Source organism: Stutzerimonas tarimensis (assembly GCF_042648805.1).
Taxonomy (GTDB): Bacteria; Pseudomonadota; Gammaproteobacteria; order Pseudomonadales; family Pseudomonadaceae; genus Azomonas; species Azomonas tarimensis.
In genome coordinates this window covers 1,314-110,493 of sequence record NZ_JBHRXZ010000017.1, presented here as the reverse complement: position 1 = coordinate 110,493, position 109,180 = coordinate 1,314, and the positions used below count along the sequence as shown (strand labels likewise).

Annotated in this window: 113 protein-coding genes and 4 pseudogenes; 55 read left to right on the top strand and 62 right to left on the bottom strand. The window is 65.5% G+C overall.

Translation table 11 applies throughout. From position 1 onward, the window contains the following. Positions 1–139: 139 nt before the first annotated feature. Positions 140–616 carry a c-type cytochrome gene (locus ACFOMF_RS07460; protein WP_386363064.1) on the top strand — a complete coding sequence of 159 codons (477 nt, stop codon included), beginning with the start codon at positions 140–142 and terminating at the stop codon, positions 614–616. 39 nt (positions 617–655) lie between these two features. Here the strand turns inward: ACFOMF_RS07460 and ACFOMF_RS07455 are convergent, their stop codons facing one another. From ACFOMF_RS07455 to ACFOMF_RS07435, 5 genes are read right to left on the bottom strand one after another with little or no spacing between them, the layout of a single operon-like run. Beyond that, positions 656–1,354 (bottom strand): cytochrome b/b6 domain-containing protein, encoded by a 699-nt coding sequence (locus tag ACFOMF_RS07455; protein ID WP_386363061.1) that lies wholly within the window; start codon positions 1,352–1,354, stop codon positions 656–658. A gap of 20 nt (positions 1,355–1,374) precedes the next feature. Further along, positions 1,375–1,569, bottom strand: a complete 195-nt coding sequence (locus tag ACFOMF_RS07450) for a YgaP family membrane protein (protein ID WP_386363058.1) — start codon at positions 1,567–1,569, stop codon at positions 1,375–1,377. Between the two features lie 14 nt (positions 1,570–1,583). Beyond that, complete coding sequence (locus ACFOMF_RS07445; RefSeq protein ID WP_386363056.1) at positions 1,584–2,009, bottom strand: DUF6691 family protein; 426 nt, start codon at positions 2,007–2,009, stop codon at positions 1,584–1,586. 3 nt (positions 2,010–2,012) lie between these two features. Then, entirely contained in the window at positions 2,013–2,447 is a 435-nt protein-coding gene (locus ACFOMF_RS07440; protein WP_386363053.1) for a YeeE/YedE family protein, read from the bottom strand. Continuing rightward, positions 2,444–2,770 carry an ArsR/SmtB family transcription factor gene (locus tag ACFOMF_RS07435; protein WP_386363050.1) on the bottom strand — a complete coding sequence of 109 codons (327 nt, stop codon included), beginning with the start codon at positions 2,768–2,770 and terminating at the stop codon, positions 2,444–2,446. Before ACFOMF_RS07435 ends, ACFOMF_RS07440 begins: the two co-directional genes overlap by 4 nt. Positions 2,771–3,070: 300 nt before the next feature. On the opposite strand from ACFOMF_RS07435, the gene ACFOMF_RS07430 reads away from it, so the two are divergent. Together ACFOMF_RS07430 and ACFOMF_RS07425 are read left to right on the top strand one after the other, a co-directional pair. Further along, positions 3,071–5,470 (top strand): PAS domain S-box protein, encoded by a 2,400-nt coding sequence (locus tag ACFOMF_RS07430; RefSeq protein ID WP_386363047.1) that lies wholly within the window; start codon positions 3,071–3,073, stop codon positions 5,468–5,470. Next, entirely contained in the window at positions 5,467–5,874 is a 408-nt protein-coding gene (locus ACFOMF_RS07425; RefSeq protein ID WP_386363044.1) for a response regulator, read from the top strand. The genes ACFOMF_RS07430 and ACFOMF_RS07425 overlap by 4 nt, the downstream gene beginning before the upstream one ends. Here ACFOMF_RS07425 and ACFOMF_RS07420 read toward each other — a convergent pair. Beyond that, positions 5,855–7,348 (bottom strand): aldehyde dehydrogenase, encoded by a 1,494-nt coding sequence (locus ACFOMF_RS07420; RefSeq protein WP_386363041.1) that lies wholly within the window; start codon positions 7,346–7,348, stop codon positions 5,855–5,857. The two genes, ACFOMF_RS07425 and ACFOMF_RS07420, sit on opposite strands and share 20 nt — an antisense overlap. Before the next feature lie 160 nt (positions 7,349–7,508). On the opposite strand from ACFOMF_RS07420, the gene ACFOMF_RS07415 reads away from it, so the two are divergent. Further along, positions 7,509–8,819, top strand: a complete 1,311-nt coding sequence (locus ACFOMF_RS07415) for an aspartate aminotransferase family protein (RefSeq protein ID WP_386363038.1) — start codon at positions 7,509–7,511, stop codon at positions 8,817–8,819. Between the two features lie 98 nt (positions 8,820–8,917). Here the strand turns inward: ACFOMF_RS07415 and rpmG are convergent, their stop codons facing one another. From rpmG to radC, 3 genes are all read right to left on the bottom strand, one after another. After that, positions 8,918–9,073 carry a 50S ribosomal protein L33 gene (rpmG, locus tag ACFOMF_RS07410; RefSeq protein WP_045423166.1) on the bottom strand — a complete coding sequence of 52 codons (156 nt, stop codon included), beginning with the start codon at positions 9,071–9,073 and terminating at the stop codon, positions 8,918–8,920. 11 nt (positions 9,074–9,084) lie between these two features. Continuing rightward, positions 9,085–9,321 (bottom strand): 50S ribosomal protein L28, encoded by a 237-nt coding sequence (gene rpmB / locus ACFOMF_RS07405; protein ID WP_386363034.1) that lies wholly within the window; start codon positions 9,319–9,321, stop codon positions 9,085–9,087. Positions 9,322–9,670: 349 nt separating this feature from the next. Further along, positions 9,671–10,345, bottom strand: coding sequence for a RadC family protein (radC, locus tag ACFOMF_RS07400; RefSeq protein WP_386363031.1), 675 nt, complete (start codon positions 10,343–10,345; stop codon positions 9,671–9,673). 151 nt (positions 10,346–10,496) lie between these two features. Here radC and coaBC point away from each other — a divergent pair, with 151 nt between their 5' ends. The 4 genes and pseudogenes from coaBC (at position 10,497) to argB (ending at position 14,655) form a co-directional block, all read left to right on the top strand. Further along, positions 10,497–11,705, top strand: coding sequence for a bifunctional phosphopantothenoylcysteine decarboxylase/phosphopantothenate--cysteine ligase CoaBC (gene coaBC, locus ACFOMF_RS07395; protein ID WP_386363029.1), 1,209 nt, complete (start codon positions 10,497–10,499; stop codon positions 11,703–11,705). A gap of 1 nt (position 11,706) precedes the next feature. Further along, positions 11,707–12,162 carry a dUTP diphosphatase gene (gene dut, locus ACFOMF_RS07390; RefSeq protein ID WP_386363026.1) on the top strand — a complete coding sequence of 152 codons (456 nt, stop codon included), beginning with the start codon at positions 11,707–11,709 and terminating at the stop codon, positions 12,160–12,162. A gap of 183 nt (positions 12,163–12,345) precedes the next feature. After that, positions 12,346–13,737, top strand: a pseudogene (locus ACFOMF_RS07385) (phosphomannomutase/phosphoglucomutase); the annotation flags it as partial. 15 nt (positions 13,738–13,752) lie between these two features. Beyond that, entirely contained in the window at positions 13,753–14,655 is a 903-nt protein-coding gene (gene argB / locus ACFOMF_RS07380; RefSeq protein ID WP_386363023.1) for an acetylglutamate kinase, read from the top strand. 60 nt (positions 14,656–14,715) lie between these two features. On the opposite strand, the gene ACFOMF_RS07375 is transcribed toward argB, so the two are convergent. From ACFOMF_RS07375 to pyrE, 3 genes are all read right to left on the bottom strand, one after another. Then, the gene (locus ACFOMF_RS07375; protein ID WP_386363020.1) at positions 14,716–16,191 is read right to left on the bottom strand and encodes a DUF3360 family protein; all 1,476 of its coding nucleotides are present in this window, start codon (positions 16,189–16,191) and stop codon (positions 14,716–14,718) included. Positions 16,192–16,357: 166 nt separating this feature from the next. Continuing rightward, positions 16,358–16,942 (bottom strand): DUF4124 domain-containing protein, encoded by a 585-nt coding sequence (locus tag ACFOMF_RS07370; RefSeq protein ID WP_386363018.1) that lies wholly within the window; start codon positions 16,940–16,942, stop codon positions 16,358–16,360. A 39-nt stretch (positions 16,943–16,981) separates the two neighbouring features. Continuing rightward, positions 16,982–17,623: an orotate phosphoribosyltransferase gene (gene pyrE / locus ACFOMF_RS07365; RefSeq protein WP_386363015.1), complete on the bottom strand. Its 642-nt coding sequence runs from the start codon at positions 17,621–17,623 to the stop codon at positions 16,982–16,984. A 79-nt stretch (positions 17,624–17,702) separates the two neighbouring features. Between pyrE and ACFOMF_RS07360 the strand changes: the two genes are divergently transcribed. Beyond that, complete coding sequence (locus tag ACFOMF_RS07360) at positions 17,703–18,482, top strand: exodeoxyribonuclease III (RefSeq protein ID WP_386363012.1); 780 nt, start codon at positions 17,703–17,705, stop codon at positions 18,480–18,482. Positions 18,483–18,562: 80 nt separating this feature from the next. Here the strand turns inward: ACFOMF_RS07360 and ACFOMF_RS07355 are convergent, their stop codons facing one another. Both ACFOMF_RS07355 and rph read right to left on the bottom strand, forming a co-directional pair. Beyond that, complete coding sequence (locus tag ACFOMF_RS07355) at positions 18,563–18,949, bottom strand: DUF4870 domain-containing protein (protein ID WP_386363009.1); 387 nt, start codon at positions 18,947–18,949, stop codon at positions 18,563–18,565. Beyond that, positions 18,946–19,671, bottom strand: coding sequence for a ribonuclease PH (gene rph / locus ACFOMF_RS07350; protein WP_386363006.1), 726 nt, complete (start codon positions 19,669–19,671; stop codon positions 18,946–18,948). Before rph ends, ACFOMF_RS07355 begins: the two co-directional genes overlap by 4 nt. 181 nt (positions 19,672–19,852) lie before the next feature. On the opposite strand from rph, the gene ACFOMF_RS07345 reads away from it, so the two are divergent. The 5 genes from ACFOMF_RS07345 (at position 19,853) to ACFOMF_RS07325 (ending at position 24,377) form a co-directional block, all read left to right on the top strand. Next, the gene (locus ACFOMF_RS07345; protein WP_386363003.1) at positions 19,853–20,716 is read left to right on the top strand and encodes a YicC/YloC family endoribonuclease; all 864 of its coding nucleotides are present in this window, start codon (positions 19,853–19,855) and stop codon (positions 20,714–20,716) included. Between the two features lie 24 nt (positions 20,717–20,740). Further along, positions 20,741–21,361, top strand: a complete 621-nt coding sequence (gmk, locus tag ACFOMF_RS07340) for a guanylate kinase (RefSeq protein ID WP_386363001.1) — start codon at positions 20,741–20,743, stop codon at positions 21,359–21,361. Positions 21,362–21,545: 184 nt separating this feature from the next. Next, positions 21,546–21,809 carry a DNA-directed RNA polymerase subunit omega gene (gene rpoZ, locus ACFOMF_RS07335; RefSeq protein WP_386362999.1) on the top strand — a complete coding sequence of 88 codons (264 nt, stop codon included), beginning with the start codon at positions 21,546–21,548 and terminating at the stop codon, positions 21,807–21,809. Between the two features lie 54 nt (positions 21,810–21,863). Then, on the top strand, positions 21,864–23,972 hold the full coding sequence (gene spoT / locus ACFOMF_RS07330; protein WP_386362996.1) for a bifunctional GTP diphosphokinase/guanosine-3',5'-bis pyrophosphate 3'-pyrophosphohydrolase: 2,109 nt from the start codon (positions 21,864–21,866) through the stop codon (positions 23,970–23,972). 24 nt (positions 23,973–23,996) lie between these two features. Then, complete coding sequence (locus ACFOMF_RS07325) at positions 23,997–24,377, top strand: RidA family protein (protein ID WP_386362993.1); 381 nt, start codon at positions 23,997–23,999, stop codon at positions 24,375–24,377. A gap of 3 nt (positions 24,378–24,380) precedes the next feature. Here the strand turns inward: ACFOMF_RS07325 and ACFOMF_RS07320 are convergent, their stop codons facing one another. From ACFOMF_RS07320 to oscA, 7 genes are all read right to left on the bottom strand, one after another. Beyond that, positions 24,381–24,938 carry an OmpA family protein gene (locus ACFOMF_RS07320; RefSeq protein ID WP_386362991.1) on the bottom strand — a complete coding sequence of 186 codons (558 nt, stop codon included), beginning with the start codon at positions 24,936–24,938 and terminating at the stop codon, positions 24,381–24,383. Then, on the bottom strand, positions 24,935–25,396 hold the full coding sequence (locus ACFOMF_RS07315; RefSeq protein ID WP_386362989.1) for a FecR domain-containing protein: 462 nt from the start codon (positions 25,394–25,396) through the stop codon (positions 24,935–24,937). Before ACFOMF_RS07315 ends, ACFOMF_RS07320 begins: the two co-directional genes overlap by 4 nt. A 103-nt stretch (positions 25,397–25,499) precedes the next feature. After that, positions 25,500–26,507 (bottom strand): sulfate/molybdate ABC transporter ATP-binding protein, encoded by a 1,008-nt coding sequence (locus ACFOMF_RS07310; RefSeq protein ID WP_386362986.1) that lies wholly within the window; start codon positions 26,505–26,507, stop codon positions 25,500–25,502. Between the two features lie 3 nt (positions 26,508–26,510). Beyond that, positions 26,511–27,374 carry a sulfate ABC transporter permease subunit CysW gene (gene cysW, locus ACFOMF_RS07305; RefSeq protein WP_386362983.1) on the bottom strand — a complete coding sequence of 288 codons (864 nt, stop codon included), beginning with the start codon at positions 27,372–27,374 and terminating at the stop codon, positions 26,511–26,513. Between the two features lie 10 nt (positions 27,375–27,384). Continuing rightward, positions 27,385–28,200: a sulfate ABC transporter permease subunit CysT gene (cysT, locus tag ACFOMF_RS07300; protein WP_386362980.1), complete on the bottom strand. Its 816-nt coding sequence runs from the start codon at positions 28,198–28,200 to the stop codon at positions 27,385–27,387. Positions 28,201–28,362: 162 nt separating this feature from the next. Beyond that, complete coding sequence (locus ACFOMF_RS07295) at positions 28,363–29,367, bottom strand: sulfate ABC transporter substrate-binding protein (RefSeq protein ID WP_386362977.1); 1,005 nt, start codon at positions 29,365–29,367, stop codon at positions 28,363–28,365. Between the two features lie 214 nt (positions 29,368–29,581). Continuing rightward, the gene (gene oscA, locus ACFOMF_RS07290) at positions 29,582–29,758 is read right to left on the bottom strand and encodes a sulfur starvation response protein OscA (protein ID WP_386362974.1); all 177 of its coding nucleotides are present in this window, start codon (positions 29,756–29,758) and stop codon (positions 29,582–29,584) included. 139 nt (positions 29,759–29,897) lie between these two features. Between oscA and ACFOMF_RS07285 the strand changes: the two are divergent. From ACFOMF_RS07285 to ACFOMF_RS07220, 14 genes and pseudogenes are all read left to right on the top strand, one after another. Continuing rightward, positions 29,898–30,137, top strand: a pseudogene (locus tag ACFOMF_RS07285) (OprD family outer membrane porin); the annotation flags it as partial. 201 nt (positions 30,138–30,338) lie between these two features. Further along, positions 30,339–31,709, top strand: coding sequence for an ABC transporter substrate-binding protein (locus tag ACFOMF_RS07280; protein WP_386362971.1), 1,371 nt, complete (start codon positions 30,339–30,341; stop codon positions 31,707–31,709). Between the two features lie 58 nt (positions 31,710–31,767). Next, positions 31,768–32,682, top strand: a complete 915-nt coding sequence (locus ACFOMF_RS07275; protein ID WP_386362968.1) for an ABC transporter permease — start codon at positions 31,768–31,770, stop codon at positions 32,680–32,682. Further along, a complete protein-coding gene (locus ACFOMF_RS07270) occupies positions 32,679–33,554 on the top strand; it encodes an ABC transporter ATP-binding protein (protein ID WP_386362965.1) in 876 nt (291 codons plus the stop codon). The genes ACFOMF_RS07275 and ACFOMF_RS07270 overlap by 4 nt, the downstream gene beginning before the upstream one ends. Positions 33,555–33,621: 67 nt before the next feature. After that, positions 33,622–34,368 carry a GntR family transcriptional regulator gene (locus ACFOMF_RS07265; RefSeq protein ID WP_386362962.1) on the top strand — a complete coding sequence of 249 codons (747 nt, stop codon included), beginning with the start codon at positions 33,622–33,624 and terminating at the stop codon, positions 34,366–34,368. Between the two features lie 11 nt (positions 34,369–34,379). Beyond that, positions 34,380–36,116, top strand: coding sequence for a fumarate reductase/succinate dehydrogenase flavoprotein subunit (locus ACFOMF_RS07260; protein ID WP_386362959.1), 1,737 nt, complete (start codon positions 34,380–34,382; stop codon positions 36,114–36,116). Positions 36,117–36,256: 140 nt separating this feature from the next. Further along, a complete protein-coding gene (locus ACFOMF_RS07255) occupies positions 36,257–36,490 on the top strand; it encodes a 4Fe-4S dicluster domain-containing protein (protein WP_386362956.1) in 234 nt (77 codons plus the stop codon). Between the two features lie 66 nt (positions 36,491–36,556). Continuing rightward, positions 36,557–37,516, top strand: coding sequence for a HEAT repeat domain-containing protein (locus ACFOMF_RS07250; protein ID WP_386362954.1), 960 nt, complete (start codon positions 36,557–36,559; stop codon positions 37,514–37,516). A gap of 159 nt (positions 37,517–37,675) precedes the next feature. Next, a complete protein-coding gene (fdxA, locus tag ACFOMF_RS07245) occupies positions 37,676–37,999 on the top strand; it encodes a ferredoxin FdxA (protein WP_386362951.1) in 324 nt (107 codons plus the stop codon). Positions 38,000–38,002: 3 nt separating this feature from the next. Continuing rightward, the gene (locus tag ACFOMF_RS07240) at positions 38,003–38,242 is read left to right on the top strand and encodes a hypothetical protein (protein ID WP_386362948.1); all 240 of its coding nucleotides are present in this window, start codon (positions 38,003–38,005) and stop codon (positions 38,240–38,242) included. Then, positions 38,239–38,565 (top strand): gamma-butyrobetaine hydroxylase-like domain-containing protein, encoded by a 327-nt coding sequence (locus ACFOMF_RS07235; RefSeq protein WP_386362946.1) that lies wholly within the window; start codon positions 38,239–38,241, stop codon positions 38,563–38,565. The genes ACFOMF_RS07240 and ACFOMF_RS07235 overlap by 4 nt, the downstream gene beginning before the upstream one ends. Further along, positions 38,565–39,569 carry a YeiH family protein gene (locus tag ACFOMF_RS07230; protein ID WP_386362943.1) on the top strand — a complete coding sequence of 335 codons (1,005 nt, stop codon included), beginning with the start codon at positions 38,565–38,567 and terminating at the stop codon, positions 39,567–39,569. The genes ACFOMF_RS07235 and ACFOMF_RS07230 overlap by 1 nt, the downstream gene beginning before the upstream one ends. Before the next feature lie 29 nt (positions 39,570–39,598). Next, complete coding sequence (locus ACFOMF_RS07225) at positions 39,599–40,378, top strand: ferredoxin--NADP reductase (RefSeq protein ID WP_386362941.1); 780 nt, start codon at positions 39,599–39,601, stop codon at positions 40,376–40,378. Positions 40,379–40,902: 524 nt separating this feature from the next. Continuing rightward, entirely contained in the window at positions 40,903–42,876 is a 1,974-nt protein-coding gene (locus tag ACFOMF_RS07220; RefSeq protein WP_386362938.1) for an AAA family ATPase, read from the top strand. Between the two features lie 341 nt (positions 42,877–43,217). Here the strand turns inward: ACFOMF_RS07220 and ACFOMF_RS07215 are convergent, their stop codons facing one another. The 6 genes from ACFOMF_RS07215 to ACFOMF_RS07190 form a co-directional block, all read right to left on the bottom strand. Next, positions 43,218–43,415 (bottom strand): hypothetical protein, encoded by a 198-nt coding sequence (locus ACFOMF_RS07215; protein WP_386362935.1) that lies wholly within the window; start codon positions 43,413–43,415, stop codon positions 43,218–43,220. Positions 43,416–43,613: 198 nt separating this feature from the next. Next, entirely contained in the window at positions 43,614–44,876 is a 1,263-nt protein-coding gene (locus ACFOMF_RS07210; RefSeq protein WP_386362932.1) for a DUF445 domain-containing protein, read from the bottom strand. A gap of 228 nt (positions 44,877–45,104) precedes the next feature. Further along, positions 45,105–45,722, bottom strand: coding sequence for a TPM domain-containing protein (locus tag ACFOMF_RS07205; RefSeq protein WP_386362929.1), 618 nt, complete (start codon positions 45,720–45,722; stop codon positions 45,105–45,107). 18 nt (positions 45,723–45,740) lie between these two features. Further along, a complete protein-coding gene (locus tag ACFOMF_RS07200) occupies positions 45,741–46,490 on the bottom strand; it encodes a TPM domain-containing protein (protein WP_386362927.1) in 750 nt (249 codons plus the stop codon). Then, positions 46,490–47,095 carry a LemA family protein gene (locus ACFOMF_RS07195; RefSeq protein WP_386362924.1) on the bottom strand — a complete coding sequence of 202 codons (606 nt, stop codon included), beginning with the start codon at positions 47,093–47,095 and terminating at the stop codon, positions 46,490–46,492. The genes ACFOMF_RS07200 and ACFOMF_RS07195 overlap by 1 nt, the downstream gene beginning before the upstream one ends. A 297-nt stretch (positions 47,096–47,392) precedes the next feature. Then, positions 47,393–47,668 carry an HU family DNA-binding protein gene (locus ACFOMF_RS07190; protein WP_386362922.1) on the bottom strand — a complete coding sequence of 92 codons (276 nt, stop codon included), beginning with the start codon at positions 47,666–47,668 and terminating at the stop codon, positions 47,393–47,395. 185 nt (positions 47,669–47,853) lie between these two features. On the opposite strand from ACFOMF_RS07190, the gene ACFOMF_RS07185 reads away from it, so the two are divergent. The 3 genes from ACFOMF_RS07185 (at position 47,854) to ACFOMF_RS07175 (ending at position 50,585) form a co-directional block, all read left to right on the top strand. Beyond that, positions 47,854–48,384, top strand: a complete 531-nt coding sequence (locus ACFOMF_RS07185; RefSeq protein WP_386362919.1) for a chorismate--pyruvate lyase family protein — start codon at positions 47,854–47,856, stop codon at positions 48,382–48,384. A gap of 54 nt (positions 48,385–48,438) precedes the next feature. Next, a complete protein-coding gene (gene ubiA, locus ACFOMF_RS07180) occupies positions 48,439–49,329 on the top strand; it encodes a 4-hydroxybenzoate octaprenyltransferase (RefSeq protein WP_386362916.1) in 891 nt (296 codons plus the stop codon). Between the two features lie 62 nt (positions 49,330–49,391). Beyond that, entirely contained in the window at positions 49,392–50,585 is a 1,194-nt protein-coding gene (locus tag ACFOMF_RS07175; RefSeq protein WP_386362913.1) for a class I SAM-dependent rRNA methyltransferase, read from the top strand. Positions 50,586–50,684: 99 nt separating this feature from the next. Here ACFOMF_RS07175 and ACFOMF_RS07170 read toward each other — a convergent pair whose 3' ends face one another. Beyond that, positions 50,685–50,870, bottom strand: a complete 186-nt coding sequence (locus tag ACFOMF_RS07170) for a hypothetical protein (protein WP_386362911.1) — start codon at positions 50,868–50,870, stop codon at positions 50,685–50,687. Positions 50,871–51,010: 140 nt separating this feature from the next. On the opposite strand from ACFOMF_RS07170, the gene ilvD reads away from it, so the two are divergent. Further along, entirely contained in the window at positions 51,011–52,849 is a 1,839-nt protein-coding gene (ilvD, locus tag ACFOMF_RS07165) for a dihydroxy-acid dehydratase (RefSeq protein WP_386362908.1), read from the top strand. Between the two features lie 32 nt (positions 52,850–52,881). On the opposite strand, the gene ACFOMF_RS07160 is transcribed toward ilvD, so the two are convergent. Beyond that, on the bottom strand, positions 52,882–53,379 hold the full coding sequence (locus ACFOMF_RS07160) for a TspO/MBR family protein (RefSeq protein ID WP_386362905.1): 498 nt from the start codon (positions 53,377–53,379) through the stop codon (positions 52,882–52,884). A gap of 91 nt (positions 53,380–53,470) precedes the next feature. On the opposite strand from ACFOMF_RS07160, the pseudogene ACFOMF_RS07155 reads away from it, so the two are divergent. Further along, a pseudogene (locus ACFOMF_RS07155) lies at positions 53,471–53,932 on the top strand (metallophosphoesterase family protein); the annotation flags it as partial. Between the two features lie 242 nt (positions 53,933–54,174). On the opposite strand, the gene ACFOMF_RS07150 reads toward ACFOMF_RS07155, so the two are convergent. Then, entirely contained in the window at positions 54,175–54,702 is a 528-nt protein-coding gene (locus ACFOMF_RS07150; RefSeq protein ID WP_386362902.1) for a dihydrofolate reductase, read from the bottom strand. A 49-nt stretch (positions 54,703–54,751) separates the two neighbouring features. Between ACFOMF_RS07150 and ACFOMF_RS07145 the strand changes: the two genes are divergently transcribed. Genes ACFOMF_RS07145 through ACFOMF_RS07130 form a run of 4 tightly spaced genes read left to right on the top strand, consistent with a single transcriptional unit; the run spans position 54,752 to position 59,514 of the window. Next, complete coding sequence (locus ACFOMF_RS07145; RefSeq protein ID WP_386362899.1) at positions 54,752–55,936, top strand: glycerophosphodiester phosphodiesterase family protein; 1,185 nt, start codon at positions 54,752–54,754, stop codon at positions 55,934–55,936. After that, positions 55,933–57,318 (top strand): DUF2868 domain-containing protein, encoded by a 1,386-nt coding sequence (locus ACFOMF_RS07140; protein ID WP_386362896.1) that lies wholly within the window; start codon positions 55,933–55,935, stop codon positions 57,316–57,318. Before ACFOMF_RS07145 ends, ACFOMF_RS07140 begins: the two co-directional genes overlap by 4 nt. Next, a complete protein-coding gene (locus tag ACFOMF_RS07135) occupies positions 57,305–58,684 on the top strand; it encodes a DUF3482 domain-containing protein (protein ID WP_386362893.1) in 1,380 nt (459 codons plus the stop codon). Before ACFOMF_RS07140 ends, ACFOMF_RS07135 begins: the two co-directional genes overlap by 14 nt. A 47-nt stretch (positions 58,685–58,731) precedes the next feature. Then, on the top strand, positions 58,732–59,514 hold the full coding sequence (locus tag ACFOMF_RS07130; protein WP_386362890.1) for a universal stress protein: 783 nt from the start codon (positions 58,732–58,734) through the stop codon (positions 59,512–59,514). 2 nt (positions 59,515–59,516) lie between these two features. On the opposite strand, the gene ACFOMF_RS07125 is transcribed toward ACFOMF_RS07130, so the two are convergent. The 8 genes from ACFOMF_RS07125 to ilvA form a co-directional block, all read right to left on the bottom strand. After that, complete coding sequence (locus ACFOMF_RS07125; protein ID WP_386362887.1) at positions 59,517–60,290, bottom strand: ParA family protein; 774 nt, start codon at positions 60,288–60,290, stop codon at positions 59,517–59,519. A 67-nt stretch (positions 60,291–60,357) separates the two neighbouring features. Continuing rightward, complete coding sequence (locus ACFOMF_RS07120; protein ID WP_386362884.1) at positions 60,358–61,152, bottom strand: thymidylate synthase; 795 nt, start codon at positions 61,150–61,152, stop codon at positions 60,358–60,360. 73 nt (positions 61,153–61,225) lie between these two features. Next, positions 61,226–62,020, bottom strand: coding sequence for a prolipoprotein diacylglyceryl transferase (lgt, locus tag ACFOMF_RS07115; RefSeq protein WP_386362882.1), 795 nt, complete (start codon positions 62,018–62,020; stop codon positions 61,226–61,228). A gap of 9 nt (positions 62,021–62,029) precedes the next feature. Beyond that, positions 62,030–62,812 (bottom strand): sulfite exporter TauE/SafE family protein, encoded by a 783-nt coding sequence (locus ACFOMF_RS07110; protein WP_386362880.1) that lies wholly within the window; start codon positions 62,810–62,812, stop codon positions 62,030–62,032. Positions 62,813–62,917: 105 nt separating this feature from the next. Beyond that, positions 62,918–65,197, bottom strand: coding sequence for a phosphoenolpyruvate--protein phosphotransferase (ptsP, locus tag ACFOMF_RS07105; RefSeq protein ID WP_386362877.1), 2,280 nt, complete (start codon positions 65,195–65,197; stop codon positions 62,918–62,920). An 85-nt stretch (positions 65,198–65,282) separates the two neighbouring features. Continuing rightward, entirely contained in the window at positions 65,283–65,765 is a 483-nt protein-coding gene (locus tag ACFOMF_RS07100; protein WP_386362875.1) for an RNA pyrophosphohydrolase, read from the bottom strand. A gap of 151 nt (positions 65,766–65,916) precedes the next feature. Continuing rightward, a complete protein-coding gene (locus ACFOMF_RS07095; RefSeq protein ID WP_386362872.1) occupies positions 65,917–66,687 on the bottom strand; it encodes an endonuclease in 771 nt (256 codons plus the stop codon). Positions 66,688–66,764: 77 nt separating this feature from the next. Beyond that, the gene (gene ilvA, locus ACFOMF_RS07090; RefSeq protein WP_386362869.1) at positions 66,765–68,279 is read right to left on the bottom strand and encodes a threonine ammonia-lyase, biosynthetic; all 1,515 of its coding nucleotides are present in this window, start codon (positions 68,277–68,279) and stop codon (positions 66,765–66,767) included. A 152-nt stretch (positions 68,280–68,431) separates the two neighbouring features. Between ilvA and rpiA the strand changes: the two genes are divergently transcribed. Beyond that, positions 68,432–69,106 (top strand): ribose-5-phosphate isomerase RpiA, encoded by a 675-nt coding sequence (rpiA, locus tag ACFOMF_RS07085; RefSeq protein WP_386362866.1) that lies wholly within the window; start codon positions 68,432–68,434, stop codon positions 69,104–69,106. An 84-nt stretch (positions 69,107–69,190) separates the two neighbouring features. Here rpiA and ACFOMF_RS07080 read toward each other — a convergent pair whose 3' ends face one another. The 3 genes from ACFOMF_RS07080 to ACFOMF_RS07070 form a co-directional block, all read right to left on the bottom strand. Then, complete coding sequence (locus tag ACFOMF_RS07080; protein WP_386362863.1) at positions 69,191–70,111, bottom strand: SdiA-regulated domain-containing protein; 921 nt, start codon at positions 70,109–70,111, stop codon at positions 69,191–69,193. Positions 70,112–70,212: 101 nt separating this feature from the next. Next, entirely contained in the window at positions 70,213–70,878 is a 666-nt protein-coding gene (locus ACFOMF_RS07075) for a fumarylacetoacetate hydrolase family protein (protein ID WP_386362860.1), read from the bottom strand. Positions 70,879–70,972: 94 nt separating this feature from the next. Beyond that, the gene (locus ACFOMF_RS07070; RefSeq protein WP_386362857.1) at positions 70,973–72,364 is read right to left on the bottom strand and encodes an FAD-binding oxidoreductase; all 1,392 of its coding nucleotides are present in this window, start codon (positions 72,362–72,364) and stop codon (positions 70,973–70,975) included. A 183-nt stretch (positions 72,365–72,547) separates the two neighbouring features. Here ACFOMF_RS07070 and serA point away from each other — a divergent pair, with 183 nt between their 5' ends. Continuing rightward, on the top strand, positions 72,548–73,777 hold the full coding sequence (gene serA, locus ACFOMF_RS07065; RefSeq protein ID WP_386362854.1) for a phosphoglycerate dehydrogenase: 1,230 nt from the start codon (positions 72,548–72,550) through the stop codon (positions 73,775–73,777). 89 nt (positions 73,778–73,866) lie between these two features. Here the strand turns inward: serA and ACFOMF_RS07060 are convergent, their stop codons facing one another. The 4 genes from ACFOMF_RS07060 to ACFOMF_RS07045 form a co-directional block, all read right to left on the bottom strand. Further along, complete coding sequence (locus ACFOMF_RS07060) at positions 73,867–74,157, bottom strand: hypothetical protein (RefSeq protein ID WP_386362851.1); 291 nt, start codon at positions 74,155–74,157, stop codon at positions 73,867–73,869. A 48-nt stretch (positions 74,158–74,205) separates the two neighbouring features. After that, positions 74,206–74,532: a hypothetical protein gene (locus ACFOMF_RS07055; protein ID WP_386362849.1), complete on the bottom strand. Its 327-nt coding sequence runs from the start codon at positions 74,530–74,532 to the stop codon at positions 74,206–74,208. Positions 74,533–74,620: 88 nt separating this feature from the next. Beyond that, positions 74,621–75,673: an AI-2E family transporter gene (locus tag ACFOMF_RS07050; protein ID WP_386362846.1), complete on the bottom strand. Its 1,053-nt coding sequence runs from the start codon at positions 75,671–75,673 to the stop codon at positions 74,621–74,623. A 60-nt stretch (positions 75,674–75,733) separates the two neighbouring features. Continuing rightward, the gene (locus tag ACFOMF_RS07045) at positions 75,734–77,434 is read right to left on the bottom strand and encodes an OPT/YSL family transporter (RefSeq protein ID WP_386362844.1); all 1,701 of its coding nucleotides are present in this window, start codon (positions 77,432–77,434) and stop codon (positions 75,734–75,736) included. A 280-nt stretch (positions 77,435–77,714) separates the two neighbouring features. Between ACFOMF_RS07045 and ACFOMF_RS07040 the strand changes: the two genes are divergently transcribed. From ACFOMF_RS07040 to ACFOMF_RS06995, 10 genes are all read left to right on the top strand, one after another. After that, a complete protein-coding gene (locus ACFOMF_RS07040) occupies positions 77,715–78,296 on the top strand; it encodes a helix-turn-helix transcriptional regulator (RefSeq protein ID WP_386363594.1) in 582 nt (193 codons plus the stop codon). Continuing rightward, positions 78,284–78,721: a CsgE family curli-type amyloid fiber assembly protein gene (locus ACFOMF_RS07035; protein WP_386362841.1), complete on the top strand. Its 438-nt coding sequence runs from the start codon at positions 78,284–78,286 to the stop codon at positions 78,719–78,721. The genes ACFOMF_RS07040 and ACFOMF_RS07035 overlap by 13 nt, the downstream gene beginning before the upstream one ends. Then, entirely contained in the window at positions 78,718–79,122 is a 405-nt protein-coding gene (locus ACFOMF_RS07030; protein WP_386362838.1) for a curli assembly protein CsgF, read from the top strand. The genes ACFOMF_RS07035 and ACFOMF_RS07030 overlap by 4 nt, the downstream gene beginning before the upstream one ends. Before the next feature lie 29 nt (positions 79,123–79,151). Next, positions 79,152–79,985: a CsgG/HfaB family protein gene (locus ACFOMF_RS07025; protein WP_386363591.1), complete on the top strand. Its 834-nt coding sequence runs from the start codon at positions 79,152–79,154 to the stop codon at positions 79,983–79,985. Positions 79,986–80,069: 84 nt separating this feature from the next. Next, complete coding sequence (locus tag ACFOMF_RS07020) at positions 80,070–80,552, top strand: curlin (protein WP_386362835.1); 483 nt, start codon at positions 80,070–80,072, stop codon at positions 80,550–80,552. 232 nt (positions 80,553–80,784) lie between these two features. Continuing rightward, the gene (locus ACFOMF_RS07015; protein ID WP_386362832.1) at positions 80,785–82,467 is read left to right on the top strand and encodes a carbon starvation CstA family protein; all 1,683 of its coding nucleotides are present in this window, start codon (positions 80,785–80,787) and stop codon (positions 82,465–82,467) included. Further along, entirely contained in the window at positions 82,464–82,730 is a 267-nt protein-coding gene (locus tag ACFOMF_RS07010; RefSeq protein WP_386362829.1) for a cory-CC-star protein, read from the top strand. Before ACFOMF_RS07015 ends, ACFOMF_RS07010 begins: the two co-directional genes overlap by 4 nt. Next, a complete protein-coding gene (locus tag ACFOMF_RS07005; RefSeq protein ID WP_386362827.1) occupies positions 82,721–83,722 on the top strand; it encodes an ArsA family ATPase in 1,002 nt (333 codons plus the stop codon). Before ACFOMF_RS07010 ends, ACFOMF_RS07005 begins: the two co-directional genes overlap by 10 nt. 67 nt (positions 83,723–83,789) lie before the next feature. Continuing rightward, positions 83,790–84,233 (top strand): hypothetical protein, encoded by a 444-nt coding sequence (locus ACFOMF_RS07000; RefSeq protein WP_386362825.1) that lies wholly within the window; start codon positions 83,790–83,792, stop codon positions 84,231–84,233. Further along, positions 84,230–85,339 (top strand): PQQ-dependent sugar dehydrogenase, encoded by a 1,110-nt coding sequence (locus ACFOMF_RS06995; protein ID WP_386362822.1) that lies wholly within the window; start codon positions 84,230–84,232, stop codon positions 85,337–85,339. The genes ACFOMF_RS07000 and ACFOMF_RS06995 overlap by 4 nt, the downstream gene beginning before the upstream one ends. A 6-nt stretch (positions 85,340–85,345) precedes the next feature. Here ACFOMF_RS06995 and ACFOMF_RS06990 read toward each other — a convergent pair whose 3' ends face one another. Genes ACFOMF_RS06990 through ACFOMF_RS06955 form a run of 8 tightly spaced genes read right to left on the bottom strand, consistent with a single transcriptional unit; the run spans position 85,346 to position 92,107 of the window. Next, the gene (locus tag ACFOMF_RS06990; RefSeq protein ID WP_386362819.1) at positions 85,346–87,007 is read right to left on the bottom strand and encodes a proton-conducting transporter transmembrane domain-containing protein; all 1,662 of its coding nucleotides are present in this window, start codon (positions 87,005–87,007) and stop codon (positions 85,346–85,348) included. Beyond that, on the bottom strand, positions 87,004–88,500 hold the full coding sequence (locus ACFOMF_RS06985) for a complex I subunit 5 family protein (RefSeq protein ID WP_386362816.1): 1,497 nt from the start codon (positions 88,498–88,500) through the stop codon (positions 87,004–87,006). The genes ACFOMF_RS06990 and ACFOMF_RS06985 overlap by 4 nt, the downstream gene beginning before the upstream one ends. Next, positions 88,497–89,921 (bottom strand): complex I subunit 5 family protein, encoded by a 1,425-nt coding sequence (locus tag ACFOMF_RS06980; protein WP_386362813.1) that lies wholly within the window; start codon positions 89,919–89,921, stop codon positions 88,497–88,499. The genes ACFOMF_RS06985 and ACFOMF_RS06980 overlap by 4 nt, the downstream gene beginning before the upstream one ends. Beyond that, a complete protein-coding gene (locus ACFOMF_RS06975; RefSeq protein WP_386362810.1) occupies positions 89,918–90,187 on the bottom strand; it encodes an NADH-quinone oxidoreductase subunit K in 270 nt (89 codons plus the stop codon). The genes ACFOMF_RS06980 and ACFOMF_RS06975 overlap by 4 nt, the downstream gene beginning before the upstream one ends. Next, the gene (locus ACFOMF_RS06970; protein ID WP_386362807.1) at positions 90,184–91,086 is read right to left on the bottom strand and encodes a Na(+)/H(+) antiporter subunit B; all 903 of its coding nucleotides are present in this window, start codon (positions 91,084–91,086) and stop codon (positions 90,184–90,186) included. The genes ACFOMF_RS06975 and ACFOMF_RS06970 overlap by 4 nt, the downstream gene beginning before the upstream one ends. Continuing rightward, positions 91,079–91,372: a cation:proton antiporter gene (locus ACFOMF_RS06965; RefSeq protein ID WP_386362804.1), complete on the bottom strand. Its 294-nt coding sequence runs from the start codon at positions 91,370–91,372 to the stop codon at positions 91,079–91,081. The genes ACFOMF_RS06970 and ACFOMF_RS06965 overlap by 8 nt, the downstream gene beginning before the upstream one ends. After that, positions 91,365–91,616 (bottom strand): monovalent cation/H+ antiporter complex subunit F, encoded by a 252-nt coding sequence (locus tag ACFOMF_RS06960; protein ID WP_386362801.1) that lies wholly within the window; start codon positions 91,614–91,616, stop codon positions 91,365–91,367. Before ACFOMF_RS06960 ends, ACFOMF_RS06965 begins: the two co-directional genes overlap by 8 nt. Further along, on the bottom strand, positions 91,613–92,107 hold the full coding sequence (locus ACFOMF_RS06955) for a Na+/H+ antiporter subunit E (RefSeq protein ID WP_386362798.1): 495 nt from the start codon (positions 92,105–92,107) through the stop codon (positions 91,613–91,615). Before ACFOMF_RS06955 ends, ACFOMF_RS06960 begins: the two co-directional genes overlap by 4 nt. Before the next feature lie 129 nt (positions 92,108–92,236). On the opposite strand from ACFOMF_RS06955, the gene ACFOMF_RS06950 reads away from it, so the two are divergent. After that, positions 92,237–93,166 (top strand): AEC family transporter, encoded by a 930-nt coding sequence (locus ACFOMF_RS06950; protein WP_386362795.1) that lies wholly within the window; start codon positions 92,237–92,239, stop codon positions 93,164–93,166. On the opposite strand, the gene ACFOMF_RS06945 is transcribed toward ACFOMF_RS06950, so the two are convergent. Then, positions 93,163–94,128 (bottom strand): PfkB family carbohydrate kinase, encoded by a 966-nt coding sequence (locus ACFOMF_RS06945; RefSeq protein ID WP_386362792.1) that lies wholly within the window; start codon positions 94,126–94,128, stop codon positions 93,163–93,165. The two genes, ACFOMF_RS06950 and ACFOMF_RS06945, sit on opposite strands and share 4 nt — an antisense overlap. A 163-nt stretch (positions 94,129–94,291) precedes the next feature. Between ACFOMF_RS06945 and ACFOMF_RS06940 the strand changes: the two genes are divergently transcribed. Together ACFOMF_RS06940 and ACFOMF_RS06935 are read left to right on the top strand one after the other, a co-directional pair. After that, positions 94,292–95,299, top strand: a complete 1,008-nt coding sequence (locus ACFOMF_RS06940; RefSeq protein ID WP_386362789.1) for an SDR family oxidoreductase — start codon at positions 94,292–94,294, stop codon at positions 95,297–95,299. Positions 95,300–95,419: 120 nt separating this feature from the next. Continuing rightward, positions 95,420–96,484: an NAD(P)-dependent alcohol dehydrogenase gene (locus tag ACFOMF_RS06935; protein ID WP_386362786.1), complete on the top strand. Its 1,065-nt coding sequence runs from the start codon at positions 95,420–95,422 to the stop codon at positions 96,482–96,484. A gap of 5 nt (positions 96,485–96,489) precedes the next feature. Here the strand turns inward: ACFOMF_RS06935 and ACFOMF_RS06930 are convergent, their stop codons facing one another. From ACFOMF_RS06930 to ACFOMF_RS06915, 4 genes are all read right to left on the bottom strand, one after another. After that, complete coding sequence (locus ACFOMF_RS06930) at positions 96,490–98,667, bottom strand: putative bifunctional diguanylate cyclase/phosphodiesterase (RefSeq protein ID WP_386363589.1); 2,178 nt, start codon at positions 98,665–98,667, stop codon at positions 96,490–96,492. A gap of 164 nt (positions 98,668–98,831) precedes the next feature. Beyond that, on the bottom strand, positions 98,832–99,206 hold the full coding sequence (locus ACFOMF_RS06925; RefSeq protein WP_386362783.1) for a hypothetical protein: 375 nt from the start codon (positions 99,204–99,206) through the stop codon (positions 98,832–98,834). A 64-nt stretch (positions 99,207–99,270) separates the two neighbouring features. Continuing rightward, positions 99,271–100,656, bottom strand: coding sequence for a sigma-54-dependent transcriptional regulator (locus tag ACFOMF_RS06920; protein WP_386362780.1), 1,386 nt, complete (start codon positions 100,654–100,656; stop codon positions 99,271–99,273). After that, a complete protein-coding gene (locus tag ACFOMF_RS06915; RefSeq protein ID WP_386362777.1) occupies positions 100,643–102,130 on the bottom strand; it encodes an ATP-binding protein in 1,488 nt (495 codons plus the stop codon). Before ACFOMF_RS06915 ends, ACFOMF_RS06920 begins: the two co-directional genes overlap by 14 nt. A gap of 149 nt (positions 102,131–102,279) precedes the next feature. Here ACFOMF_RS06915 and ACFOMF_RS06910 point away from each other — a divergent pair, with 149 nt between their 5' ends. Next, positions 102,280–102,681, top strand: coding sequence for a DUF4168 domain-containing protein (locus ACFOMF_RS06910; protein WP_386362774.1), 402 nt, complete (start codon positions 102,280–102,282; stop codon positions 102,679–102,681). A gap of 139 nt (positions 102,682–102,820) precedes the next feature. Here the strand turns inward: ACFOMF_RS06910 and ACFOMF_RS06905 are convergent, their stop codons facing one another. The 3 genes from ACFOMF_RS06905 to dcuS all read right to left on the bottom strand — a co-directional run bounded on the left by ACFOMF_RS06905 (position 102,821) and on the right by dcuS (position 106,238). Beyond that, positions 102,821–103,702 carry a PA4780 family RIO1-like protein kinase gene (locus tag ACFOMF_RS06905; protein WP_386362771.1) on the bottom strand — a complete coding sequence of 294 codons (882 nt, stop codon included), beginning with the start codon at positions 103,700–103,702 and terminating at the stop codon, positions 102,821–102,823. A 210-nt stretch (positions 103,703–103,912) separates the two neighbouring features. After that, positions 103,913–104,626 carry a response regulator gene (locus ACFOMF_RS06900; protein WP_386362768.1) on the bottom strand — a complete coding sequence of 238 codons (714 nt, stop codon included), beginning with the start codon at positions 104,624–104,626 and terminating at the stop codon, positions 103,913–103,915. Between the two features lie 13 nt (positions 104,627–104,639). Continuing rightward, positions 104,640–106,238, bottom strand: a complete 1,599-nt coding sequence (gene dcuS, locus ACFOMF_RS06895; protein ID WP_386362765.1) for a DcuS/MalK family sensor histidine kinase — start codon at positions 106,236–106,238, stop codon at positions 104,640–104,642. Positions 106,239–106,495: 257 nt separating this feature from the next. Between dcuS and ACFOMF_RS06890 the strand changes: the two genes are divergently transcribed. Further along, a complete protein-coding gene (locus tag ACFOMF_RS06890) occupies positions 106,496–107,800 on the top strand; it encodes a 2-hydroxycarboxylate transporter family protein (protein WP_386362763.1) in 1,305 nt (434 codons plus the stop codon). A 176-nt stretch (positions 107,801–107,976) separates the two neighbouring features. Further along, entirely contained in the window at positions 107,977–108,285 is a 309-nt protein-coding gene (locus ACFOMF_RS06885) for a hypothetical protein (RefSeq protein WP_386363617.1), read from the top strand. Between the two features lie 57 nt (positions 108,286–108,342). Here the strand turns inward: ACFOMF_RS06885 and tnpC are convergent. Beyond that, positions 108,343–109,132, bottom strand: a pseudogene (gene tnpC, locus ACFOMF_RS06880) (IS66 family transposase); the annotation flags it as partial. Positions 109,133–109,180 lie beyond the last annotated feature (48 nt).

Here is a 109,180-nt window from a genome sequence, read left to right as displayed (position 1 = left end):
ATGCGCTGAAAGCACTGCGCCAGTAGTGCGCCGGCGCTTTCGCCATGCCGCAAGTCCGGGCTTGCGCTGGCCAACGCAGCGGGGGAGTATTGGCTGCTTGAGGCTGCCGAGGGGCCGCCCGCAACACAAGGAGAGAGTCGTGAAAGCACTGATCGTCGGCGGCCTGAGTGCCGTTATCCTGGCCGCGGGTCTGGCCGCCCAGGCCCAGCAACCCGATATCGAAGACCAAATCGAGTTCCGCCAGGCTGGCTACAAGTTCATGTCCTGGAACATGGGCAAGATCAAGGCCCAGGTAATCGACGGTTCCGTCGAATACGATCCACTGCAGGTTCAGGCGGCCGCCAACGCCATCGCCGCGATTTCCAACTCCGGCATGGGTGCGCTGTTCAGTCCCGGCAGCAGCCGGGCCGAAATGGGCGAGATCACTGCGCTGCGTCCGGAATTTTTCCAGAACCTGGACGAAGCGGGCAGGCTGGGCCGCAACTTCAATGTTGCCGCCAACAACCTGGCCAGCGAAGCGGCCTCCGGCGACCAGGCGCGCATTCGGCGGGCGTTCGGTGAAGTCGGCCAGACCTGCAAGGCCTGCCATGACGAGTTCCGCTTTTCTCGCCAGTAATCCACAGGCCGCGCCTGACGGCGTGGCCTGTTGCCGGTTTTACCAGTTCAGCGCCGGAGGTGCGGGTGGTGCTGGCGGGGGTGCCATCCAGCCCGCCGCCGACTGCACCACCCAGACCGCCAGCAGCGCGATCGCCACGGCGATCACCACCGCCCACCAGGCACCGCCGACCGCTTCGCGCTCACCCGCATCGCGCCGCTGCGCCCGTCCGCACACCATCGCCCAGACCAAGGCGCGCTTCTGGGCCAGCTTGTAGAACAACAGCGCCGCCAGATGCAGTCCGATCAGGCCGATCAACCACCATTTGGTTTCCCGGTGCAGGCTGCTGAACAGAGCGCTGGTGTCTCGCTCCACCAGCCGGTACAGCGGCCCCTGGAAAGCGATATCGTCAGTCGCGATCAGGCCACTGCCGGCCTGGAAACCCAACAGTGCCAGCATGGCAATCACCGACAGCGAACCGATCGGTGAATGGCCCGGCTGGCGCCACTCGCCACGCAGGTAGGCCAGCAGGCTGAACGGCGCTGTGCAGATCCGTGACCAGCGTGCGTAAGTCGACCCCACCAGCCCCCACACCAGGCGAAAAACCAGCAAGCCAAAAATGAACTGGCCCAGGCGACCGTGCCAGAACATCCAGTTGCCACCGATCCAACCCGTGGCAATGGCCACCACAACGCTTACCGCCAGCAACCAGTGAAACAGCCTTAGCGGTACGTCCCAAACCTTGATGCTGTCGGCCATGCAAAACTCCCCTTAATCTCCTAGGATTTGGCCTTCCGACAGGTATTGATTCCCAGCAACGGATAGGCAGGGCAGAAGCGTATCAGTCCGGTGAACAGAGGCAAAACGCCGATCCAGCCCCAGAGGCCAAGGGTGCCGGCCAACGCAAGGCCGATCAGCGCGAGGCCAATGACAATCCGCAGGGTACGGTCGAGAGTTCCGATGTTGGTCTGCATGCTTCTAGGCTACTTTAGGCCCCTTGAGTGCGCCGGCGATCCAGCGCTTCGAAAATCAACATTCCCGCCACCATCGCAGTGAAAAAGGCCCAGGCCTGCCAGTGACCGGCGAACAGTATCGTCAGCGCCGGTCCCGGGCAGATGCCAGCCAGCCCCCAGCCCACGCCGAACACCAGGTTGCCGACGATCAGCCGGCGATCGAGGGCGCGGGCCTGCGGCAGCTGCATCGGCTGATCGAGCAACGAACGCGCCCGCCTCTTGGCCCAGGTCATCGGCAGCAAGGCCGCCGCGACGGCACCGAGCATCACCAGGGCCAGCGACGGGTCCCAGGCACCCGCCAGATCAAGGAAACCTGTCACTTTGGCCGGATTCGCCATGCCGGACAGCAGCAGACCGACGCCAAACAACAGTCCCGCCAGAAATGCGGTCAGCCGCGCCATTGCTCAGGCCCCTCCCAGCAGATGTCGAACCACATAGACGGTCAGGAATCCGCTGGCCATGAACGCCAGGGTAGCCGCCAGCGCGCGTGGGGCCAGGCGGGACAACCCGCACACCCCATGCCCGCTGGTGCAGCCGGAGCCGTAGCGGGCGCCCAGACCGACCAGCACACCGGCCGCCACCAGAGCCGGCCAGCTGCCCTGGAATTCGATTGTCGGAAGCGCCGTGAAGAATCGCCAGAGCACGGGTGCCAGGACCAGTCCAAGCAGGAAGAGGGCCTTCTCGTCACGCCCTTCGCCCAAGCGAAACAGGCTTCCCAGCAACCCACTGATCCCGGCGATGCGCCCGTTTGCCATGATGAACAGGCCGGCCGACAGCCCGATGAGAAGCCCTCCGGCGAGCGCCGACCAAGGCGTGAAGCTGTTCCAGTCGATGGTCATCGTTCCCCTTCCTTGCAAAATTGCAGATACAGCGTCTGCAGCACGGCCAGTGCTGGCTCGCTGGCGATCCGGTAGTAGACTTGCTTGCCATCACGACGCGTCGTCACCAGGCCTTCGCGCCGCAGCACCGCCAGTTGCTGCGACAGGGTCGGCTGGACGATGCCCAGTAACTGCTCGAGTTCGCCGACGCTGCGCTCGCGCTCCACGAGCTGGCAGAGCAGCAGCAGCCGGTCCGGATTACCCAGCGCCTTGAGCAACTGACAGGCTGCGCCAGCACTATTGCGCAGCTGCTTCAGATCCACGCGCGCGTTGCCGGAATCCATAGACCTTTCCTCAGTTGACATAATAACAATATGTTTATTTATATATTGTCAGTCAAATCGCTTTCGCCCCTGCCTTGCGCGCACCCACCAGCAGCAGGCGCCGGCCACGGTAACGGCGGGACTCATGACGGCCAAGGCCCACCCCGAGGAGGTCCCACGGCTGCAGCGACTCGGTGCCACGGCGTGATTCTCAGGCCTTTGATCCTTGAGCTCGCCGACCGTCTGCTGGCCATCTAGCGTACCCGTGACGACTCGACCACAATGCAACGAAGGGCGCTTCCCCCACAGGACGGATGACCAATGATCACCCTAGAGGCCAGTCAGGTGCCGCCGCCGGGCGATCCGGTGTGCAGCGAGCTTTCGCGCCTGGCGGCCCTGCTCCGCTACGAGATCCTCGATACGCCGGATGAGTCGGAGTTCGACGATTTCACCCAGCTGGCAGCCTATATCTGCAAGACGCCCATCGCCCTGATTTCCCTGGTGGACGAGCATCGCCAGTGGTTCAAGAGCCGCTATGGCCTGACCGCCACGTCCACGCCCCGTGCGCTCTCCTTCTGCCATCACACCATTCGCGGGAGTGAGATCTTCGAAGTCCCCGATGCGACCGAGGACCCTCGCTTTCGCGAAAATCCGCTGGTGACCAGCGCACCGAACATCTGCTTCTATGCGGGTGCACCCCTGATCACTCCGGATGGCCACAATCTTGGCACCCTGTGTGTCATCGACCGGCAGCCACGCCAGCTCGACGAAGAGCAACGCGCCGCCCTCGAACGCCTGAGCCGGCAGGTGATCCGTCTGTTCGAACAGCGTCTGCTGACGCGCCAGCATGCCGAACAGGCCACTCTGCAGCGCGTCATGCTCGACAACGCTACCAACGCTCTGCTGATGATGGATCGCGATGGCCGTATCGAGCAGGCTAACCCGGCGGCGACCCGGCTGTTTGGTTATTCCGGAAACGGACTGACCGGTCGCGACTTCTGCCGGACGCTGTTTTTCGCCGACACCCTCAAAGAACAGGCAGCGCGCCTCTCCCTGGAGCTGGAACGTCCGATCGAACCGGGCTTCGCCGCGCTGACCGAGCCCCTGCGCCGGGGCCAGCGCGAGCAGCGATCCTGGCGCCTGCGCCACCGAACCGGCAGCGAGATTCCGCTGCTGCTGAGCCTTTCGGCGATCCCGGACGCCCATGGCGACACCCGCGGCTACCTCGCCATCGGCTATGATCTGACCCTGCAGGAACAGCTCCAGTTGCGTCTGCAGCAGATTGCCGCTCAGGTTCCAGGCATGCTGTTCCAGTACCACTGGAAACCGGGCGGAGGTGGCTTCACCTATGCCAGCGAAGGGATCGAGGCGGTCTACGGCTTGAGCCCCGGGCAGCTGGTGGAACATCTACACCCGATTCTGGAGCGGGTGCACCCGGATGATCGTGCGCCGATGCTCGACACCCTGCGCCATGCCGCCGAGCAGCGCATCCCCTGGCAGCATGAGCATCGGGCCACGCACCCCAGGCGCGGCCTGCTATGGCTCGACGCCCGGGCCACGCCGCTGTGCCAAGCGGACGGCAGCGTGCTCTGGCACGGGCTGGTCACCGATGTCAGCGAGCGAAAGGCGCAACAGGCGGAGCTGGAAAAACAGCAGGAGATGACTCGCCGCCTGATCGAGTCGCTGTCGGAGGGCGTAATCGCCTGTGATGCCGAAGGACGCCTGGCCCTGCTGAACGATAAGGCCCGCCAATGGTTTGGCGAAACCTACCCCAGCCATCAGCCATCCTGGCTTGATGCGATGTCGCTGTTTGACAGCGAAGGGGCTCGCCCGCTGAGCCGCGACGAGATTCCACTGACCCGCGCACTGCGCGGAGAGGTGGTGGCCAACGCCGAGCTGACCATTCTCAATAACGGCAGCCCCCGCTTTCTGCTGACCAGCGCCGACCCGCTGTACGCCTCCGACGGTAGTAGAATCGGGGCTGTCACCGTGATGCACGACATCAGCGAGCGCAAGCGCAACGAGCGCCTGCAACGCGAGTTCGTTTCCACCGTCAGCCACGAACTGCGCACCCCGCTCACCTCCATCAGCGGCTCGCTGGCCCTCATCTGCAGTGAAGTCATGGGCGAGGTGCCCGCGCACCTGCGGGAACTGTTGGACATCGCCAACCAGAACAGTCAGCGCCTCAACGCTTTGATCAACGATTTGCTAGACATCGACAAGCTCAACGCCGGCAAACTACGCGTCGACCTCTACCGGCAACCGCTGCAGCCCCTGCTGCAGCAAGCGGTGCGGGCCAATCAGGCCTACGCCGACCGCTATGGTGTGACCCTGGAGTTGAGCAGCGCCAGCGCTGCCCGGGTAAGGGCCGACGCATTGCGCCTGCATCAGGTACTGACCAACCTGCTGTCCAACGCTGCGAAATTCTCGCCCGCCGGTGGCACGGTCAGCATGGAGACCCGGCAGACCGGGCAATGGGTACGCGTCACGGTACGGGATCAAGGCCAGGGTATCGACGAATCGTTTCGCGACCGGGTGTTCCAGCGCTTCGCCCAGGCCGACAGTTCCGATACCCGCGCGCAGGGCGGGACCGGCCTGGGGCTGGCCATCAGCAAGGCGCTGATCGAGCGCATGAACGGCCGCATCGGCTACGACTCCCAGCCCGGCAAGGGCGCCTCGTTCTGGTTCGACCTGCCGCTGGACGACGAGGACGACGCATGAAGCCACTACGCAGGGTTATGCATGTCGAGGATGTGCCGTCGATTCAGGTGATCGCCCGTATCGCCCTGGAGCGCGTTGGCGGGCTGGAAGTGCTCAGCTGCTCGTCCGGCCAGGAAGCGCTCGACAAGCTCGACGCCTTTGCTCCGGACCTGATCCTGCTCGATGCGATGTTGCCGGAGATGGACGGTGTGGAACTGTTGCGCCTGCTCGCTGCGCGCATCGATCTGGAGCAGGTGCCGGTGGTCTTTCTCACCGGCTATATGGAGCCAGTGCGGCGCGAGACCTTGCTCGGGCTCGGCGCCCGCGAGGTGCTGGTCAAACCCTTCGACCCGATGCAACTGCCAGCTCAGTTGCAGGAGATCTGGCAGCGGAACCCGAATCAGGCTACAGCTGAATCCAGGTAGCCTTGAGTTCGGTGTACTTGTCAAAGGCATGCAGCGACTTGTCACGGCCGTTGCCGGACTGCTTGTAGCCGCCGAAGGGTGCGGTCATATCGCCGCCATCGTACTGGTTGACCCATACGCTGCCAGCCCTCAGGGCCCGCGCCGTTCGGTGGGCGCGCGACAGGTCGGCGGTCCAGAGCGCCGCGGCCAGACCGTAGGGGGTGTCGTTGGCAATGGCCACCGCCTCTTCCGCGCTATCGAAGCCGATCACCGACAACACCGGGCCGAAGATCTCCTCCCGAGCGATCTTCATGGCATTGCTGACCCCATCGAACAGGGTCGGCTCGACGAACAGCCCGCCGGTCTCCTCGAGCACCCGCTTGCCACCGAGCACCACCCTGGCACCCTCGGCCTGCCCCGCCTCGATGTATCCGAGCACGGTATCGAGCTGCTGGGTGTCCACCAGCGCGCCAACATTGGTCGCCGGATCCAGCGGATGACCAGGCTTCCACGCCTTGAGCGCCTCTACCACCATGGGTAGGAAGCTCGACTTGATGCTGTTCTCCACCAGTAGGCGCGACCCCGCGGTACAGACTTCGCCCTGATTGAAAGCAATCGCCGCGGCTGCCGCCTGGGCGGCCTTGTGCAGGTCCGGCGCGTCGGCAAACACAATGTTCGGGCTCTTGCCGCCAGCCTCCAGCCACACCCGTTTCATGTTCGATTCGCCGGCGTAGATCATCAGTTGCTTGGCGATGCGGGTGGAGCCGGTAAAGACCAGGGTGTCCACATCCATATGCAGCGCCAGCGCCTTGCCGACGGTATGCCCATAGCCCGGCAGGACGTTCAGCACTCCGGGCGGAATACCCGCCTCGACTGCCAGTTGGGCCAGGCGTATGGCGGTCAAGGGGGATTTCTCGGACGGCTTGAGCAGCACCGAGTTGCCGCTCGCCAAGGCGGGGCCCAGCTTCCAGCAGGCCATCAGCAGGGGGAAGTTCCAGGGCACGATGGCTGCCACCACACCGACCGGCTCGCGAGTGACCAGCCCCAGCTGATCGTCAGGCGTCGGCGCCACTTCATCATAGAGCTTGTCGATCGCCTCCGCACTCCAGCGCAGCGCGCGCGCCGCAGCCGGGATGTCGACGCCCAGCGAATCGCCGATGGGCTTGCCCATGTCGAGGGTCTCCAGCAGGGCCAACTCCTCGCGGTGGGCCTCCAGCAAGTCGGCCAGGCGGATCATCACGGCCTTGCGTCTGGCGGGCGCCAGTCGTGCCCAGCGGCCAGAGTCGAACGCGGTTCTTGCGCTGCTCACCGCCCGCTCGGCGTCAGCCGAGTCACAGCTGGCGACCTGAGCCAGGAGGCGGCCATCGATCGGACTCAGGCAGTCGAATCGCTCGCCTGCCGTCGCCTCGCAATAGGCGCCTTCGATGAAGGCGCGCCCCTCGATGCCCAGGTCCCGGGCACGTTGTTGCCACTCGGCGAATGTAGGGCTGGGCATGGGTCGTCCTCCGGGTTGATCAAGTGGAACCGGCACCCTAAACCAGGGCTGGGAGCGCTATCAATATTTTTTACGGAGCAGGCCATGGCCTGCTTGTTTTGTTCAATTTATTAAACATAGACTCAGAACATTCGTGCCTCTCGACCGGAGTCCTTGCGCCATGATCACTCCCTCGCCTGACCAATTCTGGATGCCCTTTACCGCCAATCGTCAGTTCAAGAGCGACCCTCGTCTGCTGGAGAGCGCCGAAGGCATGTACTACACCGACACCTCGGGGCGCCAGGTGCTGGACGGCACGGCAGGCCTCTGGTGCTGTAACGCTGGCCACGGCCGACGGGAAATCACCGAGGCGGTCAGCCGCCAGATCGGCAAGCTGGACTTCGCGCCTACCTTCCAGATGGGCCACCCGCTCCCCTTTGAACTGGCCGAGCGCCTCAGCGCCATCGCTCCAGCGGGCCTCAACCGGGTGTTCTTCACCAACTCCGGCTCCGAATCGGTGGACACCGCCCTGAAGATCGCGCTGGCCTACCATCGGGCCAACGGCCAGGCTTCACGCACCCGCCTGATCGGTCGCGAAATGGGCTATCACGGGGTCGGCTTCGGCGGCATCTCGGTAGGCGGCATGATCAACAATCGCCGCGCCTTCGGCCCGCTGCTGCCCGGCGTCGACCACTTGCCACATACCCTCGACCTGCAGCGCAACGCCTTCAGCATGGGCCTACCCGAACATGGCGTGGAAAAGGCCGAGGAACTGGAGCGACTGGTCGCACTGCATGGTGCTGAAAACATCGCCGCCGTCATCGTCGAGCCGATGTCCGGGTCGGCCGGGGTCATCCTGCCACCCAGAGGCTATCTGAAGCGGCTGCGGGAGATCACCCGCAAGCACGGCATCCTGCTGATATTCGACGAGGTGATCACCGGCTTCGGGCGTGTCGGTGAAGCCTTTGCAGCACAGCGCTGGGGCGTGACACCCGACCTCCTCACCTGCGCCAAGGGACTGACCAACGGCAGTGTGCCCATGGGCGCTGTGCTGGTGGCCGAAGACCTCTACGAGACCTTCATGACCGGCCCCGAGAGCGCCATCGAGTTTTTCCACGGTTACACCTACTCGGGCCACCCGGTCGCTTGTGCCGCGGCGCTGGCGACGCTCGATATCTATGCCCAGGAAAATCTGCTCCAGAGGGCGATCGAGCTCGAAGGCTACTGGCAGGAAGCACTCGCTAGCCTGCAAGGCCTGCCGAACATCATCGATGTGCGCACCGTGGGATTGGTGGCTGGCATCCAGTTCGCACCGCATCCTGAGCAGATTGGCAAGCGCGGCTATGAAGTGTTCTGCCAGACCTTCCAGAACGGCGCGCTGGTACGCGCAAGCGGCGACACCATCGCCCTCTCCCCGCCCCTGATCATCGAGAAGGCCCAGATCGATGGCCTGTTGGAGCGCTTCACCGACGCGATCAAGGCCACTGCCTGAATCCAGCCACGCCCGGGCCTATGCCAAGGCGCACGGCCACGCCTGGCCACAAACGAAAAACCCGCCAGGAGGCGGGTTTTTCGTGAAAGCCGGACCAATTACTTGATCTTGGCTTCCTTGTACATCACGTGCTTGCGAACCACCGGATCGTACTTCTTGATCTCGATCTTGTCGGGGGTGGTGCGCTTGTTCTTGTCGGTGGTGTAGAAGTGGCCGGTACCGGCGCTGGACACCAAACGGATCAGATCACGCATGTTCGTTCTCCTTAGACCTTCTCGCCACGGCTGCGCATTTCAGCCAGGACAGCATCAATACCACGCTTGTCGATGATGCGCATGCCCTTGGCAGTCAGGCGCAGGCGAACGAAGCGGTTCTCGGACTCGACCCAGAAGCGATGATGCTGCAGGTTCGGCAGAAAACGACGACGGGTTTTGTTGTGTGCGTGGGAAACGTTGTTCCCGGTCACCGGACCCTTACCGGTCACTTGACAGACTCTAGACATGCCTCAGCCCTCTAAACCACATGCCCAACCCGGCATGGGTTGGCCGCTTGAACGTTGTCATCGGCGCCTTGCGCCGCATCTTGTCAGAGCCGAACGGCACGCCGGCACGTCAACCCTGAAAAAAGAGCGCTGCTTTATAGCAGAAAGGCTTGCTGGCAACAAGCACGGGTAGCTTTCGCGGACCGGCGGAACGCCCTGCGAAAAGCGTACTGGAGGCTGGAAAGCTGAACGGAAAGGCAGTCTGCCGGACATTGATTGTCTGCAGCGAAACCGGATTTCCTCGCCATCGAGACCCTTGCCACAGGTTCTGCCGCACCCGGGGCCTCTTTCGTCCAGCCTCCAGCGACTTTTATATCCACCCATGCTCGGCCATCGACAATGGCTCGCCATCGCCGACGATGAAATGGTCGAGCACCCGCACATCGACCATTGCCAGCGCATCCTTGAGCCGCTGTGTCAGCGCCCGGTCGGCCTGGCTCGGCTCGGCCACTCCGGAGGGGTGGTTGTGGGTGAGGATCAAAGCTGCGGCGTTATGTGCCAGGGCGCGCTTGACCACTTGGCGCGGGTAGACGCTTGCGCCATCGATAGTGCCATGAAACAGCACTTCGAAACCGAGCACCCGATGCCTGGCATCCAGGAACAGGCAGCCAAACAGTTCATGGGGCTCATGGCGCAGTTGCGCCTTCAGGTAATCACGCACCGCCTGCGGGCTTTCCAGTGCCGAGTCGCGCCGCAGGCGCTCGGCCAGATGCCGACGGCCCATTTCCAGAACAGCCTGCAACTGGGCAAACTTGGCCGGCCCCAGCCCGAGTTGCGCGCTGAACCCGGACTGGTCGGCCTCGAGCAGGGCACGCAGGCTACCGAAGTCGTTCAACAACCGCCGCGCCAGATCCACCGCGCTTAGCCCGGCGACGCCGGTGCGCAGAAAGATCGCCAGCAACTCGGCGTCGGACAGCGCGGCAGCGCCCTGGGCCAGCAGCTTTTCCCGCGGCCGCTCGGCGGCCGGCCAGTCTCTGATACTCATGTCACGCTCCCTGTGTATGCCTCTCTTGCAGCGGGTCCCTTCGCTGCGCAGCCTTTTTTCCGCTGTGGGCCGCTGTGCTATTTTAGCCGATCTCTCCAGGCGCGAACCGTCACTGGCGCACGCGCATCCTATCGAACAACAAGGCAGGCCTATGCAGCGGCTGTATCGTAAACGCATCGTCCTGGGTGTCGGCGGCGGCATCGCTGCCTACAAGAGCGCAGAACTGGTACGCCGCCTGCGCGACCAGGGTGCCGAAGTCCGGGTGGTAATGACCCGCGCCGGCCGCGAATTCATCACCCCGCTGACCCTGCAGGCGCTGTCCAGCCATCCCGTCCACCTGGACCTGCTGGACCCGGCCGCCGAAGCCGCCATGGGACACATCGAGCTAGCACGCTGGGCCGATCTGGTACTGGTCGCGCCAGCCACCGCCGACCTCATGGCGCGCCTGGCGCAGGGCACCGCCGATGACTTGCTCACCACCCTGGCGCTGGCCACCGACGCACCCGTCGCCCTGGCCCCGGCGATGAACCAAGCCATGTGGCGCGACCCGGCGACCCAGGCCAATGTGGCGCTGCTGCAGTCTCGCGGCATGCGTCTGTTCGGCCCGGGCGCGGGCAGTCAGGCCTGCGGCGATGTAGGCCCGGGCCGCATGCTCGAACCTGACGAGCTGGCGCTGGTTGCGGCAGATTGCTTCCGGAGCGGGCTCCTCAGCGGCCGTCACCTGCTGGTTACCGCCGGCCCGACGCAGGAAAACATCGACCCGGTGCGTTACATCACCAACCACAGCTCCGGCAAGATGGGCTTTGCCCTGGCCGAGGCGGCGGCAGAAGCCGGGGCGCGAGTGACGCTGGTCAGCGGTCCGGTGCACCTGCCGACACCGGACCGGGTCGAACGGGTCGACGTGGTCAGTGCGCGCGACATGCTAGCCGCCTGCGAGGCCGCGATGCCCTGCGACCTGCTCATCGCAGCGGCCGCGGTCGCCGACTACCGCCCCGAGGTGGTGGCGCCGCACAAACTGAAGAAGGACCCGAGCACCGTTGACGGAATGCTGCTGCGCATGGTGCGCAACCCGGACATCCTCGCCACTCTGGCCAACCGTCCGGATCGCCCGTTCAGCGTCGGCTTCGCCGCCGAAACCGAGAACCTGCTCGAGTACGCCACGCGCAAGCTGCTCGACAAGAACCTCGACCTCATCATCGCCAATGATGTCGCCAATCCGAGCATCGGCTTCAATGCCGAAGACAACGCGGTCAGCGTGATCGACCGCGCCCAACATGAAACCCGCTTCGGCCAGGCCAGCAAGGGGCATATCGCTCGCCAGCTGGTAGCCTTCATTGCCGACCGCTTCCTCAAGGCCTGACATGCACAGACTGCAAGCCAAGACCCTCGACCCGCGCCTGGGCCGTGACTTCCCCCTGCCGCAATACGCCACCGAAGGCTCGGCAGGCCTCGATCTGCGCGCCATGCTGCAGGAGAACACCCGCCTGGAGCCGGGCCAGACCCTGCTGATCCCCACCGGGCTGTCCATCTACATCGGCGACCCAGGCCTGGCGGCACTCATCCTGCCGCGCTCGGGGCTGGGCCACAAACATGGCATCGTGCTGGGCAACCTGGTCGGACTGATCGACTCGGACTACCAGGGCGAGCTCATGGTGTCCTGCTGGAACCGCGGACACACCGCTTTCGAGATCGCTGTCGGCGAGCGCATCGCCCAACTGGTGCTGGTGCCTGTGGTGCAGGCCCGTTTCGACCTGGTCGAGGATTTCGCCGAGAGCGAACGTGGCACCGGCGGCTTTGGCCACTCCGGCAGTCACTGAGGCGGGGCGCCGGAACTCTGCCCCGGAGAGGCTATCAAACCCCTGTCCCCCGGCTCCGGCACTCTGCCAGCCCCGCCCCTGCATCCGCGCCTGCGCGCCGCAGGGCGCTCTAGCTCAAGCCAGCCGCACCCATTCTCGACGGGCAGGATGTCCCTGATCCCGACACAAGGAGCGAGAACCGCAATGACCCGCGAACAAGCCCCCCTCATACCCGCCAGCATCTTCCGCGCCTACGACATCCGCGGCGTGGTCGGCGACTCCCTGACCCCGGAAACGGCCTACTGGATCGGCCGCGCCATTGGTTCGGAGACCCTTGCCAAGGGCGAGCCGCATATCTCGGTCGGACGCGACGGCCGCCTGTCCGGCCCGGAGCTGGTCGAGCACCTGATCCAGGGTCTGGTGGACTGCGGCTGCCGCGTAGACGACATCGGCATGGTACCGACCCCGGTGCTCTACTACGCGACCCACGTGCTGTCGGGTAAATCCGGAGTGATGCTCACCGGCAGTCACAACCCGCCCGACTACAACGGCTTCAAGATCGTCATCGCCGGCGACACCCTGGCAAACGAGCAGATTCAGGCCCTGCGCGAACGCCTGGAGAACAACGACCTCGCCAGCGGCGAGGGCCAGGTCGAGCGCATCGATCTGCTGGAGCGCTACGCCACGCGCATCACCGACGACATCAAGCTCGAGCGCAGGCTCAAGGTGGTCGTGGACTGTGGTAATGGCGTGGCCGGCGTCATCGCGCCGCAACTGGTCGAGGCCCTCGGCTGCGAGATGATCCCGATGTACTGCGAAGTGGATGGTCGCTTCCCCAACCACCATCCCGATCCGGGCAAGCCGGCCAACCTGCAGGACCTGATCGCCCGGGTACAGGCAGAAGGCGCCGATCTTGGCCTGGCCTTCGACGGCGATGGCGACCGGGTCGGCGTGGTGACGAACCTGGGCAACATCATCTACCCGGATCGCCTGCTGATGGCCTACGCCCAGGATGTGGTCGCGCGCAACCCGGGCGCCGAGATCATCTACGACGTCAAGTGCACCCGGCGGCTGGCCAAGCTGATCGAGGGCTACGGCGGCAAGCCGATGATGTGGAAAACCGGTCATTCGCTGATCAAAAAGAAAATGAAGGAAACCGGCGCACTGCTGGCCGGCGAGATGAGCGGGCACGTGTTCTTCAAGGAGCGCTGGTTTGGTTTCGACGACGGCATCTACGCCGCCGTGCGCCTGCTGGAGATTCTGGCAAAGGATTCGCGCGACGCCGATGCCTTTTTCAACGATTTCCCCTTGGACGTCTCGACCCCGGAAATCAACATCACGGTGACAGACGAAAACAAATTCACCATCATTGATGCCCTGCAACGCGACGCTCAATGGGGCGAAGCCGACCTGTTCACGCTTGATGGCGTACGCACCGACTATCCGAACGGCTGGGGCCTGGTTCGCGCCTCCAACACCACTCCGGTGCTGGTGCTGCGCTTCGAGGCCGACACCGACGAGGAACTCCAGCGCATCCAGAAAGTGTTCCGGGAACAGCTGCTCAACGTCGCGCCCGACCTTAACCTGCCGTTCTGATCCGCGGAGCCCTGCATGTCCCTCAGCCGTGACGCTGCCACTCAATTCGCCCAGGTGCTTTCCGAGGCACTGCCCTACATTCGCCGGTTCGTCGGCAAGACCCTGGTGATCAAGTACGGCGGCAACGCCATGGAGAGCGAGGAGCTCAAGACCGGCTTCGCCCGGGACATCGTGCTGATGAAGGCGGTGGGCATCAACCCGGTGGTGGTGCACGGCGGCGGCCCGCAGATCGGCGATCTGCTCAAGCGCCTGGACATCCAGAGCCAGTTCATCGAAGGCATGCGAGTCACCGACAGCGCCACCATGGACGTGGTGGAGATGGTACTCGGTGGCCAGGTCAACAAGAGCATCGTCACCCTGATCAACCAGCACGGCGGCAGCGCCATCGGCCTGACCGGCAAGGATGCCCGCCTGATCCGTGCCAAGAAGACGATGGCGACCCGTCAGACCCCGGGCATGAGCCAGCCGGAAATCATCGACATCGGCCAGGTCGGCGAAGTCACCGGGGTGAATACCGATCTGTTGGACATGCTGGTCAAGGGCCACTTCATTCCGGTCATCGCCCCGATCGGGGTCGGCCCGGACGGCGAGTCCTACAACATCAACGCCGATACCGTGGCTGGCAAGGTGGCCGAGGCGCTGCGCGCCGAGAAGCTGATGCTGCTGACCAACATCGCCGGCCTGATGGACAAGCAGGGCAACGTGCTGACCGGCCTGTCCACCTCCGAGGTGGATGCCCTGATCGCCGACGGCACCATCTACGGCGGCATGCTGCCGAAGATCCGCTGCGCACTGGACGCTGTTCAGGGTGGTGTGATCAGTTCACACATCATCGACGGGCGTGTGCCTCACGCGGTGCTGCTGGAAATCTTCAGCGACGTGGGCGTCGGCACCCTCATCAGCAACCGCAAGCACTAAGCCCAGCGGCACAACAAAGGGGAGCCGTCAGGCTCCCCTTTTTTCATTCCATCAGAAACCTCAATCCAGCACCCTGAACGACTCCAGCATCGCCGGAATGCCCGGGAACATGCCGATCGCCAGCATGATGCCGCAGAGGATTGCGAAGACCACGGTAGGAATGATCCAGCGATGAACATGGGTCATGGCCTGGCCACGCTCCTTGTCGCCAACCAGTCCCAGGTTGTCCAGCAGTACCGTCAGCGACCAGCCGAACACCGGGTTCACCAGCGCCGAGGAGAAGATCACGATCGCGGCGGACTGGGAGGTCTTGCCCTCACGGGTCATCTGCATACCGGCTTCCAGCAGCGGCAGGAACACACCCACCATGAGCGCGACGCTGAGCACCGGCGGCCAGATCGCCAGGTCCATCGGGTAGCCCCAGAGGGCGGCGACCACGCAGAGCAGCCCGGTCAGCACCGCACCGGCTGGAATCGGCCGCTTGGCAATGGCGGCAGGAACGATATAGGTGCCCCAGGACGAAGCCAGGTTACCGCCACCCAGGGAGGTACCCACCACCTGACGGGCGGCTGCCACGCACATGGTGTCGTCGATGTTCATCAGAACCTTTTTCGCCTTGCCCGGGTAGTTCAACTCCTGGAAGACCCGGTGACCGAGGAAGTCCGGCGACCACATCGCCACCGCCAGCACGGCGAAAGGCGCCACGGCAATGAAGTGATGCAGGCTCGGCAAGCCCAGCTGCCAGCCCGTGTCCTCGCCCCACCAGTAGGCCGGATTCATGTTTGGAATGCCGGGCTCGGTGGTGAATTCGAACGGCGCGCCCAGGGCGAAGGCAATCACCGCCGCCAGCGCCGAGCCCAGCGGAATCGCCAGCCAACGCATGCGGATGTGCTCGAGGTAGGCATACATGACGATGGTGGCGAACACCACGACAAAGGCGATGTAGCCCATGTCGAAGCCATTCGCCCAGGCGAACAGGCGAGCGATCTGGGACGTGATGCCGATGAATCCCAGGTAGAGCAGCAGCCCGCCGCAGACACCGTTACTGGTCAGCTTCGCCAGCAGGCTTCCCCCCTTCAGCACCCCGAGAATGAAGCCCAGCACACCGATCATGATGCCCAGCGCCATGGGGTGACCGCCTGACGCCACGATCAGCGGCACCAAGGGAATGATCGGACCATGGGTGCCGGCCAGGTTGCAGTTCGGGTTGAGAATGCCAGAGAAGAGCACCACGAACAGCACCGCGGCGATCAACATCTCGAAGCGGGCGTTCTCGATGACGAATTCATTGGACAGCCCGAGCGGACCGGCAAAGGCGGCCACGATCGCCGCCACCATCACGATCTTGCCGATGGTCGCCGCCATCGCTGGCACCCAGTCCTCGTACTCGAAGCGGTAGTCGCGATACGGCAGGTTCAGTCGCCAACGCTTGGGCGACATGATGCTCAGTTCGTGATCGAGGTATTCGGAGCGCGTTGCGAAGTGCCTTTTCGGCTTGTGACGCTCTTTATAGCTGCGCAAGTCTTCGTCAATCATGGTAAATGGGCCCCCAAAGGTAGGGCGAGACGTTACCGTTTGACTCAACGCAACTCACCCCCGACCTTGCGGGGATTGACGAAAACTTTTGTAAAGTGCTACCTAGAGCCAAAGTCATGTTCCAGGCTGCCACCAAAGAGGTAACAGCCAGGGTAACAACCTCGCCTCAGTCGACCACCAGCTCGGGGGTCAGGCCGCCCAGCAAGACTGCCAACCGCTCGCGATCGGAGGTAAAGCTGACCTCGGCGGCCAGGCGTGCCGCGCGATAGCTCTCGACGTTGCGCTCGAGACCGAGCCGTTCCTGCCGCAGGTTCAGCATCTGCTGGCGAAGGCTCTCCGGCACATCCTGCTGCTCGGCCAGAAGGCGCTGCTCCTCCACCTGCAGTCGCTGCAGCTGGCGGTTCACTGCTCTCAGGCTGGAGCGAGCGATGCCACTGACACTGTCCAGCTGGGACAGCTTGCGCAGCTTGGCTGCATCGACCTCCTCCACCGCCGCATATAGCCGCAGCAGTCGCGCATCGGCCAAGGCCTGCTCGGCCTCCTGCTGCAGTCGCTGCCGCTCCTCTGCAGAGGGTGCCGGCGCCACGCTGCGCAGCACCCGCCCCTTGTCGTTGAGCACCTGATAGCCACTCCCGATCAGATGCGGCGGCACACCATGGCGATCGAACACCACGGCCCCACTTTCGTCGACATAACGGTAGAGCTCTACCGCGCCCACCTGAAGCGTGGCGAGAAGAAGCCCCACGCTCATAACGCACCCCAACAGATTCCTTTCCATGTGCGCCGCTCTCTAGATCCCGTACTGCGCCCGATACGCCTCGACTGCCGGCAGGTGCTGCTTTAGCTGTTCATCACTGGCCAGGTATTCGAGCACCTGATTCAAGGAAACGATGCTCACCACTGGCATGCCGAAATCGCGCTCTACCTCCTGGATCGCCGACAGCTCGCCCTGGCCACGCTCCTGACGATTGAGCGCGATCAGAACACCCGCCGCCGCGGCCCCCTGGGCCTGAATGATCTGCATGACCTCGCGGATCGCCGTTCCAGCGGTGATGACATCATCGATGATCAGCACTCGACCGACCAGCGGCGCGCCTACCAGTGTGCCCCCCTCGCCGTGATCCTTGGCCTCCTTGCGGTTGAAGCACCAGGGCAGGTCGCGCCCATGCTGCTCGGCCAGGGCGATGGCGGTGGCCGCGGCCAGCGGGATGCCCTTGTAGGCCGGCCCGAACAGGACGTCGAAATCCAGATCGCTGTGCTGCACCGCCTCGGCGTAGAAACGACCGAGCTGGGCCAGCGCCGCGCCGCTGTTGAACAGCCCGGCATTGAAGAAATAGGGACTGGTCCGTCCGGACTTGAGGGTGAACTCGCCAAAGCGCAACACACCACGCTCGATTGCAAAACGGATGAAGTCGCGCTGATACGCCTGCATGGGAAGCTCCGTAACCCTCGGATTTAGCGAAATGCACAGTCTCGGGTATGATACACGGAGGAATTTTCAGGGGCCATTTATGCGGATCATCAGCGTCAATGTGAATGGCATTCATGCGGCGGTTCAGCGAGGTCTCCTCAGCTGGCTGCAAGCGCAGAATGCCGATGTCATCTGCCTGCAGGATACCCGCGCCTCCGCTGCGGAACTCGACGATCCCGCCTACCAGCTGGACGGTTATTTCCTCTATGCCGCGGACGGCGAAATCCCCGCGCAAGGCGGAGTCGCGATCTACTCGCGGCTGCAACCGAAGGCGGTCATTTTCGGCCTTGGCTTCGAGATGGCCGATCGCTACGGCCGCTATCTGCAAGCCGACTTCGACAAGGTCAGTATCGCCACGCTCCTGTTGCCCTCCGGGCAGTCCGGCGATGAGAGCCTGAACCACAAGTTCAAGTTCATGGACGACTTCACCCATTACCTGGACAAGCAGCGACGCAAGCGGCGCGAGTACATCTATTGCGGCTCACTGCATGTGGCGCATCAGAAGCTTGACGTGAAGAACTGGCGCGACTGCCAGCAGAGCCCCGGATTCCTGCCCCCGGAACGCGCCTGGCTGGATCAGGTGTTTGGCAGCCTGGGCTACGTTGACGCCCTGCGTGAAGTGAACCGGGAGGGGGACCTGTTCAGTTGGTGGCCCGATACCGAGCAGGCCGAGATGCTCAACCTCGGCTGGCGATTCGACTACCAGATCCTCACCTCGGGCCTGCGTCGCTTCGTTCGCAACGCCCGCCTGCCCCGCCAGCCACGCTTCTCCCAGCACGCGCCACTGATCGTGGACTACGACTGGATGCTATCGGTCTAGCCACAAGCTGCAAGCCAGGGGAACGGCGAGCGGGCTCGGCCGAGCTCTCGCGGTTATTGGAGCTTGTGGCTTGTGCGGCTTTACTTCACAACCCGCCAGGTCAGCGGATAGCGATAAGCCTTCCCCTCGTTCGCCCGGATTCCGGCGATGATCACCAGCACCAGGGCCACCAGGTTGACCAGCGCCGCCAGGGCGAAGCCGATGAGGATCCAGGCAAGGATGCCCGAGATGATCATCCAGATGCTGTAGGTGATCTGGAAGTTCAGCGCCTCCTTGCCCTGGTCGTCGACAAAGGGATCCATGTCCTTTTTCAACTGCCAGACGATCAGAGGCCCGAGCACATTGCCGATCATCGGCACCAGAAACCAGAAGAACGCCGAGTAGTGGCAGAACATCGCCCACTGACGCGCCTGCCGGCTCGGCTGCGGCACCAGGTCCCGGTTTTCACTCATCGGCGTCTGGCTCATGCCTGTTCGGCCAGCGCAGCGCGTTGGCAGTCGAACAGCGCCTGCATGCCGGTCTGCGCCAAGGCCAGCATGGCGTTGAGCTCCTCCGGCTGGAAGGGCGCACCCTCGGCAGTCCCCTGCACTTCGATGAAGCCCCCAGCGTCGGTCATCACCACGTTCAGATCCGTCTCGGCCGCCGAATCCTCGGGGTAATCCAGATCCAGCACAGGTTCTCCCTGGTACATGCCGACCGACACCGCCGCCACCATCTGCTTGAGCGGCTCACCCTTGAGTGCGCCGCGCTTCTTCAGCACGCGCAACGCATCGACCAGCGCCACCATGGCGCCGGTGATCGACGCGGTACGCGTCCCGCCATCCGCCTGGATGACATCGCAATCGATATAGATGGTGTTTTCACCCAGTTTGCTCATGTCCAGCGCCGCACGTAGCGAGCGGCCGATCAGGCGCTGGATCTCCAGGGTGCGCCCACCCTGCTTGCCGCGGGTCGCCTCACGCTGGTTACGGTCGCCGGTCGAACGCGGCAGCATGCCGTATTCGGCGGTCAGCCAGCCCTGCCCCTGCCCCTTGAGAAAGCGCGGTACGCCGCTCTCCACACTGGCGGTGCAGATCACCCGGGTGTCGCCGAACTCGACCAGCACCGAACCTTCGGCGTGGCGAGTGTAATGACGGGTGATTCGGATAGAGCGCAGCTGATCGGCAGCGCGGCCACTGGGACGCTTCATCGGGAAACCTGCTTTGGTTGGATAGGTCTGGCCAGCCATTATAGAGGCGCGGCACCGCCTTGGGGCAAAGCTTCGCGGGTGCCAGGCGGCGAGCCGCCGCCGGCCGCAGCGGCTCGCCTCGTTGAACCGTCGATTTTCCATTACAATCGGCGGTTTTCAGCCAAGCTGCCCGAGGTATTCGATGATCCACAGCATGACGGCCTTTGCCCGCGCCGAGCAGGCCGGGAGCTTTGGCACCCTCAGCTGGGAAATCCGCTCGGTCAATCACCGCTACCTCGAGCCGCACCTGCGGCTGCCGGAGTCCTTCCGCGAACTCGAAGGCGGCGTGCGCGACGCGCTGCGCAAGGGATTGTCGCGTGGCAAGATCGAATGCACCCTGCGCCTCAGCGAGGCGGGTTCCGGCCCGGCCCTGCAGGTCGACCGCGAACGCGCGGCCCAGCTGATCGCCGCAGCGGAAAGCATTGCCGAACTGAGCGCCCGCCCCGCCCCGCTCAACCCTCTGGAAATCCTCAACTGGCCCGGGGTGCTCGTCAGCCAGGGGGCCGACCCGCAGGCACTCAACGAAGCCGCTCTGCAGGCGTTCGATCAGGCACTGCAGGAGCTGCGTGACAGCCGCGAGCGCGAAGGCCGCGAGCTGGCGCGCCTGATCGGCGATCGACTCGATGCGATCCTCGAAGAAGTGGCCGCATTGCGCACACTGCTGCCTGAACTGCTGGAGAACCAGCGCCGACGCCTGCTCGAGCGCTGCGCCGAACTACAGGTCGAGCTGGATCCTGCGCGCCTGGAGCAGGAGATGGTACTCCTGGCGCAGAAGAGCGATGTGGCCGAGGAACTCGACCGGCTCGTCACCCACGTCGCGGAAGTTCGCCGGGTACTGGCCACCGGCGGTGCGTCGGGCCGACGGTTGGACTTTCTCATGCAGGAACTCAATCGCGAGGCCAACACCCTGGGTTCCAAGGCGTTCGACACCCGCAGCACCCAGGTGGCGGTCAATCTCAAGGTACTGATCGAGCAGATGCGCGAACAGGTCCAGAATATCGAATAATCGGCGCACGCCCAGGTGATCTCCATGTCTGCCCACACCGGCACGCTCTACATCGTTTCCGCCCCCTCCGGCGCCGGCAAGACCAGCCTGGTCAAGGCGCTGATCGAAGCGATGCCGCAGGTTCAGGTTTCCGTTTCCCACACCACTCGCGCCATACGCCCCGGCGAGGTGGACGGGGTCAACTACCACTTCGTCAACCGCGAGGATTTCCTGGCACGCCTGGAGCATGGTGACTTCATCGAGCACGCCGAAGTGTTCGGCAACCTCTATGGCACCTCGCAACGCTGGCTCGAGCAGACCCTGGCGGCCGGCTTCGACCTGATCCTCGAAATCGACTGGCAGGGCGCCCAGCAGGTCCGCCGCCTGCTGCCCGAGGCCCAGTCCATCTTCATCCTGCCACCGACCCAGGAAGCCTTGCGCCAGCGACTCACCAGTCGCGGCCAGGACAGCGACGAGATCATCGAGCGGCGCATGCGCGAGGCGGTGAGCGAAATGTGTCATTACGTCGAGTATGACTACCTGGTCATCAACGACGATTTCGCCCATGCGCTGGATGATCTCAAGGCCATCTTCCGCGCCAACCAGCTCCGCCAGGAAACCCAGCACGCGCGCTTTACCGGGCTGTTTCAGCAACTGCTGGCGTAGCGACAAGCCGAGAAGAGCGCTGAAGGCGGGACAGCAGGACGAGAGGCCAGGGCCGCGCATTCCTTCCTCCAACGCTTTTCATCGGCCGGAGGCCGCCGGCTTCCCCCTACCGCTCTGTTTTCTTTACACTACCCAGTCCCGCCCGCCATTCGGGCTGCCATCGCAAAAGATCACGAGGAACACCATGGCCCGCGTTACCGTTGAAGACTGCCTGGACAACGTCGATAACCGCTTCGAGCTGGTCATGCTCGCCACCAAGCGTTCCCGTCAGCTGGCCACCGGTGGCAAGGAGCCGAAGGTAGCCTGGGAGAACGACAAGCCCACCGTCGTCGCCCTGCGCGAAATCGCCAGCGGCCTGGTCGATTACGACGTCATCGCGCAGGACGAGATCGTCCATGAAGAGCCGTTGTTCGCCCAATACGACGAAGAGCCCAACGAGGGCCTGTAACGCGATGCCTGGTCGAAGTCGCCATCCCGAGCCAGACAGGCAAGGAGCTTTACCTTGCCTGCCATAGACGCGCTCGCCGCCCGACTTTCGACCTACCTCAGCGAGGATCAGGTAAATCTGGTCCGCCGCGCCTATTACTATGCCGAGCAGGCCCACGATGGGCAGCGCCGGCGCAGTGGCGAAGCCTACGTTACGCACCCCCTGGCGGTGGCCAGCATCCTCGCCGACATGCACATGGACCATCAGAGCCTGATGGCCGCCATGCTGCACGATGTCATCGAAGACACCGGAATTCCCAAGGACGCCCTGGTCAAGCAGTTTGGCGAAACCGTCGCCGAGCTGGTGGACGGGGTCAGCAAGCTGACCCAGATGAATTTCGAGACCAAGGCCGTGGCGCAGGCGGAAAACTTCCAGAAGATGGCCATGGCCATGGCCCGCGACATCCGCGTGATTCTCGTCAAGCTGGCCGACCGCCTGCACAACATGCGTACCCTGGAAGTGCTGTCCGGCGAAAAGCGCCGCCGCATCGCCAAGGAAACACTGGAAATCTACGCCCCCATCGCCAATCGGCTGGGCATGCACAACATGCGCGTGGAGTTCGAGGACCTGGGCTTCAAGGCCATGCACCCGATGCGCTCGGAGCGCATTCGCGCGGCGGTACGCCGGGCCCGCGGCAATCGCAAGGAGATCGTGCACAAGATCGAACAGTCGCTGATCGCCTGTCTGGAGCGGGAAAGCCTGGGCGGCGAAGTGCTGGGCCGGGAAAAGCACCTCTACAGCATCTACAAGAAGATGCGCAGCAAGCGCAAATCCTTCGGCGAGATCATGGATGTCTACGCGTTCCGCATCGTGGTCGACAAGGTCGATACCTGCTATCGGGTATTGGGCGCTGTGCACAACCTCTACAAACCGCTGCCGGGGCGTTTCAAGGACTACATCGCGATTCCCAAGGCCAACGGCTACCAGTCCCTGCATACGACCCTGTTCGGCATGCACGGCGTGCCCATCGAGATCCAGATCCGCACCCGCGAGATGGAAGAGATGGCCAACAACGGCATCGCCGCGCACTGGCTCTACAAGTCAAGCAACGAAGACGTGCCGCGCGGCACCCATGCCCGCGCCCGTGAATGGGTCCGTGGCGTGCTGGAGATGCAGGAGCGGGCCGGCAATTCGCTGGAGTTCATCGAAAGCGTCAAGATCGACCTGTTTCCCGACGAGGTCTACGTCTTCACGCCCAAGGGCAGCATCATGGAACTGCCCAAGGGCTCCACGGCGGTCGACTTCGCCTATGCAGTGCACACCGACGTCGGCAACACCTGCATTGCCTGTCGCATCAACCGTCGCCTGGCGCCGCTGTCTCAGGCGCTGGAAAGCGGCTCGACCGTGGAAATCGTCAGCGCACCGGGGGCCCGGCCCAATCCTGCGTGGCTCAACTTCGTGGTCACCGGCAAGGCGCGCACCCATATCCGCCACGCGCTCAAGCAGCAGCGGCGCTCCGAATCCATCAGCCTCGGCGAGCGCCTGCTGAACAAGGCCCTCGCCGGCTTCGAGACCAGCCTCGAGCAGGTCTCCCAGGAGCGCATCCGCGCGGTGCTGGCCGAATACCAGATGGATGTGTTCGAAGACCTGATGGAAGACATCGGCCTGGGCAATCGCATGGCCTATGTCATCGCCCGCCGCCTGCTCGCCAGCGATGGCGACGAGACGCCCCAGAGCGAAGGCTCCCTGGCCATCCGCGGCACCGAAGGCCTGGTCCTGAGCTACGCGCGCTGCTGCTCGCCGATTCCCGGCGACCCCATCCTCGGCCATCTCTCGGCAGGCAAGGGCATGGTGGTCCACCAGGAAACCTGCCGCAACATCGCCGAATTCCGCCAGAACCCGGACAAGTGCGTTCCGCTGTCCTGGGCTCGGGACGTTTCCGGCGAGTTCAACGTGGAGTTGCGCATCGAGCTCGAGCACCAGCGCGGCCTGATCGCCCTACTGGCCGGCAGCGTCAATGCCGCCGACGCCAATATCGAGAAGATCAGCATGGACGAGCGCGACGGACGCGTCTCGGTGGTCCAACTGGTGGTCAGCGTCCACGACCGCGTCCACCTGGCCCGCGTGATCCGCAAGCTGCGCAAGATCGGCGGGGTCAGTCATATCACGCGAGTGAAGGCTTAAAGCTATTTCATAAGGAGATCTTCGATGCCCCGTACCGTCATCCACACCGACAACGCCCCGGCCGCCATCGGCACCTATTCCCAGGCCATCCAAGTGGGCGATACCGTCTACCTGTCCGGGCAGATCCCGCTGGATCCACAGAAGATGGAACTGGTCGAGGGCTTCGAGAACCAGGCGGTGCAGGTCTTCGAAAACCTCAAGGCCGTGTGTGAAGCCGCCGGCGGCTCGCTGCAGGATCTGGTCAAGCTGAACATCTTTCTCATCGACCTGGGCAATTTCGCTACGGTGAACGAGGTGATGAGTCGCTATTTCGAGCAGCCCTACCCGGCGCGCGCCGCGATTGGTGTCGCCGCGCTGCCCAAGGGCGCCCAGGTCGAGATGGACGGGATACTGGTGCTCGGCTGATCTTTACTGGATACGGATCTCGACCCGTCGATTGCGCGGCTCGTAGGTCTCGTCCGGCGTCCTGACCAGCGGGTTGGCCTCACCATGCGAGGCTACCCGCAGCTCCAGCATCTCGATGCCCGCGCCCTTGAGCCGTGCCGCCATGCGCGTGGCGCGCGACAGGCCGACACCTTCGTTGAAGCGCGCATCACCCAGGGTATCTGTGTGACCGATCACCCAGACCACCGCTGGCGACCGCTCGCGCAGGGTCGCCAGGACCTGCTCCATCTGTAATTCGGAGCGCGGTTCGAGCGCGCCATCTCGCCGATAGAACAGCTGAAAACGGCGCGGCTCGGCCGGCTGTGCCTCCAGCGCAGCGCGGTGGGCCCAGGTGTTGGCGGGCATGCCGGCATTGAACGGCTGGCCAGTGAGCAGTGCCACGCCCTGCCCCGCCTCCACCAGCAGCCGCTCGCCCTGCGGCAACCCCACCAGCACCGGACCACCCTCCAGCAGCAGCACCTGCGGACCGCTGCAACCACCGAGCGCCAGCAGCGCCAGCCCTGCTGCCAAGACGCGCCTCATGGCAACCGCACCAGCAGGTGCGCCTCGCCCGCCAGCACCATTTCGCCCTGCGGCGTATGCAACCGGACGGCGCCGGGCTTGAGCCGGGCAATGTCGCCGCTGACCAGGCTCAGGCTGCCGCGTGACAGCGAGGCCTCGAAGGCAAGCGCGCCGCGGGCGGGTTCGAAGCGGTAGCGGTCCAGATGCAACTCGCTGCGCGGGCCAAGCGAAAGGCGTGTTCCGTCATTGAGCACCAGCCCCAGCGACCCTCCCGGCCCGGTCTGCAACAGGGCCCCGCGCAGCACGCCCTGCCCCACGCGAGCCGTATTGGTCTGTCCGCGGCTGGTGAAATTGGCCGGCTCGCCGACCGAGCGCACGTACCCGATCACCTCCGGAAGCTCGCTCCCTTGCGCGATTGCAACCACGCCCAGTCCGACACCCGCCAGCCACAGCCACCAGGTCCCCTTTCCTTGTCTCATCATGCCTCCACGCTGCCGATCCATCGGGCCGGAGCAGTGTCCGGCCCTCTCCGAACTCAGGCAACGAAGCGGTACGGAAGATTCACGTGGAGCGCTTGAATCCTCAAGAGGTTATTTCAGAAAACCTGACCTCGCCGACCCGACTGCCAGGGCGGGGCCTGAAATAAAGAGTCTGGCCACAGGTGAGACCTGCCAGGCTCGCATGGTCGGCCGCGACCTCGGCTTCGATGGGCTCGTCTTGCCCGTCGACGTTCAGGATGACCCTGGTCACGGCTCCCAGCGGCCGGATGTCACGAACTTTCCCAGACTGGTGATTGCTCCCAGGGTGGAGCGACAAGCTCACTTCATGCGGCCGAAACAGCAACTGCTGCCCAGCAAGATCCAGCCGATTGGCATCCCCCATGAAGTGGTAGACGAACTCGCTGGCCGGGTTGGCATACACCTCCGCCGGCGAGCCGATCTGCTCGATCACGCCCTTGTTCATCACCACGATGCGGTCGGCCACTTCCATCGCCTCTTCCTGGTCATGGGTAACGAACACGGAGGTGAGGTGCACCTCCTCGTGGAGCCGCGCCAGCCAGCGGCGCAATTCCTTGCGCACCTTGGCGTCCAGCGCGCCGAACGGCTCGTCCAGCAGCAGCACCCTGGGTTCCACCGCCAGCGCGCGGGCCAGGGCGATGCGCTGGCGTTGGCCACCGGACAGTTGCTCAGGGTAGCGGTCGGCGATCCAATCCAGCTGCACGAGGTTCAGCAGTTCATGCACCTTGTCGGCGATCACCTTCTCGCTCGGTCGCTGGCGGCGCGGCTTCATGCGCAGGCCGAAGGCGACGTTGTCGAACACCGTCATGTGGCGGAACAGCGCATAGTGCTGGAACACGAAGCCGACGTTGCGCTCGCGCACTTCGCGGCCGGAGACGTCCTCGCCGTGGAAGGCGATGCTACCGCTGTCCGGCGCTTCCAGTCCGGCGATGATGCGTAGGAGTGTGGTCTTGCCGCAGCCGGACGGGCCGAGCAGGGCGACCAGCTCGCCGCTTTCGATGTGCAGGTCGATATTGTTAAGCGCCTGGAAGTGGCCGAAGCGCTTGTTGACTTGGCGGATCTCGATGCTCATGGCTCAGTCCTCGGCGGCCTTGCGGCGGTTGATGCGCGATTCGCTCCACTGCTTGAGCAGCAGAATCAGCAGCGCCAGGGCCAGCAGGAGGCTGGCGACGCTGAAGGCGGCGACATGGTTGTACTCGTTGTAGAGAATCTCGACGTGCAGCGGCAGGGTGTTGGTCAGGCCGCGGATGTGCCCGGACACCACCGACACCGCGCCGAACTCACCCATTGCCCGCGCGGTGCACAGCACCACGCCGTAGATCAGGCCCCAACGGATGTTCGGCAGGGTGACGTGCCAGAACATCTGCCAGCCGCTGGCGCCCAGCAGGCGCGCGGCTTCCTCCTCCTGGGTGCCCTGTTCCTGCATCAGCGGGATCAGTTCGCGGGCGACGAAGGGCACGGTGACGAACAGGGTGGCCAGCACGATGCCAGGCACGGCGAAGATGATCTGGATGTCGCGCTCCATCAGCCAGGGGCCGAACCAGCCCTGGGCGCCGAACAGCAGCACGTAGATCAGGCCGGCGATCACCGGAGACACCGAGAACGGCAGGTCGATCAGCGTGACCAAGAGGCTCTTTCCACGAAACTCGTACTTGCTCACGCACCAGGCGGCGGCCACGCCGAACACCAGGTTCAGCGGCACTGAGATGCCGACGGCGATCAGCGTGAGCCTAAGCGCGGCGAGGGCGTCGGGTTCCAGGATCGCGGCGAAGAAGGTTCCCAGGCCTTGCTTGAGCGCCTCGTTGATCACCACCAGCAGGGGCAGCAGCAAAAAGAACGCGAACACCAGCCAGGCGGCGCCGATCAGCGTCCGGCGACTCCAGGGATTACCCCGGCGGGTGGCGCCCAGGGCCTGTGCGGCGAGAGTTGCGGAGGTCATTGGGGGCTCCTCAGGCGCGCGCCAGACGGCGCTGCAGCAAATTGATGACCAGCAGCAGGGCGAACGACACCAGCAACATCAGCACGCCGATGGCGGTGGCGCCGGCGTAGTCGTACTGGTCCAGCTTGACCATGATCAAGAGCGGCAGGATCTCGGTCTTGCCCGGCATGTTGCCGGCGATGAAGATCACCGAGCCGTACTCGCCGACGCCGCGGGCGAAGGCCAGGGCGAAGCCAGTCAGCCAGGCCGGGAGCAGCGCCGGCAGCAGCACGTGGCGGGCGATCTGCAGCGGCTTGGCGCCGAGGCAGGCGGCGGCCTCCTCCACCTCGCGCGGGATGTCGGCCAGCACCGGCTGCAGCGTGCGGACCACGAAGGGCAGGGTGACGAAGGTCAGCGCCAGGGCGATGCCCAGCGGAGCGTAGGCAATCTTGAAGCCCAGCTCGGTAGCGAACCGGCCGACCAGCCCGGACGGCGCGTAGAGCGCGGTCAGCGCGATGCCGGCCACCGCCGTGGGCAGGGCGAAGGGCAGGTCGATCATCGCCTCGATGATCTTTCGCCCGGGGAAGCGGTAGCGCACCAGCACCCAGGCCAGCAGCGTGCCGATCACACCGTTGAGCAGGGCAGCGGCGAGGGCGGCGCCGAAGGACAGTTTCAGCGCGGCGATCACCCGCGGCGCGGTGATGACGGCGATGAACTGATCCCAGGTCAGCTCGGTGCTCTTGATGAACAGCGCGCCCAGGGGAATCAGCACGAGAAGGCTGAGGTACACCAGGGTGTAGCCCAGCGTCAGCCCGAAGCCGGGTATGACGGGGGAAGTGCGGGACATGGTATCTCCTGAAAGGCGGCGACAGACGCCGCGACCAGAACGCAGGTTGAGTAAGGCCGGCGGCCCCGATGCACGTCGGATTACGCTTCGCTAATCCGACCTACGCAGGGGGCGTAGGTCGGGTTAGGCCAGCGGCCGTAACCCGACGCTGAGGCCAGGCAGTCAGCGCGTCTCGTAGATCTGGTCGAAGATGCCGCCGTCGTTGAAGAACTTCGGTTGCGCCTCTTTCCAGCCGCCGAAGTCGGCGTCGATGGCCACCAGCTCCAGCTCAGGGAACTGCTGGGCGAACTCGGCGGCGACCGACGGGTTGCGCGGCCGGTAGAAGTGCTTGGCGGCGATGCGCTGGCCTTCTTCGCTGTACAGGTAGTTCAGGTAGGCCTCGGCCAGTTCGCGGGTGCCCTTGCGCTCGACGTTCCGATCCACCACCGTCACCGGCGGCTCGGCGAGAATCGACAGCGACGGGGCGATGATTTCCAACCCATCGCCGCCTTCTTCCTTGAGCGCAAGGAAGGCCTCGTTTTCCCAGGCCAGCAGCACGTCGCCGATCTTGTTGTTGACGAAGGTGATAGTCGAGCCGCGGGCGCCGGTATCCAGCACCGGAACCTGGTGGTAAAGCTTGGCGACGAATTCCTTGGCCTTTTCCTCGCTGCCGTACTGCTGCCGGGCATAGGCCCAGGCGGCCAGGAAGTTCCAGCGCGCGCCGCCGGAGGTTTTCGGGTTTGGGGTGATGACTTCTACGCCCGGCTGGACCAGATCGTCCCAGTCCTGGATGCCTTTCGGGTTGCCCTTGCGCACCAGGAATACGATGGTCGAGGTGTAGGGCGTGCTGGCCTCCGGCAGGCGGGTCTGCCAGTCCTCGGGGATCAGCTTGCCGATGCGGTGCAACTCGTCGATGTCGCCGGCCAGGGCCAGGGTCACCACGTCGGCGCGCAGGCCGTCGATCACCGCGCGGGCCTGCTTGCCCGAGCCGCCGTGGGACTGCTGGACCTTGACCGGCTCATGGCCTTGGGCCTGCCAGTGGCGGTTGAAGGCGGCATTGTATTCGACGTAGAGCTCACGGGTCGGATCGTAGGACACGTTGAGCAAGGTCTGGGCGAATGCGCCGGAGGACAACAGGGCGGCCAGCGCGGCCAGGGAAAGCTTCTTGAGAAGGGGTTTGTTGAACACGATGCAGCTCCTTGCGCGTGCCGCCGTTCGGCACGCGGGCGAATGATTCGATGCGGATATCGGGATCGGATATGGCTGAGCGTTTCGCTCAGCGACGCATTCGCCAGCTACAGCTACGGGACCGGTGCGTGGGCATGGATTGTCTTCCTGGTTGAAGAATCGGGCTCATGTCACGCCCTCCGGCGGTCCGGTCGGGGTGGGGCTGTTGGGTTGCCTAGCGGCCGTTGGGGCTTTGCAGGCGGATCTTTTCCTTACGTTCGATCTGCACGACCTGGCCGTTGTGCACGGTGATCTCGACCGAGCCGAAGCGCAGGTCGCGCAGGGCCGCCTGGATCTCGCGCAGGATGGCGGCTTCGTCCTGCCCATCGACACTACGTACTGTCACGCTCATGCGGAGGCTCCTTGCTTGATGCCGTGGCGTACCACACCGGGCGTTTGCCGGGTGGTAACGGAGCGAACTCTAAAAGCGATTTTTTATTCTTCAAAAGAATGTTTCTGAATTTTTATATTCTATATTGTTATTAAAAAATGCCTCCGGCGTGCCTGGCCTCGAGACCGTGGTGACCTATCTGTCTGGCGACCGCATCGACTTCGCCTTGCAGGACGGCCCGATCAAGGGGCTCGGCCTGTCCTGGCGCAACGCGATTTTTCGGACAGGCACCCGTGCGAACGATCTGGACGAGAACCGCCTCATCCTCAGCTACAGCCTGCCGCTGCTCGGACTTGCATGGGTTGTTCTAACCCCGTCACTGCGGGGTGCGCCCCATTGAGCCGGCGACCACCGATCGCGCACCAGCGGGGGGCGCGGGCCTGGCCCACCCCAGGCTCCGGCGGTCTCCGGCCTCGTTCTCTAAACCATTGATGCGGGGCTTAAAACCCTCGTTTCACGGCAATCTGGCACGGCCACTGCACCAGTAAACACAGGCGTTATGACCTGCTAGTACAAGTTGCTCTCTCACAAGGTGACGACAATGACACACCGTAAAAGCCTGCTTGCACTCTCGATCACGGGATCCCTTCTGCTCGGCAGCGGTACCGCGGCTGCCGAGACCATTCGTATCGGTATCGGCCACCAGAGCATGGTCACCAATACCGTCTCGGGCGGCATCATCCTGGAAAAGCTCAACCTGCTCGACAAGCATCTGCCGAAGACCGGGCGCTACGAAAAGGCCAGGTACCGTGTGGAGTTTCGCGACTACGATTCCGGCCCGCCGATCACCAACCAGATGCTGGCCGGCAAGCTTGAATTCGGTGTGATGGGGGACTACCCGCTGATCGTCAACGGCGCCAAGTTCCAGGAAACCGGCCGCCAGCAGAGCCGCTTCATCGCGGTGACCGGCTACAACCTCAAGGGCACCGGCAACGGCATCGTGGTACCGGTGGCCTCTTCCGCCCAAAGCCTCGAGGACCTGGCCGGCAAGAGCCTGTCCACCCCGGTGGGTTCGGCGGCCTGGGGCATGACTCTGAAGGTGCTGCGCGACGCCGGCCTGTCGGACAAGGTGACCCTGGTGAATCAGAGCCCGCCGGTGGGCGCGGCGAATATCGCGGCGAACAAGATAGACGCCCACGCCGACTTCTGCCCCTGGTCCGAGATCATGGAGTTTCGCGGCACCGGCCGGAAGATCTTCGATGGCAGCGAGGCGAACATTCCCACCTTCCACGGCATCGTGGTGCGCGACGCCTTTGCCGAGAAGTACCCCGAAGTGGTCGAGGGCGTGCTGAAGGCCACCCTCGAAGCCCAGCAGTGGATCCAGGAAGATCCGGTGCGGGCCGCCACCCAGGTCGCCCAGTGGACCGGCGTGGACAAGGAGGTGCTCTACCTCTACTTCAGCAATGGCGGCATCTCCACCATGGAGGCGAGCATCAAGCCGGAGTGGGTCGAGGCGCTCAAGTATCACCATTCGGTGCTGCAGAGCGAGATGCAGATCCCCGATCTCGACTTCAATGCCTGGATCGACGACAGCTACCTCAAGCGCGCCTACGCCGCCACCGGCCTCGACTACGAGGCCATGGTCACCCAGGTGGTCTCGCCGACCCCGCGCAACCCGGCGCTCAAGCCCGCCGAGATCTGGTTCGAGGACGAAGGCATCGTGCGCTACGACAGCACCGCCGAGATGCTCGCCGCGGTGGACGAGGCCAAGGGCGCCGGCAAGGCGATCAACTCCACCTACGTCTACGACAACCTCAGCGGCCTGAAGCTGTTCGGCAAGACGGCGTTCCTGGTGCGCGACCCCGGCGGCGAGGTGCTGGCCTTCATGAGGAAGGCCGACTCCGAGCAGTACATCGCCCAGCACGGCGGCACCTCGCTGTCCGCCAACGCACCACTGGCCATGCTGCCGTAAGCCGCTCGCCAGCCGGCGCCAGCGGCGCGGGCCGGCCTCGACTCCGAGGACAGATCCGATGAGTGCACACAGCAACACCGCTCTGAAACCCGCCACACCGCCCGCCGCCCCGGCGTCGGTGCTGGAAGTGGCGTCGCCGCCGGCGGCGCCCATCAAGCAGACGACCATGAACAGCGCCCCCCCGCGCTTCGAGCTGCCAGCCATGACCGGTCGCTACCTGGTGCGCATCGGCGCGCTGCTCGCCGCCGTCCTGCTCTGGCACCTGGCATCCAGCTACGGCTTCAACCTGCTGCTGAACTTCGAGAATGTTCCGGGCCCCGCCCTGGTGGGCGAGACCCTGGTGGCCCAGGTGACCAGCAGCGAGTTCTACGTGCACATCCTGCACAGCCTCAAGCGCATCGCCATCGCCTACGCCATCGCCGTGGTGCTGGGCATCACCCTGGGTGTGATGATCGGCCGCTCGCGCTGGGCCGAAGACATCATCCTGCCGTTCATTGAGCTCTTGCGCCCGATCCCGGCAGTGGCCTGGATTCCCCTGGCGATCCTGATGCTGCCGACCGAAGAGTCGAGCATCATCTTCATCACCTTCCTTGGCGCGCTGTTCCCGGTGGTACTGAACACCATGCACGGCGTCGAACAGACCCCGCCGGTATTGATCCGCGCCGCCCGCTGCCTGGGTGCCAGCAACCGCGCGATCCTCTGGCACGTGGTGATTCCCGGTGCCATGCCGAGCATCGTCGCCGGCCTGGCGATCGGCATGGGCGTTGCCTGGTTCTCCCTGCTGGCCGGGGAAATCATCAGCGGCCAGTACGGCATCGGCTATTTCACCTGGACCTCCTACACCCTCGTCCAGTACCCGGAAATCATCATCGGCATGCTCACCATCGGCGGCCTCGGCACCCTGTGCACCCTACTCGTGCGCAAGGCCTGCACCCCGCTGCTGCGCTGGCAGACCCAAGGAGCCCGGCCATGACTAGCGCTGTTTCCGACAACCGCCTCGCCGTCCTCGACCACAGCCGCTTGCGCGCCAAGGCCCAGGCCAAGGGAGAAGGCCGCGGCCATATCAGCGTGCGCGACGTGCACATCGAGTTCAAGCACAAGGGCGGCATGCGCCCGGCGGTGCAGAACGCCGACCTGGAGATCAAGCCCGGTGAGTTCGTCTGTTTGCTCGGCCCCTCCGGCTGCGGCAAGTCGACCCTGATGAACGCCATCGCCGGGTTCGTCAAACCCACCCGCGGCGAGCTCACCGTGGACGCCAAGCCGGTGAAGGATCCGAGCCCGGACCGCGGCATGGTGTTCCAGCAGCACTCGCTGTTTCCCTGGAAAAGCGTCAAGGACAACGTCGCCTTCGGCCCGCTGATGGCCGGCTCCAGTGCTGCCGAGGCCGACAGCGTGGCGCGTACCTTCCTCTCACTGGTGGGCCTGGCCGGCTCGGCGGACGCCTACCCGAGCATGCTCTCCGGGGGCATGCAGCAGCGGGTCGGCATTGCCCGGGCGCTGGCCAACTATCCCAGCGTGCTGTTGATGGACGAGCCCTTCGGCGCCCTCGACGCCCAGACCCGGGTAATGATGCAGGAAAACCTGCTGGAGATCTGGCGGGAATTCAAGAACACAGTGGTGTTCGTTACCCACGACATCGACGAGGCGGTATTCCTCTCCGACCGCGTCGTGGTGATGAGCGCCAGTCCCGGCCGGATCATCGCCGACATCAAGGTGACCCTGCCACGGCCGCGGGAACAGGCGCTGCTCACCAGCCCTGAGTTCATGGACTACAAGCGCCAGTGTCTGGGGCTGATCCGCCAGGAAACCCTCCGTGCCTTCCAGCAGCAGAACGGCGGGCACTAGCCATGAGCACGTCCTTTTTTTCGACCCGTCTCGACATGACAGGTCATGACAAGTGGGAGCGACAAGCATGAAACCGCTCGACTTCAACCTCAACATCGGCGAGTCGCCACTGCCTTTGTATGTGCAGATCCGCGACAACCTGCGGCGCAAGATTCTCGAAGGCAGCTATGCGGTGCATGAGCGCCTGCCCTCGGAAAACGAGCTGATGGGTGTGTTCGGCGTCAGCCGCATCACCATCCGCCAGGCGCTGCGCGACCTGCATAACGAGGGCCTGGTGTTCAGCGCCCAGGGCAAAGGCACCTTCGTCAGCAAGCCCAAGGCGGTGCAGAACGTCCAGCGCCTGCAGGGCTTCGGCGAGGCCATGGCCGCCCAGGGCTACGAAGCCGTGGCCAGGCTGATGAGCATCCAGGAGCGCCGCCCACCGAAAGCTGTGGTCGCGGCACTGAAGCTCGAACCCGGCATCGAGGTGGTGGAGGTCAAGCGCGTGCGCTACCTCAACCGCGAGGCGGTGTGCGTGGAGAACAGCTACTTCCCGGTGGACATCGGTCGCCGGCTGTTCGGCATGGACCTCTCCGGAGACATCTTCCCGCTGCTGGAAAACAGCTTCGGCATCGCCCTCGGCCACGCCGAGATCGGCCTCGACGCCACCCTCTCGGACGAGGAAACCCAGCGCTTTCTCAGCCTGAAATCCGGCGAGCCCATCCTCCGGGTGGAGCGCCTGACGCACAACCGGGCCGGCCGGCCCATCGACTTCGAATACCTCTGCTACCGCGGCGACGCCTTCAAATACCAATTCCGTGTGGATCGGAACTAGGAGATCACGACATGACCACTATCCAAGACATTCCCGTAATCGACACCGACGTACTGGTCATCGGCGGTGGCACCGCCGGCCCGATGGCGGCCGTGACCGTGAAGGAGCAAGACCCCAAGCTCAAGGTCCTGCTGCTGGAAAAGGCCAACGTCAAACGGTCCGGCGCCATCTCCATGGGCATGGACGGCCTGAACAACGCCATCGTCCCCGGCCACGCCACCCCCGAGCAGTACGTCAAGGAAATCACCATCGCCAACGACGGCATCGTCCACCAGCCGGCGCTGATGGCCTACGCCACCCGCTCCTTTCCGATGATCGAGAAGCTGGACTCCTGGGGCGTGCATTTCCAGAAGGACGAGACCGGCGACTACGACATGAAGAAGGTCCACCACCTCGGCACCTACGTGTTGCCGATGCCGGAGGGCCACAACGTCAAGAAGATCCTCTATCGCCGCCTGCGCCGGATGCGCGTAGACATCGAGAATCGCTTCATCGCCACTCGCCTGCTGAAGGACGCCGACGGCAAGATCGCCGGCATGATGGGGGTGAACACCCGCACCGCCGAGCCCATCATCATCCGCGCCAAGGCAGTGATCATGGCCACCGGCGCCGCCGGGCGCATCGGCCTGCCGACTTCCGGTTACCTGTTCGGCACCTACGAGAACCCCGCCAACTGCGGTGACGGCCATGCCATGGCCTACCACGTCGGCGCGGACCTGGCGAACCTCGAGTGCTTCCAGATCAACCCGCTGCTCAAGGACTACAACGGCCCGGCCTGCGCCTACGTCACCGGCCCGCTCGGCGGCTACACCTCCAACGCCCACGGCGAGCGCTTCATCGAGTGCGACTACTGGTCCGGCCAGATGATGCTGGAGTTCTTCAAGGAACTCGAAGGCGGCAACGGCCCGGTGTTTCTCAAGCTCGACCACCTGGCCGAGGAGACCATCCAGGAAATCGAGACCGTCCTGCACACCAACGAGCGCCCGACCCGCGGCCGCTTCCATGAAGGTCGCCACGTGGATTACCGCCAGAGCATGGTGGAGATGCACATCTCCGAAGTGGGCTTCTGCTCCGGCCACTCCGCCTCCGGCGTGTGGACCGACGAGACCGGCGCCACCACCGTGCCCGGCCTCTACTGCGCCGGCGACATGGCCTCGGTACCGCACAACTACATGCTCGGTGCCTTCGTCTACGGCCAGATCTGCGGCGAAAGCGCCGCCGAGTTCGTCAAGGGTCGACCTGAGCCGCAACTGGACGAGGCGTTCATCGCCACCGAACTGGCACGCATCCAGGCCCCGCTGCAGGTCAAGGACGGCATCCCACCAGAGCAGATGGAGTACAAGGTGCGCCGCCTGGTGAACGACTACCTGCAGCCGCCGAAGGTCACCCGCAAGATGGAGATCGGCCTGGACCGGATCATGGCCGTGCGCCAGGACCTGCATCGCCTGTCCGCCAACGATCCCCACGAGCTGCTTCGCGCCCTGGAAGTGCAATCGATCATCGACTGCGCCGAGATGGCCGCCCGCGCCTCGCTGTACCGCACCGAATCGCGCTGGGGCCTCTACCACTACTGCGTCGACCACCCGGAGCGGCAGGACAACGACTGGTTCTGCCACACCCGCCTGTTCAAGGACGACAGCGGCCGGATGGCCCACGGCAAGCGCCCCATCGCTGACTACGTCGTGCCGCTGGGCGAAGAAAAGGACGCCTACAGCAAGCTGCGGGTAGCCAAGGCCGTGAACGCATAAAGATGCTTTTCGTAGGAGCGGGCCTGCCCGCGAAGCGATGCGCCGTCCTGAACGCCATATCGCGGGCAAGGCCCGCTCCTACAGGTCAGGCGTTATCCAGGAACACCGAATCGCTAAACGAATTTTCGAGGAATACCACCATGCCCGTAGCCACTCACCGCTCCAGCGTCCCTGTCATCGTCGACGAGGAAAAATGCATCGCCGACAAGGGCTGCCGCGTCTGCATCGAGGTCTGCCCGCTCGATGTCCTGTGGATCAACGAGGACACCGGCAAGGCCCATATGAAGTACGACGAGTGCTGGTACTGCATGCCCTGCGAGGCCGACTGCCCGACCGATGCGGTCAAGGTCAACCTGCCCTACCTGCTCAGCTGATCGCCTGACGCCCTGCTTGCACGCCATTTTGCGGGCCGGCCATGCGCCGGCCCAGAGGAGATAACCATGAAACAGTATGACGATCCCCAACTGCAGGCCCTCGCCGACGGCCTCGCCTCCAAGGACCCGGGCATCCGCCGCGTGACCGTGCTGGAACTGGTCGATTGCGGCGAGCCCGAGGCCGCCGAGCTGCTGATCCTCGCGCTGAAGGACGAGGACGCCAGCGTGCGCCAGGAAGCGGCCAAAGTGATCGACGAGTTCGACGCCGTCGACATCGCCGACGCCTTGCTCTCGGCCCTCGGCGATGATGACGAGGTGGTACGCAACGCCGCCGCCCATGCCCTGGCGGACCTCAAGGACCCGGCCGCCGCCAAGCCGCTGATCGCCGCCCTGGAAGGCAGCGAGGACCCCTTCGTGGTGGCCGGCATCCTCCGTGCCCTCAAGCCGCTGCGCGACCCGGCCACCCAGGCCCCGGCGCTCAAGCGTCTGGAAGACGCCAGCGCCAACGTGCGCCGCGAAGCGGTGGGTGCCCTCGGCTGGTTGAAGCAGCCGGAGAACCTGCCGGCGTTGATCGACCGCGCCCAGCATGACGAGGACGCCGAGGTGCGCCGCGCCGCCACCGGCGCGCTGGTTTATGCCGAGCCGGCCCAGGCCGGTCCGACCCTGGTCGGCATGCTCCACGACGAGCATTGGCAGGTGCGCGTCGAGGCCGCCGTCGGCATCGGCAAACTGAAATACCAGGACGCCCTGCAGCCGCTGGTGGAAGCCACGCATGACAGCTTCTGGCAAGTCCGCGAGAAGGCCGTGGACGCCCTCGGCACCCTGGGCGCGGTGGGCGCGATTCCGGCAGTCGGCGTCTGCTCGCGGGACCCGGTGAGCAACCTGCGCAAGGCCGCCATCGGCGCGCTGGGTGCCATCGGCCACGGCGATGGGCGTCCGTTCGTCGAGGCCGCCATGAACGACCCGGACCCGGACGTGCGCAAACTGGCCCGCTGGGCCATGTCGAAGCTCGACGCCGCCGCCTAGCTCCGGCCCACAAGCGGCTGCGCGTCAGCGATACCGCGTTGAACGCAACCCCGGACTGCTCTGCGGTCCCCGGTTGCTTCTACCCTGTCGCGCCCTGGCTCGCTCGCTTGTGGACCGGTCCCGGTTACCTGACTTCTTGATATTGAGAGGTATACAACCATGACCTACGTCGTCACCGAAAACTGCATCCGCTGCAAGTACACCGACTGCGTCGAAGTCTGCCCCACCGACTGCTTCCACGAGGGGCCGAACTTCCTCGTGATCAACCCCGTGGCCTGCATCGACTGCAGCCTCTGCGCCCCGGAGTGCCCGGCCGATGCCATCTATGCCGACAACGAGCTGCCCGAAGACCAGGCCCACTTCCTCGAGCTGAACGCCGAGCTGGCCGAGGTCTGGCCGGTGATCGCCGAGCCGAAGAGCCCGCTACCCGACGCCGAATTGTGGAACGAGCAGGGCGACAAGCTGCAGTTCCTGGAACGCTGAGGCATGCCTGAACTTGTCATGACGAGTTGGCGCCGGCGGATGGTCCTTGCCCTGGTATTCATCAGCACCGGCGCCTCGGGCGGCGTGCGTCCCCTCGACATCCAGACCGAGTTCGTCAAGCCCGCGGAGGCGCCAGCGCTACAACTGGCCGCCAATGCCCCGCCACCCCTGCCGCGCAGGAGCCAGCCGTCACTTTTCGTCTACCCGGCACAGGGGCCTGGCGCCCCTGGAGAGATTCGATGAACACCCAACCGATTGTCGCGGCACCCAAGGAAATCCGCCTGCGCAAGGCTCACAAGCTGCTGGAGATCCTCTGGCAGGACGGTCATCGCAGCTTTCTCAGCTGCCTGGTGCTGCGCAAGTCCTGCGCCTGCTCCAATTGCCAGAAAGCCCAGCAGACCGGCCGGCTCAGCCTGATCGATGCCGAGGTGGGCATCGAGCGCATGGAAGTGTCCGGCGTCAGCGGCCTGCAGTTCCATTTCAGTGACGGCCACTTTCGTGGGCTTTACCCCTGGGGCTACCTGCGCGAACTGGCCGACTGCTACGGCCTCGGCGAGAGCGCCTGATGGACGCCCGCGCCCTGCTGCTCGCGCCACCGCTGGCCACCGCGCGCAAGCTCTATCCCGGCATGGCGATGTGCACGGTGCTGGCGCTGGCCGGCAGCTTTCTGGCCGAGCACTACGGCACGCCGGCGCTCATGCTGGTGCTGCTGCTGGGCTTCGGCTTTGCCAGCCAGGGCGAGGACGCCCGCCTGCAGCCGGGCATCGCCTTCTGTAGTCGCAGGGTGCTGCGCATCGGCGTGGCCCTGCTTGGCGCACGCATCGGCGTGGACCAGATCGAGGCGGTGGGCAGCCTGCCGCTGCTGGTGGTGCTGATCACCGTGCCGCTGGTGATCGGTGCCGCGCTGCTGCTCGGCCGTCTGCTGCGCCTGCCCATGCTGCACGCGCTGGTGGCCGGCTGCTCGGTGGCAATCTGTGGCGTCTCGGCGGCGATCGCCGTGGCGGCGGTGATTCCGGCCGGCAAGCTGGAAGAGCGTCGCCTGCTAACCGTGGTGGTCGGGGTCACCGCCCTGGGCACCCTGGCCATGCTGGTCTACCCGGCGCTGGTCACCGCGCTCGGCTTCAGCGAGGCGCAGCGCGGCATCATCCTCGGCGCCAGCATCCATGACGTAGCCCAGGCCGCCGGGGCTGGCTACATGGTCTCGGACAATGCGGGTGACCTGGCCACGCTGACCAAGCTGCTCCGGGTGCTGCTGCTGGCACCGCTGGTAATGCTGCTGGGCTTTGTGCTGCGCCGCGGCGAAGCCGGGCGCACCGACTTCCCCTGGTTCCTGCTGGGCTTTCTCGCCCTGTTCGGCCTGAACAGCCTGGGCCTGCTTCATGATGGCCTGCGCGAGGTGCTGATCAGCGCCTCCTACGGCTGCCTGCTGGTGACCATGGCCGCTCTCGGCATGCGCACCAGCCTGAAACAACTGATCACCCAGGGCTGGCAGCCGCTGGTGCTGCTGGCCGTGCTCAGCGGCGGGCTGCTGCTCGCCGCCATGGGCCTGGTCACCTTCTTTACCCCCTGAAGCTCTCGCTACCGTTCGGAGAACACACCATGGCAACTGCACTCGGACTCGAAACCGTTCTCAGCGTCCACCACTGGAACGACACCCTGTTCAGCTTCAAGACCACCCGTGACCCGAGCCTGCGCTTCGAGAACGGCCACTTCGTGATGATCGGCCTGGAAGTCGAAAGCCGGCCGCTGATGCGCGCCTACAGCATCGTCAGCGCCAACCACGACGAGCATCTGGAATTTCTCAGCATCAAGGTGCCCAACGGCCCGCTCACCTCGCGCCTGCAGCACCTGAAGGAAGGCGACCAGATCATCGTCAGCCGCAAGCCGGTGGGCACCCTGGTGATGCATGATCTGCGTCCCGGCAAGCACCTCTACCTGTTCGGCACCGGCACCGGCCTCGCGCCCTTCATGAGCGTGATCCGCGATCCGGAAGCCTACGAGCGCTTCGACAAGATCGTGCTGGTGCATTGCGTGCGGGAAGTCAGCGAGCTGGCGTACCACGACTTCCTGCTCAACGAGCTGCCAGAGCACGAGTTTCTCGGCGAGTACATCCAGGAAAAGCTCATCTACTACCCCACCGTGACCCGTGAGCCCTTCCGCAATACCGGACGCATCACCACTCTGGTGGAAAACGGCAAGCTCTGCCAGGACATCGACCTGCCCCAGCTCAACCCGGAAACCGACCGGGTAATGCTCTGCGGCAGCCCGGCGATGCTCGACGACCTGTGCAAGATGCTCGATGGCATGGGCTTCGAGGCCTCGCCGTCCCAGGGAGAACAGGGCGACTACGTGATCGAACGGGCCTTTGTGGAGAAATAGGAGAACAGGCCCGCGCCTCTGGCCTAAACCACTCCGCCGCCCCGTAGGAACGAGCTCGCTCGCGAATGGGCCTGCCGGACCGGCTCCTGCGCCGCGCCTGGCTCCGCGTTCGCGAGCAAGCTCGCTCCTACAACGGCAACGGCAACGGCAGATCCACCTCCGAGCAGAAACCCACCATCCCCGTAGGAGCGAGCTCGCTCGCGAATGGGCCGGCGACTCACCTAGGTTTACACAGCGCAACGGCACCTATCGCTCCAACCTCTGCCCGGCTTTGCGCGCCGTACGTCATTCGTCGAGAAGGTTCATGCCATTCGTCGATTGGCCATGCAATGACCAGGCATTGCCGTATTCTCGGACCATCGGGTGATCACCCACTCGACGTAGGGTCGGACGCCGTAGGCACCGGCCACCTGCCTCCGGCAAGGACTGCTGTCGGGCCGTTCGGCCCAGAAAAAACTGTGTTCCGTCCCGCCGGGACGGTGTTTTTGACCGACGCGACGGGCCCATGCCCGCCTGGATTCGTAATGAAGACTCCTCGCTTCCTACAGGGACGCCGCAGCCTCGTGCTGTCCCTGTTCCTGCTTCTTCTCTCGTCAACCCTGGCGGCCTGGCACTTCTGGCCAAGCACACCGTCCACACCGCCCGCCAGCGGCTCGATGGCTGCCATGCTGGTGGAGTTGAAGAGTTCCAGCGAGCCCTGGAGCAACAACCGAGCCGACCTGTCGCGCCTGCTGGGCGACCTTCGGGACGACCGCATCGCCTCCGCCGCGGTGAGCGACCGGGGCGTCTATGTCACCACGACCGATGACCAGCGCTACTGGCTCGCCGACCAGAAAGGCCGGGTCGCCGACCTGCTGCTCGACCAGTACGGCAACAGCGGCGCGCAGTTTCCAGTCAGCCTGTTCGACACCGACGGCGAGAAGCCCTGGTATCGGGGCTTGCTGCCCTACTTCGCTCTGGCCTCGCTGCTGGTCGCCGTGCTCTGCATCGTCCTCTTGCGCACCCATCCGTTCCGGGCCCACCGCAAGGGCACCGACATTCGCTTCGATGACGTGGTTGGCGCACGCGAGGCCAAGCAGGCGCTACGCGATGTCAGTGCCTATCTGAAGGATCCCTCGGCGTACGCCGCCCTTGGCGCCCGCCCGCCCAAGGGCGTGCTGCTGACCGGCGAGCCCGGTACCGGCAAGACCCAACTGGCCAAGGCCCTGGCCAGCGAGGCCAACGCCAGCTTCATCCAGGTCACTGGCAGCGACTTCTCGTCGATGTACTTTGGTGTCGGCATTCAGAAGGTCAAATCGCTGTTCCGCCAGGCGCGCAAGCAATCGCCGTGCATCATCTTCATCGACGAGATCGACGGTATCGGCAAACGCGCCGAGCAAACCCGCTCCAGCGACGCCGAGAGCAACCGCATCATCAACCAGTTCCTCGCTGAGATGGACGGCTTCGACGGTGTCAGCGGCATATTGGTGCTCGGCGCCACCAACTTCCCCAATTCGCTTGACCCGGCGCTGGTGCGCGAAGGCCGTTTCGACCGAACCATTGCCGTCGGCCTGCCCAGCCTGGAGGATCGCGAGGCGCTGTTCCGCCTCTATGCCGGCAAGATCCGCCTCGGCGACTCCCCCGACTTCGCCGCCCTGGCGCGCAACAGCGTCGGCTTGTCACCGGCCGCCATCGCGTCCATCGTCAACCAGGCGGCACTGCTGGCCGCCCGCGCCGGCGCTGCGAGCGTCGAGATGCAGCATTTCGTCGATGCCATCGAGACCTGCCGTATCGGTGAAAAACCCTCCGGCGTCTCACCACTCTCGGAAGTGGACCGCAAGCGCATCGCCGTACACGAGGCCGGTCACGCGCTCGTGGCTGCGGCGCTGCAAGTCGGCCGGGTGGAAAAAGTCACCATTCTTCCCCGTGGCCAGGCCCTCGGCGTCACCCTGGTGACCCCGGTCGAGGACAAGCGCCTGCACATGTATTCGGAGCTGCGCAATCGCATCCAGATGCTGCTGGCCGGACGCGGTGCCGAGCAGCTGTACTTCCACGAAGTCTCCTCCGGGGCCGGTCAGGATCTGCAGGAAGCGTCCAAAATCGCCTTGTCGATGGTCGGCGCGCTGGGCATGGGCCCCAAGGGTTCGCTGTTGAGCCTGCAGGCCGTGCGCGAGGCACACCTGGAGAGCGACCCGCGCGAAGCGCTGGAAGCCGCCGACCAGCTGTTGCAACAACTCAACCAGGACTGCATGGCCCTGCTGCAACGCCTCAAGCCGGCGCTGGATCACATCACCGAGCGTCTGTTGGAAGCGGAAACCGTGCCGGGCGAGGAGGTCGTGGCGGCCATCGCCGACCTCCCCGCCGATCGCGCCCATGGCGTCTGCCCGCTGCACGCACCTGCGATCCATGGTCTCGAGCGAGTCGCGACAAGCAGCTACGAAGACGCGACCGATGCACTCTTCGAGCTCGTCGCCGGTGATCTGGAAGAAGAGGAGCCGGAAGGGCCCGGGATGGCCTGACCTAGCCTGACCGACCCCAGAATGCCGGCGCAATGCCGGCATTTTCTTGCCTGTTGCCCGCGCTTGCCTTCGTCAATGGAAGCCTACACAGCTCAGAAAGACATGGGGATGTCGCCGCTGTGAACAAACCGCAGGCAAAAAAAAGGCGTGAGCAGAGCTCACGCCTTTTTCTAGATTCCTTTTCTTCCCGAGGAGCATCGTCCTGATGAATCACGTCCTGTGATGTCCCCTCCACTGGCTTTTCCCTGCCAGCCGTGCCAATCCCTTGAACACAGGGCTATAGTAATTAACGCCGGCCTCGCAGGAACTGGATTATTGCTTAATTATTTGTAAGCCTTTTCCTACACCTTGCCTGAGCCTCCTTTGTTCGCCTGGGCCTCCTTGCGTAGCAGCTTGTTTGGCATCAGCGTATCCGGATCGGAATAGTCAGTCACTCGCGCCGCCCGATCGCGTTCGGCGACGCGAAGATCCAGATATACCCCCGCGCCCACCGTTCCTATTGTCACCAGAGCGCAAAGGAGCATTTGCAACGCATTCATGTTCAAGCACCTGTACCGTGGCTGGAGCGAGCGAGATGGCGTCTGCAGTAAAAACTTTCAAGTCGGCGCTGGAAATTTCTTGAAACATTCAGCCGGCACGCCAGAGCCTCGGTATCGACGCCCGCGCATGCGGTAACGCCAGAACAAGGCCCGCCATCGGCGCTCGATCTTCTTCTCGAGGATGGACTGTTGGCGCCGTTATCCCCCTAGAGCCAGCAGCGTCAACCCATGGATCACCAGCCCCACCATTCCGCCCACCAGGGTACCGTTGACGCGAATGTATTGGAGATCCTTGCCGATATTGGCCTCGATCTGCTCGACCAGCTCCCCGGTGTTCCAGCCTTCGACACGCGCGGCGATGTAGCGCCCGATATCGGCCCGGTAGCGCTCGATCAAGGGCGGCGCTGCCGCCAGTAGTTGGTCGTTGAGCCAGTTGCGCATGGCCTCGTCGCGCTTCAGCGCCGCGCCAAGCGTACCGGCGACTTCGGCGATGCGGCGGCCGATGGATGAGTCCGGCCTGGCCAGATCCGCCTGCAACCAGTCGACCAGATCGTCCCAGAGGCCGCCCAGATAACCGGTCAGCGCCGGGTCCTTGAGCAGTTGATCTCGCAGCTCCTGCCCCTTGCGCTGGAACTCCGGGTCAGCCTTGAGCTGCTCGATGAAGCGCGCCAGGTAATCATCGAAACGACGGCGCAGAGGATGCTCGGGGTCGTGGCTGACCTCGCCCAGCACCTCCGACAGGCGTTGCACCAGCCGCTCGGTGGACCAGTCACCGGCCATCTCGCCAAGCTTGCGGATGCGCAGCAGCTTGCCCAGCTCCTCGGCGAGGATCGCCGCGATGCGCTGCTGCATCTGCTCGCTGCGCAGGGTGCGGTCGAACAGACGGAGCAGTTCGTCCAGTACCTGCTGGTGTCGCTTGTCGGCGGTGAGCAGGCCGAGCACCTGACCGGTGAGCGGGGCGAGGTCTATCTGCGCCAGACGCTTTTTCGCACTGCGCTCGATGAAGGCCGCGGCCCGCTCGTCGCGCAGAGCGCCGACGAGGTGCGCAGAAACCGCCACTGCCTGCCGTCCCACCCGCTCGGCATGTTCGGGCCGGGCCAGCCAGACGGCCAGCCGCCCCGCGGCATCGAATTCACGGATCTTTTCCAGTACCTGCGCGGTGGTGAGAAAGTGAGTGCAGATGAACTCGGCGAGGTTGTCACCGATGCGCTTCTTGTTGCGCGGGATGATGGCTGTGTGCGGAATGGGCAGCCCCAAGGGATGGCGGAACAGCGCGGTGACGGCGAACCAGTCGGCTATCGCGCCGATCATCGCCGCCTCGGCGAAGGCCACCAGCCAGCTCCATCCGGGATGGTGGATCTCGACCAGCGCCGTACCCACCACGTAGAGCGCGGCCGCCAGCAGCAGCAAGCCGAGGGCGATGGCCTTCATCCGACCCAGCGGCGTGGCGAGATTCAACATGGGTGGCACAGTCCTGGGCGAGGGGTGAAAGCTCGAAGTGACATCGACTGCATATCCGTAACGGGGGTCTGCTTACTCTTCCGCTGAGCGGGCCCTTTGCCGGTCCGTTGGTTCCTTGCCCGCCCATCAATCTGCGGGCGCGCCGGGGACCTGAAGGCGCTCGCCGTGGCGGAGGAAAACTGTCGCTACGAGTTCTTTATCCTGGGGGGAGCCGGCCCGCGATGCCCCTCAATCCAGGACGATCAGGCGGTTCGGCAGCTCGTTGCGCTCGTGGGTCGCGGGCACCGCATGCTTCAGCTGCGCCCCGCAGGTCTCGATGCAGTCGAGAAACCCCTGCAAGGTCTTGCCGGCGCGGACCTGCTCGGTAAAGCGCGCCACCGCCCCTTCCCATACGGCGTTGTCGACACGCGAGGAAATGCCCCGGTCGACCAGGATCTCCACATAGCGCTCGGCCTCGGAGACGAAGATCAGCATCCCGGTCGCTTTCTCGGTATGGTGCAGGTTCTGCTCGATGAACTGGCGTCGTGCCAAGTTGCAGGCCCGGCCATGGCGCACGTTGCGGGGAATCAACCGGGGAGCGACCTGAGGCAGGCGAAACAGCACCGCAAGCACCACGAACAGCGCCCACTGCACCAGCAGCAGTTGGTGGTGCGCCAGCCAGCCGGGGAGGTAGTTGATTGCCCCCGGCACCACCAGCGCGATCAACGCCGCCCACAGCAGGGGTATGTACTTGTAGTCGTCCGCCTGGCCGGCCAGCACCGTCACCACTTCGGCGTCGGTATCGACTTCGATGCGGTCGATTGCCTCGGATACCTGACGTTGTTCGCTTTCGCTCAGTAAGCTCATGCCCAATCCATCATCGCGTTACCATCCACCCGAGGCACCGCCGCCGCCGAAGCCGCCGCCTCCTCCCCCGAATCCACCACCGCCGAAACCACCGCCGCCCATGCCGCGTCCCATGCCGCCCAGCATGGCGCCCATCAGCGCCGCGCGACCCACGCCGCCGCGTCGACCGCCACCTCGACCGCCAAAGCTGAGAAAGGACAACACGATCATCACCAGCAGCAGCAACGCCGGCCAGGCGGCAGGCTGCTCGCCACGCATCGGCATGACCGGCTGCATGCCGGGGCCGGCCAGGGGCTCGCCGCCAAGAACCTGGATCATGGCCTCTGTCGCCTCGACGATGCCGCGCTCGAATTCGCCCTGCTGAAAGGCCGGCACGATGATGCGGTTGATGATGACAGAAGCCTGGGCATCGGTCAGACGCCCCTCGAGACCGTAGCCCACCTCGATGCGTACCCGGCGATCATCGCGTGCGACGATCAGCAAGGCGCCATTGTCCTCGCCCTCCTGCCCAATACCCCACTCGCGACCAAGGGCAATACCGAACTCCTCGATGCTGCCGCCCTGCAGATCCGGGACAGTGACCACCACCAGTTGCTCGCCTGTCGCCCCCTCGTGCGCAGCCAGCATCTGCGTCAGCCGCGCCTCGGTGGGCGGCTCGAGCAACTCGGCACTGTCCACCACCCGGCCGGTCAGCGCTGGCAACTGCTGGGCGGAAGCCAGCAGTGGCCAGAGCAGCAGGGCCAGGGCGAATGCTATGACCGGCTTCATCAGAACTGCACTTGCGGGGCCTGGTCGGCATTTTCCGCCGTGGCCTCGAAGTTTTCCCGCAGCGGCATGTCGCTGTACATCAGGCGATGCCAGATGCGACCGGGAAAGGTCCGGATCTCGATGTTGTAGCGCTCCACCGCCTGGATGAAGTCGCGCCGGGCCACTGCCAGGCGATTCTCGGTGCCTTCAAGCTGCGACTGCAAGGCCAGGAAGTTCTGGTTGGAGCGCAGCTCCGGGTAGCGTTCGGACACCGCCATCAGCCGGCTCAATGCGCCGGTCAACTGGTTCTGCGCCTGCTGGAAACGCTCCAGCTGCGCCGGGTCGTCGAGGGTGCCGGCGTCCACCTGGATCGAGGTGGCCCGCGAGCGCGCCTCGATCACCGAGGTCAGCACTTCCTGCTCCTGCGCGGCGAAGCCCTTGACCGTCTCCACCAGATTGGGGACGAGGTCGGCGCGACGCTGATACTGGTTTTCCACCTGCGACCAGGCGGCCTTGACCTGCTCGTCATAGCGCGGAATGTTGTTGATTCCGCAACCGCTGAGCAGGGTGGAGAATAAAAACAGGATGGCCAGCCGCCAGCCGAGTCGGGAGGGTTGAATATGCATGGGCCACTCGCAGTACTGGATCGTTGTGCATAGGAATGGAAGAGGCCGGCCAGAGTTCACCGCGGATTCCCGCAGGGTCGGGATAGGCTCATTAGAATGCCGGCAGGCCGGCCAGGGCATTCCCGTGAATCAACCCATGGACCGCGATCGGATCAGCGGATCGGTCCGCCCATGCCAGAAGATCCGAGCACTCCTGACGCGAGCTTGCCAGCGGCGCCTCGAGCAGCAGCGAATCCGCGCAAGTCGAAGCTGGCCCGCCTCTCGCGATTAACGGCGGCTCCAGGGCCGCCCCAACGATCATTTGGCTATGGCGTCGCGCAATGCCTTGCCCGGCTTGAAGGCAACGGTATTGCTGGCCCCGATGGTGACCGGCTCGCCGGTTTGCGGGTTCTTGCCGGCCCGGGCGCCGCGGTGACGCTGCAGGAAGGTGCCAAATCCGACAAGGGTGACACTGTCCTTGCGGCCCATGGCCTGGATGATCTGATCGAGGATCGAATCCAGTACCAGATTCGCCTGATCCTTGGGGAGGTCCGCCTTGGCGGCGATGGCTGCGACGAGTTCCGATTTGCGCATGGTTAGCCTCTTGCTTGTTTGTTGTTATTTTGCCCGGCTCAACGGCCGGAAACTGCTCTGGACAGCAGTTCAAGGAGCATGGCACGGCGCCGAGAAACTCGCCAGCTTTGCCAGCCGGCACTCGCCTAACGTCGTAGCAGCGCCATGCTAGACTCAGCGGCCATGTCCTGAATATGCGCCCTGCCATGCCTGATTCCCCCGTCTGGCTGACCGCCGATCAACTCCACTCCAGTCTCGACGCGACGCTGCTCGACTGGCTGTTCGACGAAGGCTCGCTGACTCGCCGGCTCACCGCCCACGCCAGCGGCGCTTTCAGCATCCAGACCCTCTCCGAAGGCTGGCAGCCGCTGCGCGCTGAGGAGTGCGAGCGCCTGGACGTACCCGCCGCCAGCGAAGGCTGGGTACGCGAAGTGCTGCTCTGCGGCCATGAGATGCCCTGGGTGTACGCCCGCAGCGTGGCAAGCCGTGAGTCCTTGATGGCGGATGGACTGGATTTGCAGAGCCTTGGCCAGCGCTCGCTGGGCGAGCTCCTGTTCAGTGACCGCGCATTCAGCCGTGGGCCGCTGCGAGCGTGTCGCTACCCCGAAGCCTGGCTGCCGGAAACCGTTCGCCAACCGGGACTCTGGGGCCGGCGCTCATGCTTTTCCCGCGGTCCTTTGCACGTACTGGTAACCGAGGTGTTCCTGCCCTCGCTCTGGGACGCCCCGCAGCACTGACGAACCGGCAGCGCCGCCATTACCCTTAGTTCGGCCAGTTCATGGAGCCTGCCGATGTATCAGACACTGCTGCGATCGACCAACCGCCTGCACCCGCGTGCCTGGGACTTCATCCAGCTGACCCGGCTGGACAAGCCCATCGGCATCCTGCTGCTGCTCTGGCCCACCCTGCTGGCCCTGTGGATCGCTGGCGAGGGCTCGCCCAGCTTGGCCAACGTGGTGATCTTCACCCTCGGGGTGATCCTGATGCGTTCGGCCGGCTGCGTGATCAACGACTTCGCCGACCGCAACTTCGATGGCCATGTCCAGCGCACCCGGACCCGCCCGCTGGCTACTGGCCGGGTGTCGACCCGCGAAGCCTGGGTGCTGTTCGCCGTGCTGGTGGGACTCAGCTTCGGCCTGGTACTGCTGACCAACCTGCCCACCATCCTGCTCTCGTTCGGCGCGGTGGCGATCGCCGCCCTCTACCCCTTCATGAAACGCTACACCTATTACCCCCAGGTGGTGCTGGGCGCGGCATTCTCCTGGGGCATGCCCATGGCGTTCACCGCCGAAACCGGCAAGGTGCCAGCCGCCGCCTGGCTGCTGCTGCTGTTCAACCTCGTCTGGACCGTGGCCTACGACACCTACTACGCCATGGCCGACCGCGAGGACGACCTGAAGATCGGCGTCAGGTCCACCGCCGTGCTGTTCGGCGATGCCGACCGCACCATCATCGCCCTGTTGCAGGGTCTGGCCCTGCTCTGCCTGCTGCTGGCCGCGCCGCGCTTCGAGCTTGGCCTGCTCTTCATGCTGGGATTGGCGATGGCGGCGGCCTGCTTCGTCTGGCAGTTCCTCACCACCGCGTCACGGGAACCGGCGCTGTGCTTCCGCGCCTTCCTGCACAACCACTGGGCAGGGCTGGCGATTTTCCTGGGCGTGATACTCGATTACGCCTTCGCCTGAGCCGGCTCGCCAGTGCCCCTGCGAGCCTGTAACCTGCCGCCCTTTGCGTCCCGGAGCCCACCATGTCCCTGCCCAGCCTGCGCCTCAAAGCCAACGCCGACCGCCGCCTGCGCGCCGGCCACCTGTGGGTCTACAGCAACGAGGTGGACGTCTCCGCCACGCCCTTGACCGGCTTTCAGGCCGGCGACCAGGCGGTCCTCGAAGCCGCCGGTGGCAAGCCGCTGGGCATCGTCGGGCTGTCGCCGAACAACCTGATCTGCGCCCGTCTGCTGTCACGCGATCTCAAGCATGCGCTGGACAAGTCGCTGCTGGTGCACCGCATCAAGGTGGCCCTTTCCCTGCGTGAGCAGCTGTTCGAGGCACCCTGCTACCGGCTGGTGTACGGCGATTCGGACTTCCTGCCGGGGCTGGTGGTGGACCGCTTCTTCGACATCCTTGTGGTGCAGCTGGCCTCGCCGACCATGGAACGCCACCGCGACGAAGTGCTCGCCGCGCTGGTGCAGGTGCTCAAGCCCGCCGGCGTACTGTGGAAGAACGACTCCAGCGCCCGCGACGCCGAAGGCCTGCCGCGCTACGTGGAGACCGCCTTTGGCGAGGTGCCCGAGTGGGTGCCGCTGGAAGAAAACGGTGTGAAGTTCGAGGCGCCGGTGCTGCAGGGCCAGAAGACCGGCTGGTTCTACGATCACCGGATGAACCGTGCCCGCCTGGCGCCCTACGTGCAGGGCAAGCGCGTGCTGGACCTGTTCAGCTACATCGGCGGCTGGGGCGTACAGGCCGCGGCCTTCGGTGCCAGCGAGGTGATGTGCGTGGACGCCTCCACCTTCGCCCTGGACGGCGTGGAGCGCAACGCCGCCCTGAACGGCGTGGCCGAACGCATGGCCATGGTGGAAGGTGACGTGTTCGAGGCGATTCGGGAATTGAAGGCCGCCGAAGAACGCTTCGACGTGGTGGTCTGCGATCCGCCGGCGTTCATCAAGCGCAAGAAGGACCTGAAGAATGGTGAAGCCGCCTACCGCCGCCTCAACGAACAGGCCATGCGCCTACTGAACAAGGACGGCATTCTGGTCAGCGCCAGCTGCTCCATGCACCTGCCCGAGGACGACTTGCAGAACATCCTGCTCTCCAGCGCCCGCCACCTGGACCGCAATGTCCAGCTACTGGAGCGCGGCGCCCAGGGCCCGGACCACCCGGTCCATCCGGCGATTCCCGAAACTCGCTACATCAAGAGCCTGACCTGTCGCGTGCTGCCGAGTTGATCCCACGGAAGTCCCCGCCCGCTCTGGCGGAACAACCTTCGTTAGGGTGGGCTTCAGGCCTACCGAAGGTGCAAATCCGAGCGAAGGGCGGCTGGGGCTTCAAAGATCCCGCTTGCCCTTGTCTTGAGGAAGATCTCGCCGGTCGCCCCGGGGTCGGCGGATGTTGATCAGGCTGATCGCTGCCAGCGCGAGCATCAGCCCGGCCAGGTTGAAATTGCCCAGGGCCAGATAGGCCAGGGCGGCAATACTGCAGGCAATCAGCCCGATCCAGCGAATGTAGACCATCAACTTCTCCTCATGCAGGCGCGCAAAACCACGCCTCGATAGTCCCAGGCTAACACCCTCATCCGACACCTCGCCTGTGCGAGAAGCAGCCGATGGCGTATCCTTTCAGGCTTTCTTCCTGCCTTTCCGGGAACGTCGCCATGCCTGATTACCGCTCGAAAACCTCCACCCACGGCCGCAACATGGCCGGCGCCCGCGCCCTGTGGCGCGCCACAGGGATGAAGGACGACGACTTCAAGAAGCCGATCATCGCCATCGCCAACTCCTTCACCCAGTTCGTGCCCGGCCACGTGCACCTGAAGGACCTCGGCCAGCTGGTCGCCCGCGAGATCGAGAAGGCCGGCGGCGTGGCCAAGGAATTCAACACCATCGCGGTCGACGACGGCATCGCCATGGGCCACGACGGCATGCTCTATTCGCTGCCTTCGCGCGAGATCATCGCCGACTCGGTCGAGTACATGGTCAACGCCCACTGTGCTGACGCCATCGTCTGCATCAGTAACTGCGACAAGATCACCCCCGGTATGCTGATGGCCGCCCTGCGCCTGAATATCCCGGTGGTGTTCGTCTCCGGCGGCCCGATGGAAGCCGGCAAGACCAAGCTGGCCAGCCACGGCCTGGACCTGGTCGACGCCATGGTCATCGCCGCCGACGAATCGGCCAGCGACGAGAAGGTCGCGGAGTACGAGCGCAGCGCATGCCCCACCTGCGGCAGCTGCTCGGGCATGTTCACCGCCAATTCGATGAACTGCCTGACCGAAGCCCTGGGCCTGTCGTTGCCAGGCAACGGTTCCACCCTCGCCACCCACGCCGATCGCGAGCAGCTGTTCCTGCGCGCCGGCCGGCTGGTCGTCGAACTCTGCCAGCGCTACTACGGGGAGAACGACGAATCCGTGCTGCCGCGCTCCATCGCCAGCTTCAAGGCGTTCGAGAACGCCATGACTCTGGACATCGCCATGGGCGGCTCCACCAACACCATCCTGCACCTGCTGGCTGCGGCCCAGGAAGGCGAGGTGGCCTTCGACCTGCGCGACATCGACCGCCTGTCGCGCAAGGTGCCGCAGCTGTGCAAGGTGGCGCCGAACATCCAGAAGTACCACATGGAAGACGTGCACCGCGCCGGCGGGATCTTCTCGATCCTCGGCGAGCTCGCCCGTGGCGGCCTGCTGCATACCGACGTGCCCACCGTGCATTCGCGGACCCTGGCCGAAGGCATCGTCCAGTGGGACATCACCCAGACTACTGACGAAGCCGTGCACGACTTCTTCAAGGCCGGCCCGGCCGGGATCCCCAGCCAGGTGGCCTTCAGCCAGAACACCCGCTGGCCGAGCCTGGACGACGACCGCGCCGAGGGCTGTATCCGCAGCGTCGAGCACGCCTATTCCCAGGAAGGTGGCCTCGCCGTGCTCTACGGCAACATCGCCCAGGACGGTTGCGTGGTGAAGACCGCCGGTGTCGATGAGTCGATTCTTGTCTTCGAGGGCCGCGCCAAGGTGTTCGAAAGCCAGGACAGCGCGGTGAAGGGCATCCTCAACGATGAGGTCCAGGCCGGCGATATCGTCATCATCCGCTACGAAGGCCCCAAGGGCGGTCCGGGCATGCAAGAGATGCTCTACCCGACCAGCTACCTGAAGTCCAAGGGTCTGGGCAAGCAATGCGCGCTGCTCACCGACGGCCGCTTCTCCGGCGGCACCTCGGGCCTGTCCATCGGCCACGCCTCGCCGGAAGCGGCGGCAGGTGGCGCCATCGGCCTGGTCGAGAACGGCGACCGCATCCTCATCGACATCCCCAACCGCAGCATCAACCTGCTGCTGGACGAGCACGAACTGCACGCCCGTCGCCTGCACCAGGACCAGAAGGGCTGGAAACCGGCCCAGCCGCGGGCACGCAAGGTGACCACCGCGCTCAAGGCCTATGCCCTGCTCGCCACCAGCGCCGACAAGGGCGCGGTGCGCAACAAGGCGCTGCTGGACGACTGATCCAGCCCGTCGGGCGGGACAGCCGGCGACGCTCAACCGAGCATCGCCGGATTGCCCCGCCACAGCGTCCAGGTCAGCACACAGGCAAAGCCGACCCAGGCGAGATAGGGCAGGAGCAGCACCCCTGCCAGCCGGCGCACCCGCCAGAAGGCCAGAGTCGTGGCGACTATCAGCGCGGCGAGCAGCAGCGCGTCGGCAAACGCCAGCGCGCCCAGCCGCCAGGCGAAGAACAGCCAGGTCCACAGAGCGTTGACCGCCAGTTGCACGATAAACAGCCCCAGCGCCAACCTGCGGCCCGCCACTGCCTGCTCCCGCCAGACCAGCCAGGCTGCCACCCCCATCAGCAGATAGAGCAGTGACCAGACCGGTCCGAAGGCGGCTGCCGGCGGTGTCCAGGCGGGACGTTGCAGCTGCGCGTAGAGGGCACCGGCGTCGGCCGACGCGATCGCGCCGACGCCCGCTGCGAGAAAGGTCAGCGCCAGCCAGGCGGCGAGCCCCAGCGCCTGACGGAATTTCGGGCCTATGTCCATGGTTACCCTCGGGTGCGGTAGATGAACGATTGGACCTGCCCAGCCGCCCGCGGGTCCAATGGCGGTCCCGGATCAGGTGTCACGAGGCCCCATGAATACTCCCCTTACCCTTGGCGTGATCGCTGATACCCATGGCCTGGTGCGTCCCGAGGCGCTGGCAATCCTCCGTGGCTGCGACCACTTGATCCATGCCGGTGACGTCGGCAAGCCGGAGGTTCTCGGCACCCTGGGGTCGCTCGCCCCGCTCTCGGCAATACGAGGCAACGTCGATATCAAGCCGTGGGCGGCCGGGCTGCCCGAACGACTCGACCTCGAACTGGACGGATTGCGCCTGCTGCTGTTGCACGACCTGAATGACCTGAGCCTCGACCCGGCAGCGACGGGCTTCGAGGTGGTGGTCAGCGGACATTCGCACAAGCCGGCCAGTGACTGGCGGGACGGGGTGCTCTATCTGAATCCGGGCAGCATCGGCCCGCGGCGCTTCAGGCTGCCGATAAGTCTGGCACTGCTGCGGGTCTACCCGGACCAGCTTGAGGTGGAACAGCTTGAACTCGAGGACGGCATCTGGACGCGCCATGCCCAGTTGCGGCAACCCAGGTCGCTAACGGATAAATGCGAAACGGATCAGCCCAAAGGGCGATTGTGATAGCGCGGCAATCGCGGCACGACCGCAACAAGTCGCTGCGGAAAACGCTCAACTTGAACCCGCACCAGGAGCTCGGCGTCACCAGGGTCTGGCTCGACTCCTGATGCGCTCTACGACGCCAGGGCGACAGGGCGCAACCGGCTACGGCTCTATGCCGCGCTGGAGGCCCGTTCCCAGACCTCACAGGAATAGGCCGGACGCCCATCCCGGGCGGCATGCTCGTGCCGCGTCGCGAGGCTCCACTGGCGCTCGTCCCACTCGGGGAAATACACATCACCGTGCGGGCGCAACGCCACCCGGGTCAGGTAGAGCCGGTCGGCCTGGTCGAGGGTCTCGGCGAACAGCTGCGCGCCGCCGATCACCATCACCTCCGCCGCGCCCTGTTCCCGCGCCCATCGTTCGGCACGGCGCCGCGCCGCGCCCAGATCGCTGAACACCTCAGCGCCATCCAGACGCAGCTCCGGCTGGCGGCTGACCACCAGATTCAGCCGCCCCGGCAGCGGCCGGCCCAGCGAGTCCCAGGTCTTGCGGCCCATGATCACTGGCTTGCCGAGGGTGACAGATTTGAAATACTGCAGCTCGGCCGGCAGGTGCCAGGGCATGCGGTTGTCGGCCCCAATCACCGCGTTTTCGGCCACGGCGACGATCAGGGCGAGGGAAACAGGTGTCGTAGTCATGCTGGCGAGAATATCAGAGAAACAGGCCCGTCAAGGAGCACCCTGCCCGATGCGCTGGATCCTCACTGTCCTGCTGTTGCTTTGCCTGCAGCCCACCGTCGGCGCTGCGGACGCCATCGAGACGGCGATCGCCTGGGCCGAGCGGGAAGTCGGCCCAGACCGCGCCCGGCCAGCCGGCGGACCACTGGTGATAGCCCACCGCGGCGCCAGCGGCGATGCGCCGGAGCACACCCTGGAGGCCTACGCCCTGGCGGTGCTGCAGGGCGCCGACCACCTGGAGGTCGACTTGGTGAGCAGCGCGGACGGGGTGCTGATCGCCCGTCATGAAAACGAACTGGGGTTGACCACCGACGTCGCCGAGCGCCCGGAATTTGCCGAGCGCAGGAAGCGGCGCCTGGTGGATCGCCAGTATCGCCGGGGCTGGTTCAGCGAAGACTTCACGCTGGCCGAAATCCGTCAGCTGCAGGCGAAGGAGCGGATGCCCACGCTGCGCCCGGCCAACAGCCGCGTCGAAGGCCGGGTGGCGACCCTTGAGGAAATCATCAGGCTCACAAAACGGCTGGAGGCACGCGAGGGCCGCCCCATCGGGCTGTATCTCGAGACCAAGCACGCACGGCATTTCGCCCGTCGCGGATTGCCGCTGGAAGCGCCACTGGCGGAGTTGCTGGCGGCCCATGGCTACACCAGCGCCGAGGCCCCGGTGTTTCTGCAGTCGTTCGAGCGCAGCAGCCTGGAGCGCTTGCGCGATCTGACCCCGCTACGCCGGGTGCAGCTGATCGGCCGACGCTACCCTGCCGATCAACCACTGCTGGCCCGCCAGAGCTTCCGGCGCATGGCCAGCGCACGGGGCCTGGCCGAGGTGGCCAGCTACGCCCACGCAGTGGGCCCGGAAAAAGGCTACGTGATTCCCCGTGATCGGGACGGCAGGCTGACCCAGCCCAGCGACTTCGTTGGCCACGCGCGGGCCGCCGGTCTTCAGGTTCATCCCTACACTTTTCGCGCGGAGAACCGCTTTCTGCCCACCGGATTGCGCCTCGGCCCCCACGATCACCAACGGGGCGACCTGAAAGCCGAGCTGTCTGCCTTCCTTGCCGCCGGGGTCGACGGCCTGATCATCGATCACCCTGCCATCGCGGTCCGCCTGCTGCAGCAGTCCAGCGTGAGGACGCTCGGCACCGCCGAGGCGCCAGCCTTGTTATCCTTTTCCTCCGACCGCCACCGAGACATTGAGTGACCGCACAACCTGAGACCCCTCTGGACCGGCTCTGGCTGGTCGAAACCATCCGCCTGCGCGAAGACCATGCCGGCCTGCTCGACGATGCCGAGGCCAATCGCCAGGCGCGTGCCGCCGGCGGCACCCTGAGCGAGCAGATCGAGCGCCGCGCGCTGTTTCTGGCACAGCGCGACGGCCAGCTCGAGGCCTGGCGGCACTGGCACCAGGGCGCGCGGCTGGCGGGCCTGCTATTGGTACTGCTGGCGCTGCTCAGTGGCGCCGGCCTGGCCTTCGCGGCGCTAGGTGACGGCCAGCGCCCCGTCAATGTGTTCTGGGCACTCGGCAGCCTGCTCGGACTGCACCTGCTGACCTTGCTGGGCTGGTTTCTGGGTTTTTTCGCGCTGGGCGATCACGGCGGCGCGCTCGGCCGCCTGTGGCTCTGGCTCAGCGAGAAGTTCGCCCGGGACGCACGTGCCGTGCATCTGGCCCCGGCACTGCTGATGCTGCTGCAACAGCGCCGACTCAGCCGCTGGCTGCTGGGCGCTGGCATCCACGGGCTCTGGTTGCTGGCCATGGGCAGTGCCCTGCTGACCCTGCTGGCGCTGTTGGCCACGCGCCGTTACGGATTCGTCTGGGAAACCACCATTCTCGGCGAGAACGCCTTTGTCGCCCTGACCCAGACGCTGGGTGCGCTGCCGTCCCTGCTCGGCTTCGCCCAGCCTGGCGCCGAGCAGATCCGTGCCAGCGGCGTGCTTGGCGAGGAACTCGAGGGCGCCCGCCAGGCCTGGGCCGGCTGGCTGGTGGGGGTGACCCTGGTCTATGGCGTAGTGCCGCGCCTGCTGCTCGCCGCCGTCTGTGTCTGGCGCTGGCGGCGCGGGCGGTCGGCGCTGCGCCTGGATCCCGAACTGCCGAGCTATCGCCTGCTGCGCGAGCGCCTGCAGCCGCCCAGCGAGCGCCTCGGGATCAAGGATCCCGCCCCGTCGAGCCTGCCGCACAGCAGCGCCGGCAGCCTTCCTGAAGCGCTCGGCAACGCCCTTCTGGTTGCCATCGAACTGGACGACACCCAGGCCTGGCCGCCGACACTGCCGGCCGACGTCACCGATGCCGGGATTCTCGACGATCGCCATCAGCGGCGCCGGCTGCTCGAACAGCTCACCCGCCACCCGCCCAGCCGCCTGCTGATCGCCTGCGACCCGCGGCGCTCGCCGGACCGCGGCACCCTGGCACTGATTGGCGAATTGTCGCGCTGCGCACGAGCGACCCGGGTCTGGCTCCTGCCGCCACCGCCGGGCAATACCCTCGACCCGGCTCGACTGGCCGACTGGCATGAAGCACTCGAGCGCAGCGGCCTGGCCCCCGCCGGGCCTGCTCCCTTGCAATGGCTGGAGCATGGCGATGATTAGACTCGCGGTCGTGGGCCATACCAACGTCGGCAAGACCTCCCTGCTGCGCACCCTGACCCGCGACATCGGTTTCGGTGAGGTGTCCCATCGCCCCAGCACCACCCGCCACGTCGAAGGCGCTCGCCTGCAGGTGGATGGCCAGGCGCTGCTCGAGCTATACGACACCCCCGGGCTGGAAGATGCCAGCGCCCTGCTCGACCACCTCGACCAACTGCAGCGGGCAGCCGAACGGCTCGACGGCCCGGCGCGCATCGAACGCTTTCTCGACGGCAGCGAAGCTCGCCAGCGTTTCGATCAGGAAGCCAAGGTACTGCGTCAGCTGCTCGCCTCCGACGCCGGCCTCTACATCATCGACGCCCGCGAGCCGGTGCTGGGCAAGTACCGGGACGAACTGGAGGCACTGGCCATGTGCGGCCGGCCGCTGCTGCCGGTGCTCAACTTCGTCGCCAACCCTGCTACCCGCGAGACTGACTGGCGCGAGGCCCTGGCGCGCATCGGCCTGCATGCACTGGTGCGCTTCGACAGCGTAGCGCCTCCCCAGGATGGCGAGCGGCGCCTGTACGAAAGCCTGGCCTTGCTGCTCGAGCGTAGCCGCGGCGATCTCGAACGGCTGATCGCCGACCACGAGGCGCAGGCAAGTGCCCGGCATGAAGCAGGTGCGCGCCTGATCGCCGAGCTGCTGGTGGATGTGGCTGCCTGCCGACGCAGCGTGGCCACCGCGCAACCGCTCGAACAGGGCGCGGTCAACGAACTGCATGAGACTGTTCGTCAGCGCGAACAGGCCTGCGTGGAGGCGCTGCTGCGTCTGTTCGTCTTTCGCCCGGAAGACGCGGCAGCCACCGACCTGCCCCTGCTGGACGGCCGCTGGGGCGATGATTTGTTCAACGGTGAAACCCTCAGGCAGCTTGGCGTGCGGGTCGGCGGCGGCATGGCGGCTGGCGCGGCGGCGGGCGCCGGGGTCGACCTGATGGTTGGCGGCATCACCCTCGGCGCCGCCGCCCTGCTCGGCGCCCTCGCCGGTGGCGGTGCGCAGACCGCCCGCCATTACGGCAACCGCCTGCTCGGCAAGCTCAAGGGTCAGCGCGAGCTGAGCGTGGACGACGCGGTGCTGCGCCTGCTCGCCCTGCGCCAGCGCCAGTTGCTCGCAGCCCTGGCGATCCGCGGTCATGCTGCACAGCAGGCGATCCGCCTGAAAACACCACAGGACGACACTTGGCGCAAGGGCAAGCTACCCGAGCCGCTGAACCGCGCCCGCGCCCACCCCGAATGGTCGTCACTGAACCCAGGGGCCCGGCTCGAGCAGACCGAGCGACGCGAACAGGTCACCATGCTGGCAAGGCAACTGGCCCGCACCGATGAAAGCTGATCGGTGCGAAGGCATACTGGGCCCCAGCCCTTCCCAAAGAGCCCACCATGCCCAGACAGCTGCTCCTTGCCCATGATTCGAGCCCAGAAGCCGATCTCGCCCTGTTGCGCGCCGGCCAGTTGGCACGCCAGCTCGATGCACGCCTGAGCCTGGCGCACGTGCTCGAGGATGGCGACGAAGCGTCCAGCCGGCGCCGCCTCGAAGCGCTGGCAGCCGATTGCGGGCTGGCCATCAGCGATGTGCACCTGCGCCGCGGGCCAGCGGTGGAAAGCCTCGCCGCCCTGGCTAGCGGGCTCGAGGCCGACCTGCTACTGCTCGGCCGCCATCGCGCTGGCGCCGTCGAAGGGTTTGCCGGTACGACCCTCGAACGCCTGCTGCTGGCCTCCCCGGTGCCGCTGCTGCTGGTGGTCAACCCGACCGGCCTGCCTTATTCCCGCGCCTTGGCCGCCCTGGACTTCTCCGCCTGCGCCAGTCGCGCCTGGCAGCGCGCCGCTGAACTGCTGCCGGCCACGGGCGAGCTGCGGGCGCTGCACGTACATGAAAGCGCCGGCCTCGACCTGCCGGACGAAGCGGAGCTGGCGCTGGACCGAGAACTGTTCGACAGGCTCCTGGAGGATCTGAATGCTCACCAGGCGGGCAGCGCCAGGGGCAGCCACGAAGTGCGCAGCGGCGAACGCCTGCAGTGCCTGGAAGAAGCCATTGCGGGATTCGACCCGCAAGTCCTCGCGCTCGGCGTTCACAGCCGCGGCGAGATGAGCAGCGCACTGGTCGGCAGCCTGACCCGCCAGCTGCTGGAAAACCCGCCCTGCGACCTGCTGCTCAGCCGCTGACGCTAGGCCTGGGCTTCCAGCCAGTCGTGCAGCGCGACGAACTGCTCGGTGAGCTTGTGCCGGGCATCCAGGTGGATCAACGGCAGGCAGGCCTGGTGCGATTCACGCATCTTCACCGAGTGCATCAGGTACATGGGTATCACCGGCAGCCCCCCGGCCACCAGCCCCTCGACCAGTTGCTGCGGCACCGCGGCGCGTGGCTGGAAGCCGTTGACCACGATGCCTTCCACTTTCAGCCCTTCGTTATGGTCCTCGCGCAGTTCGTCGATGTCGTCGAGCAGCCCATAGAGCGCCTCGCGAGCGAAGCTGTCGCAATCGAAGGGGATCAGGCAGCGGTCGGCGGCGATCAGCGCCGAGACCGAATAGAAGTTCAGCGCCGGCGGCGTGTCGAGGTAGATGCGTTCGTAGCCCTGGTCGAGCACGTCGAGCAACTTTCGTAGCTTGTTGATCTTGTGCTTGGCCTCGAGCTTGGGTTGGAGATCGGCCAGTTCGGCCGTGGCGGTGATCAGGTCCAGGTTGACGAAGCGGGTCGGCGTGATTTCGGCGCGGGCCTTTTTCGAGGGGGTGCCGGAGTCGAGGATCAGCCGGTAGAACTCGGCGATCCCCGAGGGCGCTTCTCCCGCCGTGAGGCCGGTGAGGTAGTGGGTGGAGTTGGCCTGCGCGTCGAGGTCCACCAGCAGGGTACGATAGCCCTGGGCGGCGCTGATGGCCGCCAGGTTGCAGGCGATGCTGGTCTTGCCGACCCCGCCCTTGCGGTTGAATACGGCTCGTCGCATCGGCTCACTCCTTATGCGCCCCGGGAAACCGACTCTTATAGCCCGGCAACTGTGACAGAACGATGAATCAGACCGCGACCGGCGCTTTGATGTGCGGATGGGATTGGTAGTTCTGCAGCTCGAAATCCTCGAAGCGAAAGGCGAAGAGATCACTGATCTGCGGATTCAGGCGCATGCGTGGCAACGGCAGCGGATCACGGGAGAGCTGCAGGTCGGCCTGTTCCAGGTGGTTGGCGTAGAGGTGGCAGTCGCCGCCGGTCCAGATGAAGTCGCCGGGCTGCAGGCCGCAGACCTGCGCCACCATCAGCGTCAGCAGCGCATAGCTGGCGATGTTGAAGGGCACCCCGAGGAAAATGTCCGCCGAGCGCTGGTACAGCTGGCAGGACAGCTTGCCGTCGGCTACGTAGAACTGGAACAGCGCGTGGCACGGCGGCAAGGCCATCTGTTCTACCAGCGCGGGATTCCAGGCCGAGACGATCAGCCGGCGCGAATCAGGGTTCCTCCTGATCATCTCGATGAGCTTGCCGATCTGGTCGATCGACTCGCCGTTAGGCGTCGGCCAAGAGCGCCATTGGTAGCCGTACACCGGGCCCAGCTCGCCCTGCTCGTCGGCCCACTCGTCCCAGATCGAGACGCCGTTTTCCTTCAGGTAGGCGATGTTGGTCTCGCCCCGCAGGAACCACAGCAGCTCGTGGATGATGGACTTGAGGTGGCACTTCTTGGTGGTGACCAGCGGGAAACCTTCGGCCAGGTCGAAGCGCATCTGGTGACCGAACAGGCTGTAGGTGCCGGTGCCGGTGCGGTCCGGCTTGAAGGTGCCCTGCACGCGCACCAGGCGCATCAGGTCGAGGTACTGTTTCATCGGGTCACCGCGGCGTGAAAGGGCCGAGCATTATGGAAGCGGGAGCGCGGCGGCATCAATGCCGCCACACCGATCAGGCCAGCCGGGCGTCGCGCCGGTAGGCCCAATACATCATCCCGGCACCGCCGAGGATCATCGGCAGGCACAGCAACTGGCCCATGGTCAGCCAGCCGAAGGCGAGGTAGCCGAGCTGGGCATCGGGCACCCGGACGAATTCGACGATAAAGCGGAACACACCGTAGCAGATGCCGAACAGCCCGGAGACCGCCATGGTCGGGCGCGGCTTGCGGGAATAGATCCAGAGAATGAGAAACAGCGCCACGCCTTCCAGGGCGAATTGATAGAGCTGCGAGGGGTGCCGCGGCAGCTGCGCCGGATCGGTGGGAAACACCATGGCCCAGGGCACGTCGGTGGCCTTGCCCCATAGCTCCGCGTTGATGAAGTTGCCGATGCGCCCGGCGCCGAGGCCAATGGGCACGAAGGGCGCGATGAAGTCCATCAGCTCGAAGAAGCCCTTGCCGTTGCGCCGGGCAAAGATCCAGGTGCACAGCAGCACGCCGATCAGCCCGCCGTGGAAGGACATGCCGCCGCGCCAGACCTGCAGGATCAGGCTCGGGTCGTTGATGTAGGCCGCCAGGTCATAGAAGAGCACGTAGCCCAGCCGGCCGCCGACGATCACCCCCAGCGCCACCCAGAACACCAGATCCGACAGTTTGTCCCGGCTCCAGCCCGGGTCGAAGCGGTGCAGCCGCAGCGAGGCCAGCCACCAGGCGCCGCCGATGCCGATCAGGTACATCAGGCCGTACCAGTGCACTTGCAGCGGGCCGAGTGAAAAGGCGACCGGGTCGATTTGCGGGTAAGCGAGCATCCAGGCCCCTCAGATCAGAAAAGTGATGCCCACGCCCAACAGCAGCAGCGCGAACAGGCGTTTGAGCATGGCCTGTGACAGGCGATGCGCCAGGTTCGCGCCGACCCGGGCAAAGAACATGCTGGTCACGGCGATACCGACCATCGCCGGCAGGTAGACGAAGCCCAGACTCCAGTCCGGCAGCTGCGGCTCGTCCCAGCCCACCATCATGAAGCTGATCGCACCCACCACGGCGATCGGCATGCCATTGGCCGCCGAGGTGGCCACCGCCTTCTGGATCGGCACGCTGCGCCAGACCAGGAAAGGCACGGTCAACGAGCCGCCACCAATGCCGAAGATCGCCGAGGCCCAGCCGATCACCCCGCCGCTGACCGCCAGCCCCACCGGCCCCGGCACGTCTCCCGCCGCCTTCGGCCGCAGGTCGAATCCCATCTGGATGGCCATGAGGATGGCGAACACACCGATGATCTTCAATAGCACCGGCCCCTGGATCATCGACGCGGTCAGGCTGCCCAGCACCGTGCCGAACAGGATGCCCAGGGTCATCCAGCGAAACACCCGCCAGATCACGGCGCCCTTGCTGTGGTGGGCCAGCACCGAATTGATCGAGGTAAAGACGATGGTCGCCAACGAGGTCCCCACGGCAAGGTGGGCCAGCACATCGGCATCGAAGCCCTGCGCGGTGAAACTTAATACGAGCACCGGCACGATGACGATGCCCCCCCCTACGCCGAACAGCCCGGCAAGCACGCCCGCCAGACTACCCAGCACCAGATAAAGCAAGAACTCCATGACCTGTCCCGACGAGGCAAAGCGCGATGGTAGCCCAAAACGAGGCGAGAGCCGACGCCCTTGGTGGTCGGGGGTCGATGCAAGACGAGCGGACGGGGCCGGGAGTCAGCTCTGCAGCAGCGCGCCGGGGTTGATCAGACGGCTCAGGCCAAGGTTGCGCAGGCTCAACTGCAGGGTGCTCTGGATGATCTTCGGGTTGTCCAGCTGCTGGACCCTGGCCAGAAGCTCGCGGGAGTCCTGCAGGCTCACCTGGCGCAGCAGGGACTTCACCTTTGGCAGGTTGGTGGCGTTCATCGACAGGCTGTCGAAGCCCATCGCCATCAACAGCATCGCCGCGCCGGGGTCGCCGGCCATCTCGCCACAGATGCTCACCGGCTTGCCTTCGGTGTGCGCCTCGTTCACCACACGCTGCAGCGCCTCGAGCACGGCCGGGTGCAGGTAGTCGTAGAGCGCTGCCACGCGCGGATTGTTGCGGTCGACGGCAAGCAGGTACTGGGTCAGGTCGTTGGAGCCGACCGAGATGAAGTCCGCCTGGCGGGCCAGCTCGCGGGTCAGGTAGACGGCCGCCGGGACCTCGATCATGACGCCCACCGGCGGCATCTGCACGTCGGTGCCCTCGTCGAGGACCTCGGCAAAGGCCCGGTGGATCAGCCGCAGCGCCTCTTCGAGCTCCTGCAGGCCGGAGATCATCGGCAGCAGGATGCGCAGGTTGTTCAAGCCTTCGCTGGCCTTGAGCATGGCGCGCACCTGGACCAGGAAGATCTCCGGATGGTCGAGGGTCACGCGAATCCCGCGCCAGCCGAGGAAGGGGTTCTCTTCCTTGATCGGGAAGTAGGAAAGCGACTTGTCGCCACCGATATCCAGGGTGCGCATGGTCACCGGCAAGGGGTGGAAAGCCTGCAGCTGCTCACGGTAGATGGCCAGCTGTTCCTTTTCGCTGGGAAAGCGCTCCTTGATCATGAAGGGTACCTCGGTGCGGTACAGGCCAACGCCTTCGGCACCGCGCTCCTGGGCGCGTACCACATCAGCCAGCAGGCCGGTATTCACCCACAGGGGCACCCGGTAGCCGTCGGTGGTCTCGCAGGGCAGCTCGCGCAGCCCGTCGAGACCCTCCGACAGCTGGCGATCCTCCTCGACCAGGGCTGCATACTGCTCGCGCAGGACGGAGCCGGGATTGGTGATGATCTCGCCGCGATAACCGTCGATGATCAGCTCGATACCATCGACCTTGGAATACGGCAGGTCCACCGCGCCCATGACGGTGGGAATGCCCAGCGCGCGCGCCAGGATCGCCACATGGGAGTTGCCCGAGCCCAGTACCGATACCAGGCCGACCAGCTTGCCCTCGGGCACGTCGCCCAGCATCGCCGGAGACAGCTCCTCGCTGACCAGGATGGTGTTGTCCGGGTAGGTGAGCGTCTGCTGGCGGGCCTGCTGCAGGTAGGCCAGCAGGCGCCGGCCGATGTCCTTGACGTCCGAGGCCCGTTCGCGCAGATAGGCATCGTCCATCATCTCGAAGCGCTGGACATGGTCGGACACCACCTGGCGCAAGGCCCCCTGCGCCCATTGTCCGGTTCGGATGACCGCCGATACCTCGCCGCCGAGCGCCGCGTCTTCGAGCATCATCAGATAGACGTCGAACAGCGCACGCTCTTCGCGCCGCATCTGGTTGGCGAGTTTGTTGGACAGCATGCGCATGTCGCCCCGCACACTTTCCAGCGCGGCCTGGAACAGCGTCAACTCGGCCTCGATGTCGGTCACCGCCTTGTCCGGCACCACCTCGAGATCCGCCGGCGGCAGCACTACCAATGCCGTCCCTACCGCGGCCCCGGGCGCGCCGGGAATGCCGATGAAGCGGGTATCGCGGCCAGACTTGCCCTGCCGGCCAAGGCCACTGATCGAGCCCGTGGCTTCGGCATGGGCGATGACCCCGGCAAGCTGGGCGCTCATGGTGACGAGAAAGGCTTCCTCACCCTCGTCGAACTGGCGCTGCTCTTTCTGCTGCACCACCAGAACCCCCAGCACCCGGCGGTGGTGGATGATCGGCGCCCCCAGAAAGGACGCGTAGCGCTCCTCACCTGTTTCGGCAAAATAGCGGTAGCGCGGATGCTCGGAGGCATGTTCGAGGTTCAGAGGCTCCTCACGGGAACCGACCAGGCCGACCAGGCCCTCGTTTGGCGCCATGCTGACCTTGCCGATGGCCTTCTTGTTCAGACCCTCGGTGGCCATGAGCACGAAACGGCCGCTATCGCGGTCGAGCAGGTACACGGAGCAGACCTGGCTGGCCATGGACTCCTTGACTCTTTGCACGATGATGCCCAGCGCCGCCTTGAGGTCCTTCGCGGCGTTCACTTCCTGGACAATCTTGCGCAACGTGCCGAGCATGCTCAGGGCCGTATCTCCTGGTTGGAATGTCTCTCGCAGGCTGGCGGCCTGCCTCGCCGCGCCCGACCTGCCTGGGTTTCTGCCGTCAGGTTTCGCGAACCAGCAGGCGAGGGGCAAGCTCTTTCAAGGCACGGCGATAGACCTCGCGCTTGAACGACACCACCTGGCCCAGCGGATACCAGTAACTCACCCAGCGCCAGCCATCGAACTCCGGCTTGCCGGTCAGATCCATGCGTACCCGGTTCTCGTCGGAAACCAGCCGCAGCAGAAACCACTTCTGTTTCTGGCCGATGCACAACGGCTGGCTATGGGTACGCACCAGTCGCTGCGGCAGACGGTAACGCAACCAGCCCCGGGTACAGGCAAGGATTCTCACGTCCGCCTCTTCCAGGCCAACCTCCTCGGTCAGTTCTCGGTACAGGGCCTCTTCCGGGGACTCGCGATCGTTAATTCCCCCCTGGGGAAATTGCCAGGCGTCCTGGTTGATCCGCCTGGCCCAAAGCACCTGCCCGACATCATTGGTCAGGATGATGCCGACATTCGGGCGAAAACCATCGGAATCAATCACGGGTATATCTCGAAGTCACATGCGCGGCATTGTTCCACAAAAGAGCGCGAAGCCGAAAGCGTAGCGGATTGCCGCGTTCGCCCGGCTGGCGGCGTCTCGCTGCGTGCCCGCCAGATAGGGATGTGGCGACCGGCGAAAACGACTCGGGGCTTCAGAGCAACCGTTTCAAGGCGTCCAGAAGCAGCGTGCGCAGCCGCTCCAGCATCGCCTCGCGGCGGCACTGGCCCGCATCGTAGGGCCCGACGTAGGGGTTCTCGCGGCCCATGGCGCAGCTCACCTTCTGGTTGCGCCAGCGCTCCCAGTCGCTGACCGGATAGGCCCGGTGCCAGGTTTCGTAGATCTTGCGATCCTGCGGCGACAGGCGCAGACCGTACTGGTCGGCCATGTACAGGTAGATCCGCGCCGCCGGGCCGCGAGCGGCCTCGGGCGGCATGGCGATCCTCCGATCGAAAGCCACCACCATCGGGCAGGCACCGTACTGCGCGGGCGAGTTCGGCAGCCAGCCCAGGGCGAAATTGGAGCGATCGCCGTTGACCTCGCCGATGCTGGGCACCAGATTGTGCAGGTCCGCTTCGGCGGCGCTGAACTGGGGATCGCGGGCGGTGCAGTTCCTGCGCCCGCCGCTCTGCCAGCACTGGCGCTGGTGGCCAATCACCCAGGCCGGAACCACATGCTCCCATTCCAGCTGGCGCGCTCGCGTCGGCTGCTTGCGCGGTTCGTAGCCACAGCTGGCCAGATCGACCTGATTACCGCTGTAGCGGCAGCCGCAGTAGAAGGTGACCGGCTGCTCGGCATAGATCTGCCGGGCAATTCGCTTGGCCTCATCGAAGGAGCCCGGCGGTCGCGGGCTGCTGTCGACGTACAGCAGCGCCAGGGCGGACAGGCCAAGGCCGAGGAGCGTGGCAAGGGTGGAACGGCGCATGCGGACATCCGAAAAAGTCGCGCATGATAGCCCCAGCGCAGCGGCAACGGCAGTTCAATCGGCCGCGCCGGAGGGCCTCAGCCGAGAAACAGCCGGTACGCCGGGTTGTCGCTCTCGTCCCAGTAACGATAACCGACCTTCTCCAGCGCCGCTGGCAGCAGGTGAAGCTCGTCGGCCGGGACCTGCAGCCCGGCCACCACTCGGCCGTCGGCAGCGCCATGGTTGCGGTAGTGGAACATGGAGATGTTCCAGCGCCCGCCCAGCTTGCTGAGAAAGTTGAACAGCGCGCCGGGACGCTCGGGAAACTCGAAGCGCAGCACTCGCTCGTCGGAAACCCGAGCCGCATGGCCTCCGACCATGTGCCGCAGGTGTAGCTTGGCCAGTTCGTTGTCGGTCAGGTCCAGTACCGGGAAACCCTTTTCACGCAGCCCTTCCACCAGTGCGGCGCGGGGGTCGTGCTCCGGATGCGTCTGCACCCCGACGAAGATGTGCGCCTCGCGGTCGGCATGGTAGCGGTAGTTGAATTCGGTGATCTGTCGCTTGCCCAGCGCCTCGCAGAACGACTTGAAGCTGCCCGGCCGCTCGGGAATGGTCACCGCGATGATCGCCTCGCGCCGTTCGCCGAGTTCGGCCCGCTCAGCCACATGGCGCAGGCGATCGAAGTTGACATTAGCCCCCGAGTCGATGGCCAGCAGCACCTGCCCGGTCACGCCTTCGCGCTCGACGTACTTCTTGATCCCCGCCACCGCCAGCGCGCCGGCCGGCTCGGTGATCGAGCGGGTGTCGTCGTAGATGTCCTTGATCGCCGCGCAGATCTCGTCGGTGGAGACGGTGATCACCTCGTCCACATAGCGCCGGCACAACTCGAAGGTGTGATGGCCGATCTGCGCCACCGCCACGCCGTCGGCAAACAGCCCGACCTGCTGCAGGACCACCCGCTCGCCGGCCGCCATGGCGGCCTGCAGGCAATTGGAGTCGTCCGGCTCGACGCCGATGACCTTGATCTCCGGGCGCAGATACTTGATATAGGCGGCGATGCCCGCCACCAGTCCGCCACCGCCCACCGGTACGAAAATGGCATCCATCGCGCCCTGGTGCTGGCGCAGGATCTCCATTGCCACGGTGCCCTGCCCGGCGATCACTTCGGGATCGTCATACGGGTGGATATAGGTGAAGCCCTTCTCCTCCACCAGCTTCAGCGAATGGGCGAGGGCCTCGGGGAAGGCATCGCCGTGCAGCACCACCTTTCCGCCCCGTGCCCGCACGCCCTGCACCTTGAGCTCCGGCGTGGTGCGCGGCATGACGATGGTCGCCTTGATGCCCAGATATCGCGCCGCCAGCGCCACGCCCTGGGCATGGTTGCCCGCCGAGGCGGTCACCACGCCGCGGGCCAGCTCTTCGGCAGTGAGCTGCGCCATCTTGTTGTAGGCGCCACGGATCTTGAACGAGAACACTGGCTGCAGGTCCTCGCGCTTGAGCAGAATCTGATTGGCGAAACGCTCGGACAGCTGCCGTGCCGGCTGCAGGGGAGTCTCCGCGGCGACGTCGTAGACGCGCGAGGTGAGGATCTTCTTGACGTACTGTTCGAGCATCGGAGGGCGTTCACGGCGGGCTTGCGGGCGAAGCGGCCAGTGTACTCCGCCAGCTGCCCGGCTGTCATAGGACACGCAGCGAGAGCAGTCTCATCAGGCACAGGCCGCGCGGGATCGCTATAATTTCGCCCCACACTTCCGGATGCCCGTTCATGACTCAGGATCAGCTCAAGCAGGCCGTGGCCCAGGCCGCTGTCGACTACATCGTCCCGCAACTCACCAAGCAGAGCATCATCGGCGTCGGGACCGGCTCGACCGCCAATTTCTTCATCGACCTGCTGGCCCACCACAAGATGGATTTCGACGGCGCCGTGGCCAGTTCCGAAGCCAGCGCCGAGCGGCTCAAGGGTCACGGCATCCAGGTCTATGACCTGAACTGGGTTGGCGAGCTGGAGTACTACGTGGACGGCGCCGACGAAACCAACGGCCGGCTGGAACTGATCAAGGGCGGTGGTGCTGCCCTGACCCGGGAGAAAATCGTCGCCGCGGTGGCCAGGACCTTCATCTGCATCGCCGACGAGAGCAAACTCGTCGAACGGCTGGGCGAGTTCCCGCTGCCGGTCGAGGTGATTCCCATGGCACGCAGCTACGTCGCTCGCGAACTGGTCAAGCTCGGCGGTGACCCGGTGTACCGCGAAGGAGTCGTCACCGACAACGGCAACGTGATCCTCGACGTGTACAACCTCGAGATCGGCCATGCACAGGATCTTGAGGAAAACATCAATAACATCGTTGGCGTGGTCACCAACGGCCTGTTCGCCGCACGCCCCGCGGACGTCTTGTTGCTGGGCACGCCCGAAGGCGTGAAGACCCTCGCCCGCGATTGAACCCTGGCGGCCGGTTCAAGGCGTGACGCCCCGCCCGGCCCCTCGCGCCTGAATGCCCCCGGCCCCGACCTCGGCCGCATCGACTCAGCGGTCCGGGCCCTGCCGTTCGAAGACATAGAAGAGGTTCGGCTCGCCGACCACGAAGATCCGCCCGGCATCGTCCATGGCCACCCCTTCGGCCTGGTGGATGCTGCGACGCAGGCCGTGGAGCCCACCGAGCAGGCGGATGTAGCTGCGCGGTCGTCCCTGGCGGTCGAGCTCGAGCAGCAGCCGCGATTCATCGGAAAGCAGCAGCATGTGCCCACTGCGCGGATCGACCGCCACCGAGGAGAGATCGCGGACCATCAGGCCCGGCCCGCTGAATGGCTGCAGCGCGCCGGCAGCGCCGTCATCGCCGGGAAACGGCAGGCTGTAAAGCCCGTGCGGCTCGCGTTCCTTGGCCAGCATCAGACGACTGGCGCGGGCGTCCCAGGCCAGTCCTTCGAAACCCTTGTTGCCGGCATCCGGATAACCGAGGTCATAGGTGGCGGCGTCCGCAAGATGCAGCCGCTCGGTATCCGGCGTCACCTGGACTACCGCCACCAGCCGCTGCCGCTCGTCGACAATGGCCAGGCGGCCGTCATCCAGCGAGGTCACGGCTTCAGGGTCGGAGAAGCCGTCCAGCCGGATGCGCCGCAGGATCACACCGCCGGGGCTGAGCTCCACCAGCTGCGGGTTCTGTCCGGTGACGGTGAACAGCGTGCCGGTGAGCGGACTCCAGGTCAGGCCGGAGGTCTCGTCCTGCTCAAGGCCGGGCAGGCTCACCTCGTGAACGAGGCGATAGTCGGGCAACCAGATGCTCGCCTCGCGGACCGCGGGGCCGGTCTGTCGCTCCTGCCAGGCCAGGCGGACCTGATCGTCCCAGTGCAGCGCGACAGCGGTACCCATCAGCAGCAGCGCGGCCAGCAGAAAAAGCGCCGCGCGCAGGCGGCCACCGCGAGTCAGGCGGGAGGCATGGTCAGGCATCAGGGTTGCGCCTCAGGCAAGAGAAGCCATTCAGCATAGCGCGTGCCGGAAGAAACAGGTGCGCCGGTCAGCCGCGGCGGGAGCCACGGCTCGGGCGAAAATCAGAGCACCTGGCTTTCGAAGCGGGACAGACCACTGAGCTCGAGCACCAGGCGATCGCCAGCCTGCAGCGGGCCGACGCCGGCCGGAGTACCGGTCAGTACCACGTCGCCCGGCAACAGACTGAAATGTCCGGCGATGTGCTGCAACAGAACCACGATCGGGGTGATCATGTCGCGGCTGTTGCCGTCCTGGCGGGTTTCGCCGTTAAGGCTCAGACGAATGCCGATGTCGGTGAGGTCTTCGACCGCATCGCTCGGTACGAAGGGCGCCAGCACACAGGCGCCGTCGAAGCTCTTGGCCAGTTCCCAGGGATAGCCCTTGTCCTTGAGCCGCGCCTGCACCTCGCGCAGGGTGAGATCCAGCGCCGGGGCAAAGCCGGAGATGGCGTCGAGGATTTCTTCCTCGTTGGGGTGGGTCGACAGGGGCTTGCCGACCAGCACCGCGATCTCCGCCTCGTAATGCACGGCGCCACGGTCGACCGGAATGGCGAAGCCCCCTTCCAGCGGTACGGTGCAGCTGCCTGGCTTGATGAAAAGCAGGGGCTCGCTGGGTACGGGGTTGTTCAACTCGCGGGCGTGCTCGGCATAATTGCGGCCCACGCAGACCACCTTGCCCAGCGGGTAATGGATGAGGGTGCCATCGGTGTATTGGTGCTGGTAGCTCATAGTGGGATCCTTAAAAGGGGCCAAACCCCAAGCCTCGAGCGTCACGCGCGTGCGGCCCCCTTCGGCCACCGCAACCTGCTTGTAGCTCGCCGCGTCAGACGAAGATCTTGCCCGGGTTCATGATGCCGTTCGGGTCGAACACGGCCTTGATCGCCTTCATGTAAGCGATTTCGGCATCGGAGCGACTGTAGCCCAGATAGTCACGCTTGGTCATGCCCACGCCATGCTCGGCGGAGATCGAACCGTTGTACCTGGCGACGATCTCGAACACCCACTTGTTGACCGTGGCGCACTTGCCAAAGAACTCGGCGGTGTCCATCTCGGCCGGCTTGAGGATGTTCAGGTGCAGGTTGCCGTCACCGATGTGGCCGAACCAGACGATCTCGAAGTCCGGGTAGTGCTCGGCCACCAGCGCGTCGATCTCCTTGAGGAAGGGCGGCACCTGGGAAACGGTCACCGAAATGTCGTTCTTGTAGGGCGTGAAGTGGGAGATGGTCTCCGAGATGTACTCACGCAGCTTCCAAAGGTTCTGCAGCTGCTGTTCGCTCTGGCTCATCACCCCGTCCAGCACCCAGCCCTGCTCGACACAATGCTCGAAGGTCTCCAGCGCGGCGTTGGCCACCTCCTCGGTACTGGCCTCGAACTCCAGCAGCGCGTAATAAGGGCACTCGCTTTCAAAGGGCGCAGGCACGTCGCCACGGGCCATGACCTTGGCCAGCGCCTTGTCGGAAAAGAACTCGAAGGCGGTCAGGTCGATGCGGCTCTGGAAGGCATGCAGCACCGGCATGATGGCGTCCAGCTCGGCGGCGCCAAGCACCATCGCGGTGAGGTTCTGCGGCGCGCGGTCAAGGCGCATGGTGGCCTCGACGACAAAGCCCAGGGTGCCCTCGGCGCCAATGAACAGCTGGCGCAGGTCATAGCCGGTGGCGTTCTTGATCAGGTCCTTGTTCAGCTCCAGCAGTTCTCCGGTACCGGTGACCACCTTCAGCCCGGCCACCCAGTTGCGGGTCATCCCGTAGCGGATCACTTTGATGCCACCCGCGTTGGTGCCGATGTTGCCGCCGATCTGGCTGGAGCCGGCCGAGGCGAAGTCGACCGGGTAGTACAGCCCCTTCTCTTCGGCAAACTGCTGCAGCTGCGCGGTGACCACCCCTGGCTGGCAGACCGCGGTCCGGTCGAATTCGTTGAAGGCGAGAATCTGGCTCATGTAGTCGAAGGCGACCACCACCTCACCGTTGGCCGCCACCGCCGCGGCAGACAGACCGGTACGGCCGCCCGAAGGCACCAGGGCGACCCGCCGCTCATTGGCCCAACGTACGATGGCCTGCACTTCGCCGATGGTTTTCGGGAAGACGATCGCCGAGGGCGCCGGCGCGAACTGCTTGGTCCAGTCCTTGCCGTAGGCGTTCAGCGAGTCGGCGTCGAGGAGCACCTTGCCGGGCTCGACCAGGGATTTCAGCTCGTCGATCAGGACGGAGTCGATCATCACGGAAACTCTCATAAGGTTCATGATCACCCTGAGCAGCCTTCAGCTCGGGGCTGGGTGATTCGCGGGGCGCGTATGCTAGCATAAGCCCCCTTTGGATGCCCCGCGGCGGCTGTCATGCGTGGCTCGGCCAGCAACTGCTGGCGCTCGGTTTCTTCTTCGGAAAAAAGGTTCGACCCCCAGATGAGCAAGACCTCTCTCGACAAGAGCAAGATCAAGTTCCTTCTTCTCGAAGGCGTCCATCAGAATGCCGTGGACACCCTGAAGGCCGCTGGCTACACCAACATCGAATACCTCAAGGGCGCGCTGTCCGCCGAGGAACTGAAGGAGCGGATCGCTGATGCCCACTTCATCGGCATTCGCTCGCGCACGCAACTGACCGAAGAGATCTTCGACGCGGCGAACAAGCTGATCGCTGTCGGCTGCTTCTGCATCGGCACCAACCAGGTCGACCTGAACGCTGCGCGCGAACGCGGCATCGCGGTATTCAACGCGCCCTACTCCAACACCCGCTCGGTGGCCGAGCTGGTGCTGGCCCAGGCAATTCTGCTGCTGCGCGGCATCCCGGAGAAGAACGCGTCCTGCCATCGCGGCGGCTGGATCAAGTCAGCCGCCAATTCCTTCGAAATCCGCGGCAAGAAGCTGGGCATCATCGGCTACGGCTCCATCGGCACCCAACTCTCGGTTCTGGCCGAAGGCCTGGGCATGCAGGTGTACTTCTATGACGTGGTCACCAAGCTGCCGATCGGCAATGCCACCCAGGTCGGCTCGCTGTACGAGCTGCTGGGCATGTGCGACATCGTCTCGCTGCATGTGCCCGAACTGCCATCCACCCAATGGATGATCGGCGAGAAGGAAATCCGCGCGATGAAGAAAGGCAGCATCCTGATCAACGCGGCGCGTGGCACCGTGGTCGAGCTGGATCACCTGGCCGAGGCGATCAAGGACGAGCACCTGATCGGCGCGGCCATCGACGTCTTCCCGGTCGAGCCCAAGTCCAACGACGAAGAGTTCGAAAGTCCGCTGCGTGGCCTGGACCGCGTCATCCTCACCCCGCACATTGGTGGCTCCACCGCCGAAGCCCAGGCCAACATCGGCCTGGAAGTGGCAGAGAAGCTGGTCAAGTACAGCGACAACGGCACCTCGGTGTCCTCGGTCAACTTCCCCGAGGTGGCCTTGCCCTCGCACCCGGGCAAGCACCGCCTGCTGCACATCCACCACAACGTGCCGGGTGTGATGAGCGAGATCAACAAGGTCTTCGCCGACAATGGCATCAACATCTGCGGCCAGTTCCTGCAGACCAACGAGAAGGTGGGGTACGTGGTGATCGACGTCGACGCCGAATATTCCGATCTCGCTTTCGAGAAGCTTCAGGAAGTCCACGGCACCATCCGCAGCCGTGTATTGTTCTGACGCCTGAGGCTGGCCGACGGCGAGGCGTTGCACCTGCGCCATGCAAAGCAAGGGAGACCGGCAGGTCTCCCTTTTTCGTGATGTCCAAGCTAGTTGGACTGTGGCACTCCCAGCCCGCCACCCGTACCCGGCAGTGCCGGTGGCCGATCAGGCTCGAGGGTGCTGGACGGATAGTCCTCGCCTTCTCGATCGCCCAGTTCAGGGGCACCTTCACGCCGGGGCGAATGGGGGTCACGGTCATGCTCCACCGCTTCGTGACGCGGCTCGGTATTGTCCAGCGGGCCAGTCCTGGCCTTCTCAGGCTGATTGGCCTCCGCCAGCACCACCGCGCTGAAGCCCAGGGCCAAGGCAGCTGCGACCCATTGACGCATCGTCTTCATGCTAATTCTCCTGGCGCTAGATAACGCGACGGGTGGAGATCCGGCTCATCAGCGGCCTCCTGCACCGCCACCGCCACCGCCAGGAGTGGTGCCGGGCGTACCCCCGGGAGTTCCTGCAGGGCTGGCGGGTCCAGCACGGTCAGCCGCGCCAGGGCCGGTCTCGGTGCCGTTGTCGGTGCCGTAGTCGGACTCCGTCTCGTAGGTGCCGGTGCCTTCGGTACCGGTGCCCATGCCGGTGCCCATGGTGCCGGTCTCTGCCCCACCACCTGCCGGGGTGCCGGCGCCAGTCGTACCACCGGTACCGCCGCCAGCGGCAAAGGCGCTGGTGGAAAGAATTCCCGTGAACATCAGGGCTGCAAGCGTCTTCATCTGCATTGTCGTTCTCCTGTCTCTTGGGGTGTCCTGTTTGGGCAGCTCTCCCCGACAAGGGTTTCCCTTCTGCAGATGCAAATTGTTTCGTGGCTCAGCGCTCGCCCTCACCGTGGTCGCCGAGCACATCCTCGACGTAGAGCATTCGCGTCATCACCATCGCGACGGCGGCAAGCGGGGTCGCCAGTAGCAATCCGAGGGTCCCGGCGAACAGGCCGAACAGCAGCTGGACGATCACGGTGATCGCCGGCGGCACCGAGACGATGCGTTTTTGCAGCCAGGGCGTGAGGCCATAACTTTCGATCGACTGCACCAGCAGATAGAGGCCGGCCACGTAGAGCATGGTCCGCCCACCCTCCAGCGAGGCCAGCAACAGGGCCGGTATTACCGCGATGACCGGCCCGATATTGGGAATGAACGACAACAGGCCCGCGATCAGCCCGAGCACCAGCGCCAGCTCGATGCCCAGCAGCCAGAGGCCGAGCGTGGTCAGCACCCCGATCAGGATCATTTCGAACAGCTTGGCGATCAGCCAGGACTTGAGGGTCCCGCCGGTTTCGTTCATCACCTCACGGGCACGGTCACGGTAGCTCAGCGGGACCAGCCGCAGGAAACCTCCCTGATACAGGCCCGGCGAGATAGCCAGGCAGATGCCCACCACCAGCGCGATGAAAAAGCCGGTCAGCGCACCGATGATCGAAGCGGTCACCGAGGCCACGACTCCAAGGCCGACACCGCCGTCAGGCATGGCGTCCTCGAGGCGGTCACGGTGCTCCATCAGGCGGTTGAACCACTCCGAGTCATCGAGCCGATCGCGCAAACGCTCCACCGCCTCGGGAAGTGTTCGCGACAGGGCGTCGATCTGATCGGATATCCCTGGCGCGACCAGCATGCCGAACAACCCACCGATCGCCACCAGGATGACGATAAATCCCGCCAGGGCAAGCTTGCGCGGGATCGGCGTCTTCTCGCTGACCCAGCCGCTGACACCATGGAAAAACACCCCGAACAGGATGGAGGCGAAGAGGATCAGCAGAAAATCGAACGCCACCCAGACAAACAGGCAGAAGACGACCACAGCGGCAACCACCGCCGTCTGTGACAGCGCGCGGACCGCTGCACCCTTGTTCGATTGTGGCCCCGCCATCCACGCCTCCCGTCAGCTCTATGCGGTTACGACTGACGCAGCGGCGCTAAATTCAGCCCGTCAGCGCAGCAATTGCCAGAGCGCGGCGGCCACTCCGGTCATGCTCTCGCCGGCCACCAGCCCGGCGGCAGCGACAATCACGAAGCGTTCGGCCAGGCTGCGCCAACGTGCGGCGAACAGCCAGGCGAGCCCTGCGCCAAAGGCCATCGTCAGGGAAATCGAGGCAGGAATGATGAAGGCCAGCCCCAGTGCCGCCGAGCTTGGCAGCCAGCGCAGCCCGCGCAACGGCAGCAGCGCCTCCAGCGCACCGAGCAGCAGCCCGGCCAAGCCACCGGCCAGCATTGCCCAGCGGATCTCAGGGGCCAGCGCATCGAGCCCGAGGGTCAGCGCTTCGGCCACGGCGCGCCAGGTCGCCACCGCTGGGGCCGGCCACTCGGCGGTGATCAGCATTGCCTGTGGATCGGGGATCAGAGCGCGGTAGGCCAGCGCCCCGACCAGGCTGCCGACCGCGATGCCCAGGCACTGGGCCAGCAACTGGCGCGACGGTGACGCACCGATGGCATGGCCCACCTTGAAGTCATTGAGCAGATCGGCGCACTGCCCCGCAGCGCCGCCGGCGGTATTCGCCGCCATCAGGTTGATCGGCACCTGACCGGGTGCCAGTACGCCAAATGACAACTGAGACACCTGGCCGACGGCGCCGATCGGCGGTATGCCGGTAGCGCCGACCACCCGCGCGGCGACCATCGCCAGCAGCACTGCCAGCGGGATCGACAGCAGCGCCAGCAGGGGCGAGATGCCGAACAGCATGACTTGCAGCAGCACCACCAGCGTACCGGCCAGGCCCAGCCCCAGCAGCCCCAGCCAGGGCCATCCCATCGCTGCAGGCGCCCCGCCGGAGGCGGGCCTGACGCGCTGCAGGCGAGCCAGCCGAATCGCCAGACTGGTGAGAGTGGCGCAGACCATCAGGCTCACGCCGGGCCACAGCAGCCACTCGATCAGCACTGCAAACTGCGGGCCCCGTGCGTCGGCCGCCAGGGTCACCCAGCCTTGGTCGATTACCCAGGGGGCCAGCAGACCCCAGGCCAGGGCGGCACCAAGCACCAGCGACAAGCCGACCCGCAGGCCGATGATGCCGCCGAACCCCACCAGCAAGAGTGACGGCTCCAGATTGAAGGTCAGCCGCTCCAGCGCAGGAGTGGGCGCCCAGCGCGGCAATGCCAGAAGGATGTCCAGCCCCTTGGCCAGCGCCGCAAGCATCGCCGCACCAGCCAGCACCCGCAGCCGCTGCAGCGCTTCGCGGCCATGACCATAGATCTGCTGCAGTGTTTCCAGGGTGGCCATGCCTTCGGGAAAACGCAGCCCGTCGTCGACCACCAGCCCGCGCCGCAGATACCAGGCCACCCACACTCCGAGAAAACTCACCGAGAACACCCAGGCCACCAGCGCCGGCAGCGGCAGTTGCTCGCCGGTCAGCAGAGTGTAGGCCGGGATGGGTGCCACCAGCCCGCCGGAGATGATCGAGGCAGCCGAAGAGGCGCTGGTCTGGGTGATATTGCTCTCGTGGATTGCCCAGCGTGGCAGGCCGAAGGCGCCGGACAGGCTCTGCCAGAGCGTGTAGCCCACCAGCAGGGCGATGATCGACATATTGAAGGACCAGCCGATCTTCAGCCCCGCATAGAGATTCGCCGGAGTCAGCAGGGCACCGAGCACTAGCCCGGTCAGCAGGGCACGCAGGGTCAGCTCGCGGGAAGGCGTCATGGGCACCGATTTCTGACAAGCGTTCGGAGAACCTTAGACGCTCTGCACAGGAAGTCGAGAGGGCCGTTCCAGAGCCTCCCGGCAACGTAGGCATCAACCGACCGCTCCTCGGATGGACGGCCCATGAGAGGAACTAATACGGAACCTTCGGGTCGCTTGTAGTCGACACAATCCCGAGCGACAACCACCTAGAAGGCGCTGAGTCATGGACGCGAACGCGAAGCTCCCGGAAAACTCCCCCTCCCATATCACCTTGCTCACCGGTAATGAACTACTGGGGCTGTTCTTCAAGCACTTTCTCGGCGAACACGGCTTTCACCAGCTCTCCATCGCCCGGCTCGATTCACCACCGCCGGCCAGCCAGCTGTGGCTGCTCGATGCCGGCTACGCGCCAGCCGAGGCACTCTCGGAATTCATCACCCAATGTGGTGAGCAGACCCCCATCGCCCTGGTGAACATTGCCGAAGGCGAGGCCGAATGGCTGGTGGACAAGCATCCGATCATCAACGGCGTGTTCTACAGCAACGCCACCCGTGAACAACTGCTGGCCGGCATCCAGGTCCTGCTCGAAGGCGGCGACTGGCTGCCGCGCCCGCTGATGGAGCGCCTGCTGGGCCAACTGCGACAGATGCGGCAGGTCTCGGCGAACAAGGCAAGTCTCACCCTGCGCGAGCGCGAGATTCTCAGCCTTGCCAGCAAGGGGCTGTCTAACGCCGAGATCGCTGCCCAGCTGAACCTCAGCCCGCACACCATCAAGAGCCACGTGCACAACCTGCTGCGCAAGATCGGCGCTTCCAACCGCGCCGAAGCCGCCTTCCTGCTGCGTAACCACCTCGACTGGCCAGAGCCTTGCAACGCCTGACGCCGCTCCTCCTCGGCCTGGTGCTCGCCGGGCCGCTGGCGGCCAGCGAACAGGTGGCACTGGAAGCGCAACTGCACGAAGACACCGGCGCCAGCCTGGAAGCCGAGCTTTCCGGCCTGGTGATCGACAACACCATCAGCCGGTTCGGCTACGAATTCCATCGCCAGCTGAGCATGGGCCTGCAGGATCTGAGCGGCATGACTTTCCATCTGGTGGTGCGCGAGCGGCCCTCGGCCCGTTGGGGCAGCCTCGTCTGGGTCGAATATGGCAACCAGATCCTCTATCGGCGTTTTCTCCAGCCCAACGTCTCACAGATCGAGGAGATCGCCCGGCCGGCGGTGACGCAGGTTTTGGAAGAGCTGAGTCGCCTCCGCCTGCAGGCCCTGCTGCAAGACACCCACGACCTGGAAAGGGACGAACTATGACGCGCTCGATGCCCCTGATGCTGGCGGGGCTCTGCCTGGCCGGCACGCTCCACGCCAGCGAACTGGTCTACCAGCCGGTCAACCCGTCGTTTGGCGGCAACCCGCTCAACGGCGGCTGGCTGCTGGGCAATGCCCAGGCGCAGAACGATCACGAAAACCCCAACGCGCGCTCGCTGCTGCGCAATCAGTCGGCGCTGGAGCGCTTCACCAGCCAGCTCGAATCGCGCCTGCTGTCGCAGTTGCTCTCGAACATCAGCGATGGCAATGCCGGCTCGCTGACCACAGACGCCTTCGTCATCAACATCCTCGACAGCGATGGCTTCCTCACCGTCGACATCACTGACCGGCTGACCGGCGAGCGATCCCAGATCGTCATCGATGGCCTCGGCCAGGGCTTCTGAAACCAGGAACGACAAGAATCATGCTAAGGATGCCCTGCGTAGCCCTTGCGGTGATGCTCACGGCCGGTTGCGCATTGCGCGAACCCATGCCCGCGCAGCAGCGCGACATGCCAACCCTGACACCGCGCACTTCCACCTATCAGGACCTCCTCGACCTGCCCCGCCCCAGCGGCCGGTTGATCGCCGCGGTGTACGGCTTTCGCGACCAGAGCGGACAGTACAAGCCAGGCCCGGCCAGCTCGTTCTCCACCGCGGTGACCCAGGGTGCCGCCAGCATGCTGGTGGACGCCCTGCAGGCCAGCGGCTGGTTCGTCGTGCTCGAGCGCGAAGGGCTGCACAACCTGCTCACCGAGCGCAAGATCATCCGCGCCGCGCAGAACAAGCCGGAGGTCGCCGAGAATATCCAGGACGAGCTGCCGGGGCTGCTGGCGGCCAATCTGCTGCTCGAAGGCAACATCGTCGGCTACGACAGCAACGTCCGCACCGGCGGCGAAGGTGCCCGCTATCTTGGCATCGGCGCCAGCCACGAATACCGGGTCGACCAGGTCACCGTGAATCTGCGCGCGGTCGACGTGCGCACCAGCCAGGTGCTGGCCAACGTGATGACCAGCAAGACCATCTACTCGGTGGCCCGCAGCGCCAGCGTGTTCCGTTTCGTCGCCTATCAGGACCTGCTCGAACTGGAAGCGGGCTACACCACCAACGAGCCCGCCCAGCTGTGCGTACTCTCGGCAATCGAGGCCGCGGTGGCGCATCTGGTGGCCCAGGGCGTGGAGCGCAACCTGTGGCGAATCGCCGATGGCCAGGCGTTGGATCAGACCTCGCTGGGCAAGTACCTGAGCAAGGCGCCGGTGGTGAAATAGTCCAAGGTGACTGTTTCGTCCGATGAGGTGATCATCGCGCCGGTCTGCTTGTCGTAAGCGGAACACCCCCGCGAGGACGCCGCCATGAATCGCCCGACCCTTCTCATCGCCACCCTGCTGACCGCTCTCGCTACCCAGGCCAACGCTGCCGACCTGCTCGACAATGCGGACCTGATGGACGGCCCGGTGAATCTCAGTGGCGAGTTTCCAGCCGAGTGGGTGGTGTCGCTGCCCGATGGCCAGCAGGCACGGATCGATCAGGAAGGCGACGGTAACCGCGCCATCATCGAGCAGCGCGGACAGGGCCTGCTCGGCAATATCGTCCAGCTGGGTAGCGATCACGAAGCCTTCATCCTGCAACAGGGCAGCGACCATCTGGCGATCATCGAGCAACAGGGCTACGGTAATCACGCGGCCATCATCCAGGCCGGCCGTGGCAACCAGGCCGGCATCGTCCAGCAAGGCACCGGCAATGACGCCAGCATCGAGCAGAACGGCGATCAGCTGAGCAGCGCGATCATCCAGCGCGGCGACGGCCAGAGCCTGCACGTCATCCAGGGTTACTAGCCGCCGCGTCGGGCGCTCTCTGCTTCAAGACGGCGAACGCCTTTCGTCTTCGCTTGAGGCGCGATTAGGCTACGCTTGGGCATGCGGAACCGGCTGCCACGGCTACCGGTCTACCGCTGCGGTTCACGCCGGAACGCGTGACACCACGGGATAACAATCACAATACCCAGGGATGCACCCGCCCGCAGTCATGCCTTGCCAAGGCTGCGGCCGCCGTTCGAGGAATCACCCTATGAGCTCGATCCTGTTGATGCTGGTCGGACTGATCGCGATGTCGCTCGGCTACGTGTTCTACTCCAAGTTCATCGCCGAAAAGATCTACCAGCTCGATCCCAACTACCGAACCCCCGCCCACACCATGCGCGACGGCGTCGACTACGTGCCGACCAACCGTTTCGTCCTCTGGGGTCACCACTTCACCTCGGTGGCAGGCGCCGCGCCCATCGTCGGCCCCGCCATCGCGGTGATCTGGGGCTGGGGCCCGGCCTTTCTCTGGGTCATCTTCGGCACCATCTTCTTCGCCGGCGTACATGACTTCGGTGCGCTCTGGGCCAGTGCACGCAACCGTGGTCAGTCGATCGGCATGCTCAGCGGCAGGCTGATCGGGCATCGCGGGCGCAGCCTGTTCCTGGTGGTGATCTTCCTGGTGCTGCTGATGGTCAACGGTGCCTTCGCCGCCGTGATCTCCAGCCTCCTGATCTCAACACCCACGTCGGTGATTCCGGTATGGGGCGCAATCATCGTCGCCCTGGTGATCGGCCAACTGTTCTACCGCTACAAGATGAGCCTGCTCTGGCCTTCGGTGGGCGGAGTGATCGTGCTCTACCTGCTGATCCTGCTCGGCAACCAGGTCCCCATCGTGTTGCCGGAAACCGTGCTGGGCCTGTCGGCGCGCGCGTTCTGGATCCTGCTGTTGTTCGTCTACGCTGCCATCGCCTCGCTGCTGCCGGTGTGGGTGCTACTGCAGCCGCGTGACTACATCAATGGCATGCAACTCTTCGTCGGCCTCGGCCTGCTGTATCTGGCGGTCCTGTTCGGCGCGCCGGAGATCGTCGCTCCGGCGTTCAACACCGACGTGCCCGAGGGCAGTCCGAGCCTGGTGCCCTTGCTGTTCGTCACCATCGCCTGCGGCGCCATCTCCGGGTTCCATGGCCTGGTGGCCTCCGGAACCACCTCCAAACAGCTGGACAAGGAAACCGACGCCCGCTTCGTCGGTTACTTCGGCGCCGTCGGCGAAGGCATGCTGGCGCTGGCAGCGATCATCTGCTGCACCGCCGGCTTCGCCACCCTGGTGGACTGGCAGGAGGTCTACACCCGCTTCGGTGCCGGCGGTGTGAACGCCTTCGTCTCCGGCGGTGGCACGTTGCTGGCCAACGGCCTGGGTCTGCCGGCCGACTTGGGCGCCACGGTCCTGGCGACCATGGCCATTCTGTTCGCCGGCACCACCATGGACACCGGCTTGCGCCTGCAGCGCTTCGTCATCCAGGAAGCCGGTGAACTGGTGGGCATGCGTCCGGGCACCCTGGTCGGCACGCTCATTGCCGTGGCGGTGTGCATGGCGCTGGCCTTCGGCGCGGGTGCCGACGGCACCGGCGGCATGCTGATCTGGCCGCTGTTCGGCACCACCAACCAGCTGCTGGCGGGCCTGACCCTGTCGATCATCACGGTGATCCTGATCAAGAAGGGCCGCCCGGCGATCTACACCATCGTGCCGCTGATCTTCCTGCTGAGCATGTCGATCCTGGCGCTGCTGGTGCAGATGGGCCAGTTCTACCGGGACGAGAACTGGTTCCTGCTGGTGCTGGACGTGATCATCCTGATCGCTGCGCTCTGGGTGACCTACGAGGCGGTGGGCGCCATGCGTCGCGGCCGTGACCCGTCGGTTGACGCCACCACCGAAGAGCCACTGCCGTGACCGAGCCCAAGCCGCTCTTCGAGCGGCTGTCCGATGGACTGCGCGAGTTTTACGTGGCCCCCTATCGGCGCACTTTCGCCCGTGCCAGGCGCGACGAAGAGGACCTGTTCATGCTCCTGGTGTTCGCCGAGTCGCTGGGCGTGCCCAACCCCGCGGCCTGGTACACCCTGGAGCTGATGCCCGAACTCTACGAGCGCTTCCATGACTGGCATCGGCGGATGGGCATGGAACACTCGCCACTGGATCACATCGGATGTTGCTGACACTCGCAGAACAGCACCAGGTACTGTTTTTCGGCGGCAAGGGCGGGGTCGGCAAGACCACCCTGGCCGCCGTCACCGCCCTCTCCCAGGCTCGTGCCGGGCGCCGGGTGCTGCTGGTTTCCACCGATCCCGCGCACAATCTCGGCCACCTCTGGGACCGTCAGGTGGGCCCCCAGCGCGTGCGCCTGGCCGCCGGCCTCGATGGCCTTGAACTGGATCCCGAGCTTACCGTCCAGCAGCATCTGGACGAGGTCGGCGCGGCCTTGCGCAAGCTGATGCCAGCGCACCTGGCCGGCGAGGTGGACAAGCACATGGCGCTGTCGCGAGACGCGCCGGGGATGCACGAGGCAGCCCTGCTCGAACGCATTGCCGAGACGCTGATCGACGGATTGCATGAGTATGATCTGGTGGTTTTCGACACCGCGCCCTCGGGTCACACCGCCCGGCTGATGGCGCTACCGGAAATGATGGCGGCCTGGACCGAGGGCCTGCTTCAGCGGCACGAGCGCCAGTCGCGATTCGGCGCCATCCTGCGCAACTTCGGCCAGGACGACAGCCTGGGCGAGTCACTGATCGGCGGGGACCGCGGCGAGGGCGAGCAGACCCGTGAACAGCGGGTACGGCAGATTCTCGATCGACGCCGTGAGCGCTTCGCCCTGCTCCGCGAAATCATTGGCGACAGCCGCCGCTGCGCCTTTGTCGCGGTGCTCGCTGCCGAACGTCTGCCGGTACTGGAAACCATCGAACTGCAACAGAAGCTTGAACGAAGCGGCATCGACGTTGCCGGATTGGTAGTCAACAAGCGTTCACCCGCCGATGCCGGCGCCTTCCTGGCCGAGCGTCACGCGGTCGAGGAGCAGCATCTGACCACCCTGCGAGAGGCCCTGCCGACGCTTGCGCTGCAACAACTTCCCCTGCTGGCCGGAGACGTGGTGGGCGAGGCGGCGCTGGATGCCTTCGCAGAACGGCTGCGCCAGCCCTGGGGAGGCTAGGCCAAGGGAGGATTGGCACTGGCGGTGCCGCGTGCATAATCCGGTGATCGTCTAACGGAACCCTTCGATGAACCCCAGATTGCGTGTGATCCCGATCTACCTTGTCGCCGTGGCCTTTGCCGTGGTGCTGGGAACGATCATCCAGACCCAGTTCAACCTGGCCGCATTGCAGGCGCTGGGTGCCGACATTGGCGTCTTGGTACGCCTGCGTGCCACCGGCCAGGACCTGCTCGGCTTTACCCCGGCCTATGCCGCCATTGTCAGCCTCACCCTGCTGCTGGCCCTGCCGATGGCCGCGTTGCTGGCAAGGCTGCTGCCTCAGTGGCGCTTGCCACTTTACTTCTTCGCCGGAGGCGTCGGCCTGCTGGTGGCCTTCCAGGTGGCCAATGCGGTGGCTCCCATGCCGACCCTGATCGCCGCAACCCGCACCGCGGTGGGCAGCGCGGCGATGATCCTCAGCGGTGCCTTCGGTGCGCTGCTGTTCGCCACCCTGATGCGGCCCCGCTCATGAATCGCCTGACTTCCCTGCCCGCCCTGCTGCTGGCCACCTTGCTTGCCGCTGACGCTGCCAGCGCCGACAACTACCGCATCGAGACCCTTACCGAAGGGTTGAGCTACCCCTGGTCACTGGCGTTCCTTCCCGATGGTCGCATGCTCGTCACCGAGCGCGGCGGCCAGTTGCGCCAGCTGGAGGCCGATGGTCGGCTGCGCGAGGCACCCGTGACCGGTGTGCCGGAAGGCTATGTGGATGTCCAGACCGGACTGATGGAGGTGGCCATCGACCCGGACTTCGCCGACAACGGGCTGATCTACCTGACCTATGCCTACGGTGATGCCGAGGCCAACAATACCCGCCTGGCTCGCGCCCGCCTGGTCGACGACCGGCTGGAGGATCTGCAGGTCCTGTTCAGCGCCCAGCCGGCCAAGCGAGGTGGGTCGCACTTTGGCGGCCGCCTGGTGTTCCTGCCCGACGATACCCTGGTGCTGACGCTGGGCGATGGTTTCGACTACCGCGAACAGGCACAGAATCTCGGCAATCATCTGGGCAAACTGGTGCGCCTGACCCGCGACGGCGAGGTGCCGCCGGATAATCCCTTCCGGGACCAGCCCGGCGTCGAGCCGGCGATCTTCAGCAGCGGCCACCGCAACGTGCAGGGCATCGCCTACGACCCCGAGACAGGGCGTCTATATACCAACGAGCACGGCCCCCGTGGCGGCGACGAGCTCAACCTGATCGAATCCGGACGCAACTATGGCTGGCCGCTGGCGACCTTCGGCATCGACTACACCGGCGCGCAGATCAGTCCGTTCCGGCAGTTGCCGGGCATGACCGCCCCATTGCTGCACTGGTCGCCCTCGCTGGCGCCCAGCGCCCTGGCAGTCTATCGCGGCGAGCTGTTTCCCCAGTGGCAGGGCGACCTGTTCAACGCTGCGCTGGTCGGCCGCGAGGTCCGACGGGTGCGGCTGACGAACGGCACGCTGGTGGAGCAGCAGTCGCTATTCAAGGAGCTCGACGCGCGCATCCGCGATGTGCGGGTTGGCCCCGAAGGTGCGCTCTACCTGCTCACCGACGGTGCCGAAGGCCGCTTGCTGCGGGTCGTGCCGGCCGGCCCCTGAGCCGGCTCAGAAGCGCCAGGCCCAGCCCAGCCACAGCAGCAGGGCGATCAACCAGATGCTCAGGTTCAGTGCATTACCGCGCCAAAGCCTGTTCCAGGCCCGCTCGCGACGACGCCAGCGCTGCCGGTCGGGTTGCGGCTGCAGCTCGGCCAGCGGCGGATGCAGCACCAGCCAGCGCGTCCCCAGCGACAGCCGCAGCGCCGGTTGCGGCAGCTGCGCGAGGCGTGGAGGCACCCGCCAGCCACGCCGGATGACCAGCACCGCCAGGGCGAGCCCCAGCAACAGGGGCCAGAGCAGCCCCCAGAAATCGGCTGGAGCCAGATGTTCCATCATCGGCGTACGCAGTGCCGGCCACAGCCAGGGCATCGCCAGTGGCAACAGGCTGAGCAGCGCCCAGGGGGCCCACTGCGCCAGCGGGGGTCGCCGCCCCGGTGCCGGGGGCTGATCCTGGTACATCAGCCACAGGGCGCGCAGCACCAGAAGCGCGGTACCGACGCTGGCGATCCCCAGAATCGGAATCCAGAGGGCGAATTCGCCGCCGTACCAGGCTTCCTTCAACGCTTCCTTGGCCACCCCGCCACTGCTCAGTGGCAGCCCCGCCAGCGCCAGCGCGGGCATCGCCAGCAGCAGCCAGGCGTACCAGGGCAAGCGCGACTCGTGGCTCATGCCAGCGGCCAGGAACAACGCCCCCTTGGCCAGGCCATGGTGTACGCCGAACAGCATCAGCACCGCGGCAAGCACGCCCAGCTGATCGGGGTGGCGCCAGATCAGCGCCAGGATCATCACGAACCAGCCCATCTGGCTGACCGAAGAGTAGGCCAGCACCGCTTTGCTCCTGGGGTTGCACAGCCCGAGCAGGGCGCCATAGAAGGCACCGAACATGCCCATCAGCAATAAGGGGCCCGACAGCGACTCGAGCAGGGGGTCGGTTTCCGGCAGGCAGCGCCAGAGCCCCAGCACACCGGCCTTGATCATCGCCCCCGAGAGCACCGCGCTGGCAGGCGCCGGGGCGGCGGGGTGGGCCTGCGGCAGCCAGACGTGAAGCGGCCAGAAACCGGCTTTCAGGCCCAGCCCGATCATCAGCAGCGCCAGCGTCAGGCCATCGAGCGGCAGCGCCTGCCAGCCGAAGAAGTCGAACGAGCCGCCGGCGTCATGGGCGCGCAACAGCAGTCCGGCGAGCAGGAGCATCTCGCCAAGAATCGCCAGTTGCAGATACAGGCGCCCGGCGCGGCGCGGTCCTGGGCCGCCGTTGTGCACGATCAGCCCATAGGCGGAGAGGCTCATCAGGCTGAAGCCCAGATAGAAACTCATGGCATCGGCCGCGATGATCAGCAAGAGATTGCCCGAAAGCGCCAGCAGCCAGCAGGTCCAGAAGCGCAGCAGATGCGCCTGCCCGGCCATGCTGCTGACGGCAAAGATCCCCGCGCAGCCCCACAGCAGGGCGCTGAAACCAAGCCAGGCACGCCCGAGCGGATCCTCGCCGCCCCACCGCACGCCCTCCCAGATCCAGGGCAGGAACAGCTCGGGCATCGGCCAGAGCGCCGCCGCCAGGGCGGGCAGACAGCAGAGCCAGAGCCCGCCGATGGCCCGCTCGCGCCAGATCGCCAGGGCCAGGCAGCCAAGCAAGGGCGCCAGCGGCACCAGCAACCACAGCCAGGTGCCGTTCATATGTCGAACTCCCGCTCGACGATCAGTTGGCTCCAGCCCAGCGGACTGATCGCCGAACCGGCCAGCAGCCCCACCAGCAGTGACAGCAGCGCGGTGAACAGCGCCGGCAGCAGGAGCATCCAGTGGGTTTCCAGGCGCTCGCCGGCCCAGCGGTCATGGTGCCAATCAGCGGGCTCGGCAAACCAGCCACGCCAGAGCAGAGGCAGAAAGTAGGCGGCGTTGAGCAGCGCCGAACCGATCAACACCAGCAGCACCCAGTCCTGCCCCACTTCCAGCGCACCGACCCCCAGATACCACTTGCTGACGAACCCGGCGATCGGCGGTACCCCGATCATGCCCAGCGCGCCAATGGTGAAGGCGGCCATGCTCAGCGGCATCCGCCGGCCGATCCCGTCCATTTCGCGGATCTTGTGTACACCCAGCGTCTCGGCGAAATTGCCGGCGCAGTAGAACAGCGTCACCTTCATCAGCCCCTGGTGGATGAGATGCACCAGCCCGCCGACCGCCGCCAGGGGACCGAGCAAGGCCACGCCAAGTACGATGTAGGACACCTGGCTGATGGTCGAATAGGCCAGGCGCTTTTTCAGCTCGATCTGCTGCAAGGCCCGCAACGAGCCGTAAAGCACCGTCGCCACCGCCAGCAGCAACAGCGGCGTGGCTAGGTTAAGCTCGCCCATGACCTCCGCGCCATAGACGTCATAGACCACCCTCACGATGCCGAAGGCACCCGCCTTGACCACCGCCACGGCATGCAGCAGGGCGCTGACCGGAGCCGGCGCGACCATTGCCTCGGGCAGCCAGCCATGCAGCGGAATCAGCGCTGCCTTGACACCCAGCCCAAGCACCAACAAGGCGAAGCCGAGGCTCAGGGTAGGCCGGTGCGTCTCACTGAAGGCCGCAAGGTAGCCACCGGGCTGGAAATCGGGGCTGCCGCCAATGGTATGCAACAGCGCGACGCCCATCAGCACCAGGGTGCCGCCACCCACGGTATAGGCCAGGTAGATCCGGCCGGCACGCAAGGATTCTGGCGTTCCCCGGTGGACCACCAGGGGGAAGGTGGCCAGGGTCAGGAGTTCGTAGAACAGCAGAAAGGTGACCAGGTTGCCGGCCAGCGCCAGCCCTACCGTGGCACTGACGCAGAGACTGAAGTAGCCGAAGAAGCGCGAACGTAACGGCGCGCCTTCCATGTAGCCGATGGCGTAGATGGTGGTGGCCAGCCAGAGCAGCGAGGACAGCGCGACGAACAGCAGCGACAGGGCATCGGCCTGCAGCACCAGCGGCGCCCCCGGCAGAAAGGGCACCGCGAAGCGAAACACCAGGCCGTCGGCGACCCCCGCCAGCATGGCCCCGACCATGACCAGCTTGATCACCACGCCCACCATGTTCAGGGTCACCCGCAGGCGTGGCTGATCTTCTCGCAGGGAAAAGATGATCAGCCCCGGGATCAGCGAGCTGAGCACGATCAGCAGCGGTAGCCAGGTCGTCCAGTTCATTGCGCCATCCCCTCCAGCCAGGGCAGCAGGGATTCGCTGATCAACGCCAGGCTCCAGACCAGCAGGGCCGGCAGCATTGCCAGCCACTGCCCCAGGCGGTCCACGGCCACCGGATCGGGTACCGCCTGCGCCCGGTCGAAGCCGAGCGCGACCACGCGAAACACGTAGGCCGCCGAGACAAGGGTGCCGAGCAGCACGCCGAATGCCCAGGGCCAATAACGCGGTTCGTCGAGCAGCGGTTGCAACAGCAGCCACTTGGCCAGAAACCCGCCACTCGGCGGCAGTCCGATCAGGCTGCCGCCCGCCACGGCAAAGGCGAACATGGCCACCGGCGCCGTCTGGCTGGCACCGCGCAACGCCTGCACACGGCGGCTGCCGAGGGCGTCCTGCAGCTCACCGGCAGCCAGGAACATCGACACCTTGGCCAGCCCATGGGCCAGCACGAACAGCCAGAGCGCCGCCACCATGCGCGGCTCCTGCCAGCGCAGCAGCAGCCCCAGCGCCAGTAGCGCATAGCCCAGCTGGGCCACCGTGGAATAGGCCACCAGCGACTTGAGCATGGGCGCGCGCAGCGCCGACCACCCCCCGGAAATCAGCGCCAGGACCCCGGCGAGCGCGAACAGCGGACCAGCCTGTCGCGCCATCTCCAGCGGTGCCAGCCCATCCCAGAGGGTCCAGAGGATAAACAGCGGTCCCTTCACCACCAGCGCCGACAGCAGCGCACTGACCGCCGTGGGCGCTCCGGCATGGGCTGGCGGCAGCCAGAGGTGCAGCGGCCACAACGCCGCCTTGAGCATCAGCCCCAGGGTCATCAGCAGCAGCGCGGTGCGCGTCGGCAGGTCGTCCACCGACAGCGCACCCAGCAGGGCGATGTCGAGCACTCCGTAGCGGCCGTAGAGCAGGGCCACGCCGAACAGGTAGGCCAGCGAGCCGGCGAGCGACAGCAGCAGGTAATCCAACGCCGGGCGATAGGCCTTCTTGCCGGCCAGTGCGACCAGCCCCACCGCGGCGAGACTGAGCAGTTCCAGCGTCACGTAGAGGTTGAACAGGTCGGCCGACAGCCAGAGCGCGGCCAGCGCGGCATGCAGCAGCGCGGCCAGGCACCAGAAGTCCGAACTGCCGGCCGCGTGCGCACGGCGCGCGGCATAGAGCCCCACCAGCAGATGCAGGCCGGCAGTGAATACCAGCAGCAGTCCGGCCAACGGGGTGAGCAGAAAGCGAATCGGCAGCGGCTCGACCCAGCCACCCAGCGCCAGGGTCTGACTGCCCCGGACCATCACGTCATCCAGGGCCAGCGCCGCGCCCACCAGGCTGCACAGCGTATAGATGAATGCCCAGAGCCCGCCGCGCAGGCGGCGGAACAACACTGCCAACAACCCGCCCACCAGCGGCGCAGCAAGGCTCAGCAGGGCCCAGTTCATGATTTGCCCTCCCGCTCGCTGGCAGTCGCCAGGCGCAGTGCCAGGGCCGTGGCACTCACCGCCACCACCAGGCCGGTGACCACCAGTGCCACCAGCAGCGGGTCGGTCGGGGTATGCCGGGCGGCCAGGGCGATCATCACAAGAAAGACCCCGCTGCCCATCAGATTGATGGCGATGATCCGCCGCAGCGACTGATGCCGGGTGAGCAGGCCATAGAGGCCGACCACCCACAACAGCGCGCCAATCAGCAGATAGAATTCGATCACGGGCCTGCCTCCCGGGTCTCGCCGATTACCAACAGGCTCAGGCTGGCCGCGATGGAAAGGGTTGCCGCCACCTCGATGACAATGATCAACGGCTTGGCCCAGGCCGCGGGGTAGGTCAACCAGCCATCCCCCAGCCAAGCCGTGGCGGCACCGACCAGGACGAACAGCAGCAGCCCTGACAGTACCGCCAGGCGCAACGGCAGGCTGGACCAGCGCAGAGCAGGCAACAGCCCCGAAAGCCGCAGCAGCACCACTCCCGCGGCGAGCAGCGAGCCGGCCTGGAACGCGCCGCCGGGCGAGCTGCTGCCGCGCCACAACAGATAGCCGCCAGCCAGCACCAGCAACGGCGCCAGGCTGCGACTCCAGGCCTGCAATAACGGCCAGGGCTTTTCGGTATCCAGTTCGCCCGTGCCCAACTGCCGTGCGCCCAGCAGCGCCAGCAACAGCACGCCAAGCTCCAGCAGGGTGTCCCAGGCACGGTAGTTGAGCAGCACGGCAGTGACCGGATGCTCCACCCCGCTCGCCGGCAGGGCCTCCTGCACTGCAGCGGGCAATGGCGAGGCGAACTCGGCCAGCGGCCACACCGACTGGCCGAGCAGCACGACCAGCGGCAGTAGCACCACGGCCGCCGCCAGCCGCTGTCGCCGGGTATCCCGCTCGGTCTCGCGCGGGATCCGCGCCAGCGCGGCGAACAACAGGGTGCCGGTCAGGCCCGCGCCAATCGCCGCCTCAGCCAGGGCCAGGTCGGCTGCGCCAAGGCGTGCCCAGACCAGCGCCAGGACCAGCCCGAAGGTGACGAACAGCAGCACGCTGGCGTAGAGACTACGCACCTGTAGCGAGCCGACGGCCAGGCCCAGCAGCAGCAGGCCGAGCACGCCGTCGAGCAGCCAGTCAGTCATCGGGATGTTCCTCCCGCGCCTGACGCGCCAGCAACTGGCAGGCGGTAGCGCTGGAGGCAAGCACCAGCAGCCAGATCAGTACCAGCTGAGCGACTTCGGCCAAACCCTCGGCCCTCAGCGCCAGGCCTGCAGCCACCAGCCCAAGGCCCAGCGTATCGGCCTTGGTCAACGCGTGCAGACGACACAGCACATCGGGAAAGCGCAGCAGGCCAAGGCTGCCGGCGGCAAAAAACAACAGCCCGCCCGCCAGCAGCAGCCAGCTCAGCACGTTCAGCAGGCTATCCATGGCCACGCCGCCGCAGCAGTTGCACCAGGCCGACGCTGATCATTGCCGCAAGCAGTGCCAGCACCATTGCCACGTCACGCAAGGCACGCTGCTCCTGGGCCTGGGCCAGCACCAGGAGGATCGCCGTGCCGCTGGTGCCGCACAGCTGCACGGCCAGCAGCCGGTCGACCCGACCGGGACCGCGCATCACCCGCCACAGCCCGACAGCCATGGTCATCAGCAACAATCCGGCGTAGAGCATCATCGGGGGGCCTCCCCGGCACGCAACAGCGCCGCCAGCCGCTGCTCCAGCTCGGCGACCACCGGCTCCCAGGGCTGCTGCAGGTTGAGCACGTGGATACGCAGCACCCGGCCGTCGGCTTCGGATACCAGCGTTCCTGGCAGCAGGCCAACCAGTGCCGGGAGCAGCAACCGGACGCTCGGCGAATCGCACCTCAGCGGGTAATCGACCCAGGCGGGGGCGAGCGGTACCTGCGGGTGCAGAGCACGCCGGGCGACGTCCCAGGCACCCTCGACCATGCTCCGGATGAAAAACATCAGGAATCCCGGCAAGACGATGAGCTTGAGCCGGGTCGGGCGCAAACCAAGCCGGAGGCTGAGGCCGGAGGCCAGCAGGACACAGGGAATGCCGAACAACCAGCCCTGCCCTTCGGTGAACAGCGCCCAGAAGACGGCGTAGAGCACCAGCCAATGCCCGGCATCGAGCACCGCGCGGCGCAGCCGTGTTCTGCCCATACTCGTCATCCTTATCCCCGGCCTGGTCCCTCGACCGGCCCCTGGTTTGCGCCCCAAGCGCAGTCTCGAGGTCAGTGTAGAGACCGCCATGGTGCTGCTAAAGTCTGCTTCCGCCTCTGGAATGTCCGCATGACCGCTGTCTTAGAGATCATCCTGCCGATTTTCGTCCTCATCCTGCTCGGCTACCTGGGCCGACGGACCGGCCGCCTCGGTCCCACCGCCGCCAGCGAGCTCAACCGTTTCGTCGTCTGGTTCGGCCTGCCCGCGATGCTGATCAACGTGACCGCCGGTTCCGATTGGGAGCAGCTTTGGCAGCCGGAGTTCGTTGCGGCGTTCACTGCCGGTTGTATCGGCGTGTTCCTGCTGACCCTGTTCTATCGCTTCTGGCAGACCCGCAGCCTGGCTGACGCAAGCGTCGATGCCCTGAGCGCCTCCTATGCCAATACAGGATACATGGGTATCCCGCTGTGCCTGTTGCTGTTTGGTGACGAGGGCCTGCAACCGGCGCTGGTGGCCAGCCTGATCGTGGTCTGCGTGCTCTTCGCGCTGGCCATCGCCTGCCTGGAAACCGGCCTGAACGCCGGGCAATCGCCGCTGCGCACCCTGATTACGGTGGTCAAGGCACTGGCGCGAAACCCCATGGTGGTGTCGCCACTGCTGGGGCTGGCCTGGTCCTTTAGCGGTGCGCCAATGCCGAAACCGGTCGGCCAGGTTCTGACGCTGCTCGGCGCCGCCACGGTGCCCTGTGCGCTGGTCTCGCTGGGACTGTTCCTGGCGCGCGAGCAGCGCGGCGGGCAGGCGGCCGCCTGGCCACTGGTGGGACTCAAGCTCATCGTCCAGCCCGCCATCACCGCCTTCTTTGCCTTTCGCGTGTTCCAACTGCCGACCCTCTGGGCCAGCGCCGCGCTGCTGCTCAGCGCCTTGCCCACCGGCACCGGCCCCTTCATGCTCGCCGAATACTATGACCGCGGCGCCGCGCTGGCAGCCCGGGTCATTCTGCTCTCCACCCTGGGCGGCCTGCTGACGCTGTCCGCCTGCCTCTATCTGCTGGGTTTCTAGCACGCGGGACGCTCCAGCGGGACGGCCCGATCAAGCAGCTCGCCGGCGCTTGCCTCGACCCTGGCGCGATCTGGATAGGCAGCCTGGGAGCCGTATGCGGTAACCGCGTGCTGGGCCGTGGCAACGCCCCAGGCAGCAGCCTCCAGAGGCGGCCTGCCCTCCAGCAGGGCGATGGCCATTGCCCCGGTGAACCCATCTCCTGCACCGGTGGTGTCCACCGGTTTCAGGTGGCCTCCAGGCAGGTGCCATAGCCCAGCATCGCCGGCCAGCACGCAGCCCCCGTCCGACAATTTCACGCAGGCGATGGACACGCCCTCGCTCTGCAGCGCAAGGGCCGCGCGCGCAGCATCGTCAAGCGAGGCCACGGCGAAGCCCACCAGAGCTTCGGCTTCGGCCACGTTGGGCACGATGGCCGTCAGGCTCGGCAACAAGTCGCGCTCTACCCGGTCGGGAAACGAGGGATCAAGAACCACTGACCATCCCTGGCGACAGGCCATCTGGACGGCACGGCGTACGACGATCGCCGGCACCTCGTAATTGACTACCAGGCAGGCGGGCCCGGTGATGCCGTCGAACACCCCAGCCATGGCTTCTATCCCCGGCACTGCCCAGTCGTCATTGGCGTTGGTGGCCAGCACGATGTGCTTTTTCGCGTCCGGCGGCACCGTGATCATGGACACGCCGGTGGACCTTCCAGGTACCGACTCCACCGCGACCTCTACCCCCGCGTCACGCAACGGCGCCAGCGCCTGCTCGGCCAGGGCGTCGTCACCCACCCGCCCGAGCAACAGACTGCGATGGCCGAAACGCGCGCCGAGAAAGGCGGCGTTGCCCGCCTTGCCGCCGGCGAAGCGGCGGAACTGGTGCGCCAGCAGGGTCTCCTGGCTACCGGCAGGGGCGTCCACCCGCACCTGGAAATCCGCGTTGACGCTACCCAGCGACACTAGGGTTCGACGTGGCATGGTGGCAGTTCTCCTTGATCGGTTATTCAAGGTGACCGGAATCCCTGCGCGGGGTTCGTCCCTCGACAGCCACCGGCCCGCTCGCACCATCCGTCTCGTGCCGGGAACCCCTGAGCCCTGTCCGCTTCTACGTTCGGTAACCATTTGCGCCAGCGGAGGCACCATGAACCTCACTCTCAAACCCCTGCGAGAACAGGTGATCGTGATTACCGGAGCCTCCAGCGGCATCGGCCTGGCAACCGCCAGAATGGCCGTCGAAGCCGGCGCCCGGGTGGTGCTGGTGGCTCGCAACGAAGAAGCGTTGGCGGATATACAACGCCAGCTCGACGCCGGTGACCGGTTGATGTATGTCGTTGCCGACGTCGGCAAGCGCGAGGAGCTCGATCGCGTCGCCAGCGATACCCTCGACCGTTTCGGCGGCTTCGACACCTGGATCAACAATGCCGGCGCCTCGGTCTGGGGTCGCCTCGACGAGGTGGACGACGAAGACCACCACCGGGTCATGCAGACAAACTACTGGGGCACCCTCTACGGTTCGACCATCGCCATGGCGCACCTGCGTGAAAAGGGCGGTGCCATCATCAACATCGGCAGCCTGGAATCGGCGGTCGCGTTGCCGTTCCATGCCACCTACAGTGCCAGCAAGCACGCCATCAAGGCCTTGACCGAAGTGATGCGCGTCGAATTGCAGAAAAGCCAGGCGCCGATTTCAGTGACCCTGGTGCGGCCTTCCTCCACCGACACCCTGTTCATGGATCACTCCAAGAACAGGCTGCCCAGCGCCCCGATCTTTCCGCCACCGGTGTATGCGCCGGAGGTGGTGGCCCAGGCAATCCTCTATGCCGCCGAGCATCCGCAGCGCGACGTCTACATCGGCAACACCAAGTTTCTCACCCGACTCGCCCAGCATGCGCCCGGCCTCACCGACTGGATCAAGCGCACCTTCATCTATGACAAACTGCAGAGTGGCAAGCCCGACAGCGACCCGCAGGGCGCCCTGCACAACGCCGACGTGGGCAATGCCATCGACGGGCTGGTGAGCGGCAACTATCCGGGGCGGACCATGAAAACCAGCCTCTACACCCGCGCCAGCCAGCATCCGGTGGCCACAACCGCCGCGGTGATGCTCGGCGCGCTGACCCTCGCCTCGTTGATGACCCGGCGGCGCTAGCAGCAAGGCCGAGGCGGCGCCCTGATGCCCTCGTCCGCGGAGGGGACTCGCCTCCGCCCCACCCGGAGGCGCATCATGCACGCTACCGATTTACTCCAAGACCCAACGAGGAACAACCACATGTCTGATGCTCTGGGCTATGCCGCGCAGTCCGCTTCCGAACCTCTAGCACCCTTTCGTTTCGACCGCCGCGAGCCTGGCCCGCAGGACGTGCGCATCGACATTCTCTACTGCGGCGTCTGTCATTCGGATCTGCATACCGCCCGCAACGAATGGAACAACACCCTGTATCCCTCGGTGCCAGGCCACGAAATAGTCGGCAAGGTGGTGGCGGTGGGTGATCAGGTCGGCAAGTTCCAGGTAGGCGACACCGTCGGCGTGGGCTGCATGGTCGACAGCTGTCGTGAGTGCCCGTCGTGCGGACAAGGGCATGAGCAGTACTGCGACCAAGGCTTCATCGGCACCTACAACGGTTCACTGTACGGCGGTAGCGAAAACACCCAGGGCGGATATTCCGACCACATTGTGGTGGACGAGCGCTACGTGCTGAAGATCAGCCACAGCGACAACCTGGCTGCCGTGGCGCCGCTGCTCTGCGCGGGCATCACCACCTACTCCCCGCTGCGCAAGTGGGGCGCCGGGCCAGGCAAGAAGGTCGGCGTGGTGGGGCTGGGCGGGCTTGGCCACATGGGGGTCAAGATCGCCCATGCCATGGGCGCCGAAGTGGTGCTGTTCACCACCTCGCCGGAAAAGGTGAAGGACGGCCTGGCGCTGGGTGCCGATGCGGTGGTGGTGTCGCGCGACCCCGAGCAGATGGCGGCGCAGCGCGACAGCTTCGACTTCATCCTCAACACAGTGGCAGCCCCGCATGATCTGGACGCCTTTCTCACCCTGCTCAAGCTCGACGGCACCATGACACTGGTGGGCGCACCGGCAACCGCTCACCCGTCGCCCAATGTGTTCAACCTGCTGATGCGGCGGCGCAGCCTCGCCGGCTCGCTCATCGGTGGTATCGCCGAAACCCAGGAGATGCTCGACTTCTGTGCCGAGCACGGCATCGTCTCGGAAATCGAGATGATCGCCATACAGGACATCAACGAGGCTTACGAGCGCATGCTCAGGAGCGATGTGAAGTACCGCTTCGTGATCGACATGGCCAGTCTCTCGGGCGAACAGGCTGCCTGAACGGTCTAGACCGCGCCGGCCGCCCGCCGCTCGGCGAGCCTGGCCGGCAGGGCCGAGGCAGGCATCGGCCTGGCATACAGATATCCCTGGGCCTGGCAACACCCCAGCTGACGCAGGGCTTCGGCGGTTTCCTCGTCCTCGACCCCTTCGGCCAGCACCTCCAGCCCAAGCGAACGGGCCATCTGGATGATCGCGGTGACAATGGCGCTGCCGTCGGCACTGCTGTTCAGGTCGCGCACGAACGACTGGTCGATCTTCACCACGTCCACCGCCAACCGGCGCAGGTAGGCCAGACAGGAATAACCGGTACCGAAATCGTCGATCGCCAGGCCCACGCCCAGTCCCTTGAGCTGGTCGACGGTGGCACGTACCTGTTCGCTGTCCTGGATCAGGCCCGACTCGGTCAACTCCAGTTCCAGCGCTGACGGCGCCAGGCCGGCTTGGTCGAGCGCAGCGCGCACGGTCTTGGCGAGCGCGCTGTCCTGAAGTTGCAGCGCGGAGATGTTCACCGCCACCACCGGAATGCCAAGGCCCTCTGCCTGCCATTGGGCCGCCTGGTGACACGCCTGCTGGAGAATCCAGGCACCGATCGGCACGATCAGACCACTCTCCTCGGCAATCGGGATGAACCGCGCGGGGGATACCAGGCCCCACTGGGGGTGGTGCCAGCGCAGCAGCGCCTCGGCACCGATCACCTGGCCGCTGAAGAGATCGACCTGCAACTGGTAGTAGAGCTCCAGTTGATCCTGCTCGAGGGCACAGCGCAGCCCGTTGGTCAGCTCGAGGCGCTCGCTCGCCGTAGCGTTCATCGCCGGGTTGTAGAAACGCCAGGCATTGCGCCCCGCCTTCTTGGCGGTATACATGGCGGTCTCCGCATTGCATACCAGCGTCTCGAAATCCTCGCCATCGCCTGGGGAGATGGCCACGCCGACGGAGGCCGAGGAAAGGATGTCGCGCTGGCCAACCCATTGCGGCGTAGCCAGTTGCTCCATCACCCGCTCCACCACCACAGCGGCGAATTCTGGCTCCGGCAGCCCAGGCAGCAGGACGGCGAACTCGTCGCCGCCAACCCGACAGACCGTCGCCGTGGTGGGCACCGCGTCCACCAGCAGACACGACAGTTCGCAGAGCAGACGGTCGCCCTGGGCATGACCGAGGGCATCGTTGATCATCTTGAAATGATCGAGGTCGAGAAACAGCAGGGCCACCTGGGTACGGTCATCGGGCGCGCTGGCCAAGGCCTCCATGGTGCGATCCCGCAGCAGTGCTCGGCTGGGCAGGCCAGTCAGGGCGTCATAGAAGGAGATCTGTTCGATCCGTCGTTCGGCGGCCAGGCGTTCCTGGATTTCTGCTTCCAAACGGCGGTAGGGCATGTTCACGCAGCTGACGAATACCACCCGATAGATCAGCGCAAAGGCGAGCAGGTTGAACAGGTGGCCGAGCAGGCTGTAGAGGCCGTGCACCTGGGTATAACGGGTAAAGCACAGCCCGGCCAGCACCAGCAACAGCGTCGCGGCGAGCAGACCCCTCGGGTCGAACGGCAGGTCGTTGCGACGCTCGCGCCAGAAGCCAAGGGCTGCGAGCAGCATCAAGCCGATGAAGAACCATTCCAGGTCGATCTTGGACCGGGTGAGCCCGACACCTTGGACGAACGTTCTTGGCCACCGTTCCGGGGCCGCCAGACCAAGATAACTGGCGACCACCACGAAGCCGAGCACACCACCCAGCAACAGCAGCCGCGACGGCTTGCGGCAAGCGCTGCAGGACGGCAGGAAAGCCAGCCCCAGCAATGCCAGCGCCAGCAGCAGGCGGGTGACCAGCCAGAAATTGATGCCCTTCTCCGTCGAGGCGGGGGTCACCAGATCGGGCATGCCCGGATAGGACAGCGCATGCAGCAGGCCCACCAGCCCGATACCGAGGAAGGCACAGCCCAGCGCCAGGATCCGCAGCGACTGCCCCTCACGATGACTGTGCCAGGTCACTGCAAACACCAGCCCGGCCAAGGTAGTGGTGAAAACCTCGACCACAAGATGCAACCACAGCGGAAACCAGCCGGACCAGGCGTGCCACTCGCTCGGTGCCAGCCAGGCGGCGAGCAGCAGAAGCGCGCAAGCCAGGACCAGCCAGCAACCCGGCAGGTGGCGGAACAGGCCTGAAAGCGAGGCGAGAGAGCGATCGAACATGGGCACCAGACAGTCCTTGGGCGTTACCTCCCTGTAAGCGGAGGCGACTCTACACATCGTAATGTCATAACGCCATATGACCATGAGTAGTGTAGGGCTCTACTGACCTGCGGCAATCCTGCGCGTACCTGCCTCCCTGTCGTGGTGGCGCCGAGCGGGTGGCGTCACAACCCGGCGAAGCGGTTCCGGCCGACCCAGAACGTACAGCTCGGGCAATGCTCGCCCTCGGGGTAGTCGGTGCCTTCCTCGTGGGGACAACCGATGATCCGTTCCGGCATGATCACCGAGCCAAGCGCACCATTCTCGCCAATGAAGGCCAGCGCTTCGGCCAGCGCAGCCGCATCCTGGCGAAGGTCATGGTCGCGATACCATTTGCGCATGGGCTCTGCGGGAGCGAACTCGCTGGGCAAGATGCCGACCACCATCTTGGTGGCCAGCCGGTCAGTCGGCCCGTAGAAGGCTACACTGGCGGCCGGATAACCCTTGAAGCCCTTTCTGGCCTTTTTCTGCAGCGCCTTCTTTGCGCGATCCCTGAGCATGGTTCGACCCCCCTGATGCGAAAGCCGCCAGTCTGCCCTGCGACCGGGGCGGACGCCAGACCACCTAACCCTCGTCCTGTTCGCCGAGGCGGCGGTAGAGGGTGCGCCGGCCGATGCCCAGCAAGGCCGCCGCACGGCGCTTGTTGCCATCCACCAGCCTGAGCACATGCTCGATGTAGCGCAGCTCCAGCTCTTCCAGGGTCGGCAGCAACGGGCCGTCACTCAGTTGCGTCAGCAATTCGTCCGTGGCGCCTTTGACCGCTTCGTCCTTGTATTGGGCGATGCGCGTCGGTAGATGTTCGAGCTCGATGGTGCGTCCGTGGCAGAAGGTGACTGCCCGCTCGATCGCGTTCTGCAGCTCGCGCACGTTGCCGGGAAAGGGGTAGCGGCGCAGCTGCTCGAGCGCGCCACGCGACAGCCCGCGGATCGAACGGCCGCTGCTGGCGCCGAAGCGGGCGACAAAGCCCGCCGCCAGCAGTTCCAGATCCTCCTCGCGGTCGCGCAGGGGCGGCACCTGCAGGATGAAGGTTTCCAGGCGAAAGAACAGATCCTCGCGAAACGCCTCGCGCCCGGCCGCGGTTTCCAGCGGACGATTGCTGGCGGCGATGATGCGGACATCGACTGTCAGCTCGCGCTCGGCCCCCACCGGGCGAATCGTGCCCTCCTGCAGCACGCGCAACAGCTTGGCCTGCAACGGCATGGGCATTTCGCCGATTTCGTCGAGAAACAGGGTCCCGCCATCGGCCTGCTGGAACAGCCCCTTGTGGGCCCGGCTGGCGCCAGTGAAAGCCCCGGCGACATGACCGAAGAACTCGCTTTCGAGCAACTCGGCCGGCAACCCCGCACAATTGATCGCCAGGAAGGGTGCCCCCGCCCGGTCGCTTTCGGCATGCACCGCGCGGGCAACGAGCTCCTTGCCGGTGCCGCTTTCGCCAATCACCAGCACCGGCCCGGCGGCCCGTGCCAGCTGGCGGATCTGGTCGAACAGACCCCGCATCACCCGGCTGCGGCCGAGCATGCCGTGGAAACGGTCGTCGCTCAGCAACTGCTGGAAGCGTTTGACCTCGTCACGCAGCCGACGGGTTTCCATCGCCCGCCCGACGGCCAGACCGAAGTGCTCCAGGTCGAGCGGCTTGGTGAGAAACTCGTCGGCGCCCTCCTTCAGCGCCGCCACCGCCTGCTGGATGCTGCCAAAGGCGGTGATCACCAGAAAGGCCGGAGCCGCCTGCATTGCCTTGACCCGGCGCAGCAGGGCCATGCCATCGGCTCCCGGCAGACGCAGGTCGCTGATTACCAGCGCCGGCTCCCAGCGCTCGAGCAGGGCCGCCGCCTTTTCCGCCGAGGCCACCCCGCGCACCTCCAGGCCACGGTCGGCCAGCTCCTCCACCAGCAACTGGCGCAGACTCTCGTCGTCCTCGACCACCAGCACCCGCTCTTCATCCCTCGGCATCCCGCTCCTCCTCTGTAATCAGCGGCAGCCCGAGGCGAAACGCTGCGCCCGGCAAGCGGCCCTGGACCAGTTCGATACGTCCGCCATATTCAGCGACGACGCCATGCGCGACCGCCAGGCCCAGCCCACTGCCCTCGCCCACCGGCTTGGTGGTGAAGAACGGCTCGAAGAGCGCCGCGCGATGCTCTTCCGGCACTCCCGGACCATCATCCTCGACCTGGAACAGCAAGCGATTGCCCTCGCACCACCAGCGCAGCGCCACCTGCCCGCCAGGGCTGGCCTGGGCGGCGTTACGCAGCAGATTGGTCAGCGCCTGCTCGAAACGGGCCGGATCGACCCGGCAGGACAGCGGCTCGGCGGGGGCCTCCAGGCTCAGCCGCACCCGATACCGCTCGAGCTCATCAGCAACCGCCGCGGCTGCCGAGCGCGCCAGCACCTCGGCGCCGATGAGACGGGCCGGCTGACCGGCCGCGCGGCCGAAGTCCAGCAACTGGCGAACGATGCCACTGAGCCGGTCCACCTGGCCGCGGATCTGCTGTACCGACTGCCGCTGCGGTGCCTCCAGACGGTCGCTGCGCAGGATGCGCTGCGCCTTGCCATCGATGACACTCAGCGGGCTGCCCAGCTCGTGCGCTACCCCGGCTGCCAGCCTGCCCACCGCAGCCAACTGCTGGCTCTGCCGCAGGCGTGCCTGCAGATCCAGCTCGCGGCTCTTTTGCTCGGCCATCTGCCGCTCGGCCTCGGCAATGCTGTCGAGCATCTGGTTCAGTGCCTTGCCAAGCACCAGGATCTCGCGCGGCCCGCTCAAGGTGACGCGATGCGCCCGATCCCCGGACGCGACCCGCTCCATGCTTGCCGTGAGCCGTTGCAGATGCTTGCCCACCGCCGAGCGATGGCCGAACAGGATCACCAAAATCGCCACACCTGCCAGCAAGCCGCTGAGCCCGCCGGCGATCAGCCGCAGCTGCCGAATGTCCCGTTCGAAGTCGCTCCAGCGACGGGTCACCTGCAGCAGACCGTTGATGCGTCCGCCAACCCCCTCCAGCGGCACGAAGTAGGAGTACACCTCGCGCCCCTTGATCCGCTGGTATTCGCCGGTCTGTTCGCCCTCGGCGGTGAGCTCCTGGATCGCCGCCTCGTCCTGATCGGGCTCGATGGCGCCGGCATAGGCCACAAGCTTGCCGTCGCGGTCGTAGACGTATGCGCCATACACCCGGCCGACGCCAAGTACCGACTGCAGCAGCTGCTGCAGGTCATGGCTCTGGTTGCGCGCCAGGCTGTCACCAAGCGGCAGGCGGACTGCACGGGCGGTAAGCTCGACCTCGGCCTGCAAACGTCGCTCGCTGTTGCGCTCGACCGTCCACAATAGGAGATAACTGAAGGCCAACATGAGCGCCAGCAGCGGCACCACCACCTTCAGCACCAAGGCGCCGCGCAGGCTCGCGCCAGGCGGCCAATCTGATACATGTGTCATAACGGCACAATACAAGACCCTGTCTATCCCGGCCAGCGCGCCTCGACGAAACGGCAAAAAGCTTCCAGATCAATGGTTTGTTTAAAAATCGAATACCTGGCACGGCAGCTGCTTAGAGCAAGGCGACTCTAACGAAACAGGAATGACAAATGATCAAGCACAACGCCCGCCTCGCCTTCGCCGGTCTGTTCGCCGCTGTTCTCGCCCTCGGCGCTCCGCTCGCCCAGGCACAGGCCCAGGCCCAGGCGCCGGCCACCCAGGGCGCGCCGGCCACTGGCGCTGCGCCGATGGCACAGAACTTCAGCGACGAGCAACTGGAGCGTTATGCAGAATCCCTCGGTGAAATCGTGGAGATTCGCGAAGACTTCACCGCCCGCCTCGAAGACACCAGCGACGTCGAGGAAGCACGTGAACTGCAGCAGCAGGCGCAGCAGGAGATGATGACCGCGGTCGAGGACAACGGCATGAGCGTCGAGGAATACAACGCTATCAGCCAGGCACTGCAGACCGATCCGGACCTGCGTGACCGCGTCATCGCGATGTTGGACTGATTCACCGCCGCGAACGCCCCAAGGGCCCCGCTAGGCGGGGCCTTTCTCGTTCAGGCCCTAGTCCCGGGAGCATGAATTCGTCCTGGCCGCGCGGGCCTGCTCGTGACTGGGATTCCACCGGCCGGCTGGCGCAGCGTCCTCACTTCATCCAGGGCGGAGACGGCTCCTCGTCATCCGCGTTCGGATTGCGCGCCGCCTCGCGGCGCGCCTCGTCAGCCAGGGCGGCCTTGATCTCGCGCATCACCGCGGCCACGTCGGCAGGATCATCCGGGTCGGCGAACTCACCACTGAGGCGGCTTTCGGGGGTCAGCTTGCCCTGTTCATAGAGTGCCCAGATCTCGGGGGCATAACGGGTGAAGCGAAGCTCTGGCGCATATTGGCCAAAATACGCGGCCATGTTCTGTACGTCGCGCTCGAACAGGCGATAGGCGTGATTGTTGCCGGCAGCGTCCACCGCCTGGGGCAGGTCGATGATCACCGGTCCCTGTCCGTCGACCAGCACATTGAATTCGGACAGGTCGCCATGTACCAGGCCGGCACACAGCATCTTGACGATCTCGCTGATCATGAACGCGTGGAATTCGCGGGCGTCCTCTGGCAGCAGGTCGACGTCATTGAGCCGCGGCGCCACATCGCCATCGCCGTCCTCGATCAGCTCCATCAGCAGTACGCCATCCTGATAGTCGTACGGCTGAGGTACCCGGACACCCGCCTGGGCCAACCTGAACAGGGCACCCACCTCGGCGTTCTGCCAGGCGTCTTCCTGCTCCTTGCGCCCATGCCGGCTGCCACGAGCCATCGCCCGGGCATCGCGACTATTGCGCGTCTTGCGCCCCTCCCGGTACTCCACCGCCTGGCGAAAACTGCGCTGGTTGGCTTCCTTGTACACCTTGGCGCACCGCACCTGGTCGCCGCAGCGCACCACGTAAACGGCTGCTTCCTTGCCGCTCATCAGCGGACGCAACACCTCGTCGATCAGGCCATCCTCGACCAGTGGCAGGAGTCGTTTGGGGGTTTTCATGGAACGGGCGATACGCCTTGGCTGAGATCGGTCTACAAGAGTAACGGCAAGCTGCCGACAGCACCACGGTTGCCGGATGGCGGGCTGCCGGAGCACGGTTCCGGAGGCAGGTGGGCGGTGACAGACCGGGTGAGCTTGATCGGCGGGCCAGCGCGATGGCCTCGTCCTTGCCGGAAGCACGCATGTTGTCGAGTTTCTGAGGCGGTCACGCTAGAGCTGCGTCAGTCCTACCAGCGCTTGCCGATCCCGGCAGCGATAGGTGAAGGAGGGACGGCCGATCTGGCCGTAGTGAAAGGACTCACTGAGCATGCCGCTATCGGTGAGGTGCTTGAGGTATTTGCGCACCGAGACGCGGGACAGGCCTGTAGTGGGGATCAGGGTTTCGCTGGTGAAGGCGTCGCCCTCCAGCGTCAGGATGGCCCGGGCCACTTGGGCCAGCGAGGGGACCGTGAGGCCCTTGGGCAGGTCCCCAGGGCGGCGCGGCTCGGCATCGACGGCAGGCCCGAACAGCCGGTCTATTTCGCCCTGCCCCAGTTGCTCCGGCAGCCGGGCCAATGCCTGGCGCGCCAGACGGCAGGTTTCCAGGGCATCGCGAAAACGCTCGAAGGTGAACGGCTTGACCAGATAATCACGGGCACCGAGCTGTTGCGTCGCCCTGACCGTCGTGATTTCCGAGGCGGCGGTGATCAGCACCACGTCGACGTCCAGCGCCCGTTCGCGTAGATGGCGCAGCACCTCAAGCCCCGACCGGTTGCGCAGGTAGACGTCGAGCAGCACCAAATCGACCGGCTCGCGCGCCAGCACGTCGAGCGCCGCGGGCACGCTGTCGCAACGGGCAACGAGCTGCATGCGATCCAGGCGGCCGAGGTATTCCACGTTCAGGCGCATGACCATGGGGTCATCCTCGACAATCAGTACGCGCATCAGGCTCACCTTTTCACTCGGCTACCGGATAGGGTAACTCAACCTCGAACAGGGTCCCGCGCCCCGCCTCGGAATACACCGACAGGCTGCCGCCCCGGGCATCGACCTGCTCGCGCACCGCCGCCAGGCCGATGCCGCGCTGGGCACCCTTGGTGGATACGCCCGGCTCGAACAGTCGCTCGCGGATGGTATCGGCGATGCCGTCGCCGCTGTCCTGCACATGCAGCGACAACTGCGCCTCGTCGAAATCCAGCGTCAGGCAGACCCGCCGCGGGTCCCGCTCGGCCACGGCCTCGAAAGCGTTCTCCAGCAGGTTGCCGAGAACAGTCACCAGCGCGTGGACCATCGACGGGTCGGCCGGAGCCGGGATCGCCCGTTCAGCCTCGACGTCCAGTTGAATGTCGCGCTCGCGAGCCTCGCTCTGCTTGCCCAGCAGAAAGCCCGCCAGCACCGGTTCGCCAATGCCTTCCACCAGCGATGTGGCGGGTGTCAGTTGGTGATCGGCCAGATCACGAAGATAGGCGCGCAGGGCGTCCAGTTCACCCAATTGCGCCAGCCCCAGCAGCACGTGCAACTTGTTCTTGAACTCATGAGTCGCCGCGCGCAAGGCCTCGGCATAGCGGCTGACCCCGGTCAGCTGTTCGGCCAGCACGTTCACCTCGCTCTTGTCGCGAAAGGTGGCAATGGCACCGACTACCCGGCCGTGATGGCGGATGGGCGCACGGTTGGTCAGCACCACTTGGCGATTGAGGTTGAATTCCCGGTCCAGTTGCTCGCGGCCGCTGCCCAACACCTCGGGCAGGCCGCTCTGTGGCAGGTACTCGGCGATCGGGCGGCCCAGCGGCGGCGGACCCAGGCCGGCGCGGGTCAACAACGCCTCCGCGGCCGGATTGACCAGGGTTATGCGGGCCTGATCGTCGACCGCAATGATGCCCTCATGCACCGAGGCGAGCATGGCCTGACGTTCCTGCATCAGCCGGGTGATCTGGTGGGGCTCCAGGCCCAGCAGCACCCGTTTGACGTAGCGCGCCAGCAGCTGTGCCCCCAGCGCTGCGATGACCATCAGCAGCAGCACGCCAAGCACCACGTCGCGCCGGTTCTCGGTCAGCAGGGGCGCCAGCGAGGCCAGGGTGACCCCCACTACCACCGCACCGATCACCTCACCCGCCTCGTCGCGCGCCGGGGCGAAGCCGCGAATGCTGATGCCCAGGCTGCCCTCGGCGCGGGAGGCATAGGCCTCGCCGGCCAGCGCCGGGCCTTCGTCATCGCCACGAAAGCGCTGGCCTATAAGCTGAGGCTCGGGGTGGGTCAGGCGCCGAGCCTGTGCATCCATCACCACGATGAAGTCGACGCCCAGCTGCCGGCGCAAGGCATCGATTTGCTGCTGCAGCGAGTTGTCCAGGCGAAAATCGGTCTCGGCCGCGCGCAGCGCCTGGCGCACATCGAGGCTACCGGCCAGCGTCTGCGCCAGCCCGGTGACCCGCGACGCCTGGGTCTGCTCCAGGGTCTGGCGCAGCTGGGCATTGAACAGCCACAGGGCAAGACCCAGCGACAACACCACCATGAACGCCACCAGCAGCGAGATCAGTGTATTCAGGCGCAAGCCAGACAAGGTCGTGTCTCCAGGGCAGGCGGACGGAACAGCCGCAACGCCAGAGGATTGCAGCGGGCCACACACGGGGCGGTCAAGCTCGCCCGCACTTTCTTTAGTTTGTTAATGCTTTGTTAATTTGCCCAAACCTAGGCGTTGCCCGCCCTGCCCTTATGCTCGCCTGGCACGGTTGTCCGGCCGTGCCTCGCCGCCAGGCGATTCTTACAATAATCACCCGCATGTGCAGCGCCAGGCTTGCACGTCCGAAGGAGACAACAATGAGTCGGACCGACGCCGGTATTGCCCTGCCCCAAACATCCTCGCTGCTGTCACAGCGCATCTTCAACCTGCCCTTGCCGCTGTTCTTCATCGCGCTGGCCGTCATGGTGGCAGCGATCGCCACCGACACCTTGCCCACCGGCATGATCGGCGCCCTGCTGGTCATGATGCTGCTGGGCGAACTGATGGGCTTCGTCGGCGACCGCCTGCCGATCATCCGCACCTACCTCGGCGGCGGCGCGATCCTGGCCCTGTTCGGATCGGCCACCCTGGTGTACCTCGGCTGGCTTCCCACGCCTGTGGTCAACGATATCGCCACCTTCATGAAGGGCGGCGGCTTTCTCGACTTCTATATCGCCGCGCTGATCACCGGCAGCATTCTCGGCATGAACTCCAAGGTGCTGGTCAAGGTCGGCTCGCGCTACGCCCTGCCGCTGCTCTGCTCGGTACTGTTCGCCGCGCTGTTCGCCATGCTGGTGGGCTCGCTGCTCGGCTTCTCCGCGCAGGATGCGGTGGTGGTCATCGCCATGCCGATCATGGGCGGCGGTATGGGCGCCGGCGCGGTACCCATGAGCCAGATCTATGAGCAACTGCTGGGCCAGCCGGCAAGCTACTACATTTCCATCCTGGTGCCGGCTCTGGCGCTGGGCAATGTCTTCGCGATCATCATCGCCGGCCTGCTCAACGGCCTGGGCAAGCGCTTCCCGAGCCTGACCGGCAATGGCCAGATGATGCCGGGGGTCGACGTCAGCGAAAAGGACACCCCCATCACCCTGCCTGGCCTGGGCGTGGGCCTGGCGGCGGCGCTGACCTTCTTTGTCGCCGGACAGATTCTAGGGGCGTTCCTGCCGCTGCACCCCTACGCCCTGATGATCGTGCTGGTGGCCGCGCTTAAGGTCACTCACCTGATGCCCGAGTCGATCAGCGACGCCGCCTCCCAGTGGTTCCGCTTCGTCGCCCGCAACTGGACCTTCGCCCTGCTGTTCGGCATCGGCATTGCCTTTACCGACCTCGGCCAGGTGATCGACGCCATGTCGCTGACCTACGTGCTGATCGTCTTTGCCGTGGTCGCCGGCGCAGCCTTTGGCGCGGGCCTGGTGGGCCGCCTGGTGGGCTTCTACCCCATCGAATCGGCGATCACCGCCGGCCTGTGCATGGCCAACATGGGCGGCACCGGCGACGTCGCCGTGCTCTCCGCCGCCCGGCGCATGTCGCTGATGCCCTTCGCGCAGATCTCCTCACGCCTCGGCGGTGCGCTGATCCTGCTGATTTCGAGCGTGGTGGTGCCGATGTTCTTTGTGTGAGTGCGGAGCCGGGCCAAGGCGTGTGCAGGCCCGAAGGGGCCCAGCGCGACCTTTGCGGAAAGCACGCAAGCCCAACCCTGTGACCCAGGCCCGGTCCCTTGCCAGCCGGGCCGGCGATAATGCCAGCCCGAGCGCGCCGCGCCTCGGATACCGAACGACACTCAGGGAGCTTCACTATGCACAGGAATGCATTCATCCTTCTGCCGCTACTCGCCGTTGCCGGCTGCGCCTCGATGGCCGTCTCCGACGATCAGATCCTCCAGAACACCGCCTTCGCTCTGGGCATCGACGCCGACCAACTGGTGATTGCCGATCGACGAGACAGCGGCGTGAAAACGACTTACAGCGCATCCACTCCATCCGGCACCCGATACAACTGCTACGTCACCGGTACCATCGGCGTGATGGGCCCGGCGGTATCCGACGCCATCTGTTCCCGCCCGGGCGAGGCCGCACCCAACCCGCTGCTGCAAGGGCGATACTAAGCAACTCAGCGCACCCCCCGACAACGGCAGGCATTCGAGGATGTGGCGCAGCCAGGCATAAGGCTCCTGCCCGTTGGCCTTGGCGGTTTCGATCAGGCTGTAGATTTGCGCGCTGGCGGTGGCACCTTTGGGGGTGTCACTGAACAACCAGTTCTTGCGGCCGATGACGAACGGGCGGATGGCGTTCTCGGCGCGGTTGTTGTCGATGGGCAGGTGCCCACCTTCGACGTAGCGCACCAGGCGGCTCCAGTTGCTGGCCAGGTAAGTCACCGCCTTGCCCAGGGCCGTCTGCCCGGCCGGTCTTGCCCTTGGGCTGCACCTTCTGCGCCTCGACGAACTTGCGCCGCGCATGCGCCCAGCAGCCCAGACGTTCGATGCCCTCTTGCGCGGCCACGGCGTTGTAGCCGGCGTAGTCGTCGGTCATCAGGTAGCCACGGTAGCCATCGAGCAGGCGCAGCGGCACGTCCTGCGCGCGGCTGGTGCTGTAGTCGAAGAGGATCACCGGCTTGTCCGGCGGCCCACCGCTTTGCACCCACATCCAAGACTGCGCAGTGGGATCGCGTCCCGGTTCATGCAGCACCTGCAGGCGCGTTTCGTCGCAGTGCAGCACCGGGTGCTCCAGCAGCTTGTCGCGCATCAGATTGAGCAGCGGTTGCAGTTGCTCGCCACTCTGGATCACCCAGCGCGCCAGGGTTTGGCGCGGGATGTCGACGCCGTGGCGGCTGAGCATCTTCTCGAAGCGGTACAGCGGGATGCCGTCGGCGTACTTGGTGGTCAGCAACATCGCTAGCACGCTGGGGCTGGCCAGGCTCTTCTCGATCAGTTGTGCCGGCTTGTCGGCGGTGATCGGCGCAGCTTCGCAGACCTTGCAGGCGTAGGTCTTGCGGATATGGAT

What these genes read in the sequence shown, in the direction of transcription:
- ACFOMF_RS07235 (WP_386362946.1), top strand. Translation starts at nt 38,239, where the DNA reads ATGAACACCCAACCGATTGTCGCGGCACCCAAGGAAATCCGCCTGCGC.
- ACFOMF_RS07315 (WP_386362989.1), bottom strand. Translation starts at nt 25,396, where the DNA reads ATGAGACAAGGAAAGGGGACCTGGTGGCTGTGGCTGGCGGGTGTCGGA.
- ACFOMF_RS07435 (WP_386363050.1), bottom strand. Translation starts at nt 2,770, where the DNA reads ATGGATTCCGGCAACGCGCGCGTGGATCTGAAGCAGCTGCGCAATAGT.
- ACFOMF_RS07045 (WP_386362844.1), bottom strand. Translation starts at nt 77,434, where the DNA reads ATGACGCCTTCCCGCGAGCTGACCCTGCGTGCCCTGCTGACCGGGCTA.
- ACFOMF_RS06910 (WP_386362774.1), top strand. Translation starts at nt 102,280, where the DNA reads ATGATCAAGCACAACGCCCGCCTCGCCTTCGCCGGTCTGTTCGCCGCT.
- ACFOMF_RS07220 (WP_386362938.1), top strand. Translation starts at nt 40,903, where the DNA reads ATGAAGACTCCTCGCTTCCTACAGGGACGCCGCAGCCTCGTGCTGTCC.
- ACFOMF_RS06890 (WP_386362763.1), top strand. Translation starts at nt 106,496, where the DNA reads ATGAGTCGGACCGACGCCGGTATTGCCCTGCCCCAAACATCCTCGCTG.
- ACFOMF_RS07050 (WP_386362846.1), bottom strand. Translation starts at nt 75,673, where the DNA reads ATGGCGGGGCCACAATCGAACAAGGGTGCAGCGGTCCGCGCGCTGTCA.
- ACFOMF_RS06930 (WP_386363589.1), bottom strand. Translation starts at nt 98,667, where the DNA reads ATGTTCGATCGCTCTCTCGCCTCGCTTTCAGGCCTGTTCCGCCACCTG.
- ACFOMF_RS07205 (WP_386362929.1), bottom strand. Translation starts at nt 45,722, where the DNA reads ATGAGCTTACTGAGCGAAAGCGAACAACGTCAGGTATCCGAGGCAATC.
- ACFOMF_RS07080 (WP_386362863.1), bottom strand. Translation starts at nt 70,111, where the DNA reads ATGCCTGACCATGCCTCCCGCCTGACTCGCGGTGGCCGCCTGCGCGCG.
- ACFOMF_RS06955 (WP_386362798.1), bottom strand. Translation starts at nt 92,107, where the DNA reads ATGGGCAGAACACGGCTGCGCCGCGCGGTGCTCGATGCCGGGCATTGG.
- ACFOMF_RS07240 (WP_386362948.1), top strand. Translation starts at nt 38,003, where the DNA reads ATGCCTGAACTTGTCATGACGAGTTGGCGCCGGCGGATGGTCCTTGCC.
- ACFOMF_RS07255 (WP_386362956.1), top strand. Translation starts at nt 36,257, where the DNA reads ATGCCCGTAGCCACTCACCGCTCCAGCGTCCCTGTCATCGTCGACGAG.
- ACFOMF_RS07275 (WP_386362968.1), top strand. Translation starts at nt 31,768, where the DNA reads ATGAGTGCACACAGCAACACCGCTCTGAAACCCGCCACACCGCCCGCC.
- cysW (WP_386362983.1), bottom strand. Translation starts at nt 27,374, where the DNA reads ATGACCTCCGCAACTCTCGCCGCACAGGCCCTGGGCGCCACCCGCCGG.
- ACFOMF_RS07200 (WP_386362927.1), bottom strand. Translation starts at nt 46,490, where the DNA reads ATGAAGCCGGTCATAGCATTCGCCCTGGCCCTGCTGCTCTGGCCACTG.
- ACFOMF_RS06920 (WP_386362780.1), bottom strand. Translation starts at nt 100,656, where the DNA reads ATGCCGAGGGATGAAGAGCGGGTGCTGGTGGTCGAGGACGACGAGAGT.
- ACFOMF_RS07260 (WP_386362959.1), top strand. Translation starts at nt 34,380, where the DNA reads ATGACCACTATCCAAGACATTCCCGTAATCGACACCGACGTACTGGTC.
- ilvA (WP_386362869.1), bottom strand. Translation starts at nt 68,279, where the DNA reads ATGCTCGAACAGTACGTCAAGAAGATCCTCACCTCGCGCGTCTACGAC.
- ACFOMF_RS07450 (WP_386363058.1), bottom strand. Translation starts at nt 1,569, where the DNA reads ATGCAGACCAACATCGGAACTCTCGACCGTACCCTGCGGATTGTCATT.
- rpoZ (WP_386362999.1), top strand. Translation starts at nt 21,546, where the DNA reads ATGGCCCGCGTTACCGTTGAAGACTGCCTGGACAACGTCGATAACCGC.
- ACFOMF_RS07355 (WP_386363009.1), bottom strand. Translation starts at nt 18,949, where the DNA reads ATGAGCCAGACGCCGATGAGTGAAAACCGGGACCTGGTGCCGCAGCCG.
- ACFOMF_RS07455 (WP_386363061.1), bottom strand. Translation starts at nt 1,354, where the DNA reads ATGGCCGACAGCATCAAGGTTTGGGACGTACCGCTAAGGCTGTTTCAC.
- ACFOMF_RS07095 (WP_386362872.1), bottom strand. Translation starts at nt 66,687, where the DNA reads ATGCGCCGTTCCACCCTTGCCACGCTCCTCGGCCTTGGCCTGTCCGCC.
- ACFOMF_RS07270 (WP_386362965.1), top strand. Translation starts at nt 32,679, where the DNA reads ATGACTAGCGCTGTTTCCGACAACCGCCTCGCCGTCCTCGACCACAGC.
- ACFOMF_RS07025 (WP_386363591.1), top strand. Translation starts at nt 79,152, where the DNA reads ATGCCCTGCGTAGCCCTTGCGGTGATGCTCACGGCCGGTTGCGCATTG.
- rph (WP_386363006.1), bottom strand. Translation starts at nt 19,671, where the DNA reads ATGAAGCGTCCCAGTGGCCGCGCTGCCGATCAGCTGCGCTCTATCCGA.
- ACFOMF_RS06935 (WP_386362786.1), top strand. Translation starts at nt 95,420, where the DNA reads ATGTCTGATGCTCTGGGCTATGCCGCGCAGTCCGCTTCCGAACCTCTA.
- ACFOMF_RS07060 (WP_386362851.1), bottom strand. Translation starts at nt 74,157, where the DNA reads ATGAAGACGATGCGTCAATGGGTCGCAGCTGCCTTGGCCCTGGGCTTC.
- ACFOMF_RS07345 (WP_386363003.1), top strand. Translation starts at nt 19,853, where the DNA reads ATGATCCACAGCATGACGGCCTTTGCCCGCGCCGAGCAGGCCGGGAGC.
- oscA (WP_386362974.1), bottom strand. Translation starts at nt 29,758, where the DNA reads ATGAGCGTGACAGTACGTAGTGTCGATGGGCAGGACGAAGCCGCCATC.
- ACFOMF_RS06915 (WP_386362777.1), bottom strand. Translation starts at nt 102,130, where the DNA reads ATGACACATGTATCAGATTGGCCGCCTGGCGCGAGCCTGCGCGGCGCC.
- rpmB (WP_386363034.1), bottom strand. Translation starts at nt 9,321, where the DNA reads ATGTCTAGAGTCTGTCAAGTGACCGGTAAGGGTCCGGTGACCGGGAAC.
- ACFOMF_RS07030 (WP_386362838.1), top strand. Translation starts at nt 78,718, where the DNA reads ATGACGCGCTCGATGCCCCTGATGCTGGCGGGGCTCTGCCTGGCCGGC.
- ACFOMF_RS07440 (WP_386363053.1), bottom strand. Translation starts at nt 2,447, where the DNA reads ATGACCATCGACTGGAACAGCTTCACGCCTTGGTCGGCGCTCGCCGGA.
- ACFOMF_RS07055 (WP_386362849.1), bottom strand. Translation starts at nt 74,532, where the DNA reads ATGCAGATGAAGACGCTTGCAGCCCTGATGTTCACGGGAATTCTTTCC.
- ACFOMF_RS07110 (WP_386362880.1), bottom strand. Translation starts at nt 62,812, where the DNA reads ATGGAGTTCTTGCTTTATCTGGTGCTGGGTAGTCTGGCGGGCGTGCTT.
- ACFOMF_RS07190 (WP_386362922.1), bottom strand. Translation starts at nt 47,668, where the DNA reads ATGCGCAAATCGGAACTCGTCGCAGCCATCGCCGCCAAGGCGGACCTC.
- ACFOMF_RS07215 (WP_386362935.1), bottom strand. Translation starts at nt 43,415, where the DNA reads ATGAATGCGTTGCAAATGCTCCTTTGCGCTCTGGTGACAATAGGAACG.
- ACFOMF_RS07425 (WP_386363044.1), top strand. Translation starts at nt 5,467, where the DNA reads ATGAAGCCACTACGCAGGGTTATGCATGTCGAGGATGTGCCGTCGATT.
- ACFOMF_RS07430 (WP_386363047.1), top strand. Translation starts at nt 3,071, where the DNA reads ATGATCACCCTAGAGGCCAGTCAGGTGCCGCCGCCGGGCGATCCGGTG.
- serA (WP_386362854.1), top strand. Translation starts at nt 72,548, where the DNA reads ATGAGCAAGACCTCTCTCGACAAGAGCAAGATCAAGTTCCTTCTTCTC.
- ACFOMF_RS07150 (WP_386362902.1), bottom strand. Translation starts at nt 54,702, where the DNA reads ATGACTACGACACCTGTTTCCCTCGCCCTGATCGTCGCCGTGGCCGAA.
- ACFOMF_RS07230 (WP_386362943.1), top strand. Translation starts at nt 38,565, where the DNA reads ATGGACGCCCGCGCCCTGCTGCTCGCGCCACCGCTGGCCACCGCGCGC.
- ACFOMF_RS07195 (WP_386362924.1), bottom strand. Translation starts at nt 47,095, where the DNA reads ATGCATATTCAACCCTCCCGACTCGGCTGGCGGCTGGCCATCCTGTTT.
- ACFOMF_RS07310 (WP_386362986.1), bottom strand. Translation starts at nt 26,507, where the DNA reads ATGAGCATCGAGATCCGCCAAGTCAACAAGCGCTTCGGCCACTTCCAG.
- ACFOMF_RS06980 (WP_386362813.1), bottom strand. Translation starts at nt 89,921, where the DNA reads ATGAACTGGGCCCTGCTGAGCCTTGCTGCGCCGCTGGTGGGCGGGTTG.
- ACFOMF_RS06990 (WP_386362819.1), bottom strand. Translation starts at nt 87,007, where the DNA reads ATGAACGGCACCTGGCTGTGGTTGCTGGTGCCGCTGGCGCCCTTGCTT.
- ACFOMF_RS07075 (WP_386362860.1), bottom strand. Translation starts at nt 70,878, where the DNA reads ATGAGCTACCAGCACCAATACACCGATGGCACCCTCATCCATTACCCG.
- radC (WP_386363031.1), bottom strand. Translation starts at nt 10,345, where the DNA reads ATGAGTATCAGAGACTGGCCGGCCGCCGAGCGGCCGCGGGAAAAGCTG.
- ACFOMF_RS07175 (WP_386362913.1), top strand. Translation starts at nt 49,392, where the DNA reads ATGTCCCTGCCCAGCCTGCGCCTCAAAGCCAACGCCGACCGCCGCCTG.
- rpiA (WP_386362866.1), top strand. Translation starts at nt 68,432, where the DNA reads ATGACTCAGGATCAGCTCAAGCAGGCCGTGGCCCAGGCCGCTGTCGAC.
- ACFOMF_RS06950 (WP_386362795.1), top strand. Translation starts at nt 92,237, where the DNA reads ATGACCGCTGTCTTAGAGATCATCCTGCCGATTTTCGTCCTCATCCTG.
- argB (WP_386363023.1), top strand. Translation starts at nt 13,753, where the DNA reads ATGTCCCTCAGCCGTGACGCTGCCACTCAATTCGCCCAGGTGCTTTCC.
- ACFOMF_RS07420 (WP_386363041.1), bottom strand. Translation starts at nt 7,348, where the DNA reads ATGCCCAGCCCTACATTCGCCGAGTGGCAACAACGTGCCCGGGACCTG.
- ACFOMF_RS07120 (WP_386362884.1), bottom strand. Translation starts at nt 61,152, where the DNA reads ATGAAACAGTACCTCGACCTGATGCGCCTGGTGCGCGTGCAGGGCACC.
- ACFOMF_RS06885 (WP_386363617.1), top strand. Translation starts at nt 107,977, where the DNA reads ATGCACAGGAATGCATTCATCCTTCTGCCGCTACTCGCCGTTGCCGGC.
- ACFOMF_RS07280 (WP_386362971.1), top strand. Translation starts at nt 30,339, where the DNA reads ATGACACACCGTAAAAGCCTGCTTGCACTCTCGATCACGGGATCCCTT.
- ACFOMF_RS07375 (WP_386363020.1), bottom strand. Translation starts at nt 16,191, where the DNA reads ATGATTGACGAAGACTTGCGCAGCTATAAAGAGCGTCACAAGCCGAAA.
- cysT (WP_386362980.1), bottom strand. Translation starts at nt 28,200, where the DNA reads ATGTCCCGCACTTCCCCCGTCATACCCGGCTTCGGGCTGACGCTGGGC.
- ilvD (WP_386362908.1), top strand. Translation starts at nt 51,011, where the DNA reads ATGCCTGATTACCGCTCGAAAACCTCCACCCACGGCCGCAACATGGCC.
- pyrE (WP_386363015.1), bottom strand. Translation starts at nt 17,623, where the DNA reads ATGCAGGCGTATCAGCGCGACTTCATCCGTTTTGCAATCGAGCGTGGT.
- ACFOMF_RS06925 (WP_386362783.1), bottom strand. Translation starts at nt 99,206, where the DNA reads ATGCTCAGGGATCGCGCAAAGAAGGCGCTGCAGAAAAAGGCCAGAAAG.
- ptsP (WP_386362877.1), bottom strand. Translation starts at nt 65,197, where the DNA reads ATGCTCGGCACGTTGCGCAAGATTGTCCAGGAAGTGAACGCCGCGAAG.
- ACFOMF_RS07225 (WP_386362941.1), top strand. Translation starts at nt 39,599, where the DNA reads ATGGCAACTGCACTCGGACTCGAAACCGTTCTCAGCGTCCACCACTGG.
- ACFOMF_RS07145 (WP_386362899.1), top strand. Translation starts at nt 54,752, where the DNA reads ATGCGCTGGATCCTCACTGTCCTGCTGTTGCTTTGCCTGCAGCCCACC.
- ACFOMF_RS07160 (WP_386362905.1), bottom strand. Translation starts at nt 53,379, where the DNA reads ATGGACATAGGCCCGAAATTCCGTCAGGCGCTGGGGCTCGCCGCCTGG.
- ACFOMF_RS07265 (WP_386362962.1), top strand. Translation starts at nt 33,622, where the DNA reads ATGAAACCGCTCGACTTCAACCTCAACATCGGCGAGTCGCCACTGCCT.
- ACFOMF_RS06960 (WP_386362801.1), bottom strand. Translation starts at nt 91,616, where the DNA reads ATGATGCTCTACGCCGGATTGTTGCTGATGACCATGGCTGTCGGGCTG.
- ACFOMF_RS07370 (WP_386363018.1), bottom strand. Translation starts at nt 16,942, where the DNA reads ATGAGCGTGGGGCTTCTTCTCGCCACGCTTCAGGTGGGCGCGGTAGAG.
- ACFOMF_RS07415 (WP_386363038.1), top strand. Translation starts at nt 7,509, where the DNA reads ATGATCACTCCCTCGCCTGACCAATTCTGGATGCCCTTTACCGCCAAT.
- ACFOMF_RS06940 (WP_386362789.1), top strand. Translation starts at nt 94,292, where the DNA reads ATGAACCTCACTCTCAAACCCCTGCGAGAACAGGTGATCGTGATTACC.
- rpmG (WP_045423166.1), bottom strand. Translation starts at nt 9,073, where the DNA reads ATGCGTGATCTGATCCGTTTGGTGTCCAGCGCCGGTACCGGCCACTTC.
- ACFOMF_RS06995 (WP_386362822.1), top strand. Translation starts at nt 84,230, where the DNA reads ATGAATCGCCTGACTTCCCTGCCCGCCCTGCTGCTGGCCACCTTGCTT.
- ACFOMF_RS07125 (WP_386362887.1), bottom strand. Translation starts at nt 60,290, where the DNA reads ATGCGACGAGCCGTATTCAACCGCAAGGGCGGGGTCGGCAAGACCAGC.
- ACFOMF_RS06900 (WP_386362768.1), bottom strand. Translation starts at nt 104,626, where the DNA reads ATGCGCGTACTGATTGTCGAGGATGACCCCATGGTCATGCGCCTGAAC.
- ACFOMF_RS06965 (WP_386362804.1), bottom strand. Translation starts at nt 91,372, where the DNA reads ATGGATAGCCTGCTGAACGTGCTGAGCTGGCTGCTGCTGGCGGGCGGG.
- ACFOMF_RS07445 (WP_386363056.1), bottom strand. Translation starts at nt 2,009, where the DNA reads ATGGCGCGGCTGACCGCATTTCTGGCGGGACTGTTGTTTGGCGTCGGT.
- ACFOMF_RS07325 (WP_386362993.1), top strand. Translation starts at nt 23,997, where the DNA reads ATGCCCCGTACCGTCATCCACACCGACAACGCCCCGGCCGCCATCGGC.
- ACFOMF_RS06905 (WP_386362771.1), bottom strand. Translation starts at nt 103,702, where the DNA reads ATGAAAACCCCCAAACGACTCCTGCCACTGGTCGAGGATGGCCTGATC.
- dut (WP_386363026.1), top strand. Translation starts at nt 11,707, where the DNA reads ATGCACAGACTGCAAGCCAAGACCCTCGACCCGCGCCTGGGCCGTGAC.
- ACFOMF_RS07015 (WP_386362832.1), top strand. Translation starts at nt 80,785, where the DNA reads ATGAGCTCGATCCTGTTGATGCTGGTCGGACTGATCGCGATGTCGCTC.
- ACFOMF_RS07020 (WP_386362835.1), top strand. Translation starts at nt 80,070, where the DNA reads ATGAATCGCCCGACCCTTCTCATCGCCACCCTGCTGACCGCTCTCGCT.
- coaBC (WP_386363029.1), top strand. Translation starts at nt 10,497, where the DNA reads ATGCAGCGGCTGTATCGTAAACGCATCGTCCTGGGTGTCGGCGGCGGC.
- fdxA (WP_386362951.1), top strand. Translation starts at nt 37,676, where the DNA reads ATGACCTACGTCGTCACCGAAAACTGCATCCGCTGCAAGTACACCGAC.
- ACFOMF_RS06985 (WP_386362816.1), bottom strand. Translation starts at nt 88,500, where the DNA reads ATGAACTGGACGACCTGGCTACCGCTGCTGATCGTGCTCAGCTCGCTG.
- ACFOMF_RS07070 (WP_386362857.1), bottom strand. Translation starts at nt 72,364, where the DNA reads ATGATCGACTCCGTCCTGATCGACGAGCTGAAATCCCTGGTCGAGCCC.
- ACFOMF_RS07170 (WP_386362911.1), bottom strand. Translation starts at nt 50,870, where the DNA reads ATGGTCTACATTCGCTGGATCGGGCTGATTGCCTGCAGTATTGCCGCC.
- ACFOMF_RS07130 (WP_386362890.1), top strand. Translation starts at nt 58,732, where the DNA reads ATGCCCAGACAGCTGCTCCTTGCCCATGATTCGAGCCCAGAAGCCGAT.
- gmk (WP_386363001.1), top strand. Translation starts at nt 20,741, where the DNA reads ATGTCTGCCCACACCGGCACGCTCTACATCGTTTCCGCCCCCTCCGGC.
- ACFOMF_RS07210 (WP_386362932.1), bottom strand. Translation starts at nt 44,876, where the DNA reads ATGTTGAATCTCGCCACGCCGCTGGGTCGGATGAAGGCCATCGCCCTC.
- lgt (WP_386362882.1), bottom strand. Translation starts at nt 62,020, where the DNA reads ATGCTCGCTTACCCGCAAATCGACCCGGTCGCCTTTTCACTCGGCCCG.
- ubiA (WP_386362916.1), top strand. Translation starts at nt 48,439, where the DNA reads ATGTATCAGACACTGCTGCGATCGACCAACCGCCTGCACCCGCGTGCC.
- ACFOMF_RS07360 (WP_386363012.1), top strand. Translation starts at nt 17,703, where the DNA reads ATGCGGATCATCAGCGTCAATGTGAATGGCATTCATGCGGCGGTTCAG.
- ACFOMF_RS07250 (WP_386362954.1), top strand. Translation starts at nt 36,557, where the DNA reads ATGAAACAGTATGACGATCCCCAACTGCAGGCCCTCGCCGACGGCCTC.
- ACFOMF_RS07320 (WP_386362991.1), bottom strand. Translation starts at nt 24,938, where the DNA reads ATGAGGCGCGTCTTGGCAGCAGGGCTGGCGCTGCTGGCGCTCGGTGGT.
- ACFOMF_RS07005 (WP_386362827.1), top strand. Translation starts at nt 82,721, where the DNA reads ATGTTGCTGACACTCGCAGAACAGCACCAGGTACTGTTTTTCGGCGGC.
- ACFOMF_RS07185 (WP_386362919.1), top strand. Translation starts at nt 47,854, where the DNA reads ATGCCTGATTCCCCCGTCTGGCTGACCGCCGATCAACTCCACTCCAGT.
- ACFOMF_RS07135 (WP_386362893.1), top strand. Translation starts at nt 57,305, where the DNA reads ATGGCGATGATTAGACTCGCGGTCGTGGGCCATACCAACGTCGGCAAG.
- ACFOMF_RS07000 (WP_386362825.1), top strand. Translation starts at nt 83,790, where the DNA reads ATGAACCCCAGATTGCGTGTGATCCCGATCTACCTTGTCGCCGTGGCC.
- ACFOMF_RS06945 (WP_386362792.1), bottom strand. Translation starts at nt 94,128, where the DNA reads ATGCCACGTCGAACCCTAGTGTCGCTGGGTAGCGTCAACGCGGATTTC.
- ACFOMF_RS06970 (WP_386362807.1), bottom strand. Translation starts at nt 91,086, where the DNA reads ATGACTGACTGGCTGCTCGACGGCGTGCTCGGCCTGCTGCTGCTGGGC.